General features: G+C 65.8%; 109 protein-coding genes (1 of these 109 running past the window's edge). 66 read left to right on the plus strand and 43 right to left on the minus strand.

Annotation, left to right across the window (positions count from 1 at the left end):
• Nucleotides 1-158: 158 nt before the first annotated feature.
• The 3 genes from LPB260_RS19945 to LPB260_RS19955 form a co-directional block, all read right to left on the minus strand.
• Nucleotides 159-1,064 carry an AraC family transcriptional regulator gene (locus LPB260_RS19945; protein WP_208707607.1) on the minus strand — a complete coding sequence of 302 codons (906 nt, stop codon included), beginning with the start codon at nt 1,062-1,064 and terminating at the stop codon, nt 159-161.
• Between the two features lie 157 nt (nt 1,065-1,221).
• Nucleotides 1,222-2,280: a PA0069 family radical SAM protein gene (locus LPB260_RS19950; protein ID WP_208707608.1), complete on the minus strand. Its 1,059-nt coding sequence runs from the start codon at nt 2,278-2,280 to the stop codon at nt 1,222-1,224.
• Nucleotides 2,281-2,367: 87 nt separating this feature from the next.
• Nucleotides 2,368-3,363, minus strand: coding sequence for a bile acid:sodium symporter family protein (locus LPB260_RS19955; protein WP_208707609.1), 996 nt, complete (start codon nt 3,361-3,363; stop codon nt 2,368-2,370).
• Nucleotides 3,364-3,460: 97 nt separating this feature from the next.
• Between LPB260_RS19955 and LPB260_RS19960 the strand changes: the two genes are divergently transcribed.
• Entirely contained in the window at nt 3,461-4,252 is a 792-nt protein-coding gene (locus LPB260_RS19960) for a helix-turn-helix domain-containing protein (protein WP_208707610.1), read from the plus strand.
• Nucleotides 4,253-4,268: 16 nt separating this feature from the next.
• Here LPB260_RS19960 and LPB260_RS19965 read toward each other — a convergent pair whose 3' ends face one another.
• Together LPB260_RS19965 and prlC are read right to left on the minus strand one after the other, a co-directional pair.
• Nucleotides 4,269-4,541, minus strand: a complete 273-nt coding sequence (locus tag LPB260_RS19965) for a YheV family putative zinc ribbon protein (protein WP_208707611.1) — start codon at nt 4,539-4,541, stop codon at nt 4,269-4,271.
• 11 nt (nt 4,542-4,552) lie between these two features.
• A complete protein-coding gene (gene prlC, locus LPB260_RS19970; RefSeq protein WP_208707612.1) occupies nt 4,553-6,601 on the minus strand; it encodes an oligopeptidase A in 2,049 nt (682 codons plus the stop codon).
• Between the two features lie 136 nt (nt 6,602-6,737).
• On the opposite strand from prlC, the gene LPB260_RS19975 reads away from it, so the two are divergent.
• Together LPB260_RS19975 and LPB260_RS19980 are read left to right on the plus strand one after the other, a co-directional pair.
• A complete protein-coding gene (locus LPB260_RS19975) occupies nt 6,738-7,283 on the plus strand; it encodes a gamma carbonic anhydrase family protein (RefSeq protein WP_208707613.1) in 546 nt (181 codons plus the stop codon).
• Nucleotides 7,284-7,306: 23 nt separating this feature from the next.
• The gene (locus LPB260_RS19980; protein ID WP_208707614.1) at nt 7,307-7,954 is read left to right on the plus strand and encodes an HAD family hydrolase; all 648 of its coding nucleotides are present in this window, start codon (nt 7,307-7,309) and stop codon (nt 7,952-7,954) included.
• Nucleotides 7,955-7,979: 25 nt separating this feature from the next.
• Here LPB260_RS19980 and LPB260_RS19985 read toward each other — a convergent pair whose 3' ends face one another.
• Complete coding sequence (locus tag LPB260_RS19985) at nt 7,980-8,210, minus strand: DUF1161 domain-containing protein (protein WP_208707615.1); 231 nt, start codon at nt 8,208-8,210, stop codon at nt 7,980-7,982.
• A gap of 30 nt (nt 8,211-8,240) precedes the next feature.
• Complete coding sequence (locus tag LPB260_RS19990) at nt 8,241-9,350, minus strand: aminopeptidase (RefSeq protein WP_208707616.1); 1,110 nt, start codon at nt 9,348-9,350, stop codon at nt 8,241-8,243.
• An 85-nt stretch (nt 9,351-9,435) separates the two neighbouring features.
• On the opposite strand from LPB260_RS19990, the gene LPB260_RS19995 reads away from it, so the two are divergent.
• The gene (locus LPB260_RS19995; protein WP_208710055.1) at nt 9,436-9,858 is read left to right on the plus strand and encodes a hypothetical protein; all 423 of its coding nucleotides are present in this window, start codon (nt 9,436-9,438) and stop codon (nt 9,856-9,858) included.
• A gap of 13 nt (nt 9,859-9,871) precedes the next feature.
• On the opposite strand, the gene LPB260_RS20000 is transcribed toward LPB260_RS19995, so the two are convergent.
• The 3 genes from LPB260_RS20000 to LPB260_RS20010 all read right to left on the minus strand — a co-directional run bounded on the left by LPB260_RS20000 (nt 9,872) and on the right by LPB260_RS20010 (nt 12,265).
• Nucleotides 9,872-10,876: an LLM class flavin-dependent oxidoreductase gene (locus LPB260_RS20000; RefSeq protein ID WP_208707617.1), complete on the minus strand. Its 1,005-nt coding sequence runs from the start codon at nt 10,874-10,876 to the stop codon at nt 9,872-9,874.
• A 198-nt stretch (nt 10,877-11,074) separates the two neighbouring features.
• Nucleotides 11,075-11,290: a dodecin gene (locus tag LPB260_RS20005; RefSeq protein WP_208707618.1), complete on the minus strand. Its 216-nt coding sequence runs from the start codon at nt 11,288-11,290 to the stop codon at nt 11,075-11,077.
• A gap of 87 nt (nt 11,291-11,377) precedes the next feature.
• Entirely contained in the window at nt 11,378-12,265 is an 888-nt protein-coding gene (locus LPB260_RS20010) for a LysR family transcriptional regulator (RefSeq protein WP_208707619.1), read from the minus strand.
• Between the two features lie 106 nt (nt 12,266-12,371).
• Between LPB260_RS20010 and trpB the strand changes: the two genes are divergently transcribed.
• Both trpB and trpA read left to right on the plus strand, forming a co-directional pair.
• Nucleotides 12,372-13,583 (plus strand): tryptophan synthase subunit beta, encoded by a 1,212-nt coding sequence (trpB, locus tag LPB260_RS20015; protein WP_208707620.1) that lies wholly within the window; start codon nt 12,372-12,374, stop codon nt 13,581-13,583.
• Complete coding sequence (gene trpA / locus LPB260_RS20020) at nt 13,580-14,389, plus strand: tryptophan synthase subunit alpha (protein WP_208707621.1); 810 nt, start codon at nt 13,580-13,582, stop codon at nt 14,387-14,389. Before trpB ends, trpA begins: the two co-directional genes overlap by 4 nt.
• 180 nt (nt 14,390-14,569) lie before the next feature.
• Here the strand turns inward: trpA and LPB260_RS20025 are convergent, their stop codons facing one another.
• From LPB260_RS20025 to LPB260_RS20050, 6 genes are all read right to left on the minus strand, one after another.
• Nucleotides 14,570-15,055 carry a redoxin domain-containing protein gene (locus LPB260_RS20025; RefSeq protein WP_218281505.1) on the minus strand — a complete coding sequence of 162 codons (486 nt, stop codon included), beginning with the start codon at nt 15,053-15,055 and terminating at the stop codon, nt 14,570-14,572.
• Between the two features lie 95 nt (nt 15,056-15,150).
• A complete protein-coding gene (locus LPB260_RS20030) occupies nt 15,151-15,735 on the minus strand; it encodes a hypothetical protein (protein ID WP_208707622.1) in 585 nt (194 codons plus the stop codon).
• Nucleotides 15,732-16,982, minus strand: coding sequence for a peptidylprolyl isomerase (locus LPB260_RS20035; RefSeq protein WP_208707623.1), 1,251 nt, complete (start codon nt 16,980-16,982; stop codon nt 15,732-15,734). Before LPB260_RS20035 ends, LPB260_RS20030 begins: the two co-directional genes overlap by 4 nt.
• A 1-nt stretch (nt 16,983) precedes the next feature.
• A complete protein-coding gene (locus LPB260_RS20040; RefSeq protein ID WP_208707624.1) occupies nt 16,984-17,973 on the minus strand; it encodes a phospholipase in 990 nt (329 codons plus the stop codon).
• Between the two features lie 166 nt (nt 17,974-18,139).
• A complete protein-coding gene (gene pbpG, locus LPB260_RS20045) occupies nt 18,140-19,051 on the minus strand; it encodes a D-alanyl-D-alanine endopeptidase (RefSeq protein WP_208707625.1) in 912 nt (303 codons plus the stop codon).
• Nucleotides 19,052-19,187: 136 nt separating this feature from the next.
• Complete coding sequence (locus tag LPB260_RS20050) at nt 19,188-20,108, minus strand: LysR substrate-binding domain-containing protein (RefSeq protein WP_208707626.1); 921 nt, start codon at nt 20,106-20,108, stop codon at nt 19,188-19,190.
• Between the two features lie 113 nt (nt 20,109-20,221).
• Here LPB260_RS20050 and betC point away from each other — a divergent pair, with 113 nt between their 5' ends.
• From betC to LPB260_RS20065, 3 genes are all read left to right on the plus strand, one after another.
• The gene (betC, locus tag LPB260_RS20055) at nt 20,222-21,730 is read left to right on the plus strand and encodes a choline-sulfatase (RefSeq protein WP_208707627.1); all 1,509 of its coding nucleotides are present in this window, start codon (nt 20,222-20,224) and stop codon (nt 21,728-21,730) included.
• A gap of 78 nt (nt 21,731-21,808) precedes the next feature.
• Nucleotides 21,809-22,732 (plus strand): choline ABC transporter substrate-binding protein, encoded by a 924-nt coding sequence (gene choX, locus LPB260_RS20060; protein WP_208707628.1) that lies wholly within the window; start codon nt 21,809-21,811, stop codon nt 22,730-22,732.
• 90 nt (nt 22,733-22,822) lie between these two features.
• Nucleotides 22,823-24,394, plus strand: a complete 1,572-nt coding sequence (locus tag LPB260_RS20065; protein ID WP_208707629.1) for a SulP family inorganic anion transporter — start codon at nt 22,823-22,825, stop codon at nt 24,392-24,394.
• A gap of 647 nt (nt 24,395-25,041) precedes the next feature.
• Here the strand turns inward: LPB260_RS20065 and aroE are convergent.
• A complete protein-coding gene (aroE, locus tag LPB260_RS20070; protein WP_208707630.1) occupies nt 25,042-25,866 on the minus strand; it encodes a shikimate dehydrogenase in 825 nt (274 codons plus the stop codon).
• On the minus strand, nt 25,866-26,786 hold the full coding sequence (gene hemF / locus LPB260_RS20075; protein WP_208707631.1) for an oxygen-dependent coproporphyrinogen oxidase: 921 nt from the start codon (nt 26,784-26,786) through the stop codon (nt 25,866-25,868). Before hemF ends, aroE begins: the two co-directional genes overlap by 1 nt.
• A gap of 192 nt (nt 26,787-26,978) precedes the next feature.
• Between hemF and LPB260_RS20080 the strand changes: the two genes are divergently transcribed.
• Entirely contained in the window at nt 26,979-27,956 is a 978-nt protein-coding gene (locus LPB260_RS20080; RefSeq protein WP_208707632.1) for an NADPH:quinone reductase, read from the plus strand.
• A 181-nt stretch (nt 27,957-28,137) separates the two neighbouring features.
• Here the strand turns inward: LPB260_RS20080 and LPB260_RS20085 are convergent, their stop codons facing one another.
• The 3 genes from LPB260_RS20085 to LPB260_RS20095 form a co-directional block, all read right to left on the minus strand.
• Nucleotides 28,138-28,695: an L-threonylcarbamoyladenylate synthase gene (locus LPB260_RS20085; RefSeq protein WP_208707633.1), complete on the minus strand. Its 558-nt coding sequence runs from the start codon at nt 28,693-28,695 to the stop codon at nt 28,138-28,140.
• Between the two features lie 74 nt (nt 28,696-28,769).
• Nucleotides 28,770-29,876: a DNA-processing protein DprA gene (dprA, locus tag LPB260_RS20090; RefSeq protein WP_208707634.1), complete on the minus strand. Its 1,107-nt coding sequence runs from the start codon at nt 29,874-29,876 to the stop codon at nt 28,770-28,772.
• 86 nt (nt 29,877-29,962) lie between these two features.
• Entirely contained in the window at nt 29,963-30,988 is a 1,026-nt protein-coding gene (locus LPB260_RS20095) for a LysM peptidoglycan-binding domain-containing protein (RefSeq protein ID WP_208707635.1), read from the minus strand.
• A 153-nt stretch (nt 30,989-31,141) separates the two neighbouring features.
• Between LPB260_RS20095 and def the strand changes: the two genes are divergently transcribed.
• From def to LPB260_RS20120, 5 genes are read left to right on the plus strand one after another with little or no spacing between them, the layout of a single operon-like run.
• The gene (gene def, locus LPB260_RS20100) at nt 31,142-31,648 is read left to right on the plus strand and encodes a peptide deformylase (protein WP_208707636.1); all 507 of its coding nucleotides are present in this window, start codon (nt 31,142-31,144) and stop codon (nt 31,646-31,648) included.
• A gap of 55 nt (nt 31,649-31,703) precedes the next feature.
• Nucleotides 31,704-32,645 carry a methionyl-tRNA formyltransferase gene (fmt, locus tag LPB260_RS20105; RefSeq protein WP_208707637.1) on the plus strand — a complete coding sequence of 314 codons (942 nt, stop codon included), beginning with the start codon at nt 31,704-31,706 and terminating at the stop codon, nt 32,643-32,645.
• Nucleotides 32,646-32,658: 13 nt separating this feature from the next.
• A complete protein-coding gene (gene rsmB, locus LPB260_RS20110; RefSeq protein ID WP_208707638.1) occupies nt 32,659-33,969 on the plus strand; it encodes a 16S rRNA (cytosine(967)-C(5))-methyltransferase RsmB in 1,311 nt (436 codons plus the stop codon).
• A 12-nt stretch (nt 33,970-33,981) separates the two neighbouring features.
• Nucleotides 33,982-35,355 (plus strand): Trk system potassium transporter TrkA, encoded by a 1,374-nt coding sequence (trkA, locus tag LPB260_RS20115; protein ID WP_208707639.1) that lies wholly within the window; start codon nt 33,982-33,984, stop codon nt 35,353-35,355.
• Between the two features lie 48 nt (nt 35,356-35,403).
• Complete coding sequence (locus tag LPB260_RS20120; protein WP_208707640.1) at nt 35,404-35,724, plus strand: tetratricopeptide repeat protein; 321 nt, start codon at nt 35,404-35,406, stop codon at nt 35,722-35,724.
• A gap of 3 nt (nt 35,725-35,727) precedes the next feature.
• Here LPB260_RS20120 and LPB260_RS20125 read toward each other — a convergent pair whose 3' ends face one another.
• The 3 genes from LPB260_RS20125 to LPB260_RS20135 all read right to left on the minus strand — a co-directional run bounded on the left by LPB260_RS20125 (nt 35,728) and on the right by LPB260_RS20135 (nt 37,669).
• Nucleotides 35,728-35,991, minus strand: coding sequence for a PilZ domain-containing protein (locus LPB260_RS20125; protein WP_208707641.1), 264 nt, complete (start codon nt 35,989-35,991; stop codon nt 35,728-35,730).
• 122 nt (nt 35,992-36,113) lie between these two features.
• Nucleotides 36,114-37,001: a lysophospholipid acyltransferase gene (locus LPB260_RS20130; protein WP_208707642.1), complete on the minus strand. Its 888-nt coding sequence runs from the start codon at nt 36,999-37,001 to the stop codon at nt 36,114-36,116.
• Nucleotides 37,002-37,114: 113 nt separating this feature from the next.
• Complete coding sequence (locus LPB260_RS20135) at nt 37,115-37,669, minus strand: DNA-3-methyladenine glycosylase I (RefSeq protein ID WP_208707643.1); 555 nt, start codon at nt 37,667-37,669, stop codon at nt 37,115-37,117.
• Nucleotides 37,670-37,752: 83 nt separating this feature from the next.
• Here LPB260_RS20135 and glyQ point away from each other — a divergent pair, with 83 nt between their 5' ends.
• From glyQ to LPB260_RS20155, 4 genes are all read left to right on the plus strand, one after another.
• Entirely contained in the window at nt 37,753-38,700 is a 948-nt protein-coding gene (gene glyQ, locus LPB260_RS20140) for a glycine--tRNA ligase subunit alpha (protein WP_208707644.1), read from the plus strand.
• Nucleotides 38,697-40,751 (plus strand): glycine--tRNA ligase subunit beta, encoded by a 2,055-nt coding sequence (gene glyS / locus LPB260_RS20145; protein ID WP_208707645.1) that lies wholly within the window; start codon nt 38,697-38,699, stop codon nt 40,749-40,751. The genes glyQ and glyS overlap by 4 nt, the downstream gene beginning before the upstream one ends.
• 87 nt (nt 40,752-40,838) lie before the next feature.
• Nucleotides 40,839-41,372, plus strand: coding sequence for a D-glycero-beta-D-manno-heptose 1,7-bisphosphate 7-phosphatase (gene gmhB / locus LPB260_RS20150; protein ID WP_208707646.1), 534 nt, complete (start codon nt 40,839-40,841; stop codon nt 41,370-41,372).
• A 32-nt stretch (nt 41,373-41,404) separates the two neighbouring features.
• Nucleotides 41,405-42,178 carry a 1-acyl-sn-glycerol-3-phosphate acyltransferase gene (locus tag LPB260_RS20155; protein WP_208707647.1) on the plus strand — a complete coding sequence of 258 codons (774 nt, stop codon included), beginning with the start codon at nt 41,405-41,407 and terminating at the stop codon, nt 42,176-42,178.
• A 1,085-nt stretch (nt 42,179-43,263) separates the two neighbouring features.
• Here the strand turns inward: LPB260_RS20155 and gyrB are convergent.
• Genes gyrB through dnaA form a run of 4 tightly spaced genes read right to left on the minus strand, consistent with a single transcriptional unit; the run spans nt 43,264 to nt 49,414 of the window.
• Nucleotides 43,264-45,681 carry a DNA topoisomerase (ATP-hydrolyzing) subunit B gene (gene gyrB, locus LPB260_RS20160; RefSeq protein ID WP_208707648.1) on the minus strand — a complete coding sequence of 806 codons (2,418 nt, stop codon included), beginning with the start codon at nt 45,679-45,681 and terminating at the stop codon, nt 43,264-43,266.
• Nucleotides 45,682-45,685: 4 nt separating this feature from the next.
• Nucleotides 45,686-46,789, minus strand: coding sequence for a DNA replication/repair protein RecF (gene recF / locus LPB260_RS20165; RefSeq protein ID WP_208707649.1), 1,104 nt, complete (start codon nt 46,787-46,789; stop codon nt 45,686-45,688).
• A 7-nt stretch (nt 46,790-46,796) separates the two neighbouring features.
• Nucleotides 46,797-47,900, minus strand: coding sequence for a DNA polymerase III subunit beta (gene dnaN / locus LPB260_RS20170; protein ID WP_208707650.1), 1,104 nt, complete (start codon nt 47,898-47,900; stop codon nt 46,797-46,799).
• 32 nt (nt 47,901-47,932) lie between these two features.
• Entirely contained in the window at nt 47,933-49,414 is a 1,482-nt protein-coding gene (gene dnaA, locus LPB260_RS20175; protein ID WP_208707651.1) for a chromosomal replication initiator protein DnaA, read from the minus strand.
• Between the two features lie 521 nt (nt 49,415-49,935).
• Here dnaA and rpmH point away from each other — a divergent pair.
• The 22 genes from rpmH (at nt 49,936) to glmS (ending at nt 70,648) form a co-directional block, all read left to right on the plus strand.
• Complete coding sequence (gene rpmH, locus LPB260_RS20180) at nt 49,936-50,070, plus strand: 50S ribosomal protein L34 (protein ID WP_002551315.1); 135 nt, start codon at nt 49,936-49,938, stop codon at nt 50,068-50,070.
• Between the two features lie 12 nt (nt 50,071-50,082).
• Nucleotides 50,083-50,487 carry a ribonuclease P protein component gene (gene rnpA, locus LPB260_RS20185; RefSeq protein WP_218281506.1) on the plus strand — a complete coding sequence of 135 codons (405 nt, stop codon included), beginning with the start codon at nt 50,083-50,085 and terminating at the stop codon, nt 50,485-50,487.
• Nucleotides 50,480-50,725 carry a membrane protein insertion efficiency factor YidD gene (gene yidD, locus LPB260_RS20190; RefSeq protein WP_208707653.1) on the plus strand — a complete coding sequence of 82 codons (246 nt, stop codon included), beginning with the start codon at nt 50,480-50,482 and terminating at the stop codon, nt 50,723-50,725. Before rnpA ends, yidD begins: the two co-directional genes overlap by 8 nt.
• A 2-nt stretch (nt 50,726-50,727) precedes the next feature.
• Nucleotides 50,728-52,401, plus strand: a complete 1,674-nt coding sequence (gene yidC, locus LPB260_RS20195) for a membrane protein insertase YidC (protein ID WP_208707654.1) — start codon at nt 50,728-50,730, stop codon at nt 52,399-52,401.
• Nucleotides 52,402-52,477: 76 nt separating this feature from the next.
• A complete protein-coding gene (gene mnmE, locus LPB260_RS20200; RefSeq protein ID WP_208707655.1) occupies nt 52,478-53,845 on the plus strand; it encodes a tRNA uridine-5-carboxymethylaminomethyl(34) synthesis GTPase MnmE in 1,368 nt (455 codons plus the stop codon).
• A gap of 525 nt (nt 53,846-54,370) precedes the next feature.
• Nucleotides 54,371-56,263, plus strand: coding sequence for a tRNA uridine-5-carboxymethylaminomethyl(34) synthesis enzyme MnmG (gene mnmG, locus LPB260_RS20205; protein WP_208707656.1), 1,893 nt, complete (start codon nt 54,371-54,373; stop codon nt 56,261-56,263).
• A complete protein-coding gene (gene rsmG / locus LPB260_RS20210; RefSeq protein ID WP_208707657.1) occupies nt 56,263-56,910 on the plus strand; it encodes a 16S rRNA (guanine(527)-N(7))-methyltransferase RsmG in 648 nt (215 codons plus the stop codon). Before mnmG ends, rsmG begins: the two co-directional genes overlap by 1 nt.
• A gap of 12 nt (nt 56,911-56,922) precedes the next feature.
• Nucleotides 56,923-57,711: a ParA family protein gene (locus tag LPB260_RS20215; RefSeq protein WP_208707658.1), complete on the plus strand. Its 789-nt coding sequence runs from the start codon at nt 56,923-56,925 to the stop codon at nt 57,709-57,711.
• 10 nt (nt 57,712-57,721) lie between these two features.
• The gene (locus tag LPB260_RS20220) at nt 57,722-58,594 is read left to right on the plus strand and encodes a ParB/RepB/Spo0J family partition protein (protein ID WP_208707659.1); all 873 of its coding nucleotides are present in this window, start codon (nt 57,722-57,724) and stop codon (nt 58,592-58,594) included.
• A 160-nt stretch (nt 58,595-58,754) separates the two neighbouring features.
• Nucleotides 58,755-59,162: a F0F1 ATP synthase subunit I gene (locus LPB260_RS20225; protein WP_208707660.1), complete on the plus strand. Its 408-nt coding sequence runs from the start codon at nt 58,755-58,757 to the stop codon at nt 59,160-59,162.
• A 16-nt stretch (nt 59,163-59,178) separates the two neighbouring features.
• Nucleotides 59,179-60,048, plus strand: a complete 870-nt coding sequence (gene atpB, locus LPB260_RS20230) for a F0F1 ATP synthase subunit A (protein ID WP_208707661.1) — start codon at nt 59,179-59,181, stop codon at nt 60,046-60,048.
• Between the two features lie 157 nt (nt 60,049-60,205).
• Entirely contained in the window at nt 60,206-60,463 is a 258-nt protein-coding gene (atpE, locus tag LPB260_RS20235; RefSeq protein ID WP_003097235.1) for a F0F1 ATP synthase subunit C, read from the plus strand.
• 56 nt (nt 60,464-60,519) lie between these two features.
• Nucleotides 60,520-60,990 carry a F0F1 ATP synthase subunit B gene (locus LPB260_RS20240; protein ID WP_208707662.1) on the plus strand — a complete coding sequence of 157 codons (471 nt, stop codon included), beginning with the start codon at nt 60,520-60,522 and terminating at the stop codon, nt 60,988-60,990.
• Between the two features lie 14 nt (nt 60,991-61,004).
• On the plus strand, nt 61,005-61,541 hold the full coding sequence (locus tag LPB260_RS20245) for a F0F1 ATP synthase subunit delta (RefSeq protein WP_208707663.1): 537 nt from the start codon (nt 61,005-61,007) through the stop codon (nt 61,539-61,541).
• Between the two features lie 21 nt (nt 61,542-61,562).
• The gene (atpA, locus tag LPB260_RS20250) at nt 61,563-63,107 is read left to right on the plus strand and encodes a F0F1 ATP synthase subunit alpha (RefSeq protein WP_208707664.1); all 1,545 of its coding nucleotides are present in this window, start codon (nt 61,563-61,565) and stop codon (nt 63,105-63,107) included.
• Between the two features lie 50 nt (nt 63,108-63,157).
• Nucleotides 63,158-64,018, plus strand: coding sequence for a F0F1 ATP synthase subunit gamma (atpG, locus tag LPB260_RS20255; RefSeq protein ID WP_208707665.1), 861 nt, complete (start codon nt 63,158-63,160; stop codon nt 64,016-64,018).
• A 30-nt stretch (nt 64,019-64,048) separates the two neighbouring features.
• Nucleotides 64,049-65,425 (plus strand): F0F1 ATP synthase subunit beta, encoded by a 1,377-nt coding sequence (gene atpD, locus LPB260_RS20260; RefSeq protein WP_208707666.1) that lies wholly within the window; start codon nt 64,049-64,051, stop codon nt 65,423-65,425.
• Between the two features lie 78 nt (nt 65,426-65,503).
• Nucleotides 65,504-65,932 (plus strand): F0F1 ATP synthase subunit epsilon, encoded by a 429-nt coding sequence (locus LPB260_RS20265; protein WP_208707667.1) that lies wholly within the window; start codon nt 65,504-65,506, stop codon nt 65,930-65,932.
• Nucleotides 65,933-66,017: 85 nt separating this feature from the next.
• Nucleotides 66,018-67,382 (plus strand): bifunctional UDP-N-acetylglucosamine diphosphorylase/glucosamine-1-phosphate N-acetyltransferase GlmU, encoded by a 1,365-nt coding sequence (glmU, locus tag LPB260_RS20270; protein ID WP_208707668.1) that lies wholly within the window; start codon nt 66,018-66,020, stop codon nt 67,380-67,382.
• Between the two features lie 18 nt (nt 67,383-67,400).
• Nucleotides 67,401-67,913: a M23 family metallopeptidase gene (locus LPB260_RS20275; RefSeq protein WP_208707669.1), complete on the plus strand. Its 513-nt coding sequence runs from the start codon at nt 67,401-67,403 to the stop codon at nt 67,911-67,913.
• A 101-nt stretch (nt 67,914-68,014) separates the two neighbouring features.
• A complete protein-coding gene (locus LPB260_RS20280; RefSeq protein ID WP_208707670.1) occupies nt 68,015-68,785 on the plus strand; it encodes a DeoR/GlpR family DNA-binding transcription regulator in 771 nt (256 codons plus the stop codon).
• Nucleotides 68,786-68,797: 12 nt separating this feature from the next.
• Nucleotides 68,798-70,648, plus strand: a complete 1,851-nt coding sequence (gene glmS, locus LPB260_RS20285) for a glutamine--fructose-6-phosphate transaminase (isomerizing) (RefSeq protein WP_208707671.1) — start codon at nt 68,798-68,800, stop codon at nt 70,646-70,648.
• 221 nt (nt 70,649-70,869) lie between these two features.
• Here glmS and LPB260_RS20290 read toward each other — a convergent pair whose 3' ends face one another.
• Nucleotides 70,870-72,171: a DUF1329 domain-containing protein gene (locus LPB260_RS20290; RefSeq protein WP_208707672.1), complete on the minus strand. Its 1,302-nt coding sequence runs from the start codon at nt 72,169-72,171 to the stop codon at nt 70,870-70,872.
• Between the two features lies 1 nt (nt 72,172).
• The gene (locus LPB260_RS20295) at nt 72,173-72,487 is read right to left on the minus strand and encodes a hypothetical protein (RefSeq protein WP_208707673.1); all 315 of its coding nucleotides are present in this window, start codon (nt 72,485-72,487) and stop codon (nt 72,173-72,175) included.
• A gap of 144 nt (nt 72,488-72,631) precedes the next feature.
• Here LPB260_RS20295 and LPB260_RS20300 point away from each other — a divergent pair, with 144 nt between their 5' ends.
• Nucleotides 72,632-73,126: a helix-turn-helix domain-containing protein gene (locus LPB260_RS20300; RefSeq protein ID WP_208707674.1), complete on the plus strand. Its 495-nt coding sequence runs from the start codon at nt 72,632-72,634 to the stop codon at nt 73,124-73,126.
• A gap of 148 nt (nt 73,127-73,274) precedes the next feature.
• Here the strand turns inward: LPB260_RS20300 and LPB260_RS20305 are convergent, their stop codons facing one another.
• Nucleotides 73,275-74,213: a LysR family transcriptional regulator gene (locus tag LPB260_RS20305; RefSeq protein WP_208707675.1), complete on the minus strand. Its 939-nt coding sequence runs from the start codon at nt 74,211-74,213 to the stop codon at nt 73,275-73,277.
• Between the two features lie 174 nt (nt 74,214-74,387).
• Here LPB260_RS20305 and gtdA point away from each other — a divergent pair, with 174 nt between their 5' ends.
• The 3 genes from gtdA to maiA all read left to right on the plus strand — a co-directional run bounded on the left by gtdA (nt 74,388) and on the right by maiA (nt 76,889).
• A complete protein-coding gene (gtdA, locus tag LPB260_RS20310; protein ID WP_208707676.1) occupies nt 74,388-75,443 on the plus strand; it encodes a gentisate 1,2-dioxygenase in 1,056 nt (351 codons plus the stop codon).
• A 15-nt stretch (nt 75,444-75,458) separates the two neighbouring features.
• On the plus strand, nt 75,459-76,157 hold the full coding sequence (locus LPB260_RS20315; RefSeq protein ID WP_208707677.1) for a fumarylacetoacetate hydrolase family protein: 699 nt from the start codon (nt 75,459-75,461) through the stop codon (nt 76,155-76,157).
• Nucleotides 76,158-76,244: 87 nt separating this feature from the next.
• On the plus strand, nt 76,245-76,889 hold the full coding sequence (maiA, locus tag LPB260_RS20320) for a maleylacetoacetate isomerase (RefSeq protein WP_208707678.1): 645 nt from the start codon (nt 76,245-76,247) through the stop codon (nt 76,887-76,889).
• Between the two features lie 90 nt (nt 76,890-76,979).
• Here maiA and LPB260_RS20325 read toward each other — a convergent pair whose 3' ends face one another.
• Nucleotides 76,980-77,873: a LysR family transcriptional regulator gene (locus tag LPB260_RS20325; RefSeq protein WP_208707679.1), complete on the minus strand. Its 894-nt coding sequence runs from the start codon at nt 77,871-77,873 to the stop codon at nt 76,980-76,982.
• A gap of 199 nt (nt 77,874-78,072) precedes the next feature.
• Between LPB260_RS20325 and LPB260_RS20330 the strand changes: the two genes are divergently transcribed.
• The 10 genes from LPB260_RS20330 to LPB260_RS20375 all read left to right on the plus strand — a co-directional run bounded on the left by LPB260_RS20330 (nt 78,073) and on the right by LPB260_RS20375 (nt 87,953).
• Nucleotides 78,073-79,482 carry an APC family permease gene (locus LPB260_RS20330; RefSeq protein ID WP_208707680.1) on the plus strand — a complete coding sequence of 470 codons (1,410 nt, stop codon included), beginning with the start codon at nt 78,073-78,075 and terminating at the stop codon, nt 79,480-79,482.
• Nucleotides 79,483-79,529: 47 nt separating this feature from the next.
• Nucleotides 79,530-80,891 carry an aminotransferase class III-fold pyridoxal phosphate-dependent enzyme gene (locus LPB260_RS20335; protein WP_208707681.1) on the plus strand — a complete coding sequence of 454 codons (1,362 nt, stop codon included), beginning with the start codon at nt 79,530-79,532 and terminating at the stop codon, nt 80,889-80,891.
• Between the two features lie 133 nt (nt 80,892-81,024).
• Complete coding sequence (locus LPB260_RS20340; protein ID WP_208707682.1) at nt 81,025-82,479, plus strand: aldehyde dehydrogenase family protein; 1,455 nt, start codon at nt 81,025-81,027, stop codon at nt 82,477-82,479.
• Between the two features lie 189 nt (nt 82,480-82,668).
• Nucleotides 82,669-82,923: a hypothetical protein gene (locus tag LPB260_RS20345; RefSeq protein WP_208707683.1), complete on the plus strand. Its 255-nt coding sequence runs from the start codon at nt 82,669-82,671 to the stop codon at nt 82,921-82,923.
• A gap of 102 nt (nt 82,924-83,025) precedes the next feature.
• Nucleotides 83,026-83,955 (plus strand): HD-GYP domain-containing protein, encoded by a 930-nt coding sequence (locus LPB260_RS20350; RefSeq protein ID WP_208707684.1) that lies wholly within the window; start codon nt 83,026-83,028, stop codon nt 83,953-83,955.
• A 106-nt stretch (nt 83,956-84,061) separates the two neighbouring features.
• Nucleotides 84,062-84,313, plus strand: coding sequence for a hypothetical protein (locus tag LPB260_RS20355; RefSeq protein WP_208707685.1), 252 nt, complete (start codon nt 84,062-84,064; stop codon nt 84,311-84,313).
• Nucleotides 84,314-84,370: 57 nt separating this feature from the next.
• Nucleotides 84,371-85,216 (plus strand): DUF692 domain-containing protein, encoded by an 846-nt coding sequence (locus tag LPB260_RS20360; RefSeq protein ID WP_208707686.1) that lies wholly within the window; start codon nt 84,371-84,373, stop codon nt 85,214-85,216.
• Complete coding sequence (locus LPB260_RS20365) at nt 85,207-85,992, plus strand: DNA-binding domain-containing protein (protein ID WP_208707687.1); 786 nt, start codon at nt 85,207-85,209, stop codon at nt 85,990-85,992. The genes LPB260_RS20360 and LPB260_RS20365 overlap by 10 nt, the downstream gene beginning before the upstream one ends.
• 81 nt (nt 85,993-86,073) lie before the next feature.
• Entirely contained in the window at nt 86,074-87,258 is a 1,185-nt protein-coding gene (gene cfaB / locus LPB260_RS20370; protein WP_208707688.1) for a C17 cyclopropane fatty acid synthase CfaB, read from the plus strand.
• A 107-nt stretch (nt 87,259-87,365) separates the two neighbouring features.
• On the plus strand, nt 87,366-87,953 hold the full coding sequence (locus LPB260_RS20375; RefSeq protein ID WP_208707689.1) for a LysE family translocator: 588 nt from the start codon (nt 87,366-87,368) through the stop codon (nt 87,951-87,953).
• Here LPB260_RS20375 and LPB260_RS20380 read toward each other — a convergent pair whose 3' ends face one another.
• A complete protein-coding gene (locus LPB260_RS20380; RefSeq protein WP_208707690.1) occupies nt 87,954-88,784 on the minus strand; it encodes an AraC family transcriptional regulator in 831 nt (276 codons plus the stop codon).
• Between the two features lie 125 nt (nt 88,785-88,909).
• Here LPB260_RS20380 and LPB260_RS20385 point away from each other — a divergent pair, with 125 nt between their 5' ends.
• The 5 genes from LPB260_RS20385 to LPB260_RS20405 all read left to right on the plus strand — a co-directional run bounded on the left by LPB260_RS20385 (nt 88,910) and on the right by LPB260_RS20405 (nt 96,072).
• Complete coding sequence (locus LPB260_RS20385; RefSeq protein ID WP_208707691.1) at nt 88,910-90,664, plus strand: ATP-binding protein; 1,755 nt, start codon at nt 88,910-88,912, stop codon at nt 90,662-90,664.
• 68 nt (nt 90,665-90,732) lie between these two features.
• On the plus strand, nt 90,733-92,076 hold the full coding sequence (locus LPB260_RS20390; RefSeq protein ID WP_208707692.1) for a sigma-54 dependent transcriptional regulator: 1,344 nt from the start codon (nt 90,733-90,735) through the stop codon (nt 92,074-92,076).
• A gap of 383 nt (nt 92,077-92,459) precedes the next feature.
• Entirely contained in the window at nt 92,460-93,413 is a 954-nt protein-coding gene (locus tag LPB260_RS20395; protein ID WP_208707693.1) for a TAXI family TRAP transporter solute-binding subunit, read from the plus strand.
• Nucleotides 93,414-93,619: 206 nt separating this feature from the next.
• Nucleotides 93,620-95,650 carry a TRAP transporter permease gene (locus LPB260_RS20400; RefSeq protein WP_208707694.1) on the plus strand — a complete coding sequence of 677 codons (2,031 nt, stop codon included), beginning with the start codon at nt 93,620-93,622 and terminating at the stop codon, nt 95,648-95,650.
• A complete protein-coding gene (locus LPB260_RS20405) occupies nt 95,647-96,072 on the plus strand; it encodes a DUF1850 domain-containing protein (protein ID WP_208707695.1) in 426 nt (141 codons plus the stop codon). The genes LPB260_RS20400 and LPB260_RS20405 overlap by 4 nt, the downstream gene beginning before the upstream one ends.
• A gap of 118 nt (nt 96,073-96,190) precedes the next feature.
• On the opposite strand, the gene LPB260_RS20410 is transcribed toward LPB260_RS20405, so the two are convergent.
• Entirely contained in the window at nt 96,191-96,928 is a 738-nt protein-coding gene (locus LPB260_RS20410) for an ABC transporter substrate-binding protein (protein WP_208707696.1), read from the minus strand.
• A gap of 93 nt (nt 96,929-97,021) precedes the next feature.
• Nucleotides 97,022-98,467 (minus strand): cardiolipin synthase, encoded by a 1,446-nt coding sequence (gene cls / locus LPB260_RS20415; protein ID WP_208707697.1) that lies wholly within the window; start codon nt 98,465-98,467, stop codon nt 97,022-97,024.
• 245 nt (nt 98,468-98,712) lie between these two features.
• Here cls and LPB260_RS20420 point away from each other — a divergent pair, with 245 nt between their 5' ends.
• Nucleotides 98,713-100,374, plus strand: coding sequence for a BCCT family transporter (locus tag LPB260_RS20420; protein WP_208707698.1), 1,662 nt, complete (start codon nt 98,713-98,715; stop codon nt 100,372-100,374).
• Between the two features lie 69 nt (nt 100,375-100,443).
• On the opposite strand, the gene LPB260_RS20425 is transcribed toward LPB260_RS20420, so the two are convergent.
• From LPB260_RS20425 to folE2, 3 genes are all read right to left on the minus strand, one after another.
• On the minus strand, nt 100,444-101,181 hold the full coding sequence (locus LPB260_RS20425; protein WP_371926112.1) for a 3'-5' exonuclease: 738 nt from the start codon (nt 101,179-101,181) through the stop codon (nt 100,444-100,446).
• Complete coding sequence (locus LPB260_RS20430) at nt 101,178-103,070, minus strand: DUF294 nucleotidyltransferase-like domain-containing protein (RefSeq protein ID WP_208707699.1); 1,893 nt, start codon at nt 103,068-103,070, stop codon at nt 101,178-101,180. The genes LPB260_RS20425 and LPB260_RS20430 overlap by 4 nt, the downstream gene beginning before the upstream one ends.
• A 134-nt stretch (nt 103,071-103,204) precedes the next feature.
• Nucleotides 103,205-104,101 (minus strand): GTP cyclohydrolase FolE2, encoded by an 897-nt coding sequence (gene folE2 / locus LPB260_RS20435; protein ID WP_208707700.1) that lies wholly within the window; start codon nt 104,099-104,101, stop codon nt 103,205-103,207.
• 103 nt (nt 104,102-104,204) lie between these two features.
• Between folE2 and dksA the strand changes: the two genes are divergently transcribed.
• From dksA to LPB260_RS20450, 3 genes are read left to right on the plus strand one after another with little or no spacing between them, the layout of a single operon-like run.
• Nucleotides 104,205-104,603 (plus strand): RNA polymerase-binding protein DksA, encoded by a 399-nt coding sequence (dksA, locus tag LPB260_RS20440; RefSeq protein ID WP_208710064.1) that lies wholly within the window; start codon nt 104,205-104,207, stop codon nt 104,601-104,603.
• Nucleotides 104,596-105,804 carry a zinc metallochaperone GTPase ZigA gene (zigA, locus tag LPB260_RS20445; protein WP_208707701.1) on the plus strand — a complete coding sequence of 403 codons (1,209 nt, stop codon included), beginning with the start codon at nt 104,596-104,598 and terminating at the stop codon, nt 105,802-105,804. The genes dksA and zigA overlap by 8 nt, the downstream gene beginning before the upstream one ends.
• A complete protein-coding gene (locus tag LPB260_RS20450; RefSeq protein ID WP_208707702.1) occupies nt 105,804-106,448 on the plus strand; it encodes a DUF1826 domain-containing protein in 645 nt (214 codons plus the stop codon). The genes zigA and LPB260_RS20450 overlap by 1 nt, the downstream gene beginning before the upstream one ends.
• A gap of 12 nt (nt 106,449-106,460) precedes the next feature.
• On the opposite strand, the gene LPB260_RS20455 is transcribed toward LPB260_RS20450, so the two are convergent.
• Nucleotides 106,461-106,814, minus strand: a complete 354-nt coding sequence (locus tag LPB260_RS20455; RefSeq protein ID WP_208707703.1) for an NADH:ubiquinone oxidoreductase — start codon at nt 106,812-106,814, stop codon at nt 106,461-106,463.
• A gap of 109 nt (nt 106,815-106,923) precedes the next feature.
• Here LPB260_RS20455 and LPB260_RS20460 point away from each other — a divergent pair, with 109 nt between their 5' ends.
• Together LPB260_RS20460 and LPB260_RS20465 are read left to right on the plus strand one after the other, a co-directional pair.
• Complete coding sequence (locus LPB260_RS20460; protein WP_208707704.1) at nt 106,924-107,886, plus strand: GTP-binding protein; 963 nt, start codon at nt 106,924-106,926, stop codon at nt 107,884-107,886.
• 103 nt (nt 107,887-107,989) lie between these two features.
• Entirely contained in the window at nt 107,990-108,862 is an 873-nt protein-coding gene (locus LPB260_RS20465) for an alpha/beta fold hydrolase (RefSeq protein WP_208707705.1), read from the plus strand.
• Between the two features lie 44 nt (nt 108,863-108,906).
• Here the strand turns inward: LPB260_RS20465 and LPB260_RS20470 are convergent, their stop codons facing one another.
• From LPB260_RS20470 to LPB260_RS20485, 4 genes are all read right to left on the minus strand, one after another.
• The gene (locus LPB260_RS20470; protein WP_208707706.1) at nt 108,907-109,287 is read right to left on the minus strand and encodes a DUF3301 domain-containing protein; all 381 of its coding nucleotides are present in this window, start codon (nt 109,285-109,287) and stop codon (nt 108,907-108,909) included.
• A gap of 84 nt (nt 109,288-109,371) precedes the next feature.
• Entirely contained in the window at nt 109,372-109,854 is a 483-nt protein-coding gene (locus tag LPB260_RS20475; protein ID WP_208707707.1) for an acyl-CoA thioesterase, read from the minus strand.
• Nucleotides 109,855-109,958: 104 nt separating this feature from the next.
• Complete coding sequence (locus LPB260_RS20480; protein WP_208707708.1) at nt 109,959-110,717, minus strand: SDR family NAD(P)-dependent oxidoreductase; 759 nt, start codon at nt 110,715-110,717, stop codon at nt 109,959-109,961.
• 501 nt (nt 110,718-111,218) lie between these two features.
• Nucleotides 111,219-111,492 carry the 3' end of an autotransporter outer membrane beta-barrel domain-containing protein gene (locus tag LPB260_RS20485; RefSeq protein WP_208707709.1) on the minus strand. It continues 2,288 nt past the right edge of the window, so 274 of the gene's 2,562 nt are visible here — the last part of the coding sequence; its start codon lies off the right edge, out of view — the gene reads right to left on this strand; it ends in the stop codon at nt 111,219-111,221.

Below are 111,492 nucleotides of genomic sequence, written 5' to 3' on the forward strand. Positions count from 1 at the left end.
TGCATTACACCTCTACGTAAAACCTCGAACAAAGCCTCGACTGCACCTCAACCAATACTTTTTTGCACTGAAACGAGCGCGCGCAAACCCCGAAATCAGGCTCAATGCCTCTGAAACCAGGTCTGTAGCGGGGATAGTGGCGCTAGCGACTGACCGAATCAGTACAGGTTCTGCTCGGTCAAGCGCTGGACCACCAGCTTGCGGTAGTCGGACGGGGTCACCCCCTTGAGCTGCAGGAAGCGTCGGTTGAAGTTGGAAATATTGCTGAAGCCGGACTCGAAGCAGATATCGGTCACCGGCATGTCGCTCTTGCTCAACAACTCGCAGGACTTGCTCACCCGCAGGCGATTGACGAACTCGACGAAGCCGCGCCCGGTGGCCTGCTTGAAGAAACGCGAGAAGTAGGTCGGGGTCATGCCCAGATACTCCGCCACCTCTTCCTGGCTCAGGTCCTGGGCGTAACGCTGGAAGATGTAGTCCACCGCCCGGTTGATGCGGTCGACGTGCTGCTCGTCGGCAGGCTGGTCGGGGAGCCGGCCGGAGAGCAACTGGTAGTCCTCGCAGGCCGCCAGCAACTCGAGGAGGATGAAGAAGTGACCGAGCCGGGTCGCACCCTCGGAGTCGGCGATCTTCTGCAGCAGCTGCCGCGCCTCGCGAATGCAGCGCGGGTCGCGAAACTCGATGCCGAACTGCGCCCGCGCCAGCAGCGGCGCCAGGCTCTTGAGCTCGTCGAACACCGCGATACCGCTGTCCAGCACCTTGTCGGTGAAGTTGACCAGCATGTCGCGCTGCTCGAAGTGCTCGCCCTCTTCGACCTGGCTGATCCAGTTGTGCGGCAGGTTGGGCCCGGTGAGGAACAGGCTGTGCGGGGAAAAGTTGCCGATGTAGTCGCCGATGAACACCTTGCCGGAGCTGGCGACTATCAGGTGCAGCTCGTACTCCTTGTGGAAATGCCAGCGCACCAGCGGCGACGGAAAACCATGCTGACGATAGATCAGCGAGTGGCCTTCGTGGTCATCCATCAGTTCGAAGGAGGGTTCGGGTACGCGCAGATAACGGGTCATGGTTCGTGGTAGCTTCGTGGTGGCCCAAGTGGCACAGCTGGCGGGCTGCTGCTCGGCCTCGGCAACGCTGGATGGCAACTCCCGTGCGCCACGCAGCTCGTCAGCCTCATCCATTAATTTAAGCACATCCCTTCACCGGACCAATGCACCATGGCGTTCACAGCAGCGCCAGCTGTCCACCCGGCGGGCAGAAGCGCGAGCAGTCCAGGTCGAAGCCTTCGCGACCTTGCAGGCCGAGGCGCCTGCTGGCCACGGCGAAGCGTTGCGCCAGCAGCTGTGCGAATGCCCCCTCGCCGCGCATGCGCGCGCCGAAACGACTGTCGTACAGCTCGCCGCCGCGGCTCTGGCGCACCAGGCTCAGCACATGCTCGGCGCGCTGCGGGTAGTGCGCCTGCAACCACTCCGCGAACAGCGGCGCGACCTCGCGCGGCAGGCGCAGGAACATGTAGCTCGCGCGCTGCGCGCCGGCCTCCTTGGCCGCCTCGAGCAGGCGCTCGAGCTCCATGTCGTTGATCATCGGGATCATCGGCGCACAGAGCACCCCCACCGGTATGCCGTTGTCGCGCAGCACGCGGATCGCCCGCAGGCGAGCCGCCGGCGCCGCCGCGCGCGGCTCAAGGGTGCGCTTGAGCTGGTCATCCAGGGTGGTCAGGCTGATCATCACCGCCACCAGGCGCTGGCGCGCCAGCTCGATCAGCAGGTCGAGGTCACGCAGGATCAGCGAGCCCTTGGTGACGATGGTCAGCGGATGACGGTGATCCAGCAGCACCTGCAGGGTGCGCCGGGTCAGCTGTTGCTGGCGCTCGATCGGCTGGTAGGGGTCGGTGTTGGAACCCAGGTTGATCGGCGCGCAGACGTAGCCGGGCTTGGCCAGTTGCTGTTCGAGCAGGCTCGGCGCGTTGGTCTTGGCGATCAGCCGGGTCTCGAAATCCAGCCCCGGCGACAGGTCCCAGTAGGCATGGCTGGGCCGCGCGTAGCAGTAGATGCAACCATGCTCGCAGCCGCGGTAGGGGTTGATCGAGCGGTCGAAGGGCAGGTCCGGCGACTGGTTGCGGGTGATGATGCTCTTGGCCATCTCCACCCGCACCTCGGTGGCACGGCTGGGCGGCACTTCCTGCAGCCAGCCGTCGTCCTCGGCCACCGAGCGGCTCGGGGCGAAGCGATTGGCGGGGTTGCTGGCGGTGCCGCGGCCTCGCGGCGGCAGGGGAACGGACATGGCGCGACTCCGACGGAATACTGTACAAAAATACAGTTATTCAGTCGTTTCACCAAGTGTCCGTCGTCGCCGTCGCCCGCCAGCCGCTCAGGACGCCCGAGTCGCGCCCAGAGCCGCGTCGAGCGGCCGTTTGGCGTAACGCTGGGCCAGCACCGCACAGACCATCAGCTGGATCTGGTGGAACAGCATCAGCGGCAGGATCAGCAGGCCCAGCGGGCCGCCGGCGAACAGCACCTGGGCCATGGGAATGCCGGTGGCCAGGCTCTTTTTCGAACCGCAGAAGAGGATGGTGATACGGTCTTCCTGGTCGAAGCCCAGCCACCTGCCGAGCAGCTGGGTCAGCAACAGCATCAGCGCCAGCAGCACGACGCAGGCCAGCGCCAGGGCGAGCAGCTCAAGCGCTGCTACCTGCTGCCAGATGCCCGCCACCATCGCCTCGCTGAACGCGGCGTAGACCACCAGCAGGATCGAGCCCTGGTCGATGTACTTCAGCCAGTCCTTGTTGCGCCCGACCCAGGCGGCGATCCAGCGTCGGGCGACCTGCCCGGCGATAAAGGGCACCAGCAACTGCAGGGTGATCTTGCCGATGGCGTCCAGGGTCGAGCCACCGCCGCCCTGCACGTCGAGCAGCAGCGCCACCAGCAGCGGGGTAAGGAAGATGCCGAACAGGCTGGAGGCCGCCGCGCTGCAGATCGCCGCCGGGATATTGCCACGGGCCAGGGAGGTGAAGGCGATGGCCGACTGCACCGTGGCCGGCAGGGCGCAGAGGTAGAGCATGCCCAGGTACAGCTGCTCGCCGACCAGCGGCGACAGCAGCGGCTTGAGCGCCAGGCCGAGCAGCGGGAACAGCACGAAGGTGCAGGCGAACACCAGCAGGTGCAGGCGCCAGTGGGCGGCGCCGGCGACGATCGCCTCGCGCGACAGCTTGGCGCCATGCAGGAAGAACAGCAGGGCGATGGCGGCATTGGTCAGCCAGCCGAAGGCCACCGCCGCCTGGCCACTGACCGGCAGCAGGGAGGCGGCGGCGACCACCGCGATCAGGGTCAGGGTGAAGTTGTCGGGCAACAGGCGGGAACGGGCCATGGCGATGAGTCCGAAGCAGGAATACGGGGCTTGCCACGCTGGGCACGCCCACACTACCTTGGCCACTGGATGCCGACTAACGCCATCGGGGCAGATAATGTCGCCAAACGGACAACCTCCACTGCCCGAACGGCAGATTCCCGCACTGCACCAGCTGCCACGGCCGCTCTACGCGCGCAACGAATCCCTGCCGCGCCAGGTCGGCACCGCCTGGCACAGCCACCCCTGGGTCCAGTTGTCCTATGCCATCGAAGGGGTGCTGCACGTGCACACCAGCGCCGGCAGCTTCGTCGCCCCACCGCAGCGGGCGATCTGGGTGCCCGCCGGTCTGGAGCACGGGGTGATCAGCTCGGCCAATACCGAGATGCGCAGCCTGTACCTGGACACCACCGTCACCGCCTGGGCACCAGAGCAGTGCCGGGTGCTGGAAATCGACCGGCTGACCCGCGAGCTGATCAACCGCTTCTGCGCCGGCCCGGTGGAATACGACGAACTGGGCGCGGACGGCCGTCTGGCCCAGGTGCTGCTGGATCAGCTGCGCGGCGCCGCGGAAGTCGGCCTGTCCCTGCCGCTGCCGCGCGACCCGCGCCTGCAGCCCATGTGCCGCCAGCTGCAGGCGCAGCCGGACGATGGCCGCAGTCTCGGCCAGTGGAGCGCCGAGCTGGCGCTGTCGGAGAAGACCCTGAGCCGCCTGCTGCTGCGCGACACCGGGCTGACCTTTCGCGCCTGGCGCCAGCGCCTGCGCCTGCTCGCGGCGCTGACCCCGCTGGAGCGGGGCCAGCGGGTCACCGACGTGGCCCTGGCCAGCGGCTACGACTCCACCTCGGCCTTTATCGCCGCCTTCCGCCAGCAGTTCGGCCGCACCCCCGGCGAATTCTTTCGCGACTAGCGGCGCGGCCGGGCGGCTAGTCCTTGGGCTTGTTCAGCTTGGGGTTGGGGAAGAACTGCACGGCCTTGACCTTGGGATCGGCGGCCTTGGGTTTCAGCGCGCTGACGTTGACCCGGGTCGGCAGTTCCTTGGGCACCGAGTTGCCGCGCTCGTCCAGGGTGTCGGCGTAGCCGCAGCTGACGCACTCGCGGTGCGGCACGCCGTCCTCGTCCCACATCTTGATGGTGTCCATCTCGCTGCAGGCCGGGCATACCGCACCGGCGATAAAACGTTTGGTGGAGATGCTCATGGTCGATCCGCTTACGCGGCCTCCTGGCTCAGGCCGAGGTGACGGAGCAGGGCGTCGATGCGCGGCTCGCGGCCGCGGAAGTCGACGAACAGCACCATGGGTTCCTCGGAGCCGCCGCGGGCGAGGATCGCCTCGCGGAACGCGCGGCCGGTGTCGCCGTTGAACACGCCCTCTTCCTCGAAGCGCGAGAAGGCGTCGGCCGACAGCACCTCGGCCCACTTGTAGCTGTAGTAACCGGCCGCGTAGCCACCGGCGAAGATGTGCGCGAAGCCGTTGGCGAAACGGTTGTAGGCCGGCGGACGCAGCACCGAGACCTCGTCGCGCACGCCCTCGAGCACCTGCAGCACGCTGCGGCCGTCGCCGTGGTGGGCGTGCAGCTCGAAGTCGAACAGCGAGAACTCCAGCTGGCGCACCATCATCAGCCCGGACTGGAAGTTCTTCGCCGCCAGCATCTTGTCCAGCAGGTCCCGGGGCAACGGCTCGCCGCTTTCGTAATGGCCGGAGATCAGCGCCAGGCCTTCCGGCTCCCAGCACCAGTTCTCCATGAACTGGCTGGGCAGCTCGACCGCGTCCCAGGCCACGCCGTTGATGCCCGAGGCACCGGCCTGCTCGACGCGGGTCAGCAGGTGGTGCAGGCCGTGGCCGAACTCGTGGAACAGGGTGGTGACCTCGTCGTGGGTCAGCAGCGCCGGCTTGCCGGGCGCGGCCGGGGTGAAGTTGCACACCAGGTTGGCCACCGGGCTGATCAGCTCGCCGCTGGCGCCGCGGCGCTTGTCGCGGGCGCCGTCCATCCAGGCGCCGCCGCGCTTGTGGGCGCGGGCGTAGAGGTCGAAGAAGAAGCGCCCGACGTGCACGCCGTTCTCCTTGATCTCGAACAGGCGCACGTCCGGGTGCCAGGTGTCGAAGCCGGAGAGCTCCTCGATCTGGATGCCGTAGAGCTTCTCGACGATGGCGAACAGGCCGCCGAGCACCTTGTCGATGGGGAAGTAGGGCCGCAGGATTTCCTGGGAAATGCTGTAGCGCTGCTCGCGCAGCTTCTCGGCGTAGTAGCCGACGTCCCAGCTCTGCAGGTCCGCGCAGCCCTGCTCGGCAGCGAAGGCGCGCAGCTCGTCCAGGTCCTGGGCGGCGAAGGGCTTGCTGCGCACGGCCAGGTCGCGCAGGAAGCTCAGCACCTGCTCGCTGGACTCGGCCATCTTGGTCGCCAGGCTCAGCTCGGCGTAGTTGGCGAAGCCGAGCAGCCGGGCCAGTTCCTGGCGCAGGTCGAGAATCTCCTGCATCACCGGGCCGTTGTCGTGCTCGCCGGCGTTCGGCCCCTGGTCGGAGGCGCGGGTGCAGTAGGCGGCATACAGCTCTTCGCGCAGCGCGCGGTCGTCGGCGTAGGTCATCACCGCGTAGTAGCTGGGGAACTCCAGGCTGATCAGCCAGCCGTCCAGGCCCTTGGCCTCGGCCGCCTGTTGCATCTGCGCCTTGGCCGACTCGGTCAGGCCGGCCAGCTGGGCCTCCTCGGTGACGTGCTTGGTCCAGGCCTGGGTGGCATCCAGCAGCTGGTTGGAGAAGCGGCTGCCGAGCTCGGCGAGCTTGCTCTGGATGGCGCCGAAGCGCTGCTTGTCGGCCTCCGCCAGGTCGATGCCGGACAGGTGGAAGTCGCGCAGCGCGTGCTTGAGGATGGTCTGCTGGGCCACCTCGAACCGGGCGGCGGCGGGGCTGTCGGCCAGGGCCTGGTAGGCCTGGTACAGCGCGCGGTTGTGGCCCAGTTCGGTCCAGTATTCCGACAGCTTGGGCAGGCAGGCCTCGTAGGCCTGGCGCAGTTCGGCGCTGTTGCACACCGCATTGAGGTGGCTGACCGGGCCCCAGGCGCGCCCCAGGCGCGCATGCAGCTCATCGAGCGCCAGCACCAGGCCGTCCCAGCTCGGTGTGCCAGACTGTTGCTTGAGCAGCTCGGCGATGGCCGCGCGACTGTCGGCGAGGATGGCATCTATCGCCGGCTCGACGTGCTCGGGACGGATGGCGGAATAGGGTGGCAGGTCGAAGTCTTGCAGCAGGGGGTTGTTCGCAGTCACGACTGAGTCACCTGTAACCAAGAGGAATTCATGCTGTGCCCGGCGCTGGCAAAAAGCCTGCAAAGCCGGGTTTCAGCGGATTTGCCGGCTATCTTAATTACAATCACCGCTCACCGCAGCTCAAGAGGTTTCTATCGTGGCGATTCGCAGTTACCAACAGTTCACCCCGCAACTCGGCGAGCGGGTGTTCGTCGACGCCTCCGCCGTGATCCTCGGCGACGTGGAGATCGGCGACGACAGCTCGGTCTGGCCGCTGGTGGTGATCCGCGGCGACATGCACAGCATCCGCATCGGCGAGCGCTCCAGCGTGCAGGATGGCAGCGTGCTGCACATCACCCACGCCGGGCCGTTCAACCCCGGCGGCTATCCGCTGAACATCGGCGACGACGTGACCGTCGGCCACAAGGTCACCCTGCACGGCTGCAGCGTCGGCAACCGGGTGCTGATCGGCATGGGCAGCATCGTCATGGACGGCGTGGTGATCGAGGACGAGGTGGTGCTCGGCGCCGGCAGCCTGGTGCCGCCAGGCAAGCGCCTGCAGAGCGGCTACCTGTACGTCGGCAGCCCGGCTAGGCAGGCCCGCCCGCTGACCGAGCAGGAACGCAGCTACTTCCGCTACAGCGCCGACAACTACGTGCGCCTGAAAGACCAGCACCTGATGGAAGGCTTTTCCTCCAACTGATCCCGCCCCGCACAAGGTTGTCCATGCACTACCAGAACCTCCTGTTCGACCTCGACGGCACCCTGACCGACCCGCGCGAGGGCATCACCCGTTCGGTGCAGCACGCCCTGGCGCGGCTGGGCATCGACGAGCCTGATCTGGCCAGCCTGGAGCACTTTATCGGCCCGCCGCTGCTGCAGTGCTTTATGCACAGCTATAACCTGGATGAGGCCACGGCCTGGCAGGCGGTCGGCCATTACCGCGAACGTTTCAGCGAGGTCGGCCTGTACGAGAACCGCGTGTTCGACGGCGTCGACGCCCTGCTCACGGCCCTGGCCGCACAGGATCGTCGCCTGTATATCGCCACCAGCAAGCCGACCCTGTTCGCCGAGCGGATCGCCGCGCACTTCGGCTTCGCCCGGCACTTCCAGGCGATCCATGGCAGCGAACTGGACGGCACGCGCACCGACAAGGCCGAACTGATCGGCCATCTGCTGCGGGTGGAGGACCTGAACCCGGCGGCCACGCTGATGATCGGCGACCGCAAGCACGACCTGATCGGCGCGCGGCGCAACGGCCTGGACGCGGCGGCGGTGGGTTATGGCTTCGGCAGCGCCGAGGAACTGCAGGCCGAGGCGCCGACCTACCACTTCGCCACCCTGGACGAACTGCGCCGGGCCTTCGCGGCCTAGGTGCCGTCGCTTTGGCTGGCCGGGCTCAGCCGTTCTTCTGGTAGATGATCTTCCTGGTGCCGTTGTCGCAGCTGCCGACCACCATGCTCGGGTCGTGCACCTCGTCGTTGGTCACGATCTCCAGGGTGTAGCTGGCCACCCCGGCGGCCTGGATCTTCACCTCGATCTCCTGCTTCAGCTCCTCGCAGGGCTTGGGCGCCGCCCAGCTGGCCGCGCTCAGCAGGCCGAGCAGCAAGACCACGATGCATCTGTTCATGGCACGGCACCTCTCTCGTTCGGACGATTCCTAGGGTTGGACCGCCGGCGCCGACGACCGGTTCTGTCCGGCGGCCGCCAGGGCCTGCAGCGCCTCGCTGCGTTTTTCTGGCGACAACTCGCCAAGCAGGGCGACGCGCCTGTAGAACGCCGGCCAGTCGCCGCCGACTTCGCCGAACAAGCGGGCGAAGGCCGGCACCCAGCGATCATAGAGGCCGAACGGCAGCAGCTTGGCGTTGTTCAGTGGCCCCTCGATCCAGGCATCGTAGCGGCCCACGCCGCCCCACTGGCGCTCGCGCAGCGTCCGGTAGTCGCGGCGCAGGCGTTCGAACTCGGCCTGCTTGGCGGTGCGCATGGCCGGCGCCGGCAGATCCCTGGCATACAGGGCGCGCAGGCGCTCGCGACTGGCCAGCACCAGTTCGGTGAACTGCGCGCGCTGCTGCTCCGATTGCGCATTCACCGCGGCCAGCCCCCGCGCCGCACGCCACTGACGCAGGCCCTCGTACTCGACGAAGCTGGCGAAGGACTCGTTGAACGCGGTGTCGTCGGCCACGTACAGCTGCTGGTGGGCCAGCTCATGGAAGATCACCGCCACCAGGCGCTCGTCGCTCCAGGCCAGCATGGTGTTGAGCAGCGGGTCGTCGAACCAGCCCAGGGTCGAATAGGCCTCGACGCCACCGATATAGGTGTCCAAGCCCTGATGGCGCAGCAGCGCCGCGGCCCCGCGGGCGCGGCCCTGGCGGTAGTAGCCGCGGTAAGCGACGCAACCGGCGACGGGAAAACAGTGCAACTCGGGCTCGACCGAGAACTCGGCGGTGGCGAACAGGTTCCACAGCACATAGGGCCGCTGCACATCGGCATACAGGCGATAGCTCCGATTGTCCGGCAGGCCCAGCGCGGCACTGGCGAAACGGCGCGCCTGCAGCGCCAGGGCCAGGCGCTCGCGCAGCGCCGCGGCGGTGGCGGGGTCGGCCAGCAGGGCCTCGACGGGCTGGCGCGCGCGCAACAGCTCGAGCTGGCCGCGGGCCAGCTGGGCGTAATAGTCCAGGGTGCTGCAGCCGCCCAGAAGCAACGCCGCCAGCAGCGGAACCCAGCGCCAGGCGGACGAGTCGATAAGGAAGAGGGCAGAGGCGCGCGTCATGCCGTCACGCTAGCGCATCGGCGCCACTGCCTCCAGTTCGGGATCGGCGTAGGCTGGTTCCATGACCCCCTTTTCGGAGAACCCCATGCGTCGCTTCGCCCTGATCGCCAGCCTGTCCCTGCTCGGTGCCTGCGCCTCACCGCTGCCGCCCCACGACCCGGGGCAGGCCTGGGTCGAGCTGTACAGCCCGGCCAGCGACCTGTTGATGGCCGACGAGCTGGACGGCAAGCGTCTCCGCGACGGCCGCTACTTCCAGGTATCGCCGGGCGCCCACGAGCTGATCAGCCGCTTCCAGTTCGATGTACCGGGTGGCGGTAACGGCTCCGACATGATGTCCGAGCCGATCCAGCGCACCTGCGAGATCCGCGTGCGCTACGCCGACTTCGCCGCCGGCAAGCGCTACCGCCTGGAGGCGCGCTCCATCATGTACAACGCCCAGGCCTGGTTGTACGACGACCAGCGCAACGTGCTGGCCCGTGGCCGGGTGCTGCGCTGCGGCACCTTCTAGCCGGTAAGGCGCGCTATGCGGCCTGGCGCAGTTCGGCCAGCAGTTCGAAGGAGCGCAGGCGATCATCGAAGTCGTAGAGGTCGCCGGTGAAGATCAGCTCGTCGGCGCCGGTCTGTTCCAGCAGCACCTCCAGCCGGGCTCGCACCTTCTGCGGGCCGCCGATCACCGCCAGGCCGAGGAAGTCGCCCACCGCCTGCTTTTCATGGGGCAGCCAGAGGCCATCCATGCTCGCCACCGGCGGGCGCTGCACCAGGCTCTGGCCACGCAACAGCGCAAGCACGCGCTGGTAGGCCGAGGTCGCCAGGTACTCCGCCCGCTCGTCGCTGTCGGCGGCCACCAGGGGCACGCCGAGCATCACATAGGGCCGCTCGAGCACCGCCGAGGCCTTGAAACTGTTGCGATAGACGCGAATGGCCTCGTGCAGGTAGCGCGGCGCGAAGTGCGAGGCGAAGGCGTAGGGTAGGCCCATCTCGCCGGCCAGCTGGGCGCTGAACAGGCTGGAGCCGAGCAGCCAGAGCGGCACCTGGGTGCCGCTGCCGGGCATGGCGATCACTCGCTGGTCCGCCGAGCGCGGGCCCAGGTAGCGCTGCAGCTCGGCGACATCCGCGGGGAAATCGTCGGCGCTGCCGGAGCGCTCGCGGCGCAGGGCCCGGGCGGTGAACTGGTCGGCGCCCGGAGCTCGACCCAGGCCCAGCTCGATGCGCCCCGGATAGAGGGTGGCAAGGGTGCCGAACTGTTCGGCGATCACCAGCGGCGCATGGTTGGGCAGCATCACCCCGCCCGAGCCGAGGCGGATGCTGCTGGTGCCGGCGGCCAGGTAGCCGAGCAGCACCGCGGTGGCCGAACTGGCGATGCCGTCCATGTTGTGATGCTCAGCGACCCAGAAGCGGCTGAAGCCAAGGCGCTCGGCGTGCTGGGCCAGCTTCAGCGAGTTGCCCAGGGCCTGGGCAGGATCGCCGTCGTCGCGGATCGGTGCGAGGTCGAGAATGGAAATCCTGGTCTGTGCTAGTACGCTCATCGGCCCGCCTGGTCGTAGACACCTGCTGATCGGCGCCGGGGCGGCGCCAATACCCGAGTGTAATAGTGGGGCTTGATGACGAAATTCCAAGGGCAGGCGACCAGTCGAGCGCTTGCCGCCGAGCGGCTGCGTTCGCCGCCGCAGGCTTCGGGGCCCTCGGTGGGCCCACTCCGCGCCTCGCCCGACCAGGCAGAAAACTCAACTATCGGCGATGCGGAAACCGACCTTGAGGGTCACCTGATAGTGACCGACCTTGCCATTGTCGATGTGGCCGCGGGTTTCCACCACCTCGAACCACTCCAGATTGCGAATGGACTTGGCGCACTCGGCCAGGGCGTTGTTGATCGCCTCGTCGGAACTGATGGGCGACGAGCCGACTATCTCGATCTTCTTGTAGGTGTGATGGTTCGACATGGCGATTCCTCCTCTGCGCGATAGTTAAACGCTAGACGAGAAGTGCCGGCCGTGCGGTGCGGATTCGGCAGTGGCAGGCTGCAGCGCTCACCCACCCAGCTCGCCACGCAACCACTCGGCCAGCTGCCGTGCGCGCCCATCCAGCTGCCGCGCCGGCACCCACAAGGCCAGCCGTGCCGGCGTCTCGACGAAGCCCCAGGGCGCGACCAGGCGGCCGCTGGCCAGGTCGTCGGCCACCAGCTGCTGCGGGGCGATGGCCACGCCCAGGCCGGCGGCGGCCGCCTCCAGCAGGTAGTAGAGGTGCTCGAAGCCCTGGCCCAGTTTCAGCGCGGTCGAATCCAGGCCGCTGCTGGCCGCCCAGCTCGGCCAGGCCTGGGGCCGCGAGCTGGTGTGCAGCAGTGGCTCGTTCAGCAGCGCCGCCGGCGATGCCTGGCGCAGCTCGGCGAAGCGCCCGTAATGCGGACTGAGCACCGGGCCGATGCGCTCGGCGGCCAGTTCGAACACCTGCATGTCCGCCGGCCAGGGCGGCTCGGCGAACAGCAGGGTGGCATCGACGCCGGCACGGCGCGGGTCCAGCTCGCCCTCGCTGGCCGACAGCTGCAGGCGCAGCTCCGGCAACTCGCGCTGCAGGCGATCCAAACGCGGAATGAACCAGCGTGCCAGCAGGCTGCCGGGGCAGGCGAGGACGAAGGGCGCCTCGGCCCGCCCCTGCTGCAGCTCGGCGCACACCGCGCGCAGGCGGGCGAACGCCTCGCCGCTGGCATCGCGCAGGCGCAGCCCGGCATCCGTGAGTTTTAGGCCGCGCCCTTCCTTGACGAACAGCGCCAACCCCAGGTGTTCTTCCAGCGCCCGGATCTGCCGGCTGACCGCACCGTGGGTTACATGCAGCTCGTCCGCCGCCAGGCTGACGCTCTGCAGGCGCGCCGCCGCTTCGAAGGCGCGTAGGGCATTGAGTGGGGGAAGCTCCTGACTCATATGTGAGATTTCCTGACATGTCCAGGCGATCTTATCGCTTTTATGATCGGTCCCACAGCCTTATCCTCTGCCCATCGCCCATTCGCACGCTCCCCAGGAGAACGCCATGACCTCTTTGACCACCGGCCCCGACGCCAACGGCCTGTTCGGCTCGTTCGGCGGCCAGTACGTCGCCGAAACCCTGATGCCGCTGATCCACGAACTGGCCGCCGAGTACGAGAAGGCCAAGCAGGACCCGTCATTCGCCGAGGAACTGGCCTACTTCCAGCGCGACTACGTCGGCCGGCCCAGTCCGTTGTACTTCGCCGAGCGCCTGACCGAGCACTGCGGCGGGGCGAAGATCTATCTCAAGCGCGAAGAGCTGAACCACACCGGCGCGCACAAGATCAACAACTGCATCGGCCAGATTCTCCTGGCCCGGCGCATGGGCAAGAAACGCATCATCGCCGAGACCGGCGCCGGCATGCACGGCGTGGCCACCGCCACCGTGGCCGCGCGCTTCGGCCTGGAATGCGTGATCTACATGGGCACCACCGATATCGATCGGCAGCAGGCCAACGTGTTTCGCATGAAGCTGCTCGGCGCCACCGTCATTCCAGTCGTCGCCGGCACCGGCACCCTCAAGGATGCGATGAACGAGGCCCTGCGCGACTGGGTGACCAACGTCGACAGCACCTTCTACCTGATCGGCACCGTGGCCGGCCCACACCCCTACCCGGCCATGGTGCGCGACTTCCAGGCGGTGATAGGCAAGGAGACCCGCGACCAGCTGCAGGCCCAGGAAGGCCGCCTGCCCGATTCCCTGGTTGCCTGTATCGGCGGCGGCTCCAACGCCATGGGCCTGTTCCACCCCTTCCTCGATGATGCCAGCGTGAAGATAGTCGGCGTCGAAGCGGCCGGTTACGGCATCGAAACCGGCAAGCATGCCGCCAGCCTGAACGGCGGGGTACCGGGCGTGCTGCACGGCAACCGCACCTTCCTGCTGCAGGACGACGACGGCCAGATCATCGACGCCCACTCGATCTCCGCCGGCCTCGATTACCCCGGCATCGGCCCGGAGCACGCCTGGTTGCATGACATCGGCCGCGTCGAATACACCTCGGTGACCGACGACGAGGCCCTGGCCGCCTTCCACCAGTGCTGCCGCCTGGAGGGCATCATCCCGGCCCTGGAAAGCGCCCACGCCCTGGCCGAAGTGTTCAAGCGCGCGCCCTCGCTGCCCAAGGATCACCTGATGGTGGTCAACCTGTCCGGCCGTGGCGACAAGGACATGCAGACCGTGATGCACCATATGAGCGAACAGGAGAAGCACGCATGAGCCGCCTGCAGAGCCGCTTTGCCGAGCTGAAACAGCAGAACCGCGCCGCCCTGGTGACCTTCGTCACCGCCGGCGATCCGAACTACGACGCCTCCCTGGCGATCCTCAAGGGCCTGCCGGGTGCCGGCGCCGATGTGATCGAACTGGGCATGCCCTTCACCGACCCCATGGCCGATGGTCCGGCGATTCAGCTGGCCAATATTCGCGCCCTGGCGGCCAAGCAGAACCTGAGCAAGACCCTGCAGATGGTCCGTGAATTCCGCGAAGGCGAGCAGAACACGCCGCTGGTGCTGATGGGCTACTTCAACCCCATTCACAAGTACGGCGTCCAGCGCTTTATCGCCGATGCCAAGGACGCGGGCGTCGATGGCCTGATCGTGGTGGACCTGCCGCCTGAGCATAACGCCGACCTCTGCGACCCGGCCCAGGCTGCCGGCCTGGACTTTATCCGCCTGACCACCCCGACCACCGACGATGCGCGCCTGCCTATAGTGCTGGGTGGCAGTTCGGGCTTCGTCTACTACGTCTCGGTGGCGGGCGTCACCGGCGCCGGTTCGGCCACCCTGGAGCACGTGCAGCAAGCGGTGGCGCGGCTGCGCCGGCATACCGAGCTGCCGATCAGCATCGGCTTCGGCATCCGCACCCCCGAGCACGCGGCGACCATCGCCCGCCTGGCCGACGGCGTGGTGGTCGGCTCGGCACTGATCGACCAGATCGCCAACGCCCAGGACGACAAGCAGGCGGTGGACGGCGTACTCGACCTGTGCCGCCAGCTGGCCGAAGGGGTACGCGGCGCGCGGGGCTAAGACACGCCGACAGGCACAAGAAAGCCGCTGCTTCCCTTGGGAGGCAGCGGCTTTTTCATGTCGGCCGTTCTGTTGCTGGGCAAGCAAGCGTTGTCCACCCTACCCAGCCATCGCGTTCGCCGAGGCTGGCAACTCGCCCAACGCTTTCCCGCGAACGCCACCCGGCTCGCGCCTGCCGATCTAGCTGGGCTCAGCAGCCTCGGCCAGCAACATGGCGATCTCCGCGCCGAGTGCCAGGTCGCTGACCTTGCCGAAATGCTGCTGGCGGATGTAGCCCTCTGCATCGATCAGAACCAGCGTGGGCGTGCCCTGCATCGCATAGTCGCGCATGGTGCATGGCACCGATCCCTGCGGGTCCGGCAAGTCGACGGCGACCGGAAAGTTGATGCGGTATTCGTGCAGGAAGGCAGCCAGGGAAGTCGGGGTCATGGCCTGGTGGTGCTCAAATACCGTATGCAGGCCGATCACGGCCACCTGCTCCGGGGAGAAGGTGGCGTGCACCCGCTGCGCCTGGGGCAGGCCTTCGCTCACGCAGCCCGGACAGAGCATCTGGAAGGCTTCCAGAACGATTACCTTGCCGCGCAGGCCCGCCACGCTCGGCGCCTGCTGAGTATTGAACCAGCGCTGCACCTGCCACTCGGGTGCAGGCATAAGTGAGTGGGTCATGGCGGACTCCCGTACAGGCGACAACAAGAGGGGACAGCTGTAGGTATAGACCTGCGCGCCGGCACCAGCCGCGTCCGCCCCATCCACAGGGCAGACTAGGGCACGCCCTGCAGCAGTTCCGGCGCCTCGCGCTGCAGTTTGCGCTGGAGCATCTCCAGCTGTTCCAGGGCGGCGCGGGCCTCGTCCAGCTCGGCGGCATTGCGCTCGCCCGACTGCGCCGCCTGCTCGATGCGCTCGCGGATGGCCGGGATCTGTTGCACGCCGCCGACGTAGGCCTGGATCTGCGCGCGGCTGTGCTGGTCTTCGAAGGCCTGGTACTGCGCCGGATCGGCCAGCACCGCCGGCGATGGCGTGGGGCGCGGTTCGAGCTCGCCCAGGGCCGGGCTGCGCGGGTCGCCGCGTTCGAGCATGAGCTGCATCAGCAGCTGGGCCTCCAGCGGATCGAGGCCGGGCGGAAGCGGCGCCTCGGCAGGCGGCTGCTCCGCGGCGGCGCTGACTGTCGCGGGCGCCTTGGCGGCAGCGGGCGCCGCCACGACAGGCGCCGGCGGGACGAGCTCGGGCGTTTGCACGGCCTGGGCCGGCGCGGGCTGGCGAACCGGCGCCGCCCCTGGCGCCAACCAGAGGGTCAGGGCCACGGCGCCGGCACAGCCGAGCAGCGCCGCACCCAGCCAGCGCTTCACAGGCCTTCCACCCGGGCCTCGTCCAGCAATGCCTGCAGACGCGCCTGGAACTGCGCGGCCAGCTGCTGCTTGGCCACCGCCTGGTTGACCTCGTAGCGCACGCTGGGGTCGCTCAGGGGCAGCTGGCGATCCTCACGTGCACGCACCTGGACGATCTCGAAGGCGCCGTCGATCAGCATCGGTTGGGACAGGGTGCCGGCCTTCTGCAGCAGGGCGGTCTTGCGCAGGAAGTCCAGCTGGCCGTCCTGCGGGCGGATCAGGCCGAGATCGCCGGCTGGCTCACGGTCCTTGTCAGCGGCCAGGGAGTAGCGGCGCACCGCCTCGTCGAAGGCCAGGCCGGCCTGCAGTTCGGCGTAGACCCGGTCGGCGCTGGCCTGGTCGGCCAGGCGGATGTGCGCGGCCTGCACCTCGGCGACGTTGCGGTATTGCCCCAGGTGGCGGCGGTAGTAGGCCTCGGCCTCGGCATCGCTGACCTGGCGCGCCAGCTGCTTGAGGCTCTCGGTTTCGTGGTGGAAGTCGTTGTGCAGGCCGATCTGGTGCAGGTACTGGTGACGGATCAGCTTGTCGCGCACCAGCTGTCGCAGGCCCTCGCGCTCGGCCACGTCGAAGCCCTGCCCGGCCAGCTGGTACCAGAGGTAGTCGCGCAGCACATGCTGACGCACCTGCTCGGCCAGGTAGGCGAGGTTGCCCTGCTGCAATTCCACTCGGCCCTGGACATTGTCGCCCTGGTACAGCGCCAGCAGGTCGAGGCGCCGCTCCGGCTGGCCGGGGAACTGCCAGGCGATCAGCGCCACCTCGGCCGCCTGCGCCTGCTGCGCCGCGCTCAGTTGCAGGCTGTCGAGCACCACGCCCTGCTGCGCGGGCGCCAGCACCTGGCGCAGCTGCCCGGCACTCAGTGGTTGCGGCTGGCGCAGGAAGGGCCGCACGTCATGCTCGAAGCGGCGGCCATGGACCTGCTCGATCAGGTTGGCCGCCTCGACCTCGACCAGGCCATCCAGCTCGGTGCGGTAGTTCGGCAGCAGCTCGGCCTCGACCACGCGGGCCAGCAGGCGATTCTCCACCAGGCCGCGGCGCAGCTGCGCCGGGTCGGTGTTGAACTTGATCCGGGTCAGGGCCCGTTCGAGCAGCTCGATGCTCTTGCCCGGCAGGCGTTCACCGTCGACGCGCAGATCCTGCGCGGCCAGGGCCGGCAGGCCAATGCCCGCCAGCCCCAGCACGATCAGGGCACGGCTCAGGAAAGCCGCCACCTCAGAGCCCGCCCTGGCCGTAGAAGCTGTTCGCCCCCTTGGTCAGCACGTTGACGGTCAACGCGATGGACTCCGGAATCAGCGACTTGGCCACGCGCAGACGCGTGGCGTAGCTGGTGTCGTAGAGCGGCTCGGGATGCTGGTAGGCGACCTGGGCGGTCTGCGTCAGCAGGTCGCGCAACGGCTTCTGCGGATCGTAGCGGCCGACCAGGTTGGCCACCGCCGCCGGGTCGTTGAGGCGCTCGCGGAAGTAATGGTCGTCGACCCAGCCTTCCCAGCCGGAGTGGCCGTTGCCCGAGGTGACCCAGGCGTGGTGCGGCTGGGCCACGTCGCCGGTGGCGTGCAGCGAATAGCCGATGGTCTGCAGCGAGGGCGCGGTCTTGAACTGGTCGAACCAGTACTTGGCCAGGTTGTCGATCGGCTGGAAGGCGGCGGTCTGGAAGTCGCCGTAGTGCTCCTGCCAGTTCGAGCGGCTGCCCTGGCGGTAATGCGCCTCGGTGCTGTCGAAGTCGCTCTTCTTCAGCTCGCGGTTGTACAGGTAGACCATGGCGTACCAGTCGACGTCGCCGCTCCAGCTGCCGTCCACCTTGCGGTAGCGGTAGTCGTAGCCGCCATGGTCGTTGCCGTGGCTGTCGCCCTGGCGGGCCATGTTGATGAAGTGCCAGTAGGAGGTGTAGTTGACGATGGAAGCGGCGGCGCCGCCCACCGGGGCGTGCTCGTAGCCGATCCACCAGCCGCCGAGGCGGGTGTCCTTGAAGTCGTCGACATCGTAGGCGGCCTGGCCGAGGATCTCGCCGGCGCGGGCTTCGCTGCCGGCGGCGCCGACATAGAACTGGTAGGCGCGGCGCATCTCGGCGCTGGCCGAACCTGAGTTCATGAACGCCAGGGCATCCTTGACGATGTTCTTGTGGGTGGGTTGCGACCAGGCGGCCGCCTGACCGGCGCAGCAGGCCAGGCCTAGACCAAGGGCCAGGGTGGAGATCGTTTTCATGGGCAGGGCGCTCTTTTGTTGTTGGAGTCGAGCATTGCTAACCGGCGCCGATGGCAAAACCATGACAACGCCGGACTCCAACTAAAGCGCAGTCGCTATTGGCCCATCTACCCAACTAAGGTTGGGACGGTCTAGACCAGACGGGCTTGTCGACCAACGGGCGGGGTTACTGCGCCACCTGCAGACGGCGCTCCGCCTGCTTCTGCTTGCGGTAGCTGAGCGCCGCCGCCGGCACCGGCGATACCCGGCCGGTTTCCAACCATTTCTTCAGGCGGTTGGCGTCGGCCATATGGGTGTACTTGCCGAAGGCATCGAGCACCACGAAGGCCACCGGGCGCTTGGCCATGACGGTGCGCATCACCAGGCAGTGGCCGGCCTTGTTGGTGAAGCCGGTCTTGCTCAACTGCACGCTCCAGTCGGCCTTGCGCACCAGGGCGTTGGTATTGCGAAAGCCCAGGCTGTAGGCGGGCTTGCGAAAGGCCACGGTCTTCTCCGTGGTGGTACTGAGCTCGCCGATCAGCGGGTACTCCAGGCTGGCCTTGAGCAGGCGCACCAGGTCCCGGGCGCTGGAGACGTTGCGCTCGGACAGGCCGGTGGGCTCGACGAAGCGGCTGCTGCTCATGCCCAGGGCCCTGGCCTTGGCGTTCATCGCCGCGATGAAGGCCGCGTAGCCGCCCGGGTAATGGTGCGCCAGGCTGGTGGCGGCGCGGTTCTCCGATGACATCAGGGTCAGCAGCAGCATGTTGGCTCGGCTGATCTCACTGCCGATGCGTACCCGCGAGTACACCCCTTTCATGTGCGGGTTGTCGCGGATGGTGACTGACAGGACCTCGTCCATGGGCAGCTTGGCATCCAGGCTGACCATGGCCGTCATCAGCTTGGTCACCGAGGCGATCGGCACCACCAGATCGGGGTGGCTGGAATACAGCACCTCGTCGGTCTTCAGGTCGACCAGCAGGGCGCTGCCGGCGGCGAGTTCCTGTTGGCGGGGGAGTTTCTGCGCGGCAAGGCTGTTCGATGCAACTACAACGCAGCTGCAGATCAGCAGCAGGCTTACTATCGAATGACGGATTTTCACGAATGGCTTCACTGGGTTGAATGGAGGACGGCGAAACCCCGGGTTTCGCCCCAGCAAGTATAGGGAATCCCTCCGCCGCCTTGGAGGATCGGCCCACCTTCCGTCGCCTCGATGCACGCCAGCGACGCCCGCCTGATCAGCCGGGCCGACCCTCGCTGGCCAGCTCCGCCTGCAGCCAGTCGACGAACAGCGCGGTCAGGCGCTGGCGCCGCTTGCGTTCGGGCAGCACCACGTAATAGCCGAACTCGGTATGGGCCACTTCGCTGCACACGCGGCACAGCAGGTTCTGCTCGAGCAGCTCGTCGACCAGGTGGCGCCAGCCGATGGCCACGCCCTGGCCGGCGATGGCCGCCTGGATCAGCAGGGTGTAGTTGTCGAAGCGCAGGCTGCCGGGGTTCGGCGCCTCGGCGATGGCCAGGGCGCGAAACAGGCCGTTCCAGTCCAACCAGCGCGAGCGGCTGTCCGGGCGCAGGTGCAGCAGCGGCAACTGCGCCAGGGCCGCGGGCGGCAAGGGCGGCGGGCGCTCGCGCAGCAGCTGCGGGCTGCACACCGCAAAGGCTTCCTCGGCGAACAGCAGGTGGCACTCGCCATGCTTGAAGCGGCCGTCACCGAAGGCGATGGCCACGTCGATCTCCGGGGGCAGCACGCCGAGGTCGCGATTGGTGGTGATCAGGCTGACGTCCAGCTCCGGGTAGCGCTGGTTGAAACGGTGCAGGCGCGGCATCAGCCAGTAGGCGGCGACGGCGAAGTCGGTGGCCACCTGCAGCACCTCGTGCTGCGGCTGGGCGGTGACCGCCGCCAGGCCGTCATCCAGGCTCTGCAGGCCATCGCGCACATGGCGCAGCAGCAGCTCGCCGGCCTCGGTAAGGACGATGCCGCGGTAGACCCGGTCGAACAGGCGGGTCGCCAGCTGCTGCTCGAGGCGCTTGATCTGCTGGCTGATCGCCGGCTGGCTGCTGCCCAGCTCGCTGGCCGCCGCGGTGAAGCTCAGGTGGCGCGCGGCGGACTCGAACACCAGCAGCGCGTCCAGGGACAGCCCATCGAAGTGTTTAAACATAAGCAGAGCTTATCCGAGTCATGTATTCCCAGCGGGTTTACCCGCTAGCCTTGAGGCGTGATGATCGAACCAGCAATTTCGCATAAATCCCTCATATGGAATACAGGCTCGCCATGAAACGTCCGAACATCCTCTTCATCATGGCCGACCAGATGGCCGCGCCGATCCTGCCGCTGCACGATGCCGCCTCGCCGATCAAGCTGCCCAACCTGATGGCCCTGGCCGCCGAAGGCGTGCTGTTCGATTCCGCCTACTGCAACAGCCCGCTGTGCGCGCCGTCGCGCTTCACCCTGGTCAGCGGCCAGTTGCCCAGCAAGATCGGCGCCTACGACAACGCCGCCGACTTCCCCGGCGACGTGCCGACCTATGCCCACTACCTGCGCCGCCAGGGCTACCGCACCGCGCTGTCGGGCAAGATGCACTTCTGCGGTCCGGACCAGCTGCACGGCTACGAGGAACGCCTGACCAGCGACATCTACCCGGCCGACTACGGCTGGGCGGTGAACTGGGACGCGCCGGAGGAGCGCCTGAGCTGGTACCACAACATGTCCTCGGTGCTGCAGGCCGGCCCGTGCGTGCGCACCAACCAGCTGGACTTCGACGAGGAGGTGGTGTTCAAGGCCCAGCAGTACCTCTACGACCACGTGCGCAGCAACGCCGACCAGCCGTTCTGCCTGACGGTGTCGATGACCCACCCCCACGACCCCTACACCATCCCCGAGGAGTTCTGGAACCTGTACCGCGACGAGGACATCCCGCTGCCCAGCCAGACCATCGACCAGGCCGAACAGGACCCGCACTCGCAGCGCATCCTCAAGGTCATCGACCTGTGGGGCAAGCAGATGCCCGAGCAGAAGATCAAGGATGCCCGCCGCGCCTACTTCGGCGCCTGCAGCTATATCGACGCGAACATCGGCAAGCTGCTGAAGACCCTCAAGGACTGCGACCTGGCCGACGACACCATCATCGTCTTCTCCGGCGACCACGGCGACATGCTTGGCGAGCGTGGCCTCTGGTACAAGATGCACTGGTTCGAGATGTCGGCCCGGGTGCCGATGCTGGTGCACGCCCCCAAGCGCTTCGCCGCGCGGCGGGTGAGCCAGTCGGTATCGACCATGGACCTGCTGCCGACCCTGGTGGAACTGACCGGCGGCAGCCTCGAACCGGGCCTGGCCCTGGACGGCCGCTCGCTGCTGCCCCACCTGCAGGGCGAGGGCGGGCACGACGAGGTGCTCGGCGAGTACATGGCCGAGGGCAGCATCGGCCCGCTGATGATGATCCGCCGCGGCGAGTGGAAGTTCGTCTACTCCGAGGTGGACCCGCTGCTGCTGTTCAACGTCGCCAACGATCCCCAGGAGCGCGAGAATCTGGCGCAGTCGCCCGACCACCAGGAGCTGCTCGACGCCTTCGTCGAAGAAGCGCGCGCGCGCTGGGATGTTCCGGCGATCCACCAGGCCACCCTGGCCAGCCAGCGCCGCCGGCGCCTGGTCGCCGAAGCCCTGACCCACGGCAAGTTGAAGAGCTGGGACCACCAGCCGATGGTCGACGCCAGCCAGCAGTACATGCGCAACCACATCGACCTGGACGACCTGGAGCGGCGCGCCCGCTATCCCCAGCCCTGAGTCATTGGCCCAGCCGGGGGCGGCAAGAGCCGCTCCCGGGTTCTGACGACACGAACAGCGAACATGCGGAGAAGAACCATGAAGAAGACCACCACCCTGGCCGGCGCCCTGCTCCTGGCCAGCGCCGCCCTGCAGGTCCAGGCCGAAGACGCCAAGTGCGCCACGGTGAAGCTCGGCGACCCGGGCTGGAGCGATATCGCGGTGACCAACGGCATCGCCAGCTTCCTGCTCGAGGGCCTCGGCTACAAGGCGCAGAGCCAGACCCTGGCGGTGCCGATCATCTTCGCCGGCCTGCAGAAGGGCCAGGTCGACGCCTTCCTCGGCAACTGGATGCCGGCCCAGCAGAGCAACTACGACAAGTTCGTCGCCAGTGGCGAGGTGGCCAAGCTGGCGCAGAACCTGGACGGCACCGAGTACACCCTGGCCGTGCCGAGCTACGCCTACGAGGCCGGCGTGAAGACCTTCGCCGACCTGGACAAGCACGCCGAGAAGTTCGGCCACAAGCTCTACGGCATCGCCTCCGGCTCGCCGGCCAACGAGTCGATCCGCCAGATGATCGAAGCCGACGAATTCGGCCTGGGCGACTGGAAGCTGGTGGAATCCAGCGAGCAGGCCATGCTGGTGCAAGTCGGCCGGGCGGTGAAGCGCAACGAGTTCGTGGTGTTTCTCGGCTGGACCCCGCACCCGATGAACGTCAACTACGAGATGCAGTACCTGCGCGGCGGCGAGAAGTACTTCGGCGAGAGCGGCAGCGTCAACACCCTGGCCCGCAAGGACTACGCCAGCCAGTGCCCGAACGTCGGCAAGCTGCTGAGCAACCTCGCCTTCACCCAGGAGATGGAGAACAGCATCATGAACCAGGTGCTGAGCAAGCAGGCGAGCAACGCCGAGGCCATCAAGGCCTGGCTCAAGGCCAACCCGGCGGTGCTCGACGGCTGGCTGCAAGGGGTGACCACCCGCGACGGCGGCGACGCGCTGGCCGCGGTGCAGGCGCGCCTCTAAAGCGCTCGGTAGACTTGGCGTAGGGTAGGCTTCGGCCTACCCTTGTCGCACGTGGTGGGCCGCAGCCCACCCTCGCAAAGAACCACACCCATGCCGTTACCCAGCCGCCAGACCCTGCTGCCCTTCCTCAGATGGCTGCCCAACACCAGCCGCCGCAGCCTCGGCAACGACCTGCTGGTCGGCCTCAGCGGCGCCATCCTGGCCCTGCCACAGTCCATCGCCTACGCCCTGATCGCCGGCCTGCCGGCCGAATACGGCCTGTACGCGGCCATCGTGCCGGTGATCATCGCCTGCCTGTGGGGCTCGTCCTGGCACCTGATCTGCGGGCCGACCGCGGCGATCTCCATCGTCATCTTCACCAGCGTCAGCCCCTTCGCCGCCCCGGGCAGCGAGGAGTTCATCGCCCGGGTGCTGCTGCTGACCTTCGTCGCCGGGCTGTTCCAGTGGCTGCTCGGCCTGCTGCGCTTCGGCGCCCTGGTCAACTTCGTCTCCCATTCGGTGGTGCTCGGCTTCACCCTCGGCGCCGCAGTGGTGATCGCCCTGGGCCAGCTGCCCAACCTGCTGGGCATCGAGGTGCCGGGCCAGAGCACGGCCCTGGCCACCCTGCTCAACCTCGGCGAACACCTGCTCGACAGCGACTGGCGGGCCCTGGCCCTGGCCCTGTTCACCCTCGGCGTCAGCCTGCTGATCCGCCGGCTGTGGCCGCGGGCGCCGGCCCTGCTGCTGGGCCTGGTGGCCGGCAGCCTGCTGGTGCTGCTGCTGCCGCAGCGGCTGACCGCCGGCATCGCCCTGGTCAGCGCCTTCGAGGGCAGCCTGCCACCATTCAGCCCGCTGCGCCTGGAGCTCTCCAGCCTGCTGCAGCTGCTGCCGGCGGCGGTGGCCTGCGGCATGCTCGGCCTGGTCACCAGCCTGTCGATCGCCCGCGCCCTGGCCGGCAAGTCCCAGCAGTTCCTCGATGCCAACCAGGAGGTACGTGCCCAGGGCCTGTCCAACCTGGTCGGCCCCTGGTTCAGCGGCTACCTGTCGGCCGGCTCCTTCACCCGCTCGGCGCTGAACCTGCAGGCCGGCGCCCGCTCGCCCCTGGCCGGGGTGTGCTCGGCGCTGCTGGTGGCGCTGTTCGCCTTTTTCGGTGCGCGGCTGATCGCGCTGATCCCGCTGCCGTGCATGGCCGCCGGCATCCTGCTGATCTGCTGGGGACTGATCGACGTCGCCGGGGTGCGCGCGCTTTACCGGGTCAGCCGCGCCGAGTTCCTGGTGATGGCCCTGACCCTGCTGGCGACCCTGCTGCTGGAGCTGCAGACGGCGATCTACGCCGGAGTGCTGGCCTCGCTGTTCTTCTACCTCAAGCGCACCTCGCAGCCGCGGGTGAAGATGTGGCAGGAGGACGAGGAGGAACTGCTGCGGGTCGAGGGCTCGATCTTCTTCGGCGCCTGCCACTACCTGCAGCAGCTGCTACAGCGCACCCGAAAAGGGCGCGTGGTCATCGACGCCCACCACGTCAACTTCATCGACTATGCCGGGGTGGAGATGCTCCATCAGGAGGCGCGCCGCCTAAAGGCGCAGAACCGCTTCCTGATCATGCGCCGGGCGCGGCCCCAGGTGATCGAGGAAATCCACAAGCTGGAAGGCGCCGAGCGCTGCCCGGTGCTGTTCGAGGACTAAAGCGTAGGGTGCGCCATGGCACCAGAGCCGGCGCCAGCCCTGCCACCCGTACCACTGCTTCGGTGCGCGGGGCGCACCCTACGGAGTAAGGCCAGCGGCCGCACGGTGCCGCGCGCGGCCCCAGGTGATCGAGGAAATCCACAAGCAGGAAGAGGCCGAGCGCTGCCCGGTGCGCGTCGAGGACTAAGTCGTAGGGTGCGCCATGCGCACCAGACCGACGCCAGCCCTGCCAACCGTACCACCGCTTCGGTGCGCGCGGCGCACCCTACGGAGTCAGGCCAGCGGCCGCACGGTGCCGCGCGTGGCCCCAGGTGATCGAGAAAATCCACAAGCTGGAAGAGGCCAAGCACTGCCCGGTGCGCGTCGAGGACTAAGTCGTAGGGTGCGCCATGCGCACCAGAGCCGGCGCCAGCCCGGGCGCCCGTACCACCGCTTCGGTGCGCGCGGCGCACCCTACGGAATCGACCCAACGTCCACACGGTGCCGCGCGTGGCCCCAGGTGATCGAGGAAATCCACAAGCTGGAAGAGGCCAGCACTGCCCGGTGCGCGTCGAGCGCTAAGGCGTAGGGTGCGCCATGCGCACCAGAACCGGCGCCAGCCCTGTCACCGGTACCACCACTTCGGTGCGCGGGGCGCACCCTACGATTCAGGCTAGCTGCAGCTGGCGACGCAGCTCGGCGAGCACCGGCGCGCTGTCCGGGCGCACGCCGCGCCACAGGCAGAAGGCCTCGGCGGCCTGTTCCACCAGCATGCCCAGGCCATCCAGGGTCCGCGCGGCGCCGTGCTCGGCGGCCCAGCGGTTGAAGGCGGTGGCCTGCCTAGCGTACATCATGTCGTAGCAAAGCGTATGGCCGGGGGCGATCAGGCTCGGCGCGATCGGCGGCAACTCGCCGGCCAGGCTGGCCGAGGTGCCGTTGATGATCAGGTCGACCGGCGCGTCGAGCCAGTCGAAGCCGCTGGCCACCAGCGGTCCCAGGTCGGCGAACTCGCTGGCCAGTTGCTCGGCCTTGGCCACCGTGCGGTTGGCGATCACCAGCACCGCCGGCTGCTGCGCCAGCAGCGGCTCGAGCACGCCGCGCACCGCGCCGCCGGCGCCGAGCAAGAGGATGCGCTTGCCGCGCAGTTCGCAGCCGGCGTTGACGGTCAGGTCGCGCACCAGCCCGGCGCCGTCGGTGTTGTCGCCGAGCAGACTGCCGTCGTCGCGCTTCATCAGGGTGTTGACCGCACCGGCCCGGCGCGCCCGGTCGCTCAGCGCGTCGGCCAGCTGGAACGCCTGCTCCTTGAACGGCACCGTGACGTTGGCGCCCCTGCCTTCGACGAAGAAGGCCCGGGCGAAGCCGGCGAAGTCGTCCAGCGGCGCCAGCAGCGCCTCGTAGCTCAGCTGCTGGCCGGTCTGGGCGGCGAACAGACGGTGGATCAGCGGCGACTTGCTGTGGCCGATGGGGTTGCCGAATACACCGTAGCGGTCCATCAGCTCGCTCCCAGCTGCAGCCAGTCGCGGTCCTGCAGGAAGTACGCGGTCAGGCGTTCCTCCTCGCTGCCCGGCTCGGCCTTCCAGTCATAGCCCCAGCGCACCTGGGGCGGCAGCGACATGAGAATCGACTCGGTGCGCCCGCCCGACTGCAGGCCGAACAGGGTGCCGCGGTCGTAGACCAGATTGAACTCGACGTAGCGGCCACGGCGGAACGCCTGGAACTCGCGCTGGCGTTGGCTAAAGGGGGTGCTCTTGCGCCGCTGCACGATCGGCAGGTAGGCCTCCAGATAGGCATCGCCGATGGCGCGCATAAAGGCGAAGCTGGTGTCGAAGTCCCATTCGTTCAGGTCATCGAAGAACAACCCGCCGATACCTCGCGGTTCGTCGCGGTGCTTGATGTGGAAGTAACGGTCGCACCAGGCCTTGTAACGCGGGTAGACACCCTCGCCGAAGGGCGCGCAGGCGGCCTGGGCGACCCGGTGCCAGTGCACGCAGTCTTCCTCGTTGGCGTAGTAGGGGGTCAGGTCGAAGCCGCCGCCGAACCACCAGACCGCCTCCTCGCCCTCTTTCTCGGCGATGAAGAAGCGCACGTTGGCGTGGGAGGTGGGGATATGCGGATTGTGCGGATGGATCACCAGGGACACGCCGAGCGCCTCGAAGCCGCGCCCGGCCAGCTCCGGGCGATGGGCGCTGGCCGAGGGCGGCAGGCCGCTGCCGTAGACGTGGGAGAAGTTCACCCCGCCCTTCTCGATCAGCGCGCCGTTCTCCAGCACCCGCGTGCGGCCACCGCCGCCAGCGGGGCGCTGCCAGGCGTCCTCGATGAAGTCGGCGCTGCCGTCTTCGGCTTGCAGGGCTGCGCAGATACGGTCTTGCAGGTCGAGCAGATAGGCCTTCACGGCCTCAGTACGGTCACTCACGGCGGCACCTTGAAAAACGAGTCAGGCCGGCAACGCGCGGCGCTGTCGGCGAAATCGGCGGGCAGCATAGCATTTGCCACCGGGGCCCCGCAGTTGACGCCGGTCAATAGGGACGATTGGATAGGTGCCCACGCCAGCGCCCGGCGGCATCATGCTCGGGTTGCGCGATCCCCTTATGCACAGGAGCCTGATATGGCCAAGCGAATCCAGTTCAGCCGCCACGGCGGCCCCGAAGTCCTCGAGTACGGCGACTACCAGCCAGCCGCGCCCGGCCCCCACGAGGTGCGGGTGCAGAACCAGGCGATCGGCCTGAACTTCATCGACACCTACTACCGCAGCGGCCTGTATCCGCCACCGGCGCTGCCGTCCGGCCTGGGCACCGAGGGCGCCGGCATCGTCGAGGCGGTGGGCGAGGGGGTCAGCCAGTTCCAGGTCGGCGACCGCGTGGCCTACGCCACCGGCCCGCTCGGCGCCTACAGCGAGCTGCACGTGCTGCCGGCCAGCAAGCTGGTCAGGCTGCCGGAGGCGATCAGCTTCGAGCAGGCCGCCGCCGTCATGCTCAAGGGCCTCACGGTGCAGTACCTGCTGCGCCAGACCTTCGCCCTGCAGGGCGGCGAAACCATCCTGTTCCATGCCGCCGCCGGCGGCGTCGGCTCATTCGCCTGCCAGTGGGCCAAGGCCCTGGGGGTCAAGCTGATCGGCACCGTCAGTTCGCCGCAGAAGGCCGCGCGGGCGATGGAGCAGGGCGCCTGGGCGACCATCGACTACAGCCACGAGAACGTCGCACAGCGGGTGCTGGAGCTGACCGACGGGCAGAAGTGCCCGGTGGTCTACGACGGCGTCGGCAAGGACACCTGGGAGACCTCGCTGGACTGCGTCGCCCCGCGCGGCCTGCTGGTCAGCTTCGGCAACGCCTCCGGCGCGGTCACCGGGGTCAACCTGGGCATCCTGGCGCAGAAGGGCTCGCTGTACGTCACCCGCCCGACCCTGGCCGGCTATGCCGATACCCCGGAGCGGCTACAGGCGATGGCCGACGAGCTGTTCGCCATGATCACCAGCGGCCAGCTCAAGGTGGAGATCAGCAGCCGCCACGCGCTCAAGGACGCCGCGCAGGCGCAAGCCGCCCTGAGCGCGCGGCAGACCACCGGTTCGACCATTCTGCTGCCGTGAATCCGTAGGGTGGGTTAGGCGCCCCAACTGGTTTCACCGGCACAGTCAAATGCCTGCCGCGCCGTAACCCACCATGGCCATCTGCGGCGCCTGAATGGTGGGTTACGCAGCGCCCACACACCGCACAACTGTCGATTTCGTGGCAATGCGCTGCTGACCCGCCCTACGCAAGCGGAAACCTTCAGGACGGGCGGATCACCTCGCCACTGCGCAGGTCACGGATCAGGCTGGGATTGCTGCGCCCGCCGAGGGCGCCGCCGAGCACCTGGTCCAGCTGCCGCGGGAAATACTGCTCGACCCGCAGGCGGCTGCGTGCCGCCGGGCGACCGCTCGGGTTGGCCGAGGTCGACACCAGCGGGCCGGTGAGGGCGCAGAGCCGGCGCACCAGGGGATGATCGCTGACCCGCAGGGCCACGCTGGAATGGCGCCCCGTGATCCACTCCGGCAGGCGCTGCTGGTGCGGCACCAGCCAGGTGTTCGGTCCCGGCCAGCTGCTGGCCAGGCGTTCCTGCCAGACGTCCGGCAGGTCCTCGAGGAGGAAATCGAACTGCTCGATGCAATCGGCCACCAGGATCAGGCCCTTGTCCATCGGCCGCTGCTTGAGGGCCAGCAGGCGCGCCACCGCCAATTCGTCCCAAGGATCGCAACCCAGGCCCCACACCGCCTCGGTCGGGTAGGCGATCAGCCCGCCCTGGCTCACCACCCGCGCCGCCTGCTGCACCTGCCAGTCGCTGGTCATCCACTGCCCTCCACCGATCCACTTGGAGGCAGTGTATCCACGCCTGCCGTCCCCTGCGCAACCCTGCGCGCACCTCAGCCGGCGCGGCCGATCCAGCGCCCCCCTTCGCAAGCGATGCGTCCCTCCAGCTCCAGCTCGGTCAGCGCCGCCAGCACCTTGGACAACGGCCAGCCACTGGCCGCGGCCAGCGCTTCGCTGCTGTGCGGCGCCGCGTGCAGCAGGTCGAGCAGCGGATGAGCCGGCTGCGCCACCGGTGCGGCCGCGAGCGCAGGCACGGCCTGCCAGCCGCGCAGGGCCTCGAGGATGTGCTCGATGCTTTCCACCAGGGTGGCGCCTTCGCGGATCAGCTGGTGACAGCCGCGCGCCCCCGGGTGATGGATGGAGCCGGGGATCGCATAGACCTCGCGGCCCTGCTCAGCGGCCAGGCGGGCGGTGATCAGCGAGCCGCTGGAGGGGCTGGCTTCGACCACCAGCACGCCGAGGGACAGGCCGCTGATGATGCGGTTGCGCCGGGGAAAGTTGCCGGCCTGGGGCGGGCAGTCCAGCGGCAGCTCGGAGACCAGCGCACCGCCGCCCTCGATTATCGCCGCCGCCAGTCTGGCGTGGCGTGCCGGGTACATCTGCTCGAGGCCGGTGCCGAGCACCGCGACGGTCTTGCCGCCGACATCCAGCGCCCCCTGATGGGCCGCGCCGTCGATCCCCAGGGCCAGGCCGCTGGTGATCACGAAACCGCCGGCGGCCAGGCTGCGGGCAAAGCCCTGTGCGGTATCCAGGCCGGGGCGCGAGGCGCGACGGCTGCCGACCATAGCCAGCTGCGGCTGCTCGAGCAGACCGGGATCGCCGGCGACGAACAGCAGCGGCGGTGCATCGCTCAGTTCGGCGAGCAACCCCGGATAGGCCGGATCGTCCCACATCAGCAGGTGTTGGTCCTGGCTCTCCAACCAGGCCAGGGCGGCGCCGGCCCGTTCACGCACCTCGCTGCTGCGCCGCGCCTCGGCGCTGGCCGCCGGCAGGCTCAGGGCCCGCCAGGCGCTGGCCGGCGCACTGAGGGCGGCCGAGGCCGTCCCGAAAGCCGCCAGCAGCTTGCGAAAACGCCGCGGGCCGAGCTCCGGCAGGCAATGCAGGCGCAAGCGGGCTTCGAGTTCGGCGGGGGAACGGCAATGGCTGATGCGCTGCGACATATTGATCATCCTTGATCGGTCGCGCCGCTCAGGCGGCAGGAAAATGGCAGGCAGAAAAAAGCCCCGCGAGTGCGGGGCTTTCGGCGTTACGGGTTGCGGACCTTGTCCAGCACCGCGAGCTGGCGGGTGGCGCCAAGGACCAGACCATAACTGAGCTTGTCGTAGGTGCGGAACACCATCAGCAGGCCGGCGCGCTCATCGGGAATCTTCACCGATTCGCCGGTCACCCGGTCGCGCACGGTTTCGCCGGTCTTGTACACGGCCAACACGTTGCCCACTTCCAGGCCGTCGCGGGCGCCCTTGTTCAGGGTAACCACATCGAACTGACCGATCTGGGTGACGCCACGCGGCACGTCGAGAATCAGGCCGCGAACTTCGCGGGACGGCTCGCTCGGCATAAAGGTGGAGTTGATCGCCCGCTCCTCGGTGGGGAACAGGCGGTCGCCGAGGCGCACTTCCTGGGTCGAGCGGGTCAGGGTCATGGTGCCGATGTCGCCTTCCTCGGCGACGATCTCACCGCCGCCGATGTCGTCGGCGTTGATCCCGAGGAATTCCTGGGTCTCCGGATCGATATAGGTCTTGCCCTGGCGGAAGATGCCGTACACCGGGGCGTGCTCGTCGAACTGGCCACGGGCATAGACGCGATCGCCGGCGCCGCTGACCACGCGCTCGGCGTTGCCGGCGACCACATAGGGCGCGCTCTGGAACTGTTCCGGGTTATCGACGATGCGGTTGCTCAGCAGGAAGCTGTTGATCGCCTCCAGCGGAATGGTCGGAATGGCTTCGGCCATCGGCGTGACGCGCACCTTCGGCGACAGCTTGATGGTACCGCGCGACTCGCCGCGGTTGAGCATCAGGCGCGGCTGACCGTCGACGTAGACCAGGCTGAGCTCGTCGCCGGGGTAGATCAGATGAGGGTTTTCCACCTGCGGGTTGGCGTGCCAGATCTCCGGCCATTTCCACGGCTGACTGAGGAATCGACCGGAAATATCCCAGAGGGTATCGCCTTTGACCACGGTGTAGCGGTCGGGGTGGCCCTCCTTGAGTTGCACTTCCGCCTGGGCCAAGCCACCTGCGGCCAGCAGCAGCAGGGCGAGTAGTGATTTCCTCATACAGTGAATCCCTTTATCATGTGTCTTCACGTGGAGCGCCCTAGCGCCGCGACTGAAACCCAGTGAAACAGCGGCTTGAAGCCGTTTTTCAATGCTGCTCATCATCTTAGCAGCGGATTTTGACTTTATTCCACAAGTGCATCACAAACGCATATGGCGATCCTAAACATCCTCGAATTTCCCGATCCGCGCCTGCGCACCATCGCCAAGCCGGTGGATGTGGTCGACGACGCCCTGCGTCAGCTGATCGACGACATGTTCGAAACCATGTACGAAGCTCCGGGCATCGGCCTCGCCGCGACCCAGGTCAACGTGCACAAGCGCGTGGTGGTGATGGACCTGTCCGAAGACAAGTCCGAGCCGCGGGTCTTCATCAACCCCGAGTTCGAGCCGCTGACCGACGAGATGGACCAGTATCAGGAAGGCTGCCTGTCGGTGCCGGGCTTCTACGAGAACGTCGACCGCCCGCAGAAGGTCAGGATCAAGGCGCTGGACCGCGACGGCCAGCCCTATGAGCTGATCGCCGAAGGCCTGCTGGCGGTGTGCATCCAGCACGAATGCGACCACCTCAACGGCAAGCTGTTCGTCGACTACCTGTCTACCCTCAAGCGTGACCGCATCAAGAAGAAACTGGAAAAGCAACATCGCCAGCGGGCGTGAGCCTCCACCTGTATAAAGGCTTGCTGCGGCAAGCCTTTTTCTTTAGCGAGACCCCATGACTGAAGCACTGCGCATCGTCTTCGCCGGTACCCCGGAATTCGCCGCCGAGCACCTCAAGGCCCTGCTCGACACCCGCCACCAGATCATCGCGGTCTACAGCCAGCCGGACCGCCCGGCCGGCCGTGGGCAGAAGCTCACGCCCAGTCCGGTCAAGCAGCTGGCACTGCAGCACGATATTCCCGTCTACCAGCCGCTGACGCTGCGCGACCCGGCGGCCCAGGCCGAGCTGGCCGCGCTCGAGCCCGACCTGATGGTGGTGGTGGCCTACGGCCTGATCCTGCCCCAGGTGGTGCTCGACACGCCGCGCCTGGGCTGCATCAACAGCCATGCCTCGCTGCTGCCGCGCTGGCGCGGCGCGGCGCCGATCCAGCGCGCCATCGAGGCCGGCGACGGCGAGAGCGGGGTGACCGTGATGCAGATGGAAGCCGGTCTGGATACCGGGCCGATGCTGCTCAAGGTCAGCACCCCGATCGGCGTGGACGACAGCGGCGGCAGCCTGCACGACCGCCTCGCCGCCCTCGGCCCCCGCGCGGTGATCGAGGCCATCGACGGCCTGGCCGCCGGCACCCTGATTGGCGAGGTGCAGGACGATGGCCTGGCCACCTACGCGCACAAGCTGAACAAGGACGAGGCGCGCCTCGACTGGACGCGTCCGGCAGAGGAGCTGGAACGCCTGATCCGCGCCTTCAATCCCTGGCCGATCTGCCACAGCACCCTCGATGGTGCGCCGCTCAAGGTGCTCGCCGCAAAGCTGGCAGACGGGCAGGGCGCAGCGGGGCAGGTGCTCGCCGCCGACAGGGACGGCCTGACGGTCGCCTGCGGCGAGGGCGCCCTGCGCCTGACCCGCCTGCAGCTGCCGGGCGGCAAGGCCCTGGCCTTCGCCGACCTGTACAACAGCCGGCGCGAGCAGTTCGCCCCCGGCAAGGTGCTGCTGTGATGAGGGCCGGGGCATGAACCCGCGCCTGGCCGCCGCCCGCGCCCTGGCCGCCGTGCTCAACGGCAAGGCCTCCCTGGGCAGCAGCCTGCCGCAGCAGCTGGACCGGGTCGAGCCGCGCGACCGCGGCCTGACCCAGGACCTGGCATTCGGCACCGCCCGCTGGCAGCCGCGCCTGGCCCTGCTGGCCGAGAAGCTGCTGCAGAAGCCCTTCAAGGCCGCCGATCGCGATGTCGAGGCGCTGCTGCTGATCGGCCTGTACCAGCTGTTCTACACGCGGATTCCGCCCCATGCGGCAATTGGCGAGACGGTGGCCTGCGTCGACAAGCTGAAGAAGTCTTCGCTCAAGGGCCTGCTCAATGCCGTGCTGCGCCGCGCCCAGCGCGAGGGCGAACAGCTGCTGGCCGAGCTGGAACGCGATCCGGTGGTGCGCACCGCCCACCCGCGCTGGTTGCAGAAAGCCCTCAAGGCCCACTGGCCGGAACACTGGGAAGCCATCTGCGCGGCCAACAACGCCCACCCGCCGCTGATCCTGCGGGTCAACCGGCGCCACGGCAGCCGCGATGACTACCTGGCCGAATTGCGCGCGGCGGGGGTCGAAGCCGAGCCCTGCGCCTTCAGTCAGGACGGTATCCGCCTGCTGCAGGCCTGCGACGTGACCGGCCTTCCGGGCTTCGCCGAGGGCCGGGTCAGCGTGCAGGACGAAGCCGCCCAGCTGGCCGCAGAATTGCTCGAACTGGCCCCCGGCCAGCGCGTGCTGGACGCCTGTTGCGCCCCGGGCGGCAAGACCTGCCACCTGCTCGAGGCCCAGCCGCAGCTGGCCGCGGTGGTGGCGGTGGACCTGGAAGAGAAGCGCCTGGTGCGGGTGCGCGAGAACCTCGCCCGGCTCAGCCTGCAGGCCGAACTGATCGCCGCCGATGCGCGCGCGGTCGATGCCTGGTGGGATGGCCAGGCCTTCCAGCGCATCCTGCTGGATGCCCCCTGTTCGGCCACCGGGGTGATTCGCCGCCATCCGGACATCAAGCTGACCCGCCAGGCCGAGGACATCCCTGCCCTGGCGCAGCTGCAGGGCGAGCTGCTGGACGCGCTGTGGCCGACCCTGGCGGTCGGCGGCATCCTGCTCTACGCCACCTGCTCGACGCTGCCCACGGAGAACACCGAGGTGATCGCCGGCTTTCTCGCCCGCACGCCCGGTGCCCGCGAGCTGGATATCGCCGGGCCATTCGGCCTGAAACAACCCCATGGCCGCCAGCTGCTCGCCCAGGCAGAGGGTCATGACGGTTTCTACTATGCCAAGCTGATCAAGATCGCCGCCGATCGCGGCTGAGGAACAGAGCGGATGAAGATCATCATTCTCGGCGCCGGCCAGGTCGGTGGCACCCTGGCCGAACACCTGGCCAGCGAGGCCAACGACATCACCGTGGTGGACACCGACAGCGACCGCCTGCGTCAGCTCGGCGACCGCCTGGACATTCGCACCGTGCAGGGCCGCGGCTCCTTTCCCGCGGTGCTGCGCCAGGCCGGGGCGGAAGACGCCGACATGCTGGTGGCGGTGACCAACAGCGACGAAGTCAACATGATCGCCTGCCAGGTGGCCTACACCCTGTTCCACACCCCGACCAAGATCGCCCGGGTGCGCGAGGCCGCCTACCTGTCGCGCAGCGGCCTGTTCAACAACGAGTCGATCCCGGTCGACGTGCTGATCAGCCCGGAACAGGTGGTGACCAACTACATCAAGCGCCTGATCGAATACCCCGGCGCCCTGCAGGTGATCGACTTCGCCGAGGGCAAGGCCCAGCTGGTGGCGGTCAAGGCCTACTATGGCGGGCCACTGGTCGGTCAGCAGCTGCGCCAGCTGCGCGAACACATGCCCAACGTGGACACCCGGGTGGCGGCGATCTTCCGCCGCAACCGGCCGATCATGCCCAAGGGCGACACGGTGATCGAGGCCGACGACGAGGTGTTCTTCATCGCCGCCAAGGCCCACATCCGCGCGGTGATGAGCGAGATGCGCCGTCTGGAGAACAGCTACAAGCGGGTGGTGATCGCCGGCGGCGGGCATATCGGCGAGCGCCTGGCCGAGGCCATCGAGAGCCGCTACCAGGTGAAGATCATCGAGATGAACCCGGCCCGCTGCCGTTACCTGTCGGAGAGCCTGGACAGCACCATCGTGCTGCAGGGCAGCGCCTCGGACCGAGACCTGCTAGTGGAGGAGAACATCAACGATGCCGACATCTTCCTCGCCCTGACCAACGACGACGAGGCCAACATCATGTCCTCGCTGCTGGCCAAGCGCCTCGGCGCGCGCAAGGTGATGACCATCATCAACAACCCGGCCTACGTCGACCTGGTCCAGGGCGGCGAGATCGACATCGCCATCAGCCCGCAGCTGGCCACCATCGGCACCCTGCTGACCCACGTGCGCCGCGGCGATATCGAGAGCGTGCATTCGCTGCGCCGCGGCGCAGCGGAGGCCATCGAGGCGATCGCCCATGGCGATGCCAAGTCGAGCAAGGTGGTCGGTCGCGCGATCGAGGAGATCGCCCTGCCGCCGGGCACCACCATCGGCGCGATCATCCGCGACGAAGAGGTGCTGATCGCCCACGACGACACGGTGATCGAGTCCGGCGACCACGTGATCCTGTTCCTGGTCGACAAGAAATACATCCGCGACGCCGAAAGCCTGTTCCAGGTCGGACTAACCTTTTTCTAAGAGCCACCGCTTGCGTGGTCCTCGGTCCACCTGCAAACAGGAGTCACCATGCTGGAATCCCTGGAAAAAATGCTCGCGCAAGGCATGGACAACGCCCTGCTGCGCTTCGGCCTGGGCAAGGGCTACCTGGATGCGGGAGAGTTCGCCCGCGCCGCCGAGCACTTCCAGCGCTGCGTGGAATTCGATGCGAACTATTCGGCGGCCTGGAAGCTGTTGGGCAAGGCGCACCTGGAACTGGGTGACCGGGCGGCCGCCGAGCACGCCTGGCAGCAGGGCATCGCCGCGGCCCAGAGCCACGGCGACAAGCAGGCGGAAAAGGAGATGACGGTGTTTCTCAAGCGCCTGCAGCGCCAGGCGCCGCAGGACTGAGCCTCAGTCCTCGACGAAACGCAGGCCCACGCCCTCGCTGTCCACGCGCATCACTTCCATCTGCAGCACCGGCGCCTCGATCGGCAGGTCCTGGACCTGTCCGGTGACCCGGGTGCCGGCCTCCAGACTGGCCAGTTGCGGGTGCTTGACGTAGACCCCTCCATCGGAGAGATCGCGGGTCTGCGCCACCAGCTCGCCGAAGCTCGGGTGACAGATCTTGATCCGGCATTTCATCGACGTACGGATGTGTTGGCGCTGGTTGGACATGGGTGCGGCGATCCTTGGCATGGGTCCTAAGGTTAATAGCGCAAGTTGCCGGCCACGCCCAGTGGCGCCGGCAGAAAAACCGCCATCGTGGGTCGATTTCCTCCGGCGCCATGGGATGGCGGCTAGTACCACTTCGCCTCGCCGTCCGGGCGCTTCTTGAAGCGCTTCATGCTCCACATGTACTGGCTCGGATAGGCGCGCACGTAGCGCTCGATCACCGCGCTCATGGCGGCCACGCCTTCCTCGACGTTCTCGCTGTACATGCCTTCGGGCGCGGCCTCGAAGATGACCTTGTAGCCGCTGCCATCGTCCAGGCGCAGCGCATGCAGGAACACGCCCCGGGCCTTGCCGCCGGCGAGCATGCCGGGCACGAACCTGCTGGTCAGGGTCGGCACGCCGCAGAAGGGCACGAATACACCGGAAGACCGGCTCGGCTCCGGATCGGCGGGAATACCCACGGCACCGCCGCGGCGCACCTCCTTGATGACACTGAGGATGCCCTCCTTGGTCGAGGGCGCCACGCGGTTGCCCATCTGCGCCCGCTGCCGGGCCAGCAGCTCGTCCACCGCCTTGAGCTTGGGCGGGCGGTAGAAGATGACCGGCTTGCACTGCGCGCAGTAGAAATGGTTGAGCACTTCCCAGTTGCCCAGGTGACTGGTGATGCCGACCACGCCCTTGCCGGACGCCAGGGCCTGCTGCAGCACCTCCAGGCCCTCGACCTCGCGCACCAGGGCCAGCGACCTGTGCGCCGGCCAGACCCAGGCGCAGGCGCTTTCGGTGAGGGTCTTGCCGATGTCCGCCAGGGTGTCGCGCAACAGGCGCTGATGGGCCGCCGCATCCAGCTCGGGAAAGCACTTGCTCAGGTTGATGCTGGCGACATCGCGCGAGCCGTTGGGCAGCTTCCACATCAGCCAGCCGATGGCGGCGCCCAGGCCTTGCACGGCGCGCCAGGGCAACAGAGCCAGCAGGTGCAGAAAGCCCACCACCAACGCTCCTTTGAGCTTCTCCACAGGCAACTCCCGAAAATTGCAAAGCGCCTATTGTAACCAGGCGGCGGCGCGCCTGGCAGGCGGCAACTGCGGGACCGCGCGGCGATGCCGCCCGGGCTCCGCTACCGAGGCGGTTAATTGGCGATCAGCACCGGGTAGCGGTCGCAGTCGGTGGTGTGGTCCATGACCATGCCGGCAGCCTGCATGTAGGCGTAGCAGATGGTCGGACCGACGAAGGTGAAGCCGGCCTTCTTCAGCGCCCGGCTCATGGCCTCGGCCTCGGCGGTGACGGCCGGCACCTGACTGCGCTCGCTGAAGTGGTTGACCTTGGGTGCGCCGCCGACGAAGGACCAGAGCAACCCCACCGGGTCCTCCAGCCTCAGCCAGGCCTGGGCATTCTGCCGCACGGCCCTGAGCTTGAGGCGGTTGCGGATGATCCCCGGGTCCTGCATCAGGGCCTCGATCTCCTCGTCGCTCAGCTGCGCCAGGCGCTCGGCGTCGAAACCGAACAGCACCTGGCGGTAGCGGGCGCGCTTCTTCAGCACGGTGATCCACGACAGGCCGGCCTGGAAGCCTTCCAGCAGCAACAGCTCGAACAGGGCCTGGGGATCGCGTTGCGGCACCCCCCATTCCTGGTCGTGATAGGCCTGGTAGAGGGGGTCTTCGGTGCACCAGAAGCAGCGTGGCATAGGGCCTTCCCGGGCGGCGGAGGCCGCCAGGATTGGGGTATACTCCCGCCCTTTCTGTCGCAGCCTCAACAGGTGAATTTTTCGTGAGCCAGACTACGCCTGCCGTGCGCACCTTCCAAGACCTGATCCTGACCCTGCAGCAGTACTGGGCCGAGCAGGGCTGCGTGGTGCTGCAGCCCTACGATATGGAAGTGGGCGCCGGCACCTTCCACACCGCCACCTTCCTGCGCGCCGTCGGCCCGGAAACCTGGAACGCCGCCTACGTGCAACCCAGCCGCCGCCCCACCGACGGCCGCTACGGCGAGAACCCCAATCGCCTGCAGCATTACTACCAGTTCCAGGTGGTTTTGAAGCCCAATCCGGAGAACTTCCAGGAGCTCTACCTGGGCTCGCTGGCGGCCATCGGCATCGACCCGCTGGTGCACGACATCCGCTTCGTCGAGGACAACTGGGAATCGCCGACCCTGGGCGCCTGGGGCCTGGGCTGGGAGATCTGGCTGAACGGCATGGAAGTCACCCAGTTCACCTACTTCCAGCAGGTCGGCGGCATCGAGTGCTACCCGGTGACCGGCGAGATCACCTACGGCCTGGAGCGCCTGGCCATGTACATCCAGGGCGTCGATTCGGTGTACGACCTGGTGTGGACCGACGGCCCGTTCGGCAAGGTCACCTACGGCGACGTGTTCCATCAGAACGAGGTGGAGCAGTCCACCTACAACTTCGAGCACGCCAACGTCGACAAGCTGTTCGAGCTGTTCGACTTCTACGAGAGCGAAGCCAACCGCCTGATCGAGCTGGAGCTGCCGCTGCCGACCTACGAGATGGTGCTCAAGGCCTCGCACACCTTCAACCTGCTCGACGCCCGCCGCGCCATCTCGGTGACCGAGCGCCAGCGCTACATCCTGCGCGTGCGCACCCTGGCCCGCGCCGTGGCCCAGAGCTACCTGCAGGCGCGACGCAAACTCGGCTTCCCCATGGCCACCCCCGAACTGCGTGACGAAGTACTGGCCAAGCTGGAGGCTGCAGAATGAGTGCATTGGATTTCCTCGTCGAACTGGGCACCGAAGAGCTGCCGCCGAAGGCCCTGAAGAGCCTCGGCGAGGCTTTCCTCGCCGGCATCGAGAAGGGCCTCAAGGCCGCCGGCCTGGACTACCAGGCCAGCCGCTTCTACGCCGCGCCGCGCCGCCTGGCCGTGCAGATCGACCAGCTGGCGAGCCAGCAACCCGATCGCAGCAACACCCTCGACGGCCCGCCGCTGCAGGCCGCCTTCAACGCCGAAGGGCAGCCGACCCAGGCGGCCCTGGGCTTCGCCAAGAAGTGCGGCGTGGAGCTGGAACAGATCGACCGCAGCGGCCCCAAGCTGCGCTATACCCAGCGCATTCCCGGGCAACCGGCCAGCGCCCTGCTGCCGGCGATCGTCGAAACCTCGCTGAACGAGCTGCCGATTCCCAAGCGCATGCGCTGGGCGGCGCGCCGCGACGAGTTCGTGCGGCCGACCCAGTGGCTGGTGATGCTGTTTGGCGACAACGTGATCGACTGCGAGATCCTCGCCCAGAAGGCCGGCCGCGAGTCCCGCGGCCATCGCTTCCACAGCCCGAGCAAGGTGCGCATCAGCACGCCGGCCACCTACCTGGAAGACCTGCGCAGCGCCTACGTGCTGGCCGACTTCGCCGAGCGTCGCGAACTGATCGCCCAGCGAATTGCCGAGCTGGCTGCCGAGCAGCAGGGCACGGCAATTGTCCCGGCAGGCCTGCTCGATGAAGTCAGCGCCCTGGTCGAGTGGCCGGTGCCGCTGGTCTGCGCCTTCGAGGAACGCTTCCTCGAGGTGCCCCAGGAGGCGCTGATCACCACCATGCAGGACAACCAGAAGTACTTCTGCCTGCTGGACGCCAATGGCAAGTTGCTGCCGCGCTTCATCACCGTGGCCAACGTCGAGAGCAAGGACCCGGCGCAGATCATCAGCGGCAACGAGAAGGTCGTGCGCCCGCGCCTGACCGATGCCGAGTTCTTCTTCAAGCAGGACCAGAAGCACAAGCTCGAGCACTTCAACCAGCGCCTGGCCGGCGTGGTGTTCCAGGCCCAGCTCGGTTCGGTCTATGAGAAGGCCCAGCGGGTATCGACGCTCGCCGCCTTCATCGCCGAACGGGTCGGCGGCGACGCCGAGCGCGCGGCGCGCGCCGGTATCCTCTGCAAGTGCGACCTGGCCAGCGAGATGGTCGGCGAGTTTCCCGAGATGCAGGGCATTGCCGGCTACTACTACGCCAAGCATGACGGCGAGGCCGAAGACGTCGCCCTGGCGCTGAACGAGCAATACATGCCGCGTGGCGCCGGCGCCGAGTTGCCGAGCACCCTGACCGGCGCCGCGGTGGCCCTGGCCGACAAGCTCGACACCCTGGTCGGCATCTTCGGCATCGGCATGCTGCCCACCGGCAGCAAGGACCCCTACGCCCTGCGCCGAGCGGCCCTGGGTGTGCTGCGCATCCTCATCGAGAAGGGCCTGGACCTGGATCTGAACGAAGCCGTGGCGGTCGCTATCGAGCAGTTCGGCGACAAGGTCAAGGCCGAGGGGCTGGCGGTCCAGGTGCAGGACTTCGTCTTCGACCGCCTGCGCGCGCGCTACGAAGACGAAGGCGTCGACGTGGCCGTGTACCAGTCGGTGCGCGCCCTGAGTCCCAGCGCGCCGCTGGACTTCGATCAGCGCGTGCAGGCGGTCCAGGCCTTCCGCGCACGCAGCGAGGCCGAGGCCCTGGCCGCGGCGAACAAGCGCGTGTCGAACCTGCTGAGCAAGTTCGACGGCCAGGTTCCCGCCCAGGTCGACGCCGCGCTGCTGCAGGAGCCGGCCGAACAGGCCCTGGCCGCGGCCGTGGCGCAGGCGGAGCAGGCGGTGCTGCCGATGGCCGCCGCGCGCTGCTACCGCGAGGCCTTGGAGCAGCTGGCCAGTCTGCGCGAACCGGTGGACAGCTTCTTCGAGGCGGTGCTGGTGAATGCCGACGACACGGCCGTGCGGGCCAACCGCTACGCCCTGCTGGCACGCCTGCGCGGGCTGTTCCTCGGCGTGGCCGACATCTCCGTGCTGGGCTGAAGCCCGGCCAAGACGGAATAGGGTGCCGGTCGGCAGACCACGGGTCTGCCGACTGGAATCCGCGCTCCTCAGCTCGAAGCGACCGATATGAAACTGCTGATTCTCGACCGCGACGGCGTCATCAATCACGACTCCGACGCCTACATCAAGAACCTCGAGGAATGGATTCCCCTGCCCGGGGCCATTGAGGCGATCGCCAGTCTGTCCAAGGCCGGCTGGACGGTGGCCGTGGCCACCAACCAGTCCGGTCTGGCCCGCGGCTATTACGACCTGGCGACCCTGGACGCCATGCATGCGCGGCTGCGCGAGCTGGTGGCGGAGCAGGGCGGCGAGCTGGGCCTGGTCGTCCATTGCCCGCACGGTCCGGACGACGGCTGCGATTGCCGCAAGCCAAAGCCCGGTATGCTGCGCACCATTGCCGAGCATTACCAGGTGTCGCTGGCCGGCGTATGGTTCGTCGGCGACAGCAGCGGTGACCTCGACGCCGCCCGCGCCGTCGACTGTCAGCCCGTGCTGGTCAAGACCGGCAAGGGTCAGCGGACCCTCGCCAAGCCGCTGCCAGCGGGTACCCTGGTATTCGATGATCTGCCGGCCGTGGCCGCGCAGCTTCTCCTCAGATAACGCAGGCCTGGCCTGCCACGGTAAGAGCTCCCATGTCGACAGTGCAGTCCATCAGAACCGTCCTTTTCTACCTGTTGCTGTCTGCCAGTGCTTGCTTCTGGTGCATCCTCAGCATGTTCGTCGCGCCCTTCCTGCCGTTCCGCGCGCGCTACCGCTTCGTCAACCAGACCTGGTGCCGCTGCGCCGTGTGGCTGGCCAAGGTGGTGGTGGGCATTCGCTATGAGGTCAAAGGCCTCGAGCACATCCCGCAGCAGCCGTGCGTGATCCTCGCCAAGCACCAGAGCACCTGGGAAACCTTCTTCCTCTCGGCCTTGTTCGAGCCGCTCAGCCAGGTGGTCAAGCGCGAGCTGCTTCGCGTGCCGTTCTTCGGCTGGGCGATGGCCATGCTCAGCCCCATTGCGATCGACCGAAGCAACCCCAAGGCAGCCCTCAAGCAGCTCGCCAAACAGGGCCACGAGCGCCTGCAGCAGGGCGCCTGGGTGCTGATCTTCCCGGAAGGCACGCGTATTCCCACGGGGCATATCGGCAAGTTCTCGCGAGGCGGCGCGGCGCTGGCGGTCAATGCCGGACTGCCGGTGCTGCCGGTGGCGCACAACGCCGGCGAGTTCTGGCCCAAGGAAGGCTGGAGCAAGACGCCAGGCACCATTCAGGTGGTATTCGGCCCGCTGATGTACGCAGAAGGGAGCGGGCCACGGGCGATTGCCGAACTGAATGACCGCGCCTTCGCCTGGGTCGCCCAGACCCAGCGCGAGATCGGCGCCCTGAGCGCCGATGCGACGCCAAGCGAGCCCGTCGAGTCCGCCTGAGCGAAATGTGGATAAGCTGTGTGTAAATAACTCGACCGACCACCAGCTTGTTATGTAACAAGCTGATTTATATAAATTTTATTCGATCAGGCGAATTTTCGATTTTGGTGGGTAAGTTTTCCAGGCATAGAAAAGCCGGCCAGTTTGGCCGGTTTTTTTTGCCCGGGTGCAGCTCAAGTACGCAGGCGCCGACAAGGCCGGTAGCTTCATCCGTAAAAACAAAGAACCCGCCGAGGCGGGTTCTTTCCTGACCATTCGACATCCTGTCGGCGCATCCTAGCGATGGTCAATCATCCTTGATTCCGAGCGAGTCCTTCGCTCAGTGGATTGGGTGTAGATTAATCTCCACCCGGGTCGGGAGATAGTGCCAAACGCCGCCAGTCCATGTAAGCCATTGGCTATTCAGTCGGGCTAACGCCACGATCCGGCACGTTACACCCGCTGCGCGCTGTGATCCGGCAGCTCTAACTGCGCCTGCCGCGCGGGGCTCGATTCAAGGAAGCGCTGTATGTCGATGACTGTTGTCACCCATGAATGTAGCGCTTGCGATTTCAGTCGCTGGGACTCACTCAGCTGGGTGTACCGCTTTTATCTAGATGGCGAAACCAGGGTCACCATGCAATCGGCATTGGGCTGGTGTCATGGCTGCAGTGACTTGAGAGTGGTTGAAGTGTTGCCCTCCGCACAAGCCGAGGGCCAACTGCAACGCCCATAAGGGTCAACTTCTCACACCCTGGTTGCGGCGGCGTGCTGACGGCAGCCTGCGACGGCACACGGCTAAGCATGCGCCTGACAGAGCAGGCCGTTGATCTCGGATGACGACGCACGGGCTAGATAGGGGTCAAGGGAGCTGCCTATCTCATCTGCCCGAGTCCTCCAGGCGGACGGCAAACGCTCCGGGCGCTATATGCACCAACGAAGATCGGCCCAGGCAACCCGATCTCGTCTCATGCCTATCGCTAGAGTCCGGTTAAGCGCTCTCGGCACAATGCCTTGTGCTACACAGCGTTGCCGAGCAATAGAAAACCCGGCTCTGGGCCGGGTTTTCTACTCATCGCACGGCAACTAATGCCCCGTGATAAGGCCTACACGTCGAGGTTGGACACCGCCAGGGCGTTGGTCTCGATAAAGTCGCGGCGCGGTTCGACTTCGTCGCCCATCAGGGTATTGAAGATCTGGTCCGCGGCAATCGCGTCTTCGATACGCACCTTGAGCATGCGCCGGACTTCCGGATCCATGGTGGTTTCCCACAGCTGGTCCGGGTTCATCTCGCCGAGCCCCTTGTAGCGCTGAATGCTGTGGCGCTTGGTGCTCTCGGTCATCAACCAGCCCAGGGCGTCCTTGAAGGTGCTGACCGGCTTCTTGCGCTCGCCACGCTGCACATAGGCGCCTTCCTCGAGCAGATTGTTCAGCTGATCGCCCAGGCTGGTGACCGTCTTGTAGTCGTTGCTGGAGAAGAAGTCACGGTTGAAGGTGATATAGCTGGAGTTGCCGTGGGAGATCAGCTCGACCTCCGGCAGCCACAGGTGGCGCTCGTGGTCTTCGCGCAGGCTGGTCTTGTAGACCAGGCCGGATTTCTCCATGGTCTTCAGGCGCGCGGCGAACAGCTCCAGCCAGGCCTGCATGGCGTCCTTGTCGGCCAGTTGCTCGAGGCTTACTGCCGGCAGGTAGACGAAATGCTCGGTCAGTTCCAGCGGGTACAGGCGCGAGAGGCGCTTGAGGGTCTTCATCACGGTGCGGTAGTCGTTGACCAGGCGCTCCAGGGCCTCGCCGGACAGGCCGGGGGCGCTCTCGTTGACGTGCAGGCTGGCGTCCTCCAGGGCCGACTGGGTCATGTATTCCTCCATGGCCTCGTCGTCCTTGATGTACTGCTCCTGCTTGCCCCGCTTGACCTTGTACAGCGGCGGCTGGGCGATGTAGATGTAGCCACGCTCGACCAGTTCCGGCAACTGACGGAAGAAGAAGGTCAGGAGCAGGGTGCGGATGTGCGAACCGTCGACGTCAGCATCGGTCATGATGATGATGTTGTGGTAGCGCAGCTTGTCGATGTTGTATTCCTCGCGGCCGATGCCACAGCCCAGGGCGGTGATCAGGGTGCCGACCTCCTGGGAGGAAATCATCTTGTCGAAGCGCGCCTTCTCGACGTTGAGGATCTTGCCCTTGAGCGGCAGGATCGCCTGGGTCTTGCGGTTGCGCCCCTGCTTGGCCGAGCCGCCCGCGGAGTCACCCTCCACTATGTAGAGTTCGGAGAGCGCCGGGTCCTTTTCCTGGCAGTCGGCCAGCTTGCCGGGCAGACCGGCGATGTCCAGGGCGCCCTTGCGACGGGTCATTTCGCGGGCCTTGCGCGCCGCCTCACGGGCGCGGGCGGCGTCGATCATCTTGCCGACCACGGCCTTGGCTTCGTTGGGGTTCTCCAGGAGGAACTCGGAGAAGTACTTGCCCATTTCCTGCTCGACCGCGGTCTTCACCTCGGAGGAGACCAGCTTGTCCTTGGTCTGCGAACTGAACTTGGGGTCCGGGACCTTCACCGAGATGATCGCGGTGAGGCCTTCCCGGGCATCGTCCCCGGTGGTGGAAATCTTGTGCTTCTTGGCCAGGCCTTCCTGCTCGATATAGGCATTCAGGTTACGCGTCAGCGCGGAGCGGAAGCCGGCCAGGTGGGTACCGCCATCGCGCTGCGGAATGTTGTTGGTGAAGCACAACAGGTTCTCGTTGAAGCTGTCGTTCCACTGCAAGGCGACTTCGACACCGACCCCATCATCGCGCTGCACGCTGAAGTGGAACACCTGATTAACGGTGGACTTGTTGATGTTCAGGTACTCGACGAAGGCGCGCAGACCACCCTCGTACTTGAACAACTCCTCCTTGCCGGTGCGCTCGTCCTTGAGGACGATGCCCACGCCGGAGTTGAGGAAGGACAGTTCGCGCAGGCGCTTGGCGAGGATGTCCCAGCTGAAATGAATATTGTGGAAGGTTTCTTCCGAAGGGCGGAAGTGGATCTGGGTGCCGGTGCCATCGGTATCGCCCACGGCCGCGAGCGGTGCCTGGGGAACGCCATGAACATAGGTCTGCTCCCAGATCTTGCCGTGACGGCGAATGGTCAGGATTAGTTCCTTGGACAGCGCGTTGACCACCGAGACACCCACGCCGTGCAGCCCGCCGGAGACCTTGTAGCTGTTATCGTCGAACTTACCGCCGGCATGCAGCACGGTCATGATCACTTCGGCGGCAGAGACCCCTTCATCCTTGTGGATGTCCACCGGAATGCCACGACCGTTGTCACGCACGCTGATGGACTCATCCGGGTGGATGGTGATGGTGATCTCGCTGCAATGGCCGGCGAGCGCTTCGTCAATCGAGTTGTCGACCACCTCGAAGACCATATGGTGCAGACCACTGCCATCGTCGGTATCGCCGATGTACATACCAGGTCGCTTGCGTACGGCATCCAGGCCCTTCAGGACCTTGATGTTATTGGAGTCGTACGTTTGGTTTTCGCTCATGCCTTCACTCCCGGTGGTCGTGGGTCTGGGTGATGCCGCCATGTTCCACGTGGAACATGGCAACCGGCGTATCCGTGCGCCAGCCTTCCCTCAACAATTCATGGTCTACACAGGTGATAAACACCTGGCAGTGCAAATCTTCCAATAAACGGCAAAGCGCGCGACGGTGCTGCTCGTCCAGTTCTGACGGCAAGTCATCCACCAGATAGATGCACTGGCCGCGCTTGGCCTGATCAACCAAATGCCCCTGGGCAATGCGCAGGGCACAGACAACCAACTTCTGCTGGCCACGGGACAAGATATCCGCGGCGTTATGGGCGCCCAGCCGCAACCTGAGATCGGCGCGCTGCGGGCCGGATTGCGTATGCCCGATCTGCTGATCGCGGGGCAGCGAAGTGGCCAGTACCTGACTCAGCTCACGCTCCTTGTCCCAGCCCCGGTAGTAGCTGAGTGTCAGTCCTTGTAGCTCGACCAACTCACTCAACACGCCCTCGAACACCGGCTTGAGCAGTTGAATATAGGCACGCCTATAGCCGTCGATCTCGTCGCTGGCCAGGCACAGTTCGCGGTCCCAGGCCGCCTGCGAAGCGGCGTCAAGTGTACCATGCCGCAGCCATGAGTTCCGCTGCCGCAGGGCCTTCTGCAGCCTCTGCCAGGCTCCAAGGAAGCGAGGTTCCACGTGGAACACCCCCCAATCGAGAAACTGTCGACGAACCTTGGGCGCCCCCTCCAGCAAGCGAAAACTGTCCGGATTAATCAGCTGCAGCGGCAGCGCATCGGCCAGTTGCGCGGCGCTGCGGGCACTCTCGCCGTCGATGCGTATCTGCAGCTCACCCTGACGATCACGGGACACGCCCAGGTTGCACAACCGGCCATCAGCCTGCTGGACCTGGCCGAACACGGTGCAGGTTGGTTGCTCGTACTGGATCAGCGGCAGCAGCCGATTGCTGCGAAAGGAACGGGCCAGGCCCAGCAGATGAATGGCCTCGAGCAAGCTGGTCTTGCCGCTGCCGTTGGCGCCGTGAAGGATATTGATGCGAGGGGAGGGGGAGAGGGTCACCGGGTGCAGGTTGCGCACCGCGGTGACCGTGACGCGGGTCAGGGACATTTAAGGGTTACAGGCGCATCGGCATCACGACGTAGGAGGAATCGTCGTTGTCTGCCTCCTGAACCAACGCACTGCTGTTGGCATCGGAGAGAATCAGGCGCACCTGCTCGGTGGTCATCACGCCGAGCACGTCCAGCAGATAGCTGACGTTGAAGCCGATCTCCAGGGCGCTGCCGTTATAGTCGACGGCAATCTCCTCCTCGGCCTCTTCCTGCTCCGGGTTGTTGGCCTGAATCTTCAGCAGGCCCGCCGCCAGCTGCAGACGGATGCCCCGGTACTTCTCGTTGGACAGAATCGCGGTGCGGCTGAAGGCTTCACGCAGCCCCTGACGGTCGGCCACCACCAGCTTGTCACCGCCGCGCGGCAACACGCGCTCGTAGTCCGGGAACTTGCCGTCTACCAGCTTGGAGGTGAACGTGAACTCGCCGGTGGTGGCGCGGATATGGTTCTGCCCGAGCACCACGCTGACGCTACCATCCTGCTCGGTGAGCAGGCGCGCCAGCTCTAGGATGCCCTTGCGCGGCACGATGACCTGGTGACGCTCGACCTGCTCGATCGCCGCCTCCATAGAGCACATCGCCAGACGATGACCGTCGGTTGCCACCGCGCGCAGCACGCCGCTCTGCACCTCCAGGAGCATGCCGTTAAGGTAATAGCGCACGTCCTGCTGGGCCATGGCGAAGCTGGTCCGCTCGATCAGGCGGCGCAGCTTGCTCTGCACCAGGCTGAAGGTCAGCGAACCCGGACCTTCCTCGACCGTGGGGAAATCGTTGGCCGGCAGGGTGGACAGGGTGAACCGGCTGCGGCCAGCCTTGACCAGCAGCTTCTGCTCGTCGACGCGAATGTCGATCAACGCATCGCTCGGCAGGCTCTTGCAGATATCCATCAGCTTGCGCGCCGGCACGGTGATCTCGCCCGGTTCGGCGGCATCTTCGAGGGTGACCCGTCCGACCAGTTCGACTTCCAGGTCGGTGCCGGTCAGCGACAGCTGCTGGCCTTCGACGACCAGCAACACGTTGGACAATACCGGCAAGGTCTGGCGACGTTCCACGACGCCGGCGACCAGTTGCAGCGGTTTCAACAGGGCTTCTCGTTGAATGGTGAAATGCATGGTCTAGTCCCTTGCCTAGTGGAAATGCGTAATTAAGTGGTCAGTGTACGCAGCAGATTCTTGTAGTCCTCGCGGATGTCCGCGTCGGATTCCCTAAGTTCAGCAATCTTACGGCATGCGTGCAATACCGTGGTGTGATCGCGGCCGCCGAAGGCATCGCCGATCTCCGGCAGGCTGTGGTTGGTCAGCTCCTTCGACAGCGCCATGGCCACCTGCCGTGGCCGTGCCACCGAACGCGAGCGGCGCTTGGACAGCAGGTCGGAAATCTTGATCTTGTAGTACTCGGCCACCGTGCGCTGGATGTTGTCGATGCTGACCAGCTTGTCCTGCAGGGCCAGCAGATCCTTCAGCGACTCACGGATCAGCTCAATGGTGATGTCGCGGCCCATGAAGTGGGAATGGGCGATCACCCGCTTCAGCGCCCCTTCCAGTTCGCGCACGTTGGAACGGATGCGCTGGGCGATGAAGAACGCGGCGTCATGCGGCAGGTCGACCTTGGCCTGGTCGGCCTTCTTCATCAGGATGGCCACCCGGGTTTCCAGTTCGGGCGGCTCGACCGCCACGGTCAGGCCCCAGCCGAAGCGCGACTTCAAACGCTCCTCGAGCCCTTCGATCTCCTTCGGGTAGCGATCGCTGGTGAGGATCACCTGCTGGCCGCCTTCGAGCAGCGCATTGAAGGTATGAAAGAACTCCTCCTGGGAGCGCTCCTTCTTGGCGAAGAACTGGATGTCATCGATCAGCAGGGCATCCACCGAACGGTAGAAGCGCTTGAACTCGTTGATCGCATTGAGCTGCAACGCCTTGACCATGTCGGCGACGAAGCGCTCCGAGTGCAAGTAGACCACCTTGGCATTGGGATTCTTGGCCAGCAGGTGGTTGCCCACGGCGTGCATCAGGTGGGTCTTGCCCAAGCCCACGCCACCGTAGAGGAACAACGGGTTGTAGCCGTGCTTGGGATTATCGGCAACCTGCCAGGCAGCCGCTCGGGCCAGCTGGTTGGATTTGCCCTCGACGAAGTTGTCGAAGGTGAAGGTGCGGTTCAGGTAGCTGGTGTGCTTGAGCGCCCCCTCGACCTGCACCGTGCGCTCGCTGCGTACCGGCTGCTGGACCGCCGTGGACTGCGCCATGCTATCGAACTTCGCCCGCGACGGCGGCTCGACTGCCGCAGGATTGACCGGCGGCGGATTGACCGGCACAGGGCTGGCCGCCACTGCGCTGGCTGGCTGCCGAATGCTGGCGCCGCCCGCCGCAACTCGTGGAGCCGCGGAGCGCTTGCTACCTATTAATAAGGAAAGCGCCGGCACCAGGCCGTTGGTCCGTTCTGCCAACAGCTCGAGCAGACGGCCCAGGTACTTCTCATTGACCCAATCGAGCACGAAACGGTTCGGCGCATAGACACGAAGCTCGTCGCCTTCGGCTTCGACCTGCAGTGGACGGATCCAGGTGTTGAATTGCTGAGCAGGCAGTTCATCGCGCAGAAGCTCCACGCACTGCTGCCAAAGTTCCACGGACACGGATATCCCCTAAGTCGTAAGGCGGTGAGGCAAAAACAGCCGCCATTGTAGCCGCCGGAGCACGAGTTATCCACATGAAAGCGTCGCGTCATCCAACCAAATCAGGCGCTTGCGCCCATTCCTGAAAAAGTCAATCACGCCCCTGAAGTCTGTGGATAACCGCCACGGAAACCAGCGGACAACCCCAGGGATAACCCATGGTATAAATCGTCTGTGGATAACCAGACATTTCATCCCCAGCTTATCCGCGCCAACCGCACAGGCCCAGCACCGTTTTCTGACAGACTTACTCCAGCGCGAAGCCCGCTAATCCAGGGGCTTAGAAGCGCTTATCCACAGATGACGGGTGTCCTAATCATTACAAACACTTCTAAACATCTTTAAATATTCTCTTCTTTATATTTCTTCTGATCGGAAGAAAGCCTGGTTGGAAATTGACCTGCCCCCGGCTTTCTCTACAATCGCCGGTCTCTTAAAACCGGGGCCATTCCGGCCCGTCGACGACCACCAGGTACCGCACCATGAAACGCACTTTCCAACCCAGCACCATCAAGCGCGCTCGCACCCACGGCTTCCGTGCCCGTATGGCCACCAAGAACGGTCGCGCAGTCCTGTCGCGTCGTCGCGCCAAAGGCCGCAAGCGTCTGGCCGTCTAAGCATTCTGTCTTGTGGTGAGTCGAGGCTTCGGTCGGGAAAAGCGTCTGCTAACTCCCCGCCAGTTCAAGGCAGTCTTCGACTCCCCCAGCGGCAAGGCTCCGGGCAGAAATGTCCTGCTGCTCGCGCGCAACAACGAGCTCGATCATCCCCGTCTGGGTCTGGTGATCGGCAAGAAGAGCGTCAAGCTCGCGGTTGAGCGCAATCGCCTGAAACGCCAGATCCGCGAATCGTTCCGCCTCAACCAGGACAACCTGGCAGGCTGGGACATCGTGGTGGTTGCGCGTAAAGGCTTGGGCGATCTGCAGAATGCCGAACTGGCTCAACAGTTCGGCAAGCTCTGGAAGCGTCTGGCACGCAACCAGCCCGGCCAGCAGGCCAATGCCCAACCCGGGGTGAACGACGGTCCCCATGCGTAAACTGGCTTTAGCTTCAATCCAGTTCTACCGCTACGCCATTAGCCCGCTGATGGCCAACCACTGTCGTTTCTATCCCAGCTGTTCTTGCTACGCGCAGGAAGCCATCGAGCATCATGGTCTTCTGCGTGGTGGCTGGCTGACCCTGCGTCGGCTCGGTCGCTGTCACCCGTGGAATCCCGGTGGCTACGACCCGGTACCCCTCTCGAATACCTCCCGTTCCTCTTCGATGGCCGAATAATCATGGATATTCAACGCACGATCCTGATCGTCGCCCTGGCAATCGTGTCCTATGTGATGGTTCTCCAGTGGAACCAGGACTACGGCCAAGCTGCCCTGCCGACTCAGACCGCCACATCCAGCAGCAGCGTACCGGGCCTGCCGGAAACGGCTGCGGCCACCAGCAGTGACGACGTGCCGACGGCTGGCACCGAGGTCAGCGAACCGAGCGTGATCAGCAGCCCGGTCAGCGAAGAGCTGATCCGGGTCAAGACCGACGTGCTGGACCTGTCCATCGACCCGCGCGGCGGTGACGTGGTGCAGCTGCATCTGCTGCAGTACCCGCGTCGCCAGGATCGCCCGGATGTCCCGTTTCAGCTGTTCGACAACGGCGGCGAGCGCCTGTACCTGGCCCAGAGCGGCCTGACCGGCGCCAACGGCCCCGATGCGCGCGCCAGCGGCCGACCGCTGTACAACAGCGAGCAGCGCGAGTACCGCATGGCGGAGGATCAGGACCAGCTGGTCGTAGAACTGCAGTTCAGCGAAGCCGGGGTCAACTACACCAAGCGCTTCACCTTTGAACGCGGCCAGTACGACCTGAACGTCAGCTATCTGATCGATAACCAGAGTGCCCAGGCCTGGACCGGCAACCTGTTCGCCCAGCTCAAGCGCGACGACAGCGGTGACCCATCCTCGAGCACCGCTACCGGCACCGCCACCTACCTGGGTGCCGCGCTCTGGACCAAGGAAAAGCCCTACACCAAGGTGTCGACGGGCGACATGGACGACAAGAACCTGCGCGAAACGGTGACCGGCGGCTGGATCGCCTGGCTGCAGCACTATTTCGTCACCGCCTGGGTCCCGGCGAAGGACAGCACCAACCTGGTGCAGACCCGCAAGGACAGCCAGGGTAACTACATCATCGGCTTCACCGGCCCGGCGTTGAACGTCCCGGCAGGCGCCAGTGCCGAGACCAGCGCGATCCTCTACGCCGGCCCGAAGACCCAGGAAAACCTCGAGGCGTTGTCGCCGGGCCTGGACCTGACCGTCGACTACGGCATCCTCTGGTTCCTCGCCAAACCGATCTTCTGGCTGCTCGGCCATATCCACGACCTGCTGGGCAACTGGGGCTGGTCGATCATCGTCCTGACCATCATCATCAAGCTGGCGTTCTTCCCGCTGTCGGCCGCCAGCTACAAGTCGATGGCGCGCATGCGTGCGGTATCGCCCAAGCTGCAGGCGCTGAAGGAGCAGTTTGGCGACGACCGCCAGAAGATGTCCCAGGCGATGATGGAGCTGTACAAGAAGGAAAAGATCAATCCGCTGGGCGGCTGCCTGCCGATCCTGGTGCAGATGCCGGTGTTCCTGGCCCTCTACTGGGTGCTCCTGGAAAGCGTGGAAATGCGCCAGGCCCCTTGGATGCTCTGGATCACCGACCTGTCGATCAAGGACCCCTTCTTCATCCTGCCGATCATCATGGGCGCCACCATGTTCATCCAGCAGCAGCTCAACCCGACGCCGCCGGATCCGATGCAGGCCAGGGTGATGAAGATGATGCCGATCATCTTCACCTTCTTCTTCCTCTGGTTCCCCGCCGGTCTGGTGCTGTACTGGGTGGTCAACAACGTCCTGTCGATCGGCCAGCAGTGGTACATTACCCGCAAGATCGAAGCCGCGAGCAAGGCCGCTGCCGCCTGACCCGCCCCAGCTTCTGAGCGCTAAACAAGACGCCCCCGCAGTGGGGCGTCTTGCTATCCAGCATTCGGAGTCCAGCATGCAAACAGCCCGTGAAACCATTGCCGCCGTCGCCACCGCTCAAGGACGGGGCGGAGTCGGCATCGTGCGCGTCTCCGGCCCGCTGGCGGAGCAGATCGCCCTGACCATCTGCCAACGCCAGCTGCAGCCGCGCTATGCCCACTACGGCGCGTTCTACGCCGGCCCCGAGCAACTGATCGACGAAGGCCTGGCGCTGTACTTTCCGGGCCCGAACTCCTTTACTGGTGAGGATGTACTCGAACTGCAGGGACATGGCGGGCCCGTGGTGCTGGACCTGCTGCTGCGTCGCTGCCTGGAACTCGGCGCGCGCCTGGCGCGGCCAGGCGAGTTCAGCGAACGGGCCTTCCTCAACGACAAACTCGACCTGGCCCAGGCCGAGGCCATCGCCGACCTGATCGAGGCCAGCTCCGAACAGGCCGCGCGCAACGCCCTGCGCTCGCTGCAAGGGGAGTTCTCCCGGCGCATCCACGCCCTCACCGAACGCCTGATCCAGCTGCGCATCTATGTCGAGGCCGCCATCGACTTCCCCGAGGAGGAAATCGACTTCCTCGCTGACGGTCATGTCCTGGCGCTGTTGCAGGGCGTGCGCGAAGACTTATCCACAGTACTGCGCGAGGCCGGTCAGGGTGCGTTGCTGCGCGACGGCATGACAGTGGTGATCGCCGGCCGGCCCAACGCCGGCAAGTCGAGCCTGCTCAACGCCCTGGCCGGCCGCGAGGCGGCCATCGTCACCGAGATCGCCGGCACCACCCGCGACGTGCTGCGCGAACACATCCACATCGACGGCATGCCCCTGCACGTGGTCGATACCGCCGGCCTGCGGGATACCGAGGACCAGGTCGAACGGATCGGCGTGGAGCGCGCGCTGAAGGCCATAGCCGAGGCCGACCGGATACTGCTGATGGTCGATGCCACGGCACCGGAGGCTGCCGACCCCTTCGCCCTCTGGCCGGAGTTTCTCGAGCGCCGCCCGGATCCGGCCAGGGTCACCCTGATCCGCAACAAGGCCGACCTGTCTGGCGAACCGGTGGCGCTGGACGTCTGCGACGACGGCCATGTGACCCTCAGCCTGTCGGCCAAGTCCGGTACCGGCCTGGAACTGCTACGCGACCACCTGAAGGCCTGCATGGGCTATGAGCAGACCGCAGAGAGCGGCTTCAGTGCCCGCCGCCGCCACCTCGAGGCCCTGCGTCAGGCCGCCGCCAGTCTCGATCACGGCCACGCCCAACTGACCCTGGCCGGGGCCGGGGAACTGCTGGCCGAAGACCTGCGCCAGGCTCAGCACGCCCTTGGCGAGATCACCGGGGCCTTCAGTTCGGACGAGCTGCTCGGACGGATCTTCTCCAGCTTCTGCATCGGCAAATAGCGCCCCCAGCGCTTCGCCAGGCGTCACCATCCAATCCATTTCCCCACTGCGGCGCTTTTGCGTCGCAGGGCTTTTGCCTGCGCGCGAGTCGCCGAAACGGTAATCCACAGGCCACCTAAGCCCTGTGGAAAACTGCCCTTGAGCCCGGTCGATAACCCGGTCACAAAACTGAGGATAAACCCGCCTGTGCATAACTGACACTTTGATCCACAGGTTGAGCCCAGCTCTCCCACCGCCTGCTGACCGGAATGGCACAGTCTTATACATCGCTCAATACAGCGTGCGACTAGGCCTGGCGCCATCTATCCACAGAAAAGCTCTTCATAAGTAATAAACATAAAAACAAAGCTTTATAAAAATTCATTCATATATTCTTTATTAACCGACCCGATTCCTCTCCCCCTCCGGGTTGGCTATTTTTTGTGCAAAAGGCTTCTTTCAGCCCGGCTAACTGCCTATACTTGCCGGCTTTCCAGCTTTTCGACCCAAAAGCCCCCCAAATTCTCAACAGGCACGAGGTGCGTGGTGGATTTCCCTTCCCGTTTTCAGGTGATAGTCATCGGCGGCGGCCATGCCGGTACCGAGGCGGCGCTGGCCGCCGCGCGCATGGGCGTGAAAACCCTGCTGCTGACCCACAACGTGGAAACCCTCGGGCAGATGAGCTGCAACCCGGCCATCGGCGGCATCGGCAAGAGCCACCTAGTCAAGGAAATCGACGCCCTCGGCGGGGCCATGGCCCAAGCCACCGACCGCGGTGGCATCCAGTTTCGCGTGCTCAACAGCCGCAAGGGCCCGGCGGTGCGCGCTACCCGTGCCCAGGCCGACCGCGTGCTGTACAAGGCGGCCATTCGCGAAACGCTGGAAAACCAGGCCAACCTGTGGATATTTCAACAGGCGGCGGACGACCTCATTGTCGAGCAGGATGAGGTCAAGGGCGTGGTTACCCAGATGGGCCTGCGTTTTCTCGCCGATTCGGTGGTTTTGACCACCGGAACCTTCCTCGGCGGACTTATCCACATCGGCATGCAGAACTATTCCGGCGGCCGCGCCGGCGATCCACCCTCGATCGCCCTGGCCCGACGCTTGCGCGAATTGCCGCTGCGGGTCGGTCGTCTGAAGACCGGCACCCCGCCGCGCATCGATGGCCGCAGCGTGGACTTCTCGGTGATGACTGAACAGCCCGGCGATACCCCGACGCCGCTGATGTCCTTCCTCGGCAAGGCGCAACAGCAGCCGCGGCAGATCAGTTGCTGGATCACCCATACCAATGCGCGCACCCACGAGATCATCGCCGCCAACCTCGATCGCTCGCCGATGTACTCCGGCATGATCGAAGGCATCGGGCCGCGCTACTGCCCGTCGATCGAAGACAAGATCCACCGCTTCGCCGACAAGGACAGCCACCAGGTGTTCATCGAGCCCGAGGGCCTGACCACCCACGAGCTGTACCCCAACGGTATCTCCACCTCGCTGCCGTTCGACGTGCAGCTGCAAGTGGTGCGCTCCATCCGCGGCATGGAGAACGCCCATATCGTCCGTCCTGGCTACGCCATCGAGTACGACTATTTCGATCCCCGCGACCTCAAGTACAGCCTGGAGACCAAGGTGATCGGCGGACTGTTCTTCGCCGGCCAGATCAACGGCACCACCGGCTACGAAGAAGCCGGTGCCCAGGGCCTGCTGGCCGGCGCCAACGCCGCGCTACGGGCCCAGGGCAAGGGCAGCTGGTGTCCACGACGCGACGAGGCCTACCTCGGCGTGCTGGTCGACGACCTGATCACCCTGGGCACCCAGGAGCCCTACCGCATGTTCACCTCGCGCGCCGAGTACCGGCTGATCCTGCGCGAGGACAACGCCGACCTGCGCCTGACCGCCAAGGGCCGTGAGCTTGGCCTGGTCGACGACGAGCGCTGGGCCGCCTTCGATGCCAAGCGCGAAGGCATTGCCCGGGAAGAACAGCGCCTGAAGAGCACCTGGGTGCGGCCGAACACCCCCCAGGGCGAGGCCATCGCCGCGCGCTTCGGTACCCCGCTGAGCCACGAATACAACCTGCTCAACCTGCTCAGCCGCCCGGAAATCGATTACGCCGGTCTGGTCGAGCTGACCGGCGGCGGCGCCGAAGATCCCCAGGTCGCCGAGCAGGTGGAGATCAAGACCAAGTACGCCGGCTATATCGACCGTCAGCAGGAAGAGATCGCCCGGCTGCGCGCCAGCGAAGACGTGCAACTGCCGGCCGACATCGACTACTCGAGCATTTCCGGCCTCTCCAAGGAGATCCAGCACAAGCTCGGTGAGACCCGGCCGCAGACCCTCGGTCAGGCTTCGCGGATCCCCGGGGTGACTCCGGCGGCGATCTCGTTGCTGCTGATCCACCTAAAGAAACGCAACGCCGGCCGCCAGTTGGAGCACAGTGCCTGATGCAAGTGGTCACCCATCGCCATGCCGAAGAACTGGCCCAGGGCGCCCGCGAGCTAGGCGTCGAACTGTCCGCGGCGCAGCAGGAGCAACTGCTCGCCTACCTGGCCCTGCTGATCAAGTGGAACAAGGCCTACAACCTCACCGCCGTGCGCGATCCCGATGAAATGGTCTCGCGTCACCTGCTCGACAGCCTCAGCGTGGTGCCCTTCGTCGCCGAGGCCGGGGACAGCTGGCTGGACGTCGGCAGTGGCGGCGGCATGCCGGGCGTTCCCCTGGCCATCTTGTTTCCCGAGCGGCGCTTCACCCTGCTCGACTCCAATGGCAAGAAGACCCGCTTCCTCACCCAGGTGAAGCTCGAGCTCAAGCTGGCCAATCTGGAAGTTATCCACAGCCGGGTGGAGGCCTACCGGCCGCAGCAGCCATTCGCCGGCATCTGTTCTCGGGCCTTCAGCGCTTTGGAAGATTTCGCCAACTGGACCCGCCACCTCGGCGACGAGCAGACCCGCTGGCTGGCGATGAAGGGCGTGCACCCGGACGACGAGTTGCAGGCATTGCCGCAGGACTTCCGTCTCGCCGCCACCGAGGTGCTCAAGGTTCCCGGTTGCCAAGGTCAGCGCCATCTGTTGATACTGCGGCGCTCGGTCTAGGGGGAACGGCAGATGGCTAAAGTATTCGCAATCGCTAACCAGAAAGGCGGCGTGGGCAAGACCACCACCTGCATCAATCTGGCCGCCTCGCTGGTGGCGACCAAGCGCCGCGTGCTGCTGATCGACCTCGATCCCCAGGGCAACGCCACCATGGGCAGCGGCGTGGACAAGCACGGTCTGGAGCACTCGATCTACGACGTGCTGATCGGCGAATGCGATGTGGCCGAGGCCATGCAGCTCTCCGAACACGGCGGCTACCAGCTGCTGCCGGCCAACCGCGACCTGACCGCCGCCGAGGTTGCGCTGCTCGAAATGAAGATGAAGGAGAGTCGCCTGCGCTACGCCCTGGCGCCGATCCGCGAGAACTACGACTACATCCTCATCGACTGTCCGCCGGCGCTGTCCATGCTCACGGTCAACGCCCTGGTCGCCGCCGATGGGGTGATCATCCCCATGCAATGCGAGTACTACGCCCTGGAGGGGCTCAGCGACCTGGTCAACAGCATCCAGCGCATCGCCCAGATGCTCAATCCGAGCCTGAAGATCGAAGGCCTGCTGCGCACCATGTACGACCCGCGCATCAGCCTGACCAACGACGTTTCGGCGCAGCTCAAGGATCACTTCGCCGACCAGCTGTACCAGACCGTGATCCCGCGCAATGTGCGCCTGGCCGAAGCGCCGAGCTTCGGCATGCCGGCGCTGGTATACGACAAGCAATCCCGTGGAGCCATCGCCTACCTGGCCTTGGCCGGCGAACTGGTTCGCCGTCAGCGCGCCAGCGCCCACACCGCAACCGCATAAGGAATTCCGCATGGCCGCCAAGAAACGAGGGCTAGGACGAGGCCTGGACGCCCTGCTGGGGGGGACCAGCGTCAACGCCTTGCAGGAGGAAGCCGTCCGGGCCGACAGCCAGGAGCTGCAGCACCTGCCGCTGGACCTGATCCAGCGCGGCAAGTACCAGCCGCGTCGCGACATGGACCCCACCGCCCTGGAGGAACTGGCCCAGTCGATCAAGGCCCAGGGGGTGATGCAACCGATCGTGGTGCGGCCGATCGACGGCGGGCGTTACGAGATCGTCGCCGGCGAACGCCGCTGGCGCGCCTGCCACCAGGCCGGGCTGGAGCGGATTCCGGCGATGGTCCGCGAGCTGCCGGACGAGGCCGCCATCGCCATGGCGCTGATCGAGAACATCCAGCGCGAGGACCTCAACCCGATCGAGGAAGCCGTCGCCCTGCAGCGACTGCAGCAGGAGTTCCAGCTGACCCAGCAGCAGGTGGCCGAAGCCGTCGGCAAGTCGCGCGTAACCATCACCAACCTGCTGCGCCTGATTGCCCTGCCGGAAGAGATCAAGACCCTGCTCGCCCACGGCGATCTGGAGATGGGCCACGCCCGTGCGTTGCTGGGCCTGCCCGCCGAGCAGCAGGTCGCCGGGGCGCGACATGTTGTCGCACGCGGACTCACCGTGCGCCAGACCGAGGCACTGGTCAGGCAGTGGCTGAACACCCAGGAAAAAACTGTCGAGAAGGTCAAGCCCGATCCGGACATCAGCCGCCTCGAACAGCGTCTGGCTGAACGCCTGGGCTCGCCGGTGCAGATCAAGCATGGGCAGAAGGGCAAGGGGCAACTGGTTATCCGTTACAACTCGCTGGACGAGTTGCAAGGTGTGCTGGCCCACATTCGCTGAAACATTTGCAGGTGTAACGAGTAGTCGGAAATCACTGCCGAAGGTTGAATGGGGGGGAACCACCCCTATACTCTGCGCGCATTTCGTCGGCACAAAGTATGCCAAGTCATTGATTGTTTTGGCGCTGACGCCAGAGGTCCGCTTCCAGGAACAGAACACGATGGATGCTCGCACGCCGAATCGCCTGCCCTTCCATCGTCTACCGGTAATCCCGGTGCTGGTGGCGCAACTGGTCGTGGCTTCGCTCGCCGCTGCCGTGTTGTGGCAATGGCGTGGCCCGGTGGCCGGTTACTCGGGGCTGTTGGGTGGCCTGATTGCCTGGCTGCCGAACCTGTATTTTGCCCACAAGGCGTTCCGGTTTTCCGGGGCGCGGGCCGCTCAAGCCATCGTCCGGTCGTTTTATGCCGGTGAGGCGGGCAAATTGATTCTGACGGCAGTGCTGTTTGCGCTGACGTTCGCAGGCGTGAAGCCATTGGAAGCGCTGGCGGTATTCGGCGTGTTCCTCCTGACCCAGGTGGTCAACTGGTTCGCGCCCCTGCTGTTGAAAATAAGACTTTTTAGACCTTAGGGCGTTTGAGGCAAACATGGCAGAACAAACCGCTTCGGGCTATATCCAGCACCACCTGCAAAACCTGACCTTCGGTCAGCACCCGGTGAACGGCTGGAGCTTTGCCCACACCGCACAGGAAGCCAAAGAAATGGGTTTCTGGGCCTTCCACGTGGATACCCTGGGCTGGTCCGTCGTATTGGGCCTGGTCTTTATCCTGCTGTTCCGCATGGCCGCCAAGCGCGCCACCAGCGGTCAGCCCGGCGGCCTGCAGAACTTCGTCGAAGTGCTGGTGGAGTTCGTCGACGGCAGCGTCAAGGACACCTTCCACGGGCGTAACCCGCTGATCGCCCCGCTGGCCCTGACCATCTTCGTCTGGATCTTCCTGATGAACCTGATGGACCTGGTACCGGTCGACTTCCTGCCGTTGCTGGCCGCGACCATCAGCGGTGATTCGCACCTGTTCTTCCGCGTGGTACCGACCACCGACCCGAACGCCACCCTGGGCATGGCCCTGTCGGTATTCGGCCTGATCGTCTTCTACAGCATCAAGGTCAAGGGCATCGGCGGCTTTATCGGCGAGCTGACCCTGCACCCGTTCGGCAGCAAGAACCTGCTGGTCCAGGCGCTGCTGATTCCGGTGAACTTCCTGCTCGAGTTCGTCACCCTGATCGCCAAGCCGATTTCCCTGGCCTTGCGTCTGTTCGGCAACATGTACGCCGGCGAACTGATCTTCATCCTGATTGCCGTGATGTTCGGCAGTGGCCTGTTCCTGCTCAGTGGCCTGGGCGTCGTCCTGAACTGGGCCTGGGCGGTGTTCCACATCCTGATCATCACCCTGCAGGCGTTCATCTTCATGATGCTGACCATCGTCTACCTGTCGATGGCGCACGAAGACAACCACTAACAGCACTTACGTACCCTGCAGCCGGTTCCTGAACGGGAGTCGGCCGAGGGGCCGGTGATGTCGGTGGCAGCCCGCAAGGGCAAGCTGGAAACGATTTAGCTTTACCGCTCTACCTTAGAAAACCTTAACCAATACGACATAAAAGTCGGGAGGAAAAATGGAAACTGTAGTTGGTCTGACCGCGATCGCTGTTGCTCTGCTGATTGGCCTGGGTGCCCTGGGTACCGCCATTGGCTTCGGCCTGCTGGGCGGCAAGTTCCTGGAAGGCGCTGCGCGTCAGCCGGAAATGGTTCCGATGCTGCAAGTGAAAATGTTCATCGTCGCCGGTCTGCTCGACGCCGTGACCATGATCGGTGTTGGTATCGCACTGTTCTTCACCTTCGCGAACCCCTTCGTTGGTCAAATCGCTGGCTAATCACTCGACTATTCGAGTGATTGGTTTGCCGGACAACGAACGAGCGAGGTGTTGGCGTGAACATTAATGCAACCCTGATTGGCCAGGCCGTTGCCTTCTTCATCTTCGTGATGTTCTGCATGAAGTTCGTATGGCCTCCGGTCATTACGGCTCTGCAGGAGCGTCAGAAGAAGATTGCAGATGGCCTGGACGCTGCCAGCCGTGCGGCTCGTGACCTGGAGTTGGCCCATGAAAAAGTGGCCCAGCAACTGCGCGAGGCGAAAACCCAGGCAGCCGAGATCATCGAGCAGGCCAAGAAGCGCGGTACCCAGATTGTCGACGAAGCCCGTGAACAGGCTCGTGTCGAAGCTGACCGCGTGAAGGCTCAGGCTCAGGCCGAGATCGAACAGGAACTGAACAGTGTCAAAGACGCCTTGCGCGCCCAAGTGGGCAGCCTGGCGGTCAGCGGCGCCGAGAAAATCCTGAGCGTATCCATCGACCAAAACGCGCATGCGGAGCTGGTTAACAAACTGGCAGCCGAAATTTAAGCGAGGGCGCGATCATGGCAGAACTGACCACGCTGGCCCGACCTTACGCTAAGGCTGCCTTCGAGTACGCCCAGGCCCACCAGCAGCTGGCCAATTGGTCAGCCATGCTCGGCCTGGCGTCTGCAGTGTCGCAAGACGACACCCTGCAGCGCGTGCTCAAGGCCCCGCGTCTGACGAGTACAGAAAAGGCCACCACCTTTATCGAGGTGTGTGGTGACAAGTTCGACGCCCAGGTACGCAATTTCATCCACGTCCTAGCCGAAAACGATCGCCTGGCCCTGTTGCCGGAGATCGTCGAGCTGTTCGAGCTTTACAAGGCCGAGCAGGAGAAGACGGTTGACGTGGATGTCACCAGTGCCTTCGCATTGAGCGATGAACAGCAAGACAAACTCGCCAAGGTTCTCAGTGCACGGCTCGGCCGAGAAGTGCGTCTGCACGCCGCGGAGGACGCCGCCCTGATCGGTGGTGTCGTCATTCGCGCCGGCGACCTGGTTATCGATGGCTCAGTTCGCGGCAAGATCGCGAAGCTGGCCGAAGCATTGAAATCTTGAGTTTGAAGGGGCAGCAGAGCTATGCAGCAACTCAATCCTTCCGAAATTAGTGAAATCATCAAGGGACGTATCGAGAAACTCGACGTCTCTTCCCAAGCCCGCAACGAAGGCACCGTCGTCAGCGTTTCCGACGGCATCGTGCGCATTCACGGTCTCGCCGATGTGATGTACGGCGAAATGATCGAGTTCCCGGGCGGCGTCTTCGGCATGGCACTGAACCTGGAGCAGGACTCCGTCGGTGCCGTTGTGCTGGGTGCTTACACCAGCCTGGCCGAAGGCATGAGCGCCAAGTGCACCGGTCGCATCCTGGAAGTTCCGGTTGGTCCGGAACTGCTGGGCCGTGTGGTCGATGCCCTGGGCAACCCGATCGACGGCAAAGGCCCGCTCAACAACGTCGCCACCGACGCGGTTGAAAAGGTTGCACCGGGCGTGATCTGGCGTAAGTCGGTCGACCAGCCGGTGCAGACCGGTTACAAGTCGGTTGACGCCATGATCCCGGTAGGCCGTGGCCAGCGTGAGCTGATCATCGGTGACCGTCAGATCGGTAAGACCGCCCTGGCCGTCGACGCCATCATCAACCAGAAAGACAGCGGCATCCGCTGCGTCTATGTGGCCATCGGTCAGAAGCAGTCGACCATCGCCAACGTGGTACGCAAGCTGGAAGAGAACGGCGCCCTGGCCAACACCATCGTGGTGGCCGCCTCCGCTTCCGAATCCGCTGCACTGCAGTTCATCGCACCGTACGCCGGTTGCACCATGGGCGAGTACTTCCGCGACCGCGGCGAAGACGCGCTGATCGTGTATGACGATCTGTCCAAGCAGGCCGTGGCCTACCGCCAGATCTCCCTGCTGCTGCGCCGTCCGCCAGGCCGTGAAGCCTACCCGGGTGACGTGTTCTATCTCCACAGCCGTCTGCTGGAGCGCGCCTCACGCGTTTCCGAAGAGTATGTGGAGAAGTTCACCAACGGCGAAGTGAAAGGCAAGACCGGTTCCCTGACCGCCCTGCCGATCATCGAAACCCAGGCTGGCGACGTTTCCGCGTTCGTTCCGACCAACGTGATCTCGATCACCGACGGTCAGATCTTCCTGGAATCGGCCATGTTCAACTCGGGTATCCGTCCGGCCGTCAACGCCGGTATCTCGGTATCCCGCGTCGGTGGTGCAGCCCAGACCAAGATCATCAAGAAGCTCTCCGGTGGTATCCGTACCGCCCTGGCTCAGTACCGTGAACTGGCGGCCTTCGCCCAGTTCGCTTCTGACCTGGACGAAGCCACCCGCAAGCAGCTCGAGCATGGTCAGCGCGTCACCGAGCTGATGAAGCAGAAGCAGTACGCGCCGATGTCCATCGCTGACATGTCGCTGTCGCTGTATGCCGCCGACCGTGGTTTCCTGCGGGACATCGAAGTCGCCAAAGTCGGCGCTTTCGAGCAGGCCCTGATCGCTTACTTCAACCGGGATCACGCCGCTCTGCTGGCGAAGATCAACGAGAAGGGTGACTTCAACGACGACATCGATGCCCAGCTCAAAGCCGGTATCGAGAAGTTCAAGGCCACCCAAACCTGGTAAGCCGCAGCGGGGGCCTCGCGGCCCCCGCCTGCTAACCCGATAGGTGTCAAATGGCAGGCGCAAAAGAGATTCGCAGCAAGATTGCGAGCATCAAAAGCACGCAGAAGATCACCAGCGCCATGGAAAAGGTGGCGGTCAGCAAAATGCGCAGGGCTCAACAGCGCATGGCGTCGAGCCGTCCCTATGCGGAGCGTATCCGCCAGGTCATCGGTCATCTGGCCAACGCCAACCCGGAATACCGTCACCCGTTCATGATCGACCGCGAAATCAAGCGCGTCGGTTATGTGGTGGTGAGTTCGGACCGGGGTCTGTGCGGTGGCCTGAATACCAACCTGTTCAAGGCTCTGGTCAAGGACATGGCGAGCAATCGCGAGCGCGGCGTGGAGATCGATCTCTGCGTGATTGGCAGCAAGGGTGCGGCTTTCTTCCGCAACTTTGGTGGCAACGTAGTCGCTGCGATCAGCCACCTGGGCGAGGAACCGTCGATCAATGATCTGATCGGCAGCGTCAAGGTGATGCTCGATGCGTACCTCGAGGGTCGCATCGACCGTTTGTCCGTGGTCTCGAACAAGTTCATCAATACCATGACGCAACAGCCGACAGTGGAACAGTTGATTCCGCTGGTGGCGACTCCGGATGAAGAACTCAAGCACCACTGGGACTACCTGTACGAACCCGACGCCAAGGAGCTGCTGGACGGCTTGATGGTGCGTTACGTGGAGTCGCAGGTGTACCAGGCGGTGGTCGAGAACAACGCGGCCGAGCAGGCTGCGCGGATGATCGCGATGAAGAACGCCACCGACAACGCCGGTGACCTGATCAGCGATTTGCAGCTGATCTACAACAAGGCGCGTCAGGCAGCGATCACCCAAGAGATTTCGGAAATCGTCGGCGGCGCTGCCGCGGTTTAAGAACGGTTCAAATATTCAGAGGAACCAAAGATGAGTAGCGGACGTATCGTTCAAATCATCGGCGCCGTTATCGACGTGGAATTCCCGCGTGATCAGGTGCCGAGTGTTTATGAAGCGTTGAAAGTAGTCGGCGCTGAAACCACCCTGGAAGTTCAGCAGCAGCTGGGCGACGGCGTGGTACGTACCATTGCGATGGGTTCGACCGAAGGCCTCAAGCGTGGCCTGGACGTCGGCAGCACTGGCAAGGCCATCTCCGTACCGGTCGGTAAAGCGACCCTGGGCCGGATCATGGACGTGCTGGGCAACCCGATCGACGAAGCCGGTCCGATCGGCGAAGAAGAGCAGTGGGAAATCCACCGCCCTGCGCCCTCCTATGCCGAGCAGGCAGGCTCCAACGAGCTGCTGGAAACCGGCATCAAGGTTATCGACCTGGTTTGCCCGTTCGCCAAGGGTGGTAAGGTCGGTCTGTTCGGTGGTGCCGGTGTCGGCAAGACCGTAAACATGATGGAACTGATCCGTAACATCGCCATCGAGCACAGCGGTTATTCCGTGTTCGCCGGTGTGGGTGAGCGTACTCGTGAGGGTAACGACTTCTACCACGAGATGAAGGATTCCAACGTTCTCGACAAGGTAGCCCTGGTCTACGGTCAGATGAACGAGCCGCCAGGCAACCGTCTGCGCGTGGCACTGACTGGCCTGACCATGGCCGAGAAGTTCCGTGACGAAGGCCGTGACGTACTGTTGTTCGTCGACAACATCTACCGTTACACCCTGGCCGGTACCGAAGTATCCGCACTGCTCGGCCGTATGCCGTCGGCGGTGGGTTACCAGCCGACCCTGGCCGAGGAAATGGGCGTCCTGCAGGAGCGCATCACCTCCACCAAGAAGGGCTCGATCACCTCGATCCAGGCGGTATACGTACCGGCGGACGACCTGACCGACCCGAGCCCGGCGACCACCTTCGCCCACCTGGACGCCACCGTGGTACTGTCCCGTGACATCGCCTCGCTGGGTATCTACCCGGCCGTCGATCCGCTGGACTCCACCAGCCGTCAGCTCGACCCGCTGGTGATCGGCCAGGAGCACTACGACACCGCTCGCGGCGTGCAGTACGTGCTGCAGCGTTACAAGGAACTGAAGGACATCATCGCGATCCTCGGCATGGACGAACTGTCCGAAGCGGATAAGCAACTGGTATCCCGCGCCCGTAAGATCCAGCGCTTCCTGTCCCAGCCGTTCTTCGTGGCGGAGGTCTTCACCGGCTCGCCAGGCAAGTACGTTTCCCTGAAGGACACCATCGCTGGTTTCAGCGGTATCCTGAAAGGCGACTACGACCACCTGCCGGAGCAGGCGTTCTACATGGTCGGCGGCATCGAAGAAGCCATCGAGAAAGCGAAGAAACTGTAATCACCCCATGCGCCTGGCAACGGGCGCATCAGGCTGTGGATAAAGTGTTATCCACAGCCTGTAATGTGAGGCAAGCGTATGGCTATGACAGTCCATTGCGATATCGTCAGCGCAGAAGCGGAAATCTTCTCCGGTCTGGTGGAGATGGTGATTGCGCACGGCAACCTGGGTGATCTTGGTATCGCTCCGGGCCACGCGCCGCTGATCACCGACCTCAAGCCGGGCCCGATCCGTGTGGTAAAGCAGGGTGGCGAAGAGGAGGTGTATTACATCTCCGGCGGCTTCCTGGAAGTGCAGCCGAACATGGTCAAGGTTCTCGCCGACACCGTGCAGCGCGCCGCCGACCTGGACGAAGCCTCTGCCCTGGAAGCCGTCAAGGCGGCCGAGAAGGCTCTGCACGAACAGGGTGCCGAGTTCGACTACGGCTCCGCCGCAGCACGTCTGGCCGAGGCCGCAGCTCAGCTGCGCACCGTCCAGCAGCTGCGCAAGAAGTTCGGCGGCAGCTGATTCCGCCAGGCTTCATCGCAAGTCAGTAAAAGGGTAGCCTTGGCTACCCTTTTTCTTTTCCGTCATTCCTGGATCAGCCCCGCCCATGTCTCTCGATATCGTCATCCTCGCCGCTGGCCAAGGCACCCGCATGCGCTCCGCCTTGCCGAAAGTCCTGCATCCGGTCGCCGGCAAGTCCATGCTCGGCCACGTCATCGACACCGCGCGGGCGCTGTCGCCCCAGGGTATCCATGTGGTGATCGGCCATGGCGCCGAGACGGTGCGTGAGCGCCTGGCGGCGGACGACCTGAACTTCGTCCTGCAGCGCGAACAACTCGGCACCGGCCATGCGGTGGCCCAGGCGCTGCCGGCGTTGTCCGCCGAGCGGGTGCTGATCCTCTACGGCGACGTGCCGCTGATCGAGCAGGCCACCCTGGAGCGTCTGCTGCAGAAGGTCGGCGACGATCAGTTGGCCCTGCTCACCGTCGACCTCAACGACCCCACCGGCTACGGCCGTATCGTTCGCGACACCAGTGGTGCGGTGCAGGCGATCGTCGAGCACAAGGACGCCACGCCCGAGCAGCGGCAGATCTGCGAAGGCAACACCGGCATTCTCGCGGTCCCCGGTGCGCGCCTGGGCGAATGGCTGGGGCGGTTGTCCAACAGCAATGCCCAGGGCGAGTACTACCTGACCGACGTGATCGCCATGGCGGTCGCCGACGGGCTGCCGGTAGCCACCGAGCAGCCGTTGGACGCGATGGAGGTGCAGGGCGCCAACGACCGCATCCAGCTGGCCGAACTGGAGCGCCACTACCAGCGTCGCGCCGCGCGCCAGCTGATGGCCCAAGGCGTGACCCTGCGCGATCCGGCGCGTTTCGACCTGCGCGGCGAGGTCACGGTCGGCCGCGACGTGCTGGTCGACATCAACGTGATTCTAGAAGGCCGGGTGGTGATCGAGGACGGTGTTGAGATCGGCCCGAACTGCGTGATCAAGGACAGCGTTCTGCGCAGGGGCTCGATCGTCAAGGCCAACAGCCACCTGGACGGTGCGGAGCTTGGCGAGGGCGCCGACTGCGGCCCCTTCGCCCGCCTGCGTCCGGGCGCGGTGCTCGGCGCCAAGGCCCATGTCGGCAACTTCGTCGAGCTGAAAAACGCCGTGCTGGGTGAGGGCGCCAAGGCCGGTCACCTGAGCTATCTGGGCGATGCCGAGATCGGCGCGCGCAGCAACATCGGCGCCGGCACCATCACCTGCAACTACGACGGCGCCAACAAGTTCCGCACCCTGATGGGCGAGGATGTGTTCATCGGTTCCAACAGCGCCCTGGTGGCCCCGGTTTCCCTCGGCGATCGTGCCACCACCGGCGCCGGTTCGGTGATCACCGGCGACGTGCCGGCCGACAGCCTCGCGGTGGGCCGGGCCAAGCAACGCAATATCGACGGCTGGAAGCGACCGACCAAGCGCAAGGGCTGAGTGCCGGAGGAGGCAAGGATGCCGTTACGCAAAGCCTGGCTAGGGGTGGCGGCTGCGCTGCTGTGGGCTGGTCTGCCGGAATGGCCCAAAATTCCGGTGGAGGGTGCCGGCCCCCGAGACTGGAACGCGCAGACCTTCTGGTACGAACCCTGGGGCCGCTCCGGCGTGCACAAGGGCATCGATATCTTCGCCAAGCCCGGCACTGTGGTACGTTCTGCCAGCTATGGGGTGGTGCTGTACCGTGGTGAGCTCGAGCGGGGCGGCAAGGTGATCCTCGCCCTCGGGCCGAAGTGGCGCATTCACTACTATGCCCATCTGCAAGCCTATGACGTCTATCCTGGGCAGCCGCTGCTTGGTGGCACTTACCTGGGCAGGGTCGGCGACAGCGGCAATGCGCGGGGCAAGCCTGCGCACCTGCACTATTCAGTGGTCAGCCTGCTGCCGTTGCCATGGCGAATGGACGATACGACCCAGGGTTGGAAGAAGATGTTCTACCTCGACCCCAACCAGGTCCTTTCACGCGCCGAGTGATGACCCGGCCCGGGATTCCGCCATTTGCCCATCTCGCGCTTGACGCAAAAGCTCCGTTAGGTTTTGATTCGCGCCATTAACTTTCGAATCGAAACTTATCCATGTCGAAACGCAACACCCCGCAGCGTCGCCACGCCATCCTCGCCCTGCTCGCTGAGCAGGGCGAGGTCAGTGTCGACGAGCTGGCCAGAGCCTTCGCCACCTCGGAGGTGACCATCCGCAAGGACCTCGCCGCCCTGGAGAAGAACGGCCTGCTGCTGCGCCGCTACGGCGGTGCGGTGCCGATGCCCCAGGAGCTCATAGGCGAGGGCGGTCAGCCGGTCTCCCGTTACAAGCAGGCCATCGCCCGCGCCGGCGTGGCGCGTATTCGCGAGCACGCGCGGATCATCATCGACAGTGGCACCACCACCGCGGCGATGATTCCCGAGCTGGGACACAAGCCCGGTCTGGTGGTGATGACCAACTCGCTCAACGTGGCCAACGCCCTGCGCGATCTGGAGCATGAGCCGGTGCTGCTGATGACCGGTGGAACCTGGGACCCCCATTCCGAGTCCTTTCAGGGACAGGTCGCCGAGCAGGTGCTGCGCTCCTATGATTTCGACCAGCTGTTCATCGGCGCCGACGGCATCGACCTGGCACGGGGCACCACTACCTTCAACGAACTGTTGGGGCTTTCGCGGGTCATGGCCGAGGTCGCCCGCGAAGTCATCGTCATGGTCGAGAGCGACAAGATCGGCCGCAAGATTCCCAACCTGGAGCTGCCCTGGAGCAGCGTCCATACCCTGATCACCGACGAGCGCCTCGCTGCCGAGGCTCGTGAACAACTGTTGGCGCGCGGGATCAAGCTGATCTGCGCAGCCGTGGAAGGCTAAGGAGAGAACACTATGTGTGGCATCGTAGGCGCCGTCGCCGAACGCAACATCACCGCTGTGCTGGTCGAGGGCCTCAAGCGCCTGGAATACCGTGGCTATGACAGCGCAGGGGTGGCGTTGCTCAACGCTCAGGGCCAGCTCGAGCGCCGCCGCCGGGTGGGCAAGGTCAGCGAGCTGGAGCAGGCCCTGGCCGCCGAGCCCCTGGCCGGTCGCCTGGGCATTGCCCACACCCGCTGGGCCACTCATGGGGCGCCGAGCGAGAAGAATGCCCACCCGCACTTCTCCGGCAGCGAGCTGGCGGTGGTGCACAACGGTATCATCGAGAATCACGAGGAGCTGCGTGCCCAGCTCAAGGACCTGGGCTATGTGTTCAGCTCGGACACCGACACCGAGGTCATCGTCCACCTGCTCGACCACAAGCTGAAGAGCCAGCCGGACCTCACCGCGGCGCTCAAGGACGCGGTCAAGGACCTGCACGGCGCCTACGGCCTGGCGGTCATCAGTGCCAAGCAGCCGGACCGCCTGCTCGCCGCCCGCAGTGGCAGCCCCCTGGTGATCGGCCTGGGCCTGGGTGAGAATTTCCTGGCCTCCGACCAGCTTGCGCTGCGCCAGGTGACCGACCGCTTCATGTACCTGGAAGAGGGCGACATCGCCGAGATCCGCCGCGATTCGGTGCAGATCTGGACGGTCGATGGCCAGCCGGTGCAGCGCGAGAGCGTGCAGTACCACGAGGGCGCCGAGGCGGCCGACAAGGGCGAATACCGCCACTTCATGCTCAAGGAAATCCACGAGCAGCCCAAGGTGGTGCAGCGCACCCTGGAAGGCCGCCTGGCCGCCGATCATGTGCTGACCCAGGCCTTCGGTCCCCAGGCCGCCGAGCTGTTCGCCAAGGTGCGCAATGTGCAGATCGTCGCCTGCGGCACCAGCTACCACGCCGGCATGGTCGCCCGTTACTGGCTCGAGGCGCTGGCCGGCGTGCCCTGCCAGATCGAGGTGGCCAGCGAGTTCCGCTACCGCAAGGTGGTGGTGCAGCCCGACACCCTGTTCGTCAGCATCTCCCAGTCCGGCGAGACGGCCGATACCCTCGCCGCATTGCGCAACGCCAAGGCCCTGAGTCCCGAGCAGGGCGGCTACCTGGCCAGCCTGGCTATCTGCAACGTCGGCATCAGTTCCCTGGTGCGCGAGTCCGACCTGACCCTGCTGACCCAGGCCGGACCGGAGATCGGGGTGGCCTCGACCAAGGCCTTCACCACCCAGCTGGTGGCCCTGCTGCTGCTGACCCTGGCCCTGGGCCGGGTGCGCGGCACCCTCGATCCGCAGCTGGAGGCCGAGCTGGTCGAAGAGCTGCGTCGCCTGCCGACCCGCCTCGGCGAAGCCCTGGCCATGGACACGGTGGTGGAGAAGGTTTCCGAACACTTCGCCGAGAAGCACCACACCCTGTTCCTCGGCCGTGGTGCGCAGTACCCGGTGGCCATGGAGGGGGCGCTCAAGCTCAAGGAGATCAGCTACATCCACGCCGAAGCCTACCCGGCCGGCGAACTCAAGCACGGCCCATTGGCGCTGGTCGACAGTGACATGCCGGTGGTCACGGTGGCGCCGAATGACGAACTGCTGGAGAAGCTCAAGTCCAACCTGCAGGAAGTGCGTGCGCGCGGCGGCGAGCTGATCGTCTTCGCCGATGAACAGGCGGGCATGAGCAATGGCGAGGGCACCCATGTGGTGAACATGCCGCACATCCACGAGGTGCTGGCGCCGATCCTCTACACCATTCCGCTGCAGCTGCTGTCCTACCACGTCGCCGTGCTCAAGGGCACCGATGTCGACCAGCCGCGCAACCTGGCCAAGAGCGTCACGGTGGAATAGGGCGAATCGACTGAGGGGCTGTCGAACGCCGAGGACGGCCAGCCGGCTGGAGCAGGGGAGGTATCGTTAGCACTGGCCGAGCGCGGTCTTCCGCGGTTTCATTCCATCGGGACGCGCTCGGTTTGCTCAGGAAGGTTGTCGAACCCAGGTGATGGGCAACTCATCGGTCGTTTCAGACGTCATCCCGATGAGTTGCGCCGTCATCAGCGGACGAGGCCGGCTTATTTGACTCCCATACGGCGCAGGGCCGCAGGTTGGAACTCACTCTTGGACGTTCTGACGCCAAACTGGATGGGATGCTGGGCATCCACCAGCAGTCCGTAGATCAGGTAGCGCGCGCTGTTCAGGTCGTAGATCGCCTCCCCGGCATACCAGGGCACGTCGGCGTAATGGAACTGCACGTGGAACCCCTCGGAGAATCGCCACAGCTCGCCGCGGTTGTCGTATTGCTCGGCCAGGGCGATCTGCCAGGTGTCCTCGTCGAGGTAGAACACGCGCTTGCTGTAGATGTGGCGCATGCCGGGCTTCAGTTTGCCGACTACCTTCCACACCCGGTGCTTCTCGTAGCGGGTCAGGTTCTGGTTGACATGGCCCTTGCCGGCGACATCGGCGACCGTAAGCGCTTGGTCGGTCAGGCGGAAGTTGTTGTAGGGAATGTAGATTTCCTCTTTCCCTTCCAGCGTCCAGTCGTAGCGATCCGGCGAGCCGATATACATGTCGGCGTTATCCGACGTGCGCAGACCGTCCGCCGCGGTGCCGGGGCCGTCATAGGCAACCTGCGGCGCGCGCCGCACCCGGCGCTGACCGGCGTTGTACATCCAGGCCAGGCGCGGCTGTTCCACCTGGTTGACGGTTTCATGAACCAGCAGGATGTTGCCGGCAAGGCGCGACGGGGCGAGTACGGCCTGGCGGGCGAAGAACAGGACGTTCTTGTCATCGACCTCGTCATAGCCATCGAGCTTTTCCGGCCACGCCCCCTCCTCTTTGATCCTGACTTCGCTGAAGCTGCCATTGGCCTGGGTGATGACCTGCAACTGATCGCGGACCAGGCTGCCCCCCCGGTAGCGCATGAAGTGGTTCCAGACGGCCTCGACGCCGTTCTTCGGCTCGGGGAAGGGGTAGTAGCCCTTGTAGCCCTCCACCCCGTTGCCGTCGGCGCTCAACTTTGCGTGACGCGCGTTGTACCTGGCGGCCTCCAGCACGGACTCAGGTAGCGCAGCCGTACGGTGGGTCGGATAGACATTGATAAAGTAGCTGTCCGGGTAGCGCTGAAACATGGCGATCTGGCCATCGGTCAGATGGCCCTTATGCGCCTGGTAGTTTTCAGGGGTGATGCGCAGCAACGAGGACTCGTTGGCAAACGGATCGGACAGTTCGGCGCCGGACACTTTGAGTCCACCGCTCCAGGCGGGGATCGAACCGTCGGCGTTAGCCGCCACTTCAGCGCCCAGCGCGGTCAGTTCCTGCGCATGAGCAGCCCCACTGCCGAGCAACAGCAAAGCAAACAGAATGGTATTTTTCATCTTACTTCACCTGCAGTTCATCAATTTTCGCCGCGGCCAGTTTCAGATAGCTCGGGCTGATCCCAGTGGATATCTGTTGGGCATAGGAAAACCAGCTGTAGGCAAACTGCGCGTGCTGCAGGGCAAGTTGCTTGCCGCTGTTTGCAGCGCTCAGGTGACACTCGCCAGCCGTAATGGCCATGCTGCTGCTGATCAGTTCCTTATCAATTTCATTGGTAAGGCAGACGTGTTCGACTTGCTCTTGACTTGCCGAGGCGTAGCCCACCAGGGACGCCGTGATGGCGGCCACGAGGCCGAGAGGCCGGATTCTGCTCATGTCGATCGCTCCAATATTTGCCATGCTGTGCGTGTGGTTCCATAATAGAACCAGCGCCAGCCTAGGTTCTGTAATAGAACCTGTCAAGGCATTTTGCGCGCTCGATCAGGGGCCCATATTTTTCAAGGTGTTAGGTGGTTGTTTATGGAAAGAGTGAGCTTTGAAGGGCGAAATTGCTCGCTGGCGCGGTCGCTCGATGTTCTCGGCGACTGGTGGAATGTGCTGATCGTCAGGGAGGCCTTGTGGGGCGCGAGCAAGTTCGATGACTTTCAGCGCAACCTGGGCATGTCGAAGAGCATCCTCTCCAAGCGGTTGAAACTGCTGCTCGAGCATGAAGTGCTGCAGAAGGAAAACCGCGGCGGCAGTGTCGACTACTTCCTCACGGAGAAAGGTCAGGAAATCAACACGATCATCATGAGCATGCTGCAGTGGGGGGATCGCTGGTATCCCCACGCCGAAGGGCCGCCCGTTGTCCTGATCAACAGGAAGACGGGGTCGCCTCTGACTCAGGTGAAGTTCTGTGACCAGGACGGTCAGGAAGTCAGCCTGGAGGAGATTGGCGTATGCGCAGGTCCCGGCGCCAATGCGGAAACCCGGGAGCGGATTCGCCAGGTACACCTCAAGCGCGCGATGGAGTAGCCGAGCTCCTTCGGGCGGCCGCTTGCCAATCGCCCAGACGAATCGGCCTCTAAGCCGGCGGGTGTCTGGATAATCGCCCCTGGCCGCGGCGGGGAGCGGGTTCACTCCCAGTCTTCATTCGGCGCCTGTTCTCGGCGCCAGCCGGAGTTCAGGTTGCCGGCGGCACACCGGTAGCCGGCATGTGTGCGGCTTCCCGCAGGCTTTCCAGCAGATCATCCAGCGCCGGGTCCTGATGCGGCTCATCGCGCCAGCACATGCCGAGCATGCCCTCGCCGTCCAGTTCGAAGTCGAGGATCTTGACCAGACCGCGCCCGGTGAAGTGCTCTGCCACCCGTCCGGAAACCGCCGACAGCATGTCACTGCTTTGCAGCAGCCACAGGTTGGCCATCAGCGAGGTTGACTCGACGCGGCAGGACAGGGGTTTGAGTCCGGCGCTGCTGAGCGCCGCATCGAGGCGGCTGCGGATGGGCGTGCCGGTTGGCCAGAGTACCCAGTCCTGGGCCTGCAGGTCCTGCCATTGAAGCTGCTTGCGCTCGGCGAGCAGGTGCCCGGGGCGCGCGACGATGCGCATCGGCTCGCGCTGAAGCATCTCGCTGTGCAGGTTGGCGCGCGGCTGATAGTTGTCCAGGCGACCCACCACTACGTCCAGTTCGCCCTGCTCGAGCTTCTCCAGCAGGGTGTTCATGGTGTTTTCCTGCAGCTCTACCCGGCCCTTGGGGTGGCGGCGAAGGAAGGCCATGACCGCGTCGGGAACCAGACTGGGCGCCGCCGCCGGGGAGGTGCCGAGAGCGACCTGGGGCGCGCCAAACTCCTGCAGGGCCGCCAGATTATGCTGGGCACGCTCCATCTCGCTGAGGATGCGCCGCGCGTGGTTGAGCAGCAATTGCCCCTCGGCGGTGGGCTTCAGGCCGCGGGCATGGCGCTCGAACAGCGTGGCGCCGACATCCTCCTCAAGTTCCTTGAGCCACTTCGACAGCCCGGGTTGGGTGGTGTGGGCCACGCGCGCGGCCTCACTGAGGCTGCCGGTTTCACTGAGGACGGTCAGCAGGTTCAAGTGATGCAGCCGCAGGCGTCGAGTCCAGTTCATGTCTTCGTATACCGTAAATGGTATGGATGCATATCAAAATATCATTATTAGGATATGTGTTCGAGTTGAATAATCCCCCATCGAACGCATTGCGCTTGCCGCCAAGCCGGTGCATCTGGAGCCGAGCGCGATGCGCGGGCAGACGATCAACTTGTTTGCATGAGGGGATGAGGAATGGACAGCCACGAGACCATTGGCGCCGCACGGCCAGACTTCTATCGCCGTATCGATGCCCACGCCTTGTTTCCGCTCTGGGAGCAGCTCCACAGCCTGGTGCCGGCGCAACCGGCAGGCCACTGCGTGCCGGCCCTGTGGCGCTATCGCGAGTTGCGCCCTTTCCTGATGGAGGCCGGCGAGTTGATTACCGCGGAGGAAGCGATTCGTCGGGTGCTGGTGCTGGAGAACCCGGCGATCCGCGGTCAGGCGGCGCTTACCCCTTCGCTTTACGGCGGCCTGCAGCTGATCCTGCCGGGCGAGATCGCCCCGAGCCACCGCCATAGCCAATCGGCCCTGCGCTTCGTGGTCGAGGGGCGGGGAGCCTATACCGCGGTCGACGGCGAACGGACCACCATGGAGCCGGGTGATTTCATCATCACCCCGTCCTGGACCTGGCACGACCACGGCAACCCGGCGGTTGTCGAGGGCGGCGAGCCGGTGGTGTGGCTCGATGGCCTGGATATTCCGCTGGTGCGCTTCTTCGGCGCCACCTTCACGGAAGACGCCGAGCAGGCGGTGCAGCCACTGACTCGCCAGGAAGGCAACAGCATGGCCCGCTACGGCATGAACCTGCTGCCGGTGCGGCAGCAGAGCAGGTCCCACACTTCGCCAATCTTCAACTACCCCTACGTCCGCACCCGTGAGGCCCTCGACACCTTGTTGAGGCAGGGCGAGGTGGATGCCTGGGACGGCGTCAAGTTGCGCTATGTCAACCCGACTACCGGTGGCTGGGCCATGCCGACCATCGCCACCTTCATGCAGATCCTGCCGCGCGGTTTCCGCGGACAGACCTATCGCAGCACCGATGCCACCGTGTTCTCGGTCGTCGAGGGCAAGGGCAGCGTGAGGATCGCCGGTGAGCGGTTCGACTTCCAGGACAAGGACATCTTCGTGGTGCCGAGCTGGGCTGCTGTGAGCTTCCAGACGGATGAAGACTGCGTGCTGTTCAGCTACTCCGACCGCCCGGTCCAGGAAGCGCTCGGCATTCTGCGCGAGCTGCGCGAACCCCAGTGACAGGAGGAGAAGACCATGACCTATGTATTTCCACCGCAGGCCCCGACCACGCTCCCGGTTGTCGGCAGTGATCAACAGTTTCCGGTGCGCCGGGTCTATTGCGTAGGCCGCAACTATGCCGCCCATGCCATCGAGATGGGATTCGATCCAGACCGTGAGCCACCGTTCTTCTTCTGCAAGCCCGCCGATGCCGTGGTCGCCGTGACCCATGGCCAGACGCTGGAGCTGCCGTATCCAACGGAAACCAGCAACTACCACTATGAGATCGAACTGGTCGTGGCCATCGGCAAGGCGGGGCGCGACATTTCCCTGGAGCAAGCCGAAGCGCACATCTTCGGTTATGCCGTGGGCCTGGACATGACCCGTCGCGACCTGCAGATAAAGATGCGGGAAATGGGCCGACCCTGGGAGCTGGGCAAGGCGTTCGACGCCTCGGCGCCCATCGCGCCACTGTATCCGGCGGCGCAGGTCGGTCCGCTTAAGGACGCCGGCATCTGGCTGCAGGTCAACGACATCGACAAGCAGCGCAGCGACATTGCCAAGCTTATCTGGTCGGTGCCGGAGACGATCTGCTACCTGTCGCGGTTCTTCGAGCTGCAACCCGGCGACCTGATCATGACCGGCACCCCTGAAGGCGTGGGCGCGGTCGGCCCCGGCGACCTGATGGTCGGCGGCGTGGATGGCCTTGGGGAAATCCAGGTGCGCGTGGTGTAACACGCCGTCCAACCAAGTCGTATCAGGCCATCCGGCTCGACCGACGATCGAGCCGGCAGGAAGGCCTAACTATGGGGAAGGCAGGCCATGCAGCTCTACGGTTTCTTTAACAGTTCGACGTCCTACCGGGTGCGCCTCGCGCTGGCACTCAAGGGATTGGACTACGACTACCACGGCGTGAATCTGCGCGGCGGCGAGCAGTACAGCCCGGAGCATCGTGAGCGAAGCCCGATCGGCGGCGTACCGGTGTTGATCAGCGAAGACGGCGCCGAGCTGACCCAGTCGCTGGCGATCATCGACTACCTCGATGGCCGCTATCCGCAGCCGCGCCTGATTCCGCTCGACCCGTCCACGCGGGCTCGCGTGCTGGAGATCGCCTGCCTGATCGCCGTCGACATCCACCCGATCAACAACCTGCGGGTGCTCAACTACCTGAAGCGGGAATTCGACTGCTCGCCCGAGCAGCAGAAGGCCTGGTACGGGCACTGGGTGGCGGAGGGCCTGGGCGCGGTGGAGCAATTGCTGCAGCGCCGGGGCCAGGTCGGCCCCTACTGTCTGGGCGACACCCCGACCCTGGCCGATTGTTGCCTGGTGCCGCAGGTGGCCAATGCCCAGCGCATGGGCTGTGACCTGCAGGCCTACCCGCGAGTGTTGGCGGTCTATGCACACTGCCTCGCTCAACCGGCATTCCAGGCGGCGGCGCCGGCCAATCAACCCGACTACGTCGGCTAGTCGGCGAGGCGCGCGTTCGGCCAGTCGGTCATCCACCGGGCTGATGCGCCGCCGAGCGCGATCCTGCCGCGGCCGGGGCAAGTACGCAGGCTAGTGTCGGCGGATATGTTCCAGCAGCCAGCTGGTCGCGGGACCGAGTTCCGAGCCGACGCGCTGCACCACATGGGCGGCGAGCGTTTCGCCGGCCACGGGAAGGGCTTCCAGTTGCAGGGCGACGAGTGATCCGTCGTCGAGATGTGGGCGGGTGAGGTGTCCCGGCAGACTGCCCCAGCCCACACCGGCGCGGATCAGTTGCAGCTTCATCTGGATGTCGGTCACCCGCCAGCTGTTGGAGGAGAACACGTTGAAGTCGCGGCCGCTGGTCAAGTTGCTGCGGTCGGACAAGACGATTTGCGGGTGGTCACGGAGCAGGTGGGTGGAAATGCGCCCGTCAACTTGCGCCAGTGGGTGATCGGGAGCCGCCACCACTTGGGTATCGATGGGGGACAAGGCATGGCCGATAAGTCCCGCGGGAACTTCGGGAAGGGTGGCGAGAATACCGAGGGCGCAGGTTCCGTTTAGCACCAGGTCGGCAACTCCGCCGAGCGAATCGGAATAGATTCTCAACGATACTTCGGGAAACTGTCGATTGAACTCATTGAAGAGTGAACTCAGGGGGATGAGCGGATAAACCAAGTCGCTGACAATTGAAACTTCCGCCTCCAGTCCGGCAGACATTGCCCGGGCGTGAGTCTTGAGTCGGTCAGTTCTGGCGATAATTTCTTTTATTTCTCCCAGTAGTGTCTTTCCGGCTGCGGTCAGTACCGGCCGATATCCGCTGCGATCAAAAAGTTCAACATCCAGTTGCGACTCAAGTGTCGATATTGAGTAGCTGACGGCCGACTGCGCGCGCCTTAAACGCCTGGCGGCGGCGCCGAAACTGCCTTCCTCGACGATGGTCAACAACACCCGCAATTGGTCGAGGGAGAGGCCTTCAATGTTCATGTTGGACACTCGGCACTTAATCTAAAAATTAGATCATCTTAGACAGAAGGATGCGCATATTCAAGGTAGAACAAAGCGCCTACAACATCACCACGGTTTACCGGAAATACCGAAAGACAACTAAGTGCGGCCCGACAAACAACATTCCGACGTGCAGGCGAACGCCGTGATGTCGCGACGAAAACAATGAGGTGAGCAGATGAACGACAAGAACTATGAGTTAAGAAGAAACTCAATCGGCCCCATGCAATTGGTGTGTTTCGTCATTGCCGCTGCCGGCCCGCTGGCCGCGACGGTCGGTGCATCGCCAGCCGCCTTCTCTTTCGGCAACGGTCTGGGCGTGCCGGCGGTCTACGCCTTCGTCGGTCTCATGTACCTGATCTTCAGCATTGGCTTCATGGCCATGAGCAAGCATGTCAAGAGTGCCGGCGCCTTCTACAGCTATGTCGCCCTGGGTCTGGGCAATGCCTCGGGACTGGGCGCGGCGTTTGTCGCGGTGGTGACCTATACCACGGTGCAGTGCGCGATCTACGGCCTGTTCGGTCTGATGTTGGAGGAAATGCTCTCCGGCCCGCTAGGGGTGCAGGTTCCCTGGTGGGTGTACTCGCTGGGCGCGCTGTTTCTGGTGCACCTGTGCGGCAGCCGCAACATCGACTTCAACGCGAAACTGCTGCTGGTCCTGATGGCCGGCGAAGTGGCCTCGCTGCTGCTGTTCGACCTGGTCGCGCTGCTGAGCGCGGACGGCCACGCAGAAGTGGTTGGCGAGGTGGTTGCCCTGTCCAATATTTTCTCTCCGGGACTCGGCATCACCATCATCTTCGCCGTGACCTGTTTCCTCGGCTTCGAAGCCACCGCCATCTACGCCGAGGAAGTCAGGAATCCGGAAGTCAACGTACCGAAGGCCACCTATATCTCGGTCATCGTCATTGCCCTGGTCTACACCCTGAGCACCGCGTCGCTGGTACTCGGATATGGCGTGCATGAAGTGGTGGACGCGGCCAAGAATGCACCGGCCAGTTTCGTCTTCGATATCAATACCGCCTATGTCGGCGAGTTCTCCACGCGGATCATGAGCGTGCTGTTGGTGACCAGCTTGTTTGCCGCGCTGTTGTCGTTCCACAACGCCCTGGTGCGTTATTACCACGCCCTGGCCAAAGTGGGTGTGTTGCCGAAGAAGTTCGCCGAGGTGAACCCGGTTCATCAAATTCCGACCAATGCCGGTGCCCTGCAATCCATTACCGCACTCTTGCTGGTAGGCGGCTTCGCGGTGATGCAGCAGGACCCCTTCGCCATCCTCTACTCGTGGATGAGCACCATTTCCACCATCGGCCTGCTGTTCGTTCAGTTGCTGGTGATGGTCGCGGTCATTGGTTACTTCCTGAGAAACAAGCACCAGGTCTCGATGCGCCGAGGGCTGCTGGCCCCGGGCCTGGCAGCGCTCTGTCTGCTCGCCTGTCTGGTGCTGGTCATTGCCAATCTCAACCTGTTGAGCGGATCCGAATCCTGGGTCGCGTATTCCTTCCCCATGTTGATCGCTTTCAGCTGGTTGGCGGGCTACCAGTTGGCCAAGTCCGGGGTGCGTCTGGGTGAACAGGAAGTCGGTGTTTAACACCGCACGGATTAACGCATTGATAACCGCTGAACCGGAGAACAATCATGAAAGCGCTCAATAAAGCATCTATTCGCGACAACAACACCAAGTATCAATGGCACTCCCACACTCAGCCAGGACGCGACAAGGACTGGCGGCCGATCGTCATCGCCAAGGGCGACGGCTGCTATGTCGAGGATATCGACGGCAAGCGTTATGTCGACGGACTGGCCGGCCTGTGGTGCGTGAACGTCGGCCACAACCGCCCGGAGATCAAGCAGGCAATTGCCGATCAGCTCGATCAGATCGAGTACTACGCCTCCTTCCTCGGCACGACCACGCCGCCGTCGATCGAGCTGTCGAAGAAGCTCATCGAGATGACCGCCCAGGAGGGCATGGACAAGGTGATTTTCTCCTCCGGTGGCTCGGACGCCGTGGAGAATGCCCTGAAGATCGCCCGGCAGTACTGGCGCGTGCAGGGCAAGGGCGAACGCACCAAGTTCCTCTCGCTCAAGCAGGGCTATCACGGCATCCACATCGGCGGCGCCTCGGTAAACGGCAATACCTTCTTCCGCAGCAACTACGAGCCGCTGCTGCCGGGCTGCTATCACGTGGCGACGCCCTGGTTGTACCGCAATCCCTGGACCCAGGACCCGGAGGAGCTGGCGGCGATCTGTGCCGACCTGCTGGAGCGGGAGATCGTCTTCCAGGGCCCGGAGACCATTGCCGCCTTCATCGCCGAGCCTGTCCAGGGCGCTGGCGGCATCATCATCCCGCCGGCCAGCTACTGGCCGATGGTGCGGGCGATCTGCGACAAGTACGGCATCCTGCTGATCGCCGACGAAGTGGTGACCGGTTTCGGCCGTGCCGGGGAGATGTTCGGGGTGCGCGCCTGGGGCGTGAAGCCGGACATCATGACCCTGGCCAAGGGCATCTCCAGCGGCTACATCCCCCTGGGCGCCACCGTGCTGAGCGAGAAGGTCACCTCGGCCTGGGAAAACAGCACCTCCGATGCCGGCATTCTGACCCTCGGCTACACCTACGGCGGCCACCCGGTGGCCTGCGCGGCGGCCCTGGCCTGCCTGGACATCACCGAGAAGGAAGACCTGCCGGGCAATGCCAAGCGCCAGGGCGAGCGCATGCTGTCGGCGGTCAAGCACTTCGCGACGACCTACAAGTCGGTGGGCGACGTGCGCGGCATGGGCCTGATGGTCTGCCTCGAGCTGGTCAGCGACAAGAAGACCAAGGAGTCGGTGGATGAGGGCTTCGTCCAGCAACTGGCGAGCAAGGTGATGGAGGCGGGGGTGATCATCCGTCCGGCCGGACAGAAGCTGATCGCCTCGCCACCCCTGGTGATCAACGACGCGGAGTGCGACAAGATCGTCGAGGCGCTCACCTATGCCTTCGATGCCCTGGACCGCCACTGAGGCGTGGACCCTGTTCCGCTGATGCGGCCGATCGGGAGTGCCGCCGAGACCATTCAGGCACTCCCCGACTCTCCCGCGAACGGCACCCGGCAGACGCCGGGCGCCCTCGCCTGAATACCCTGTGGAGTTATCGATGAGCACGAACAAAGCCTTGCACTGGATTGGTGGCGAGTGGCTGGACTCTGGCACCACCCGGGAGTCCTTCAACCCGGCCAACGGGGAGCCGCTTGGCGTCTATGCCGACGGCGGCACGGAGCAGGCCCGGGCGGCGGTCGCCGCTGCCAAGCTGGCCTTCGCCGAACCCGCGTGGAAGCACGACAGGCAGCTGCGGGCGAGGGTCCTCAGCGACCTCGCCGATGCCTTCGAGCTGTACGCCAATGCCCTGATCGACCAGCTGTGTCTGGAGAATGGCAAGACCCGGGCCGAAGCCACCTTCGAGGTGACGATGGTGCCGAACAAGCTGCGTTACTACGCCTCGCTGGTCAGAACCGACTATGGTCGCGCGCTCGACGCGGTGCCGGGCAAGTTGTCGATTCTGCTGCGCGAGCCGATCGGTGTGGCCGGCATCATCGTGCCGTGGAACTCGCCGGTGGTGCTGCTGGTGCGCTCCCTGGCGCCGGCGCTGGCGGCTGGCGCCACGGTGGCGGCCAAGATGCCGGGGGAAACGGCGCTGACCAATGCCCTGATCGCCCGGGTGATCGCCGAAGTGGCGTCGCTGCCGACCGGGGTGATCAACCTGTTCACCGAGTCCGGCGCCGAGGGCGCCAAGCACCTGGTCGATTCTCCCGATGTGGCGGCCATCAGTTTTACCGGCAGCACCCAGACTGGCCAGGCCATCGCCCAGGCGGGCAGCAAGACGCTCAAGCGCCTCAGCCTGGAGCTGGGCGGCAAGACGCCGATCATCCTGCTGGACGATGCCGACGTGGAGGCCGCGCTGCCGGTGCTGGAGAAGTCGGTCACGGTGTTCGCCGGGCAGTTCTGCATGACCGGCTCGCGCCTGTTGGTGCACCGCTCCCTCGAGGGTCGGGTGCTGGACCTGCTGGCCTCGCGGTTGGCCCAGGTCCGGGTCGGCCCCGCCAGCGACCCGGGCAGCGACATGGGGCCGATGATCAGCCAGGCGGCGGTCGAGCGGGTCGATGGGCTGGTCGAGCAGGCCATTGCCCAGGGCGCGCAGGTCATCTACCGGGGCGGCCGCCCGGAGGCGGGCGCTCACCCCCAGGGCGCCTTCTACCGCCCGGTGTTGCTCAAGGTGTTCGACCCGGACGCGGCCATCGTGGCCAACGAGACCTTCGGCCCGGTCATGACGGTGCAGGTGTTCGACTCGGACGAGGAAGCGATTCGCCTGGCCAACCACAGCGCCTACGGCCTAGCCGCCAGCGTCTGGAGCCGGGATATCGACCGGCCGCTGCGCCTGGCCCGGGCGCTGGATGTCGGTACCGTGTGGGTCAACGACTGGGCCTGCGTGCACGATGAGTTCGAGGAAGGCGGCACCAAGATGTCCGGACTCGGTCGCCTCAACGGCCCCTCGGCGATCGAGCATTTCACCGAGTTCAAGCACATCAACCTGAAGCCCGGGCTGTCCGCCTGATCCATCGGTGGGCGGCACGATGGAGCGCTGCCCGCCGGGTGCGCCAAGAGATGCCCGTCGCCGACAGCCATGCCGGGGCGGGCATTTTATCGTCGGCCTGTAACGCCAGCCGCAGACCGTCCTCTAGTTCTGTACCGATGGCCCAGATCGAAGGTCATCGGCTCAATCAGACTGTTCGAGGATCACTCCATGAATACCAAGACCACCGCCACCGGCGCCGCCCTGGCTTTTGCCGCCGCTACCCTGTTCGCCGGCCTGACCAGTACCGTCGCCGTGGCCGAAGAGGCGCAGATTCATTGCTACGGCGTCAATGCCTGCAAGGGTCAGAACGACTGCAAGACCGCCAGCAACGCCTGCAAGGGCCAGGGCTCGTGCAAGGGGCAGGGCTTCAAGACCATGACCCTGGCCGAGTGCAACCTTGCCAGGGGCCGCGTAGGCGAGTGAGCGATGGGGGCCGGCCGAGCGGCCGGCCCTTTTGCCTCGCACCACAGCTGCCAGGCCGATGAGCAACTAGGCTGTCTGAACGTTTCGCGCGGAGAGTCTGTGATGGGATTGCTGAGTTTCCTGGGGCGGGCCATGGGGCAGCCTAGCAGCCCGCGGCCAGATGGCGAGGCCCAGGCTCAAGTGCTGGCCAGCCTGCTGGGGATGGCCTGGGTGGTGGAGGCGCGCGACCCCTATACCGGCGGGCACTTGTGGCGGGTGTCGCGGTTTTCCGAGCTGCTGGCGCGCCAGGCCGGCCTGGCCGAGGCCGAGACCGCGCGGATCAGCCTCGGCGGCTTTCTCCACGACCTCGGTAAGATCGGGATTCCCGATGCGATCCTGAACAAGCGCGCGCGACTCAGCGAGGAGGAGTACGCGGTGATCAAGACCCACCCGGAGGTCGGCTTCCGCATGCTGCACGGCCATCCCTTGGCCGGGCTGGTCAGCGATGCGGTACGCCTGCACCACGAAACCCCGGATGGCCGTGGCTACCCGCTCGGTCTCAAGGGCGGCGAGATTCCGCCGATGGCGCGCATCGTCGGCATTGGCGACGCCTTCGACGCCATGACCAGCAGCCGTCCCTATCGAGTCGGCATGCCGGTGGAGCAGGCCCTGGGCATCATCGAGGCGAATCTAGGCCGGCAGTTCGACGCCGAATTGGGCGCCCGTTTCATCCAGTTGGGCCGCGCCGGTGCGCTCGACCACATCGTCGGGCACAGCGACCTGGGCATTCCCCTGCAGACCTGCATCATGTGCGGGCCGACCCTGGTGCAGCGTCGCGGGCAGCAGGCCGGCGAGCACCTCTATTGCCGTTCCTGCGGCGGCGAGTATCGCCTCGAGGACGGCGCCGATGAGCGACTGCAGGCAAAGCCGACCGGTGCCCGGGGCGGCCCGGCCGAGCTCGCGCCGGTGGCCGACGAGCAACTGATCGGTGAGCTGGTGCAGGCCACTGCCCGGCAGGTGCTGAGCCTGGACTCCGGCGCGCCGTCTCGATAATTCCGTCGCGGGCTTGTAACGGTGCCGAGCGCGCCGACTCTAAAAGGTGTCGGCCCAGATCCCGTCGTACCGGACCGAGCTATCCCACCACAAGAGGATTACCAGCATGTCCATCAAGACCACTGCCGCCGGCGCCGCCCTGGCGCTCGCCGCCGCCGGCCTGTTCGCCAGCCTGCCGACCCTGGTCATGGCCGAGGAGGCCATGGTCAACTGCTACGGCGTCAATGCCTGCAAGGGCCAGAACGACTGCAAGACCGCCAACAACGCCTGCAAGGGCCAGGGCGCGTGCAAGGGCCAGGGCTTCAAGAGCATGACCCTGACCGAGTGCAATGACGCCGGCGGCACGGTCGGCGAGTGAAAGGAATAGGGCGGCCCCGGCCGGGTCGCCCCGATCCTGTCAGCAAAGGAGTTCGGCATGTCCACTGATGCAGCCTGCCTGGGCTTCGGCCTGGGTCTGCGCACCCCGTATTACCAGCAGATCGTCGAGCAGCGTCCGCCGGTCGACTGGTTCGAGATCGTCACCGAGAACTTCCTGGTCGAGGGTGGCAAGCCGCTCTACTACCTGGACGCCATCGGCGAGCACTACCCGCTGGTCATGCACGGCGTATCGCTGTCGATCGGCGGCCCCCACCCACTGGATCGAGACTACCTGCAGCGCCTCAAGCAGCTGGCGCAGCGGGTCAATCCCGCCTGGATATCCGACCACCTGTGCTGGAGCCGTGGCAGCGCCCACCAGCTGCATGACCTGCTGCCGCTGCCCTTCACCGAGGAGAGCCTGCAGCACGTGGCCGCGCGGGTACGCCAGGTGCAGGACGTGATCGAGCGGCCGCTGGTGCTGGAGAACGTCTCCAGCTACCTGCGCAGTACCGACGATCAGTTCAGCGAATGGCAGTTCCTCGCCGCGCTGAGCGAGCTGAGCGGCTGCGAGCTGCTGCTCGACGTCAACAACGTCTACGTCAGCGCGCGCAACCTTGGTTTCGAGCCCTGGGATTTCATCAGCGGCCTGCCACCGCGGCGCATTCGCCAGCTGCACCTGGCCGGGCACAGCGACTATGGCAGCTACCTGATCGACACCCATGACCAGCCGGTGGCCGACCCGGTCTGGCAGCTGTACCGGCGCACCCTGCGCCATCTCGGGCCGGTCGCGACCCTGCTCGAGCGCGACGACCACTACCCACCGCTGGCGGAACTGCTCGACGAACTGGGCAAGGCCCGCGCCGTCGCCGCCGAGGCGCTGGAGGTCACGCCGTTATGCGACTGAACGACTGGCAGCGGCAAATCGAGGACTATCTGCTCGGCGCCGACCCCAGGCCCAGCCCGGCCTTGCGCGACAGCCTGCGTGGCAGTCCGGCGCTGGACGCCGAGCAAGGCCTGGCGATCTATCACAACGCCTATCGGGCGCGGCTGCTCGAAGCCCTGCGCGGTGACTACGGCGCCCTGCACGGCTGGCTAGGTGACGAGGAGTTCGACGCCCTGGCCCAGGCTTACATCGACCGTCATCCCTCCCGGCACTTCAGCCTGCGCTGGCTGGGCGAGCGCCTAGGCGAATTCATCGACGGCCACCTGGTGCCAGAGCAGGCCGCGCCGCTCGGCGAACTGGCGCGCCTGGAGTGGGCCTTCACCCTGGCCTTCGATGCGCCGGCGGGCGAGCCCCTGACCCTGGAGCAGATGGCCGCCCTGGCGCCCGAGGACTGGCCCGCCCTGCAGGTGCGCCTGCTACCCGGCGTGCAATGGCAGGCCTGTCGCTTCAACAGCCTGGCGATCTGGCGCGCGTACAAGGAGCAGGCCGCATTCCCTGGCAGCCTGGAATTGCCCCTGGCCCAGGTCTGCCTGATCTGGCGGCACGGCCTGATCAGCCACTACCGCAGCCTCGGCGCGGCCGAGGAGGCCGCCCTGCGCGGCATGGCGATCGAGGGCTGGAGCTTCGCCGAACTCTGCGAACAGCTCGGCGAGTTCGGCGACAACGCGCCGCTGCAGGCCGCCAGCTGGCTGCGCCAGTGGCTGCAGGACGGGCTGCTGCAGCGGCATGGCCGATAGCCAGCTTATGGGGAACCGATGGCCTGACTGAGCAGTCTTCTGAACTACTCTTTCCAGTGATCTGGAGAGGAGGGAGGTGCCATGCTCGCCTATCTGCCGGCAAATCTGCGTGACCTGCAACTGCCCTTGCGCCTGCGCCTGTGGGACGGCAAGCAGATCGATCTGGGCCCCCAGCCACGGGTCACCCTGGTGGTCAAGGACCCGAGCCTGGTGACGCAGCTGGCCCATCCGAGCCTGGACGCCCTGGGTGGCGCCTACGTCGAGGGGCGCATCGACCTGGAAGGGCCGATCAGCGAGGTAATCGCCGTCGGCGATGCCCTCAGCCAGGCGCTGATCGGCGATGAGGCATCGGCCGAGCCGGAGTTCCAGCCCCACGACAAGGACACCGATGCCGCGGCGATCAGCTACCACTACGACCTGTCCAACGACTTCTACGGGCTCTGGCTGGATCGCGAGCTGGTCTATTCCTGCGCCTATTTCGAGACCGGCACCGAAGACATCCACCAGGCGCAACAGGCCAAGTTGCGCCACCTGTGTCGCAAGCTGCGCCTGCGCCCGGGCGAGCGACTGCTGGATGTCGGCTGCGGCTGGGGCGGCCTGGCGCGCTTCGCCGCCCGCGAGTTCGGCGTCGAGGTGTACGGCATCACCCTCAGCCAGGCGCAGCTGGAGCTGGCCCGCCAGCGGGTCGCGGCCGAGGGCCTGGACCAGCAGGTGCAACTGGAACTGCTGGATTACCGCGACCTGCCCCAGGACGGCCGTTTCGACAAAGTGGTCAGCGTCGGCATGTTCGAACACGTCGGCCACGCCAACCTGGCGCTCTATTGCCAGCGCCTGTTCGGCGCGGTGAAGAGTGGCGGCCTGGTGATGAACCACGGCATCACGTCCCGCTACACCGACGGCCGCCCGGTGGCCCGCGGCGGCGGCGAGTTCATCGACCGCTACGTGTTCCCCGAGGGCGAACTGCCGCACCTGGCCACCATGACCGCGCGGATCAGCGAGGCCGGCCTGGAGGTGGTCGATGTGGAGAGCCTGCGCCTGCATTACGCGCGCACCCTGGATCACTGGAGCGCACGCCTGGAGGCCCAGCTGGACCAGGCGGCGCGGCTGGTGCCGGAACAGGCGCTGCGCATCTGGCGCCTGTACCTGGCCGGCTGCGCCTATGGCTTCGCCCACGGCTGGATGAACCTGCACCAGATCCTCGCGGTCAAGCCGCACGCCGATGGCCGCCACGATCTGCCCTGGACCCGCGCCGACCTGTATCGCTGAGCCGCGCACCGGCTCCCTATCCCCGGTCAGGGCATTTTTCTTCAATACCGCAGCCCTTCGCGGGCGTCAGTCTGCGCCTTCTCTCTGACGACCCCGATAGGTGTGCGATGAACCTCCAGCTTTCCATGGCGGCCTTTGCCCTGGCGGCCTCCATTTCCCCGGGCCCGGTCAATCTGGTGGCGCTGAGTTGCGGTGCCAACTATGGCCTGCGCGCCAGCCTGCGTCATGTGACCGGGGCGACCCTGGGCTTCACCCTGCTGTTGCTGGCCATGGGCCTGGGTCTGCACCAGCTGCTGAGTCAGTGGCCAGCGCTGGATGTGCTGATCCGCTGGTCGGGGGTGGCCTTCCTGCTGTACATGGCCTACGGTCTGGCGCGCGACGATGGCCGGCTGGACGGCGGCAAGGCGCAGCGACCGCCCTCGCTGCTCACCGGGGCGCTGATGCAATGGCTCAACCCCAAGGCGTGGCTGGCGTCCCTGGCCGGCATGGGGGCCTATGCGGCGGGCGGCGAGTTTGGCTTGGTCGGCCAGTTCGCCGCGCTGTACTTCGTCATCTGTTACCTGTCCATCGCCTGCTGGGCCTACGCGGGCACGTTCATGGGCCAGTACCTGCAGGAGGCCGGGCGCATGCGCCTGTTCAATCGCGGCCTGGCGCTGCTGTTGCTGGGCTCGGCGGTCTACCTGCTGTGGGCCTGATCAGCTGGCGCGGCGGTACTGCCCCGGGGTGGCGGCGAGCAGCTGTTTGAAGGTGCGCTGCAGGTGGGCCTGATCGGCGAAGCCGGCCGCCAGGGCCACCTCGACTATATCCTCGCCGCGCCTGAGCCGGGCCTGGGCAAACTGGATGCGGCAGTTGACCAGGTAGGCATGGGGCGTCATGCCGTAGTGGCGGCGGAAGCAGCGGGTCAGGTAGGAGGCCGAGAGGCCGGCCGCCGCGCAGATGTCCTCCAGCTTCAAGGGGCGGGTGCAATGTGCGCGGATGAACTCGGCGGCCAGGTGGATACGTGGGTTGTCTGCGCGGCGCCTGGCGGGCGTTGGCTCGAGGCGCTGCTGCAGGCCACTGAAGAACTCCAGCAGGGCACAGTGCTTGGCCAGAGTCTCGACCTGCGGATCGACGAGCAGGTGGTACAGGCCGGTCAGGCCGGCATGGAGCGCCGGGTCCTGGCTGAGGATAGCCGCGAAGGGGCGTAGCGGATGGTTGCGGTCGAAGCCCAGCTGGTGCTGCAGCTCAGTCAGCCAGGCGGTGTCCACATAGAACATCTGGTAAGACCAGGGCTGGCCCTCTATGGGGTTGCAGGCGTGCACGTCGCCCGGGTTCATCAGCACCACGCTGCCGGCGCCGATGCGCTCGCGCGCCTTCTCGTTGAGGTAGGTGCTGCGGCCGGTGGTGATGGCGCCGATGGAGAAGGTGTCGTGGGAATGCTTGGCGTAGCACACCCGTCGCCCATCCACTACATCCCGTACTTCGACGAAGGGTAGTGCGGGGTCGCGCCAGAAGCGTGGTGTGCTCGCCGGGTGTGCCTGTGCCATGTCGCTTCGCTCCCTCGTCCCTGTCGTCCGCGACTATAGCCGCGCCAGGCCAGGGCACAAAGCCCGGCCTGCAACAGGTGACGCATTGCCTTACCATGCCGGCATTGCCCTGAGCCGAGCCGTGCATGCCCGCTTTCCTCCTGCGTTATCGCGTCGTCCTGATCGTTGCGCTGATTCTCCTCGGCCTGTCCGCCAGCATCTGGCTGGCCGGGCGCTATGCCGAGCGGCGTGCCTGGGAGGAGCGCAGCGGTGAGGCCCGCGGCCAGCTGCAGCTGTATGCCCAGTCGATCCACACCCTGGTCGAGCGTTTCCGCTCGGTGCCCGAGGTGCTGGCCCTGGACAGCGACATCAAGTCGCTGCTGCGTGCGCCGAGCGACCGCCTGTTGCGCGGACGCCTCAATCAGCGCCTGGAACAGCTCAACGCCGCCGCCGGCTCCAACGTGCTGTACCTGCTCGACCAGCGCGGCGACACCCTGGCGGCGAGCAACTGGCGCGACTGGACCAGTTTCGTCGGCAACAACTACGCCTTTCGCCCCTATTTCCAGGATGCCCTGCGCCAGTCGGCCGGGCGCTATTTCGCGGTCGGCGTGACCACCGGGATTCCCGGCTATTTCCTCTCCCACGTGGTACGCGACGACGATGGCGGGGTGCTCGGGGTGCTGGTGGTCAAGCTGGAGCTGGAGGAGCTGCAGCGCGAGTGGGCCGCCCAGCCCGGGGTGCTGCTGGTCGCCGACAGCTATGGGGTGGTGATCCTCAGCAATCGTCCGGCCTGGCGCTTCCGTGCCCTGCAGGCCTTGAGCGATCAGGACCGCGCGGAGCTGGTGGAGGTGCGCAAGTACGCCGAGCAGGCGCTCCAGCCCTTGCCCAGCGAGCTGCGCGGCAAGATCGATACCGCCGCCGAGTGGCGCCGGGTGAGCGGGCCGGAAGGGCCCCGTGACTACCTCTGGCAGAGCCTGACGCTGGCCGAGGATGAGTGGACCCTGCACCTGCTGGTCGAGCCGCAGACCCTGGTCGACAGCGTGCGCAGCTATCGCCTGGCCGCCGCCGGGGTGTGGATGACCCTGGCCTTCCTCCTGCTCTATCTCGCCCAGCGGCGCAAGAACCAGCGCCTGCAGGCGGGCATCCGCGAGCGCCTGGAGCGCGAGGTGACGCTGCGCACCGCGGAGCTGCGCGAAGCTCAGGAAGGCCTGGTGCACGCGGCGAAGATGGCCGCCCTGGGGCAGATGTCGGCGGCCATGGCCCATGAGATCAACCAGCCGCTGACCGCCATGCAGATGCAGCTGGGCAGCCTGCGCCTGTTGCTCGACAGCGGCCGCCAGGCCGATGTGCGCGAGGGCCTGCAGCGCATCGACGGCCTGCTGCAGCGCATGGCCGGGCTCACCGGCCACCTGAAGACCTTCGCCCGCAAGAGCCCGGCCGGCCTCAGCGAGCGCCTGCGCCTGAGCGAGGTGCTCGAGCAGGCCCTGCAGCTGTTGGCGCCGCGTCTGCGCAACGAAGACGTGGAGCTGCGCCGCGAGATCGACGCCAGCGTGCAGGTGCTGGGCGACGCCATCCGCCTCGAGCAGGTGCTGCTCAACCTGCTGCACAACGCCCTGGACGCCATGGCCGGGGTCGACAAGCGGGTGCTCAGCCTGTCGCTGCAGCGTGATGGCGAGCACTGCCTGTTGCGGGTCGCCGACAGCGGCGGTGGCATTGCCAGCGAGCACCTGGGTCATGTGTTCGAGCCGTTCTTCACCACCAAGCCGGTGGGCCAGGGCCTGGGCCTGGGGCTGGCGGTGTCCTATGGCATCGTCCGCGAACTGGGCGGCAGCCTGGAGGCGGCGAACCACGCCGAGGGCGCGCTGTTCACCCTGCGCCTGCCGCTGGCCCCCGCGCCTTAGGCGGGCCTTTGCGGCTGCGAGGCAACCGGCCTGCGCGATACACTGGAACCATGGACTGAGGAGGCGTGATGAGCGGTCAGGTAATAGTGGTCGATGACGAGGCGGCGATCCGCGAGGCGGTGCAGCAGTGGCTGGAGCTGTCCGGCTTTCGCGTGCAGAGCTGCGCCAGCGCGGAACAGGCCCTGGCCCTGGTCGACCGCGACTTTCCCGGGGTGCTGGTCAGCGATGTGCGCATGCCCGGCAGCGACGGCCTGCAGCTGCTCGACAAGCTGGTGGCGCTGGACCGCGACCTGCCGGTGATCCTGGTCACCGGCCACGGCGATGTGCCGATGGCGGTGCAGGCCCTGCGCAACGGTGCCTACGATTTCATCGAGAAACCCTTTACCCCCGAGCGCCTGCTCGACAGCGTGCGCCGCGCCCTGGACAAGCGTCGCCTGGTCTGCGAGAACCGCCAGCTGCGCCAGCAGTTCGCCTTCAAGGACAGCATCGAGGGGCAGTTGCTCGGCATGTCCAAGCCGATGGAGAACCTGCGCCGGCAGATCCTCGAGCTGGCCGCCACCTCGGTCAACATCCTTATCCGTGGCGATACCGGCAGCGGCAAGGAGCGGGTCGCCCGCTGCCTGCACGACTTCAGCGCGCGCGCCGGCAAGCCCTTCGTCGCCCTCAATTGCGCGGCCATTCCGGAGAACCTGTTCGAGAGCGAGCTGTTCGGCCACGAGAGTGGTGCCTTCACCGGCGCCCAGGGCAAGCGCATCGGCCGCATCGAGCATGCCGACGGCGGCACCCTGTTCCTCGACGAGATCGAGAGCCTGCCGCTGGCCCAGCAGGTCAAGCTGCTGCGCGTGCTGCAGGAGAAGACCCTGGAGCGCCTCGGCTCGAACAAGAGCATCCGCGTCGATCTGCGGGTGATCAGCGCGGTCAAGCCGGACCTGATGGACGAGGTGCGCGCGGGGCGGTTTCGCGAGGACCTGTACTACCGGCTGAACGTGGCGACCCTGCGCATCCCGCCGCTGCGCGAGCGGCGCGAGGACATCCCCCTGCTGTTCGAGCACTTCGCCCGCCAGGCGGCGCTGCGCAACGGCCGCGAGGCACCGGCGCTGGCGCCGGGCGAGCTGGCCAAGCTGCTCGGCCACGACTGGCCGGGCAACGTGCGCGAGCTGATCAACGCCGCCGAGCGCCACGCCCTGGGCCTCAGCACGGCGGAGGCGGAGGGCGGGGCGCAGTCCCTGGCCGAGCAGATGGAGGCCTTCGAGGCCCAGTGCCTGCACAACGCGCTGTTGCGCTGCCAGGGCAATATCACCCAGGTCATGGCCCTGCTGCAGCTGCCGCGGCGCACCCTCAACGAGAAGATGCAACGACACGGCCTGCAGCGCAGCAGCTATCGGCCAGCCGGCAGCCCCGACGACGAATAGGCAATTTTCCGCCTATTGTCGGTTATGAATGGGCGGAAAGTTGCTTGTCTATCCCGCGTTGTTTGGGCTTGACCCCTCTATTACGGGGCTTTCCTGCCCTGGCACGCTACCTGCTATAGCTCTTGTCAGCCACGCGCCTCTGCAAGCGCGGGCGACCATAAGAAAGACAAGAGGTCAGCCAATGAACCGCCACTGCCGCTCCGCGAGCTTGTCTCGCCCCGCTGTTCCGCGCCTCCTCTTGCGCGCCAGGCCCTGGCCCGGTGTCGGCGATTGCCGCTTTCGCGAAATCCGCTAGTCCCCGGACGGGCCCCGAAGCTGCGGCGGACGGGCATCGTCTACAGTGAAAACTCTGCACAAGTCATAACAACGACGGAGATTCTTCCATGCGATTGACCAAGCGTTTCAGCCTGTTCGCCGCTGCTGCGGCCCTGACTGCCAGCACCGCGGTGCTCGCCGCACCGACCTTCATCAACATCCTCACCGGCGGCACCAGCGGTGTGTACTACCCGATCGGCGTCGGCCTGTCGCAGCTGTACAGCAACGGCATCGAAGGCGCCAAGACCTCGGTGCAGGCGACCAAGGCCTCGGTGGAGAACCTCAACCTGCTGCAGCAAGGGCGTGGCGAGCTGGCCCTGGCCCTGGGCGACTCGGTCGCCGACGCCTGGACAGGTGTGGAGGACGCCGGCTTCAAGACGCCGCTGAAGAAGCTGCGGGCGATCGCCGCCACCTACCCGAACTACATCCAGATCGTCGCCAGCCAGGAGTCGGGCATCACCAGCCTGGAAGACCTCAAGGGCAAGCGCATCTCCGTCGGCGCGCCGAAGTCCGGCACCGAGCTGAACGCCCGCGCCATCTTCGAGGCCGCCGGCCTGAGCTATGAGGACATGGGCAAGGTCGAGTTCCTGCCCTACGCCGAGTCGGTCGAGCTGATCAAGAACCGCCAGCTGGATGCCACCCTGCAGTCCTCGGGCCTGGGCATGGCGGCGATCCGCGACCTGGCCGCGACCCTGCCGATCACCTTCGTCGCCATCCCGGGCGAAGTGACCGCGAAGATCGGCAACGCCGCCTACCAGGCCGCCGCCATCCCAGCCGGTACCTATGACGGCCAGGACGCCGAAGTACCGACCGTGGCTATCACCAACATCCTGGTCAGCCACGAGGGCGTGTCCGACGAGGTCGCCTACCAGATGACCAAGCTGATGTTCGACAACCTCGAGCGCCTGGGCACCGCCCACTCCGCGGCCCAGGACATCAAGCTGGAAACTGCGGCGAAGAACCTGCCGATCCCGCTGCACCCGGGTGCCGAGCGCTTCTACAAGGAAGTCGGCGCGCTGTAAGCCACACCGGCGAACGAACGGTCGCCCTGGCGGCGGCCGTCCGTTCGCCCGCTGGTTCTCCACAGAGACGCTAGTAAAACCAGCGTGGCGGCCTGTTTCGCCGGCGGCCGCTTAGGCAGCTGCCGAGCGGCGGCGCGCCGCGTCCACGGCAGGTTTTGCTAGCGACTCTTCCGCTTTATCGATGTTGTATTGAGGGCGTGACCTCCATGAGTGAACACAACCAAGGCCTTGCTGCGCGTCCGGGCGACTGGCCGAAGGCGCTTTTTTACGTGGCGTTGCTGTTCTCCAGCTTCCAGATCATCACTGCCGCCTTCCACCCGGTATCCAGCCAGATCCTGCGCGCGGTGCACGTGGGCTTCCTGCTGCTGGTGGTGTTTCTCAGCTTTCCCGCCGATGGCAAGGACAAGCCCTGGCAACCCCTGGCCTGGCTGCTCGGCCTGGCCGGCATGGCCACCGCGGGCTATCAATGGTACTTCGAGGCCGACCTGATCCAGCGCTCCGGCGACCTGACCGACATGGACATGGTCATCGGCCTGACGCTGACGGTGCTGGTGTTCGAGGCGGCGCGCCGGGTGATGGGCATCGCCCTGCCGCTGATCTGCGGCCTGTTCCTCGCCTACGGCCTGTTCGGCCAGTACCTGCCGGGCGACCTGGCGCACCGCGGCTACGGCCTGGACCAGATCGTCAACCAGCTGTCCTTCGGCACCGAGGGCTTCTATGGCACCCCGACCTATGTGTCGGCCACCTACATCTTCCTGTTCATCCTGTTCGGCGCCTTCCTCGAGCAGGCCGGGATGATCAAGCTGTTCACCGACTTCGCCATGGGCCTGTTCGGCCACAAGCTCGGCGGCCCGGCCAAGGTCTCGGTGGTGTCGTCGGCGCTGATGGGCACCATCACCGGCTCCGGCGTGGCCAACGTGGTCACCACCGGCCAGTTCACCATTCCGCTGATGAAGCGTTTCGGCTACCGCGCGGCCTTCGCCGGCGGCGTCGAGGCCACCTCGAGCATGGGCAGCCAGATCATGCCGCCGATCATGGGCGCGGTGGCGTTCATCATGGCCGAGACCATCAACGTGCCATTCTTCGAGGTGGCCAAGGCCGCCCTGGTGCCGGCGCTGCTGTACTTCGGCTCGGTGTTCTGGATGGTTCACCTGGAGGCCAAGCGGGCCAACCTGCAGGGCCTGCCGAAAGCCGAGTGCCCCGATCCCTGGGCGGCGGTCAAGGCGCGCTGGTTCCTGCTGATCCCGCTGTTCATCCTGATCTACCTGCTGTTCACCGGGCGCACCCCGCTGTTCTCCGGGATGGTCGGCCTGTCGCTGACCGCCATCGTCATCCTCGGCTCGGCGATCATCCTGCGGGTGTCCTCGTTCGGCCTGCGCATGGCCTTCTGGATCGCCCTGGGCCTGCTCTGTGCCGGCTTCTTCCAGCTCGGCATCGGCGTGGTGTTCGCCGTGGTCGCGCTGCTGGTGGCGATCTGCTGGTTCATCAAGGGCGGCCGCGACACCCTGGTCATCTGCCTGCACGCGCTGGTCGAAGGCGCACGCCATGCGGTGCCGGTGGGTATCGCCTGCGCCCTGGTGGGGGTGATCATCGGCGTGGTGTCGCTGACCGGGGTGGCCTCGACCTTCGCCGGCTACATCCTGGCCATCGGCCAGGACAACCTGTTCCTCTCGCTGATCCTCACCATGCTCACCTGCCTGGTGCTGGGCATGGGCATCCCGACCATCCCCAACTACATCATCACCAGCTCGATCGCCGCGCCGGCCCTGCTGGAGCTGGGCGTGCCGCTGATCGTCTCGCACATGTTCGTCTTCTACTTCGGCATCATGGCCGACCTCACCCCGCCAGTGGCGCTGGCCTGCTTCGCCGCCGCGCCGATTGCCAAGGAGAAGGGCCTGAAGATCAGCCTGTGGGCCATCCGCATCGCCATCGCCGGCTTCGTCGTGCCGTTCATGGCGGTCTACGACCCGGCGCTGATGCTGCAAGGCAGCGGCGGCTGGCTGGCGACCCTGTACATCCTGTTCAAGGCGGCCGTGGCGATCGGCCTGTGGGGCGCGGTGTTCACCGGCTTCCTGCAGTGCAAGATGCCCTGGTGGGAGCGCGCGCTGGGTTTCGCCGCCGGCGCCAGCCTGATCCTCGCCACGCCGATGAGCGATGAGATCGGCTTCGCCCTGGCCGTGCTGTTCCTCGCCGTGCATTTCTGGCGCGGTCGCCGCGTCCAGGCGGCCGCCGCGTGATCGGGCTGTGCATGGGCCTGGCCGGGGCGATCTGGGCCGAACTGCCGGTTCCGGCGTTCACCCTGGCCTGGCGGCACAGCATCGAGAAGATTCGCTGGGAAGAGGATTACCGCGTCGCCGCCGAGGGCTTGTTGCTCGGCGAGGCGCGGGTCAAGGGTTCGGGCGCCGGCATGGAGATTCCTGCCGATGCCGAACTGCATGAGGGCAGCTGGCACTACCGCCGCCAGTTACCGCCCCTGCAACCGCTGCGCCTGGGGCGAACCCCCGAGGCAGGGGACTACCAACTGTGTTTCGACCAGCGTTGTCACCCAATGAGTGACTGGCTCGGCCCGCCACAAGCGAGCCAGCCGGCGTTGGAACTCTGGAGCTGTGAGCTCGGCTCCCCCTTGTCCCCGGTGGACAAGGGCCAGGGTGACGGCTGAGGCCGCGCCCGCTCCCGGCGCCACAAGCGCGGGCTGCTGCAAGAGGAAAACCCCCAGTCGGCCTGGCCACTGGGGGTTTTGTTCGTCTGCAGCTTGCCGAACGGCGCTGCCGCGGTGCTCAGTCGATTTCGTACTTGGCCTTGAGCCGTTGCACCAGCTGCGGCTGCTGCTGCAGGAAACGGTCGAAGGCGGCGATCACCTCGGGATGCAGGCGGCTGGACAGGTAATAGTCGCCGTCGACATGGGGCAGTCCGGGGTCGAACCGCAATGCGTCCTCCGCCAGGCCGGCGGCGCGCAGCGCCAGGCGTGCCACCCGCGGATTGAGGTAGATCGCATCGACCCGGCCGCTGGCCGCCATGCGCAGCAGCGAGTCGATGTGATTGCTCTGCGTCAGGCTCATGTGCCCGCCCTCGATGTCCGCCAGGTACGGCCAGGGGGTGAAGCCCAGCTGGGTGCCGAGCCGGCGTATCCGCGCCTTGCCCAGGCCGACGTGGGCGCGCAGCACCATCACGCCGTCGGTATAAGGCGCCACGGCCTGGCTGTAGTGGACCCGGTGGCCCTGCTTCTGCCGGGTTTTCCAGTGCGGGTGATCGGGGAACTTGAAGTCCAGCTTGCCGGCCAGGTAGTCGCCGAGCAGGCGCTTGACCGGCAGCGCCACGTAGGTGAACTGGTGGCCCTGGTCGGCGGCGAAGGCGTCCAGCAGTTCGCGGGCGTAGCCCCGGTACTGGCCGTCTTCGACGGTGAAGTAGGGCAGGTAGGGCTGGCGCTCGACGCCCACGCGGTACTGTTCGGCGTGCAGCGCAGTGGCGCCGGCCAACAGACTGAAGCAGAAGATGACCGGCAGGCGGAAGTTCATCGGCAGCGACTCGTTGAGACTCCGTAATGCAAAGCTCGCGACTCAGCACTAACCATAGCCAGTGACGCCGGCCTTCGGGGTTTTTCTGTCGGCCTAGAGTATCGGCGAGATCAGCCGCGCCACGCGCATGGCCAGGCGCTGCAGGTGGCGCACCTTGTGGCGGTCGGCCCGGACCAGCTCGCGCGAGCGGGCGAAGTCGGCCTCGAGCATCTGCGCGACCTGGCTGGCGAAGGCGTCGTCGACGGTGAGCAGGGTGATCTCGAAGTTCAGGCGGAACGAGCGGTTGTCCAGGTTGGCGCTGCCGATGGCGCAGGCGCCCTGGTCGATCAGCATGACCTTCTGGTGGAGGAACCCGGGCAGGTAGCGGAACACCCGGACCCCGGCGCGCAGGGCCTCGAAGGCGTACAGGCTGGAGGCGGCATAGACCACCCGGTGGTCGGGGCGCGCCGGCAGCAGGATGCGCACGTCGACGCCGCGCAGCACGGCCAGGCGCAGGGCGCTGAACAGCGCCTCGTCGGGCACGAAGTAGGGGCTGGTGATCCAGATCCGCTCACGCGCGGCGTGGATCGCCTCGACGAACAGCAGCGAGCCGGTTTCCTGGGGGTCGGCCGGGCCGCTGGTGATCAGCTGGCAGAGCATGCCGCTGCTCGGGTAGGCCTCGGGCAGCAGCAGCGGCGGGATCTGCCGGGTGGCCCAGAACCAGTCCTCGGCGAAGGATTCCTGCAGGCAGGCGACCACCGGGCCGCGCACCTCGACGTGGGTGTCGCGCCAGGGCGCCAGTGGCGGCTTGCGCCCGAGGTACTCGTCGCCGACATTGAGGCCGCCGAGAAAGCCGCGCTCGCCGTCCACCACCACCACCTTGCGGTGATTGCGGAAGTTCAGCTGAAAGCGGTTGAACAGCCCGCCGCGGGTGGGGAACGCATGGATCTGCACGCCGGCGCTGCGCAGGCTGTCGATGTAGTGGCGGGGCAGGGCGTGGCTGCCGATGCCGTCGTACAGGATGTACACCCGCACTCCGGCGCGCGCGCGCTCCAGCAGCCGCTCATGCAGGCGCCGGCCGAGGACGTCGTCGCGGACGATGAAGAACTGCAGGAGGATCACCTGGCGGGCCTCGGCCAGGGCGGCGAAGATCGCCGCGAAGGTCGCCTCGCCGTCGATCAGCAGCTGCACCTGATTGTTCGCCAGGCAGGGCATTGAGCCCAGGCGCGGCAGCGCGCGCAGGCGGCGGAAGGCCTTGGACGCGCGGGCGGTGATGGCTTCCTCGACCCAGGGCCGCCAGTTCAGCGCGGCGATGGCGCTGTGCATCTCCTGGTCGGCCAGGCGCCGGGCCTTGATATAGGCATCGAAGCGGCTGCGGCCGAACACCAGATAGGGCAGCAGGGTCAGGTAGGGCATGAAGAACAGCGATACCGCCCAGGCGATGGCGCCCTGGGCGGTGCGCACGGTGAACACCGCGTGGATGGCGGCCAGTACGCCGAGCGTATGGATCGCGGCGAGCAGGTAGGTCAGCAGGTGGGGGATGCCAAGGTCCGTGAGCATGCGCATTCCTGTGCGGCAGAAACCGGTGTAAAGCAGGCCAGTCACAGCGTGCAGTGTCGCATCAACCGGGGGCCAGGCGGCAAGATCTGACGCCTGCGCCTAGGGGCGTGCCGCGTTCGGACCGGCAGGGTGTCGGCTGGGCTGTTACGCTTATGGGCAGCCGAGCTGAAAATCGGTCGAAACGTGCAGGGCGCAGCCCAGTGTTTGCGTCTATCTGCGAGTCAAACAAAAAAGGAGCACGTCACATGGCAAAAGATCCTGCGCAGGGGAAAGCCCCGCCAGCAGAGAGCCTGGATAGCATTCCAGCCCCGACCGGGGCAGCGAACCTGATCGACACCGACTATGTCATCGGCCAGGACAACATCAAGGGTCGCTTCCTCTTCAACCTGGACATCCATGGCAAGGTGTTCACCATCTCGGCGCTGCTCAGCGTGCTGTTCGTGGTCCTGACCCTGGCCCTGCAGAGCGAGGTCGAGCCGCTGTTCACCGCCCTGCGCAACTGGCTGACCAGCAACCTGGCCTGGTTCTTCCTTGGTTCGGCGAACATCTTCGTGCTGCTGTGCGTCGGCCTGATCTTCTCGCCGCTGGGCCGGGTGCGCCTGGGTGGCAAGGAAGCCACCCCGGACTACACCTACAAAGGCTGGTTCGCCATGCTGTTCGCTGCCGGCATGGGTATCGGCCTGATGTTCTATGGCGTGGCCGAGCCGATGTCGCACTACGGCTCGTCCCTGGGCGGTACCAGTGTCGGCGAGGACGGTGTACGCACCGACTGGGCGCCCCTGGGTGCCGCGGCCGGCGACGAGCAGGCCGCCGCCAGCCTGAGCATGGCCGCCACCATCTTCCACTGGGGCCTGCACCCCTGGGCGATCTACGCCATCGTCGCCCTGTCCCTGGCACTGTTCTCCTTCAACAAGGGCCTGCCGCTGAGCATCCGCTCGATCTTCTATCCGCTGCTCGGTGAGCGGGTCTGGGGCTGGCCGGGGCACCTCATCGACATCCTCGCGGTGCTTGCCACCCTGTTCGGCCTAGCCACCTCCCTTGGCATCGGCGCGCAGCAGGCATCGGCCGGGCTGGAGTATCTGTTCGGCATCCAGTCCAACGACACCAGCATGGTGTTGCTGGTGGTGGGTATCACCGCGATCGCCCTGGTCTCGGTGATGGCCGGCCTGGACAAGGGGGTCAAGCGCCTGTCGGAAATCAACATGGTGCTGGCGGCGCTGCTGCTGCTGTTCATCATCGTGGTCGGTCCGACCCTGGCGATCATCACCGGCTTCTTCAGCAATCTGGGCAGCTACCTGGTCAACCTGCCAGCCCTATCCAACCCGATCGGCCGCGAAGATGCCAACTTCAGCCAGGGCTGGACCGCCTTCTACTGGGCCTGGTGGATCAGTTGGTCGCCGTTCGTCGGTATGTTCATCGCCCGCGTCAGCCGCGGCCGTACCGTGCGCGAGTTCCTTATCGCAGTGTTGCTGGTGCCTTCGCTGGTATCGGTGCTGTGGATGACCGCCTTCGGCGGCACGGCGCTCAGCCAACTGCTCGGTGATGGCTTCACCGGGGTGCAGGATGCCGCGCTGGAGCTGAAGATGTTCGCCATGTTCGGCGAGCTGCCACTGACCGAGATCAGCTCGTTCGTCGGTATCGTCCTGGTGATCGTGTTCTTCGTCACCTCGTCGGACTCCGGCTCCCTGGTGATCGATACCATCACCGCCGGCGGCAAGGTCAATGCGCCGGTGCCGCAGCGCGCCTTCTGGGCGATTCTGGAGGGTGTGGTGGCCATCGCCCTGCTGCTCGGCGGTGGCCTAGTGGCCCTGCAGGCGATGGCGGTGTCCGCTGGCTTCCCCTTCACCATCGTGCTGCTGGTCGGCTGTATCTCCATCGTCAAGGGACTGATGTCCGAGCCGCGCTGAGTGGGCAGCTGAGGCTGTTCGCTAGCACGCGCTACCGATAAAGGCGCACCCAGGCGGGTGCGCCTTTTTTCATTGCCAGAGTTCGCCGACCGCGATGCTCCCGGCGTCCATTCGCGCCACCTGGGCCTGCAGCAATTCGGCGGTGGCCAGGGCATCGGTCAGGGCATGGTGTGCCTGGTACAGCGGCAGGCCGTAGCGCAGGCGGCTGTCGGCCAGGCGGATCGACACCGGCTTGCGGCCCATCATCCGGTCCAGCCAGCCGGGCCGATGCTTGCCGCGGTGCAGCCGGGCTTCCAGCTGCATGGTGTCGATCAGCGGAAAATGCAGGCCTTCGCCGATCAGCTGGCGCATGGCCTGATCGAGAAAGCCGCGCTCGATGCGCTGGTAGTGCACCACCATCACCTTGCCGGCCATGACGGCCAGCAGTTCGTCGAACACGCTGGCCAGCGGCGGTGCGTCGCGGATGTCCGAATGGGTGATGTGATGGAAGGTTACCGACTGGCTGCTCAGCTCGCACGCCGGCTTGACCACCCAGTAGCGCGCCTGGCCGCAGCGGATGCGCCGCAGGTTGAACGGCACCAGGCCGAGGCTGACGATCGAATCGCGCTGGCTGTCGAGGCCGGTGGTTTCCACGTCCAGGGCCAGCAGAGGTACGTCTTCCAGCGGCGTATCCGCGCTTACGGTGCCTGCCTTATAGAAGCGCGATAGCCGTTCATCACGGGTTTTGGCCGCGAGTTCGCCGAGGATGTTCTGCCAGTCGGGGATGCTCGATTTGCCGTCCCTGAGCAGGGTGCCTGGCAGGCTCACAGTGGCCGCCCCGCTTCCTGTCCCGGATAGCGGAAGCGCAGGAACTTCTGCGCATTGCTCAGCACCTGGAAGGCCGACTTGAGGCTGTGCCGGTCGGCGGCGGAGATGTGCTCCGGCTCGATGTAGTTGTCCGGCTCGCGGCCTTCCTGAATGTCCATGGCCTGGTGGCGTATGCGCACGATGGAGAGAAACTCCAGGGCATAGCGCAGCTGGGTGATGGCCTCTTCGGTGAGCAGCTTGGTCTCGGCGATGGCGTCCAGGCGTTCCAGGGAGTTCTGCGCCTTGGAGCCGCAGGCCAGGGCATGCACGCGGATCAGGTCGGTGAGCGGCGCGGTGCCGCGGCCCTTGAGGTTGATGATGTTGTTCTGCTGGCCATCCTTTTCCATCACGAAGGTGCGGAAGAAACCCAGGGGCGGCGTGCGGTTGAGGGCGTTGCGCGCCAGGCTGGCGAGGAACAGCGGGTTGCTGCTGGCCTTCTCCGCCAGCAGCGCCTTCAGGCTTTCGGCCAGCGCGGCTTCGCCATAGACGCTGTCCAGATCGAAGAAGATGCAGGCGTTGAGCAGGGTTTCCGGGTTGGGGCGTTCGATCCACTGGGTGAAATAGCCCTTCCACACCCGCAGCGGCTGGCGCCATTTGGGGTTGGTGGCCATGATCCCGCCCTTGCAATAGCTGTGGCCGCAGGCCGCCAGGCCGTCGCTGACGAAGGTCGCCAGCTTGAGGAAATACTCGTCGTGCACCCGCGGGTCGAAGCGGTTGTCCAGCACCAGGGCGTTGTCCTGGTCGGTGACGATCAGCTGCTCATCCCGGGCCATCGAGCCCAGCGCCAGGAAGCAGTAGGGCACCGGTGGCGGGCCGAGCTCCTGCTCGGCCAGCTCGAGCAGGCGCTGGGTCAGGCTGCGGCCGATGCCGGACATGGCGCTGCCGATCATATGGGCGTTGGCCTGTTCGTTGACCAGGCGCAGGAAGGTCGCGCGCAGGTCCGGCAGCAGGCCCTGCAGCTCCGCCACCGACTGCCGGTTGAAGATGTTGTTGACCAGGTACAGGCTGCTCTGGGATTCGTAGCGGATGATGTCGGAGAGGTTGATCACCCCGACCGGCCGCTGGCGGTGCACCACCGGCAGGTGATGGATGTTGTTGCGCAGCATGCACAGCATCGCCTCGAACACAGAGTCCTCGGCCTGGATGGTGATCGGATCGGGTGACATCACCTGGTCCACCGGCGTGTCCAGGGCCAGGCCCTCGGCCAGTACCCGGGTACGCAGGTCGCGGTCGGTGGTGATGCCGGCCATAACCTGGGTCGGGCCGCTGTCGCCGGCGGCCTTGGTGCCAAAGATCACCAGGGAGGAGACGCCGTGCTCGGTCATCATCCGCGCGGCGTCCTGCACCGAGGTGCCCAGGGGCACGCTGACGGTGCGCCGGGTGATCAGCTTGCGCACCTCCGTGCTCATCAGCTCGGTGGCGTTGCCCTGGGGCGCCTCGCGTGGCTTGAGGCGTGACACGCCCTCGGCTTCGACGAAGTCGGCAAAGGCGTCATTCGCCTCGCAGAGTTGCTCGAACATGGCGCCGGGGATGAAGTAGATCAGGCTGTCTTCGATGGCGCGGGCCGGCAGGCGTACCTTGTGCCCGCGCAGCAGGCCGAACTGGCCGAACACTTCGCCCTCGGCCAGGCGGTTGTACAGTTCGCCGTTGCGCCGGTAGATCTCCACCGCGCCGCTGCGGATGTAGTGCAGATCCTCGATCGGCGCGCCGTAGCTGAGGATGTCGCTGCCGGCCTTGAAGTAGCCGACCTCCACCTGGCGGGCGATCTCGTCGAGGGTTTCCTCCGGCAGCGCATCGAAGGGCGCATGGCGGCTCAGGTGGTCGCGAATTTCGATCTGTTCGACCTGCATGCGCTCCTCGTAGGCTGATGTCTCGGGTCAAGGCAAGACCTTAACCGCTATTGCGTCATTGTGCCTGCTGCGCTGCGCCGACGCGAGATTGCTGGCCGGTCCGCGGGCCCTTCATTGCCGGGCCCGGCAGTGGCTCATGCCTGTCCGTCCCAGCGGCTTTTGGCCACCGCGTCGTGGGCATGCAGGCTCTCGGCGTGGATCACTTGCAGGGTGAAAGCGCGAATCCCGTGCTGCTCGCGCATCGCCTGGTGCAGGCGGCGAGCGGCGTCCTCGCAGAACATCAGGTTCTTCCCGTTCGCCAGGGCGAAGGCCTGCTCGTCGGCGCGCTTGACCGCCGTCTGCAGGGCGGTACCCAGTGCCGCTTCGGCAGCATCCACGAGGCGAAGCACTGGCAGGGTCTCCAGCGTCGGCTCGAGGCACAGCTGCAGGCGCGCCTCGCTGCGCTGGCTGTGGGGGGTGGCAAGGATGCCGCTGGAAGCGCCAAGCCAGGCGACTATGTCGGCATGCTCGAGCGGTCCTTGGGCAAAATCCGCGAGAAACTTTTGCTGAATCAGTTGCCGCGCCAGCGCCGCCGAGCACGGGCAGGTCGAGGAATAGCCGAGCGTCAGCTGCAGTTCCACGTGAAACCCCGTGTCGTCCAGGCGGGTGTTGAGTGCCAGCGGGTAAGCCTTCCATCCGGCCAGCGGGCTGACGAGCGCCGGGCGCTTGAGCAGCAGTTCACCGCGCAGGTTCAGATAGGCACGTTGCGACAGGCCAGCGTGGCTGCCTAGGAACTGGCGCAGCACCGCTTGCAGGGTCGGAAGGCTCAGCTCCTGCTGCTCCAGGGCCTCCAGCGCCAGGTACAGGCGCGACATATGGATGCCCCGCGCATTGGCATCGTCCAGGCTGACCCCGGCGTCCACCCGACAGTCCAGCGGCTTGCCGGCGAACAATACGGGCAAGGCTATCTGCTGCATGCCGACGAAATCCAAGGTGGGCAGAGCCCGGGGGCTGGTCTGGGCGGCGATATCGGGCAGGCTGAGGTCGGTCATCGTATTTCCGGAATGGTTGTGAACTAAAGTGTTATGTTATAACAGATAAAAGATGCAACCCTGACGAGACCCGACCGTGCTCAGCGAATCCGAACTGCTCGCCATGCCCGCCAGTGCCTACATGAACGACACGCAGAAGGCGTTCTTCCGCCAGCGCCTGATCGTGCAGCGCGGTGAACTGCAACGACGCATCGACGAGGAATTCGGTGAGCTGCGCGAACAGCAGCAGGCCAGCGATCCGGCCGACCTTGGCAGTGCCGAGGAGCAGCGGCAGTGGCAGCTGCGCCAGCTTGAGCGCGAGAAGAAGCTGCTGGACAAGATCGACGAAGCCCTGGAGCGCCTGGCCCGCGGCGAGTACGGCTGGTGCAGCGAGACCGGCGAGCCGATCGGTTTGCGCCGCCTGCTGCTGCGGCCCACCGCCAGCCTCTGCGTCGAGGCCAAGGAGCGTCAGGAACAACGCGAACGCCATATCCGTGATGTGCGAGGAACCCCCAATGGATAACCGTCTACCCGTAACCGTGCTGTCCGGCTTTCTCGGCGCCGGCAAGAGCACCCTGCTCAACCATGTGCTGAGGAACCGCGAGGGGCTCAAGGTCGCGGTGATCGTCAACGATATGAGCGAGATCAATATCGATGGCCGCGAGGTCCAGCGCGATGTCAGCCTGAGCCGCGCCGAGGAGCGGCTGGTGGAGATGAGCAACGGCTGCATCTGCTGCACGTTGCGCGAAGACCTGCTCAAGGAAGTCGCGCGGCTGGCGGCGGAGGGGCGCTTCGACTATCTGCTGATCGAATCCACCGGCATCTCCGAACCCTTGCCGGTGGCCGAGACCTTCACCTTCCGTGACGAACAGGGCCAGAGCCTGGCCGACCTGGCGCGTCTCGACACCCTGGTCACCGTGGTCGACGGGCTGAATTTTCTGCGCGACTACCATGAGGCCGAAGACCTGGGCAGCCGTGGCGAAACCCTCGGCGAGGAGGACCAGCGTTCGATCACCGACCTGCTGATCGAGCAGGTGGAGTTCGCCGATGTCATCCTGATCAGCAAGATCGACCTGATCAGCCAGGCCGAGCGTGAAGAGCTGACGGCCATCCTGCGCAGCCTCAATGCCCATGCCGAGGTGCATGCGATGAGCATGGGCGCGGTGCCCTTGGAAAAGGTCCTCAACACCGGGCGTTTCGATTTCGAGCGTGCGGCCCAGGCGCCTGGCTGGCTCAAGGAACTGCGTGGCGAGCACGTGCCGGAAAGCCAGGAGTACGGCATCGTCTCCAGCGCCTACCGCGCGCGTCGTCCGTTCCACCCGCAGCGCTTCTTCGACTTCCTCGGCCGCGAGTGGAGCAATGGCCGGCTGTTACGCTCCAAAGGCTTCTTCTGGCTGGCGAGCAAGCCGCGCGAAGCCGGCAGCTGGTCCCAGGCCGGTGGCCTGATGCGCCACGGTTTTGCCGGGCGCTGGTGGCGCTTCGTGCCGAAAAGCCAGTGGCCAGAGGATGAACAGGGGCTGCAGGCAATCATGCAGAACTGGCAGGCGGATGTCGGCGATTGTCGCCAGGAGCTGGTGTTCATCGGCCAGCACATCGACTTCGCCCGGCTGCATGCCGAGCTGGACGCCTGCCTGCTCGACGACACGGAAATGGCCCAGGGCGAGCAGTCCTGGACCAGCCTGGCGGACCCCTTCGGTCCCTGGGTCGAGGAGGACGCCGCCTGATGCATGCGCTCCTGTATCGACAGCCGCCCACCCAGATGCTCGGCGAGCAGCTGGAGGTGCTCACCGAAGTGCTGCGCGACGAGGTCAACCTGGCGATCTGGCAGCGTCGCCTGCCGGCGCAGATCGCCGACTTCGCCGGCCTGCTGCTGGCCCAGGGGCATGCCCTGGGGCAGACGTTGGTCCTCGACCTGGCGACCAGCGAGAGCCAGCCCGAGCTGACCGGCCTGCTTGCCGAGTACAGCGACCTGCCGGGTCAGGCCGTCTGTCTGGCCGATATTGCCTGGCTGGTCGGCGCCTTCGCCTGCCTGTTCGATGCCAGGCGCATCGGCCTGCGCCTGCGTGCGCTGGACCGGGCGATGTGCCCGCGCTTTCACGTCGACCATGTGCCCGTGCGGCTGATCACCAGCTATGCGGGGCCGGGCAGTCAGTGGCTGGCGGAAGGCGCGATGCTGCGCCAGCGGCTGGGCGATCCCAACGCGGAGCCGCAGGACCCGGCGCTGATCAACGGCAGCCAGGCCGGGCATGTGCTGTTGGCCAAGGGCGAGAAATGGTCGGGTAACGAGGGCCGTGGGCTGATCCACCGCTCGCCGCAGCCGCTCGGTGGCGAGCGTCGGCTGCTGCTGACCCTGGACTGGCTGGCGTAGTCGGGCCGGCCTTTAGCGGGCCATCCACACGCCCTTGTTCTGCCCTTCGCAGAAGGGCTTGAGGTAGGTGGCGTCGCTGCTCACGCCGTAGTAGTGGATATCCTGCTGGTACGGTGTGCCGCCGACCCTGGCATTGCGGCAGACGCCGAAGGCGCCCATCGGGCACTGCTCGACGAAGGCCACTTCGACCTTCTGCCCCTTGAGCTGCGGCTGGCAGAAGCCGTTGCGAAACAGCTGCGGCGGGATGCTGCGGTTCTGCTGGCAGACCTTGACGTCCAGGCGCTCGGCCTGGCTGTGGATGACGCAGGCCTCGCCCCAGGCCAGGGTGGACAGGGCGCAGAGGCTCAGCAGCGCTAGACGACGCATCGAATCGACTCCCGGTGAAGATGCCGGCGACTCTAGCACGACGCGATTTCCGCGTCTGCGCAGCACGCCGGGGCTTCTCCTCCCGGCCCTTTGACCGCACCATAGGCCCATGCTGAAGCACATCCCCACGCACCTGATCGGCGGCCCCCTGGGGGCCGGCAAGACCAGCCTGATTCGCCAGCTGCTGGCGCAGCGGCCGGCCCATGAACGCTGGGCGGTGCTGATCAATGAATTCGGCCAGATCGGCCTGGATGCCGCCCTGCTGGAAACCGACGCCCTGGGCGTGGCCCTCGGCGAGGTGGCCGGCGGCTGCCTGTGCTGCGTCAACGGCGTGCCCTTCCAGGTCGGGCTGGGTCGCCTGCTGCGCAAGGCCCGGCCGCAGCGCCTGCTGATCGAGCCCTCCGGCCTCGGCCATCCCGTGCTGCTCCTCGAACAACTGCGCCAGCCGCCCTGGGCCGGGGTCCTGGCCGTGCAGCCCCCGGTACTGGTGCTGGACGCTGCGGCGCTGGCCGCCGGTCAGGCCCTGGCGGACAGCCAGCAGGCGGCGCTGGCCAGTGCCGGGCTGCTGTTGCTGAACAAGGCCGAGGACCTGGACGAGGCGGCCAGGGCCAGGGTGCAGGCCCAGCTACCCGCGTGCGCGCTGCACTGGACCAGCCAGGCGGCGCTGGACCTGGCGCAGTTGCCCGGATATGCCCGCGAGGTGTCGGACGGCGGCGATCTGGCGGGATTGCCGGAAGCGTCTGCGCCGCTGCCGCGCATCTGGCGCACGCCTGCCGAGCCGATCTGCCAGGTCCAGGCGCTGCCCGAGGGCTGGAGTATCGGTTGGTCCTGGCACCCGAGCCAGCGCTTCGCCCAGCGCGCCGTGCAACAGTGGCTGGCGACCCTATCCTGGCGCCGCGCCAAGCTGGTGCTGCACAGCGACGCTGGCTGGTGCTCGGCCAACGCCCTCGACGGTCAGCCGCTGCGCTGGCAGGCCAGCGCCTGGCGCAAGGACTCGCGCCTGGAGCTGATCTTCGCCGCCCCCCAGGACGTCGACGCGCTGCGTCAGGCCATGGCCGCCTGCAGGGGCTAGTGTCCACGGCTTGTCGGCGGCGCCGAAGCCGACAAGCAGAACCGATTGGTCATCCGCGCCGGCCTGATAAGCTTGCCCGTCGTTCCCACCGCCGAATACAGCCATGCATCTAGAGTCCTGGTCCCACGCCTGTTCCGCCGGTTTTACCCTGCGTGGCTGGAACAGCCCGCCCTCGGGCAAGCCGCTGCTGCACTTCCTGCATGGCAACGGCTATTGCGGGCGGGTCTATGAGCCGCTGCTGGAACGCCTGGCCGAGGATTTCGACCTGTGGCTGTGCGATGTGCAGGGGCATGGCGACAGCGACCACGGCGGCCGTTTCCACGGCTGGAACCGCAGCGCCGAGCTGGCCCTGGAGGCTTTCGCCGCCGGGCGTGAGCAGTTTGCCGAGGTGCCGGCCTTCGCCGCCGGACACAGCTTCGGCGGCGTGCTGACCGGCCTGATGCTGGCCCAGCAGCCACAGCTGTTCCAGCGCGCGGTGCTGCTCGATCCGGTGCTGTTCACCCCGGCGATGATCGGCGTCATGGCGCTGTCCGATGTGGTTGGCCTGAGTCAGCGCAACACCCTGGCCAGCAAGGCGCGCAAGCGGCGCCAAAAGTGGCCGGATCGCCTCGCCGCCCATGCCGCCCTGCACGGCCGCGGCATGTTCCGCGGCTGGACCGAGGCGGCGTTCGAGGCCTATATCAATCATGCCCTGCGCGACACCGAGGAAGGCGTCGAGCTGAAATGCCGGCCGAGCCGCGAGGCGGACATCTTCTCCTCCTTCCCCAAGCGCCTGTGGCCGTCGCTGGCCAAGGTGGTGACGCCGACCCAGGTGCTCTATGGCCAGGCCAGCTATCCCTTCGTCGCCAAGTCGGTGGCGCGCTGGTGCGCCAGCAATGCTCATGTCCACGCCCAGGTGGTCCAGGGCGGCCACTGCTTCATGCAGGAGCAGCCCGATGACTGCGCCGAGCGGGTGCTCGCATTTCTCGTGCCCTGAAGTGGTCCAGGGCGCTGCGCTGTCTTGGTCGGAAGGTGCGCGCCTCAGCCCTCGCGCTCGCGGCGCCAGCGCTCCAGCTCGATCACCTGGGGATTGTCCGGCGGCGGGGCGTTGAATGGATGGGGCTCCAGTTCGATGCGCCCGAGGTGCTGGCCGAACATGACGATGCTGCCGACATGGCGCTGTTCGCCGGTGACGGTGAACTCGAAGCCATAGACCCGCGCCAGGCGCTTGCGGCCGCGGGCGTCGGCCAGCAGGGTGATCTTGCGCAGGGCGACATTGCCGTCGAGCAGCTCGACCTCGGCCTTCGCGCAGTGCTGCTTGACCAGGGCCAGGGCGCGCTCGCGCAGGCCGTGGGCGTGCCACAGCCAGGCGCCGGCGGTGGCCAGCAGCATCAGGACGAAGATATTGCCGAGGGTCAGCATGGTGAGCTCCAGGTAGCCGCGTGCATCTGCTGCGGATAGCCCGCATTCTGCCAGGGTGCCGGGGTGGCTGTCTTGGCCGTGGCCTCAGTCCTCGTCCTTCAGCTCCTGGTAGCGCTGCTCCAGTTCCTGGCGAATCGCCCGGCGCTGCCGGCCCTGGGCGAAGCGCCGCTGCTCCTCGACGGTTTGCGGCTGGCGCACCGGCACCGCGATGGGCTTTCCCTTTTCGTCCACTGCGACCATGGTGAAGAAGCAGCTGTTGGTGTGGCGCACCGAGCGCTCGCGGATGTTCTCCGTCACCACCTTGATGCCGATCTCCATGGAGCTGCGGCCGGTGTAGTTGACCGAGGCGTGGAAGGTCACCAGCTCGCCGACGTGGATGGGTTCGCGGAAGGTCACCTGGTCCACCGACAGGGTCACCACGTAGCAGCCGGCGTAGCGGCTGGCGCAGGCGTAGGCGACCTCGTCGAGGTACTTGAGCAGGGTGCCGCCGTGCACGTTGCCGGAAAAATTGGCCATGTCCGGGGTCATCAGTACGGTCATCGACAGCTGGGCGTTTCCGGCTTCCATGGTTGGGCTCTGTGTGGCTGAGGGGATACCCTTCTGAACGAATCAGGGGGACCGCGGGTCACGCTCGAGCTGGGCAAGTCCGGGCGCGGCCGAGCCGTCTGCGCCTACTTGCCGGCGGAAAGCCCGAAGTCGATGGCCAGGTCGGCGCCGGTGATCGCCTCGGCATGGGGCTGGCACAGGTACCAGACCATCTCGGCGACTTCCTCCGGACGCAGGAAGCGCGCCCCCCGGCCCTGCGGGTAGAGGCTCAGCAGCTCGCGCTTGTAGGCCGTGGGGTTGCCGTTGCCGTAGCGCTCGGCCTGGTAGTCGAGCATCGGCGTGGCGATATCGCCGGGCGACACCGCATTGACCCGCACCCCGTGCTCGGCCAGCTCCAGGGCCAGGGTCTTGCTCAGCATCACCAGCGCCGCCTTGCTCGCGCAGTAGGCCGCCGAGCCGCGATAGGCCTGGCGTCCGGCGTCGCTGGCGATATTGACGATGCAGCCGCGAAATTCCTTGAGGTGCGGGATGGCCGCCTGGCTGAGGTAGAAGGCGGCCTTGAGGTTGACGCCCATGACCAGGTCGAAATCCTCTTCGCTGAACTGCGCCACCGGCCCCTCGCGCCAGACCCCGGCGGCATTGATCACCGCGTCCAGGCGCCCGGTGCTGGCCATCACCTTGGCGATCAGTTCATGGCAGTTGTCGGCGCTGCGCAGGTCGGCGGTGCTGCTGAAATCCAGTGGCACCTGGCCATTGAGCGCATGCAGGCCGCCCTTGTCGACATCGGTGGCCGTGACCCGCCAGTGACTCTGCGAGAAGCGCTTGGCGATGGCGCGGCCGAGGCCGCCGGCGGCGCCGGTGATGAGGATAACGGGCGTGCTCATGGGGCGGTCCTCCTGGGCTAAATTCAATCAAGTCTAGGAAAGTGCAAGCACTTAGCGTCGCCTGGCTGGCCGGGCGAGCCTCCTTGGGGGGTGAACTGCTGCGTCGAGTAGGCGCTCGCTGTTTCAAATTCTTGCGATCAGGGAGCCATATTATTTTGAACGAAATGTTCGATTATCAGCACATCATCTGTTCGCGGTTCCGGTTGTGTCAATGCTTAGGCTTCGCGCGCTGTGCCACAGACTATAAGGCGGGACATTCAGATACCCAATGCGTTGACCTAGGCTTGTTCAACTTGGCCGATGCTGCTTGCTCAGTTGGCGCTGTCGCCATGGCCTTCGATGTAGACGCGGACTTGTGATTTCGAAAGGGGCCTGGCAGGAGCGCCAAGCATCCGGGGGAAATTGTGCCGCCTGCTGGGGTAGGCGGGTATCGTCGACTGGTGAGTGCCTACAGCCAAACTCTGGCCCGCGAGCGCGGGCCGAAGCTTGTGCACTTCATGCCTAGAAGTTGTAGCGAACTTTGGCCGTGAAGGTGTCCGACGCGTAGTCGCTCTTCTCCAGGCGATCGTAGCTGGCGCCTACTGTCAGCGCGCCGAGGCTGTAGTCCGCGCCGATGCCAACTTCATAGCTGTCGCGTGCTGGCCTTGCGCCGGAGGTGGAAAACGGTGTTCCGCCGAGCACGAAGCTGGAGGTGCTCTCGCTCTTGTCGGCGCCGAAGTCGTGGTATGCCATCAGCCTGATCTCGGGAACCAGCGTGCCCTGACCTGCATCCATG

The sequence above is a fragment of the Pseudomonas sp. LPB0260 genome (assembly GCF_013388395.1).

What these genes read in the sequence shown, in the direction of transcription:
- LPB260_RS19945 (WP_208707607.1), bottom strand. Translation starts at nt 1,064, where the DNA reads ATGACCCGTTATCTGCGCGTACCCGAACCCTCCTTCGAACTGATGGAT.
- LPB260_RS19950 (WP_208707608.1), bottom strand. Translation starts at nt 2,280, where the DNA reads ATGTCCGTTCCCCTGCCGCCGCGAGGCCGCGGCACCGCCAGCAACCCC.
- LPB260_RS19955 (WP_208707609.1), bottom strand. Translation starts at nt 3,363, where the DNA reads ATGGCCCGTTCCCGCCTGTTGCCCGACAACTTCACCCTGACCCTGATC.
- LPB260_RS19960 (WP_208707610.1), top strand. Translation starts at nt 3,461, where the DNA reads ATGTCGCCAAACGGACAACCTCCACTGCCCGAACGGCAGATTCCCGCA.
- LPB260_RS19965 (WP_208707611.1), bottom strand. Translation starts at nt 4,541, where the DNA reads ATGAGCATCTCCACCAAACGTTTTATCGCCGGTGCGGTATGCCCGGCC.
- LPB260_RS19980 (WP_208707614.1), top strand. Translation starts at nt 7,307, where the DNA reads ATGCACTACCAGAACCTCCTGTTCGACCTCGACGGCACCCTGACCGAC.
- LPB260_RS19985 (WP_208707615.1), bottom strand. Translation starts at nt 8,210, where the DNA reads ATGAACAGATGCATCGTGGTCTTGCTGCTCGGCCTGCTGAGCGCGGCC.
- LPB260_RS19990 (WP_208707616.1), bottom strand. Translation starts at nt 9,350, where the DNA reads ATGACGCGCGCCTCTGCCCTCTTCCTTATCGACTCGTCCGCCTGGCGC.
- LPB260_RS19995 (WP_208710055.1), top strand. Translation starts at nt 9,436, where the DNA reads ATGCGTCGCTTCGCCCTGATCGCCAGCCTGTCCCTGCTCGGTGCCTGC.
- LPB260_RS20000 (WP_208707617.1), bottom strand. Translation starts at nt 10,876, where the DNA reads ATGAGCGTACTAGCACAGACCAGGATTTCCATTCTCGACCTCGCACCG.
- LPB260_RS20005 (WP_208707618.1), bottom strand. Translation starts at nt 11,290, where the DNA reads ATGTCGAACCATCACACCTACAAGAAGATCGAGATAGTCGGCTCGTCG.
- LPB260_RS20010 (WP_208707619.1), bottom strand. Translation starts at nt 12,265, where the DNA reads ATGAGTCAGGAGCTTCCCCCACTCAATGCCCTACGCGCCTTCGAAGCG.
- trpB (WP_208707620.1), top strand. Translation starts at nt 12,372, where the DNA reads ATGACCTCTTTGACCACCGGCCCCGACGCCAACGGCCTGTTCGGCTCG.
- trpA (WP_208707621.1), top strand. Translation starts at nt 13,580, where the DNA reads ATGAGCCGCCTGCAGAGCCGCTTTGCCGAGCTGAAACAGCAGAACCGC.
- LPB260_RS20025 (WP_218281505.1), bottom strand. Translation starts at nt 15,055, where the DNA reads ATGACCCACTCACTTATGCCTGCACCCGAGTGGCAGGTGCAGCGCTGG.
- LPB260_RS20040 (WP_208707624.1), bottom strand. Translation starts at nt 17,973, where the DNA reads ATGAAAACGATCTCCACCCTGGCCCTTGGTCTAGGCCTGGCCTGCTGC.
- LPB260_RS20050 (WP_208707626.1), bottom strand. Translation starts at nt 20,108, where the DNA reads ATGTTTAAACACTTCGATGGGCTGTCCCTGGACGCGCTGCTGGTGTTC.
- betC (WP_208707627.1), top strand. Translation starts at nt 20,222, where the DNA reads ATGAAACGTCCGAACATCCTCTTCATCATGGCCGACCAGATGGCCGCG.
- choX (WP_208707628.1), top strand. Translation starts at nt 21,809, where the DNA reads ATGAAGAAGACCACCACCCTGGCCGGCGCCCTGCTCCTGGCCAGCGCC.
- LPB260_RS20065 (WP_208707629.1), top strand. Translation starts at nt 22,823, where the DNA reads ATGCCGTTACCCAGCCGCCAGACCCTGCTGCCCTTCCTCAGATGGCTG.
- aroE (WP_208707630.1), bottom strand. Translation starts at nt 25,866, where the DNA reads ATGGACCGCTACGGTGTATTCGGCAACCCCATCGGCCACAGCAAGTCG.
- LPB260_RS20080 (WP_208707632.1), top strand. Translation starts at nt 26,979, where the DNA reads ATGGCCAAGCGAATCCAGTTCAGCCGCCACGGCGGCCCCGAAGTCCTC.
- LPB260_RS20085 (WP_208707633.1), bottom strand. Translation starts at nt 28,695, where the DNA reads ATGACCAGCGACTGGCAGGTGCAGCAGGCGGCGCGGGTGGTGAGCCAG.
- dprA (WP_208707634.1), bottom strand. Translation starts at nt 29,876, where the DNA reads ATGTCGCAGCGCATCAGCCATTGCCGTTCCCCCGCCGAACTCGAAGCC.
- LPB260_RS20095 (WP_208707635.1), bottom strand. Translation starts at nt 30,988, where the DNA reads ATGAGGAAATCACTACTCGCCCTGCTGCTGCTGGCCGCAGGTGGCTTG.
- def (WP_208707636.1), top strand. Translation starts at nt 31,142, where the DNA reads ATGGCGATCCTAAACATCCTCGAATTTCCCGATCCGCGCCTGCGCACC.
- fmt (WP_208707637.1), top strand. Translation starts at nt 31,704, where the DNA reads ATGACTGAAGCACTGCGCATCGTCTTCGCCGGTACCCCGGAATTCGCC.
- rsmB (WP_208707638.1), top strand. Translation starts at nt 32,659, where the DNA reads ATGAACCCGCGCCTGGCCGCCGCCCGCGCCCTGGCCGCCGTGCTCAAC.
- trkA (WP_208707639.1), top strand. Translation starts at nt 33,982, where the DNA reads ATGAAGATCATCATTCTCGGCGCCGGCCAGGTCGGTGGCACCCTGGCC.
- LPB260_RS20120 (WP_208707640.1), top strand. Translation starts at nt 35,404, where the DNA reads ATGCTGGAATCCCTGGAAAAAATGCTCGCGCAAGGCATGGACAACGCC.
- LPB260_RS20125 (WP_208707641.1), bottom strand. Translation starts at nt 35,991, where the DNA reads ATGTCCAACCAGCGCCAACACATCCGTACGTCGATGAAATGCCGGATC.
- LPB260_RS20135 (WP_208707643.1), bottom strand. Translation starts at nt 37,669, where the DNA reads ATGCCACGCTGCTTCTGGTGCACCGAAGACCCCCTCTACCAGGCCTAT.
- glyS (WP_208707645.1), top strand. Translation starts at nt 38,697, where the DNA reads ATGAGTGCATTGGATTTCCTCGTCGAACTGGGCACCGAAGAGCTGCCG.
- gmhB (WP_208707646.1), top strand. Translation starts at nt 40,839, where the DNA reads ATGAAACTGCTGATTCTCGACCGCGACGGCGTCATCAATCACGACTCC.
- LPB260_RS20155 (WP_208707647.1), top strand. Translation starts at nt 41,405, where the DNA reads ATGTCGACAGTGCAGTCCATCAGAACCGTCCTTTTCTACCTGTTGCTG.
- gyrB (WP_208707648.1), bottom strand. Translation starts at nt 45,681, where the DNA reads ATGAGCGAAAACCAAACGTACGACTCCAATAACATCAAGGTCCTGAAG.
- recF (WP_208707649.1), bottom strand. Translation starts at nt 46,789, where the DNA reads ATGTCCCTGACCCGCGTCACGGTCACCGCGGTGCGCAACCTGCACCCG.
- dnaN (WP_208707650.1), bottom strand. Translation starts at nt 47,900, where the DNA reads ATGCATTTCACCATTCAACGAGAAGCCCTGTTGAAACCGCTGCAACTG.
- rpmH (WP_002551315.1), top strand. Translation starts at nt 49,936, where the DNA reads ATGAAACGCACTTTCCAACCCAGCACCATCAAGCGCGCTCGCACCCAC.
- yidD (WP_208707653.1), top strand. Translation starts at nt 50,480, where the DNA reads ATGCGTAAACTGGCTTTAGCTTCAATCCAGTTCTACCGCTACGCCATT.
- yidC (WP_208707654.1), top strand. Translation starts at nt 50,728, where the DNA reads ATGGATATTCAACGCACGATCCTGATCGTCGCCCTGGCAATCGTGTCC.
- mnmE (WP_208707655.1), top strand. Translation starts at nt 52,478, where the DNA reads ATGCAAACAGCCCGTGAAACCATTGCCGCCGTCGCCACCGCTCAAGGA.
- rsmG (WP_208707657.1), top strand. Translation starts at nt 56,263, where the DNA reads ATGCAAGTGGTCACCCATCGCCATGCCGAAGAACTGGCCCAGGGCGCC.
- LPB260_RS20215 (WP_208707658.1), top strand. Translation starts at nt 56,923, where the DNA reads ATGGCTAAAGTATTCGCAATCGCTAACCAGAAAGGCGGCGTGGGCAAG.
- LPB260_RS20220 (WP_208707659.1), top strand. Translation starts at nt 57,722, where the DNA reads ATGGCCGCCAAGAAACGAGGGCTAGGACGAGGCCTGGACGCCCTGCTG.
- LPB260_RS20225 (WP_208707660.1), top strand. Translation starts at nt 58,755, where the DNA reads ATGGATGCTCGCACGCCGAATCGCCTGCCCTTCCATCGTCTACCGGTA.
- atpB (WP_208707661.1), top strand. Translation starts at nt 59,179, where the DNA reads ATGGCAGAACAAACCGCTTCGGGCTATATCCAGCACCACCTGCAAAAC.
- atpE (WP_003097235.1), top strand. Translation starts at nt 60,206, where the DNA reads ATGGAAACTGTAGTTGGTCTGACCGCGATCGCTGTTGCTCTGCTGATT.
- LPB260_RS20245 (WP_208707663.1), top strand. Translation starts at nt 61,005, where the DNA reads ATGGCAGAACTGACCACGCTGGCCCGACCTTACGCTAAGGCTGCCTTC.
- atpA (WP_208707664.1), top strand. Translation starts at nt 61,563, where the DNA reads ATGCAGCAACTCAATCCTTCCGAAATTAGTGAAATCATCAAGGGACGT.
- atpG (WP_208707665.1), top strand. Translation starts at nt 63,158, where the DNA reads ATGGCAGGCGCAAAAGAGATTCGCAGCAAGATTGCGAGCATCAAAAGC.
- atpD (WP_208707666.1), top strand. Translation starts at nt 64,049, where the DNA reads ATGAGTAGCGGACGTATCGTTCAAATCATCGGCGCCGTTATCGACGTG.
- LPB260_RS20265 (WP_208707667.1), top strand. Translation starts at nt 65,504, where the DNA reads ATGGCTATGACAGTCCATTGCGATATCGTCAGCGCAGAAGCGGAAATC.
- glmU (WP_208707668.1), top strand. Translation starts at nt 66,018, where the DNA reads ATGTCTCTCGATATCGTCATCCTCGCCGCTGGCCAAGGCACCCGCATG.
- LPB260_RS20275 (WP_208707669.1), top strand. Translation starts at nt 67,401, where the DNA reads ATGCCGTTACGCAAAGCCTGGCTAGGGGTGGCGGCTGCGCTGCTGTGG.
- LPB260_RS20280 (WP_208707670.1), top strand. Translation starts at nt 68,015, where the DNA reads ATGTCGAAACGCAACACCCCGCAGCGTCGCCACGCCATCCTCGCCCTG.
- glmS (WP_208707671.1), top strand. Translation starts at nt 68,798, where the DNA reads ATGTGTGGCATCGTAGGCGCCGTCGCCGAACGCAACATCACCGCTGTG.
- LPB260_RS20290 (WP_208707672.1), bottom strand. Translation starts at nt 72,171, where the DNA reads ATGAAAAATACCATTCTGTTTGCTTTGCTGTTGCTCGGCAGTGGGGCT.
- LPB260_RS20295 (WP_208707673.1), bottom strand. Translation starts at nt 72,487, where the DNA reads ATGAGCAGAATCCGGCCTCTCGGCCTCGTGGCCGCCATCACGGCGTCC.
- LPB260_RS20300 (WP_208707674.1), top strand. Translation starts at nt 72,632, where the DNA reads ATGGAAAGAGTGAGCTTTGAAGGGCGAAATTGCTCGCTGGCGCGGTCG.
- LPB260_RS20305 (WP_208707675.1), bottom strand. Translation starts at nt 74,213, where the DNA reads ATGAACTGGACTCGACGCCTGCGGCTGCATCACTTGAACCTGCTGACC.
- gtdA (WP_208707676.1), top strand. Translation starts at nt 74,388, where the DNA reads ATGGACAGCCACGAGACCATTGGCGCCGCACGGCCAGACTTCTATCGC.
- LPB260_RS20315 (WP_208707677.1), top strand. Translation starts at nt 75,459, where the DNA reads ATGACCTATGTATTTCCACCGCAGGCCCCGACCACGCTCCCGGTTGTC.
- maiA (WP_208707678.1), top strand. Translation starts at nt 76,245, where the DNA reads ATGCAGCTCTACGGTTTCTTTAACAGTTCGACGTCCTACCGGGTGCGC.
- LPB260_RS20325 (WP_208707679.1), bottom strand. Translation starts at nt 77,873, where the DNA reads ATGAACATTGAAGGCCTCTCCCTCGACCAATTGCGGGTGTTGTTGACC.
- LPB260_RS20330 (WP_208707680.1), top strand. Translation starts at nt 78,073, where the DNA reads ATGAACGACAAGAACTATGAGTTAAGAAGAAACTCAATCGGCCCCATG.
- LPB260_RS20335 (WP_208707681.1), top strand. Translation starts at nt 79,530, where the DNA reads ATGAAAGCGCTCAATAAAGCATCTATTCGCGACAACAACACCAAGTAT.
- LPB260_RS20340 (WP_208707682.1), top strand. Translation starts at nt 81,025, where the DNA reads ATGAGCACGAACAAAGCCTTGCACTGGATTGGTGGCGAGTGGCTGGAC.
- LPB260_RS20345 (WP_208707683.1), top strand. Translation starts at nt 82,669, where the DNA reads ATGAATACCAAGACCACCGCCACCGGCGCCGCCCTGGCTTTTGCCGCC.
- LPB260_RS20350 (WP_208707684.1), top strand. Translation starts at nt 83,026, where the DNA reads ATGGGATTGCTGAGTTTCCTGGGGCGGGCCATGGGGCAGCCTAGCAGC.
- LPB260_RS20355 (WP_208707685.1), top strand. Translation starts at nt 84,062, where the DNA reads ATGTCCATCAAGACCACTGCCGCCGGCGCCGCCCTGGCGCTCGCCGCC.
- LPB260_RS20360 (WP_208707686.1), top strand. Translation starts at nt 84,371, where the DNA reads ATGTCCACTGATGCAGCCTGCCTGGGCTTCGGCCTGGGTCTGCGCACC.
- LPB260_RS20365 (WP_208707687.1), top strand. Translation starts at nt 85,207, where the DNA reads ATGCGACTGAACGACTGGCAGCGGCAAATCGAGGACTATCTGCTCGGC.
- cfaB (WP_208707688.1), top strand. Translation starts at nt 86,074, where the DNA reads ATGCTCGCCTATCTGCCGGCAAATCTGCGTGACCTGCAACTGCCCTTG.
- LPB260_RS20375 (WP_208707689.1), top strand. Translation starts at nt 87,366, where the DNA reads ATGAACCTCCAGCTTTCCATGGCGGCCTTTGCCCTGGCGGCCTCCATT.
- LPB260_RS20380 (WP_208707690.1), bottom strand. Translation starts at nt 88,784, where the DNA reads ATGGCACAGGCACACCCGGCGAGCACACCACGCTTCTGGCGCGACCCC.
- LPB260_RS20385 (WP_208707691.1), top strand. Translation starts at nt 88,910, where the DNA reads ATGCCCGCTTTCCTCCTGCGTTATCGCGTCGTCCTGATCGTTGCGCTG.
- LPB260_RS20390 (WP_208707692.1), top strand. Translation starts at nt 90,733, where the DNA reads ATGAGCGGTCAGGTAATAGTGGTCGATGACGAGGCGGCGATCCGCGAG.
- LPB260_RS20395 (WP_208707693.1), top strand. Translation starts at nt 92,460, where the DNA reads ATGCGATTGACCAAGCGTTTCAGCCTGTTCGCCGCTGCTGCGGCCCTG.
- LPB260_RS20400 (WP_208707694.1), top strand. Translation starts at nt 93,620, where the DNA reads ATGAGTGAACACAACCAAGGCCTTGCTGCGCGTCCGGGCGACTGGCCG.
- LPB260_RS20410 (WP_208707696.1), bottom strand. Translation starts at nt 96,928, where the DNA reads ATGAACTTCCGCCTGCCGGTCATCTTCTGCTTCAGTCTGTTGGCCGGC.
- cls (WP_208707697.1), bottom strand. Translation starts at nt 98,467, where the DNA reads ATGCTCACGGACCTTGGCATCCCCCACCTGCTGACCTACCTGCTCGCC.
- LPB260_RS20420 (WP_208707698.1), top strand. Translation starts at nt 98,713, where the DNA reads ATGGCAAAAGATCCTGCGCAGGGGAAAGCCCCGCCAGCAGAGAGCCTG.
- LPB260_RS20430 (WP_208707699.1), bottom strand. Translation starts at nt 103,070, where the DNA reads ATGCAGGTCGAACAGATCGAAATTCGCGACCACCTGAGCCGCCATGCG.
- folE2 (WP_208707700.1), bottom strand. Translation starts at nt 104,101, where the DNA reads ATGACCGACCTCAGCCTGCCCGATATCGCCGCCCAGACCAGCCCCCGG.
- dksA (WP_208710064.1), top strand. Translation starts at nt 104,205, where the DNA reads ATGCCCGCCAGTGCCTACATGAACGACACGCAGAAGGCGTTCTTCCGC.
- zigA (WP_208707701.1), top strand. Translation starts at nt 104,596, where the DNA reads ATGGATAACCGTCTACCCGTAACCGTGCTGTCCGGCTTTCTCGGCGCC.
- LPB260_RS20450 (WP_208707702.1), top strand. Translation starts at nt 105,804, where the DNA reads ATGCATGCGCTCCTGTATCGACAGCCGCCCACCCAGATGCTCGGCGAG.
- LPB260_RS20455 (WP_208707703.1), bottom strand. Translation starts at nt 106,814, where the DNA reads ATGCGTCGTCTAGCGCTGCTGAGCCTCTGCGCCCTGTCCACCCTGGCC.
- LPB260_RS20460 (WP_208707704.1), top strand. Translation starts at nt 106,924, where the DNA reads ATGCTGAAGCACATCCCCACGCACCTGATCGGCGGCCCCCTGGGGGCC.
- LPB260_RS20465 (WP_208707705.1), top strand. Translation starts at nt 107,990, where the DNA reads ATGCATCTAGAGTCCTGGTCCCACGCCTGTTCCGCCGGTTTTACCCTG.
- LPB260_RS20470 (WP_208707706.1), bottom strand. Translation starts at nt 109,287, where the DNA reads ATGCTGACCCTCGGCAATATCTTCGTCCTGATGCTGCTGGCCACCGCC.
- LPB260_RS20475 (WP_208707707.1), bottom strand. Translation starts at nt 109,854, where the DNA reads ATGGAAGCCGGAAACGCCCAGCTGTCGATGACCGTACTGATGACCCCG.
- LPB260_RS20480 (WP_208707708.1), bottom strand. Translation starts at nt 110,717, where the DNA reads ATGAGCACGCCCGTTATCCTCATCACCGGCGCCGCCGGCGGCCTCGGC.